This is a genomic window from Natronorubrum halophilum, assembly GCF_003670115.1.
Taxonomy (GTDB): Archaea; Halobacteriota; Halobacteria; order Halobacteriales; family Natrialbaceae; genus Natronorubrum; species Natronorubrum halophilum.
The window spans coordinates 621,014-734,356 of the sequence record NZ_QQTY01000001.1 but is presented as its reverse complement, the minus strand read 5'-3'; the positions used below and the strand labels follow the sequence as shown (position 1 = coordinate 734,356).

109 protein-coding genes, 3 tRNA genes and 2 pseudogenes (2 of these 114 only partly in view) are annotated in these 113,343 nt (G+C 64.2%); 73 read left to right on the top strand and 41 right to left on the bottom strand.

Annotation, left to right across the window (positions count from 1 at the left end; translation table 11 throughout):
• The 5 genes from DWB23_RS03545 to DWB23_RS03525 all read left to right on the top strand — a co-directional run.
• On the top strand, positions 1-65 hold the 3' end of the coding sequence (locus DWB23_RS03545; RefSeq protein ID WP_121741913.1) for an amino acid-binding protein. The gene continues 496 nt to the left of window position 1, outside the view; only the last 65 of its 561 coding nucleotides appear in the window; the start codon falls outside the window, past its left edge; the stop codon is at positions 63-65.
• On the top strand, positions 62-1,009 hold the full coding sequence (locus tag DWB23_RS03540) for a homoserine dehydrogenase (RefSeq protein WP_121741411.1): 948 nt from the start codon (positions 62-64) through the stop codon (positions 1,007-1,009). Before DWB23_RS03545 ends, DWB23_RS03540 begins: the two co-directional genes overlap by 4 nt.
• Before the next feature lie 499 nt (positions 1,010-1,508).
• Positions 1,509-2,774, top strand: coding sequence for a translation elongation factor EF-1 subunit alpha (gene tuf, locus DWB23_RS03535; RefSeq protein ID WP_121741410.1), 1,266 nt, complete (start codon positions 1,509-1,511; stop codon positions 2,772-2,774).
• Entirely contained in the window at positions 2,775-3,083 is a 309-nt protein-coding gene (gene rpsJ, locus DWB23_RS03530; RefSeq protein ID WP_008160457.1) for a 30S ribosomal protein S10, read from the top strand.
• A gap of 132 nt (positions 3,084-3,215) precedes the next feature.
• Positions 3,216-3,887, top strand: a complete 672-nt coding sequence (locus DWB23_RS03525) for a rhomboid family intramembrane serine protease (protein ID WP_121741409.1) — start codon at positions 3,216-3,218, stop codon at positions 3,885-3,887.
• 191 nt (positions 3,888-4,078) lie between these two features.
• On the opposite strand, the gene DWB23_RS03520 is transcribed toward DWB23_RS03525, so the two are convergent.
• Together DWB23_RS03520 and DWB23_RS03515 are read right to left on the bottom strand one after the other, a co-directional pair.
• Positions 4,079-4,150: transfer RNA gene (locus tag DWB23_RS03520), tRNA-Ala, on the bottom strand.
• 568 nt (positions 4,151-4,718) lie between these two features.
• Complete coding sequence (locus DWB23_RS03515; RefSeq protein WP_121741408.1) at positions 4,719-5,036, bottom strand: hypothetical protein; 318 nt, start codon at positions 5,034-5,036, stop codon at positions 4,719-4,721.
• A gap of 450 nt (positions 5,037-5,486) precedes the next feature.
• Between DWB23_RS03515 and DWB23_RS03510 the strand changes: the two genes are divergently transcribed.
• From DWB23_RS03510 to arsM, 9 genes are all read left to right on the top strand, one after another.
• Entirely contained in the window at positions 5,487-6,062 is a 576-nt protein-coding gene (locus tag DWB23_RS03510; RefSeq protein ID WP_238717334.1) for a helix-turn-helix domain-containing protein, read from the top strand.
• Positions 6,063-6,231: 169 nt separating this feature from the next.
• Entirely contained in the window at positions 6,232-7,263 is a 1,032-nt protein-coding gene (locus DWB23_RS03505; RefSeq protein WP_121741407.1) for a beta propeller repeat protein, read from the top strand.
• 324 nt (positions 7,264-7,587) lie between these two features.
• Complete coding sequence (locus DWB23_RS03500; RefSeq protein ID WP_121741406.1) at positions 7,588-7,911, top strand: 30S ribosomal protein S24e; 324 nt, start codon at positions 7,588-7,590, stop codon at positions 7,909-7,911.
• A 1-nt stretch (position 7,912) separates the two neighbouring features.
• The gene (locus DWB23_RS03495) at positions 7,913-8,047 is read left to right on the top strand and encodes a 30S ribosomal protein S27ae (protein WP_121741405.1); all 135 of its coding nucleotides are present in this window, start codon (positions 7,913-7,915) and stop codon (positions 8,045-8,047) included.
• Between the two features lie 62 nt (positions 8,048-8,109).
• Positions 8,110-9,825, top strand: a complete 1,716-nt coding sequence (locus DWB23_RS03490) for a bifunctional N(6)-L-threonylcarbamoyladenine synthase/serine/threonine protein kinase (protein WP_121741404.1) — start codon at positions 8,110-8,112, stop codon at positions 9,823-9,825.
• A 79-nt stretch (positions 9,826-9,904) separates the two neighbouring features.
• On the top strand, positions 9,905-10,183 hold the full coding sequence (locus tag DWB23_RS03485; RefSeq protein ID WP_121741403.1) for a DUF5808 domain-containing protein: 279 nt from the start codon (positions 9,905-9,907) through the stop codon (positions 10,181-10,183).
• Between the two features lie 130 nt (positions 10,184-10,313).
• Entirely contained in the window at positions 10,314-10,865 is a 552-nt protein-coding gene (locus tag DWB23_RS03480; RefSeq protein WP_121741402.1) for an XTP/dITP diphosphatase, read from the top strand.
• A 197-nt stretch (positions 10,866-11,062) separates the two neighbouring features.
• Entirely contained in the window at positions 11,063-11,455 is a 393-nt protein-coding gene (locus tag DWB23_RS03475) for an ArsR/SmtB family transcription factor (RefSeq protein ID WP_121741401.1), read from the top strand.
• 24 nt (positions 11,456-11,479) lie between these two features.
• Complete coding sequence (gene arsM / locus DWB23_RS03470) at positions 11,480-12,259, top strand: arsenite methyltransferase (protein ID WP_121741400.1); 780 nt, start codon at positions 11,480-11,482, stop codon at positions 12,257-12,259.
• Positions 12,260-12,266: 7 nt separating this feature from the next.
• Here the strand turns inward: arsM and DWB23_RS03465 are convergent, their stop codons facing one another.
• The 3 genes and pseudogenes from DWB23_RS03465 to DWB23_RS03455 form a co-directional block, all read right to left on the bottom strand.
• Positions 12,267-12,740, bottom strand: a complete 474-nt coding sequence (locus DWB23_RS03465) for a DUF7384 family protein (protein WP_121741399.1) — start codon at positions 12,738-12,740, stop codon at positions 12,267-12,269.
• A gap of 556 nt (positions 12,741-13,296) precedes the next feature.
• Complete coding sequence (locus tag DWB23_RS03460; RefSeq protein WP_121741398.1) at positions 13,297-14,397, bottom strand: putative sulfate/molybdate transporter; 1,101 nt, start codon at positions 14,395-14,397, stop codon at positions 13,297-13,299.
• A 123-nt stretch (positions 14,398-14,520) separates the two neighbouring features.
• Positions 14,521-15,366 (bottom strand): annotated as a pseudogene (locus tag DWB23_RS03455) (dihydrodipicolinate synthase family protein); the annotation flags it as partial.
• Between the two features lie 66 nt (positions 15,367-15,432).
• On the opposite strand from DWB23_RS03455, the gene DWB23_RS03450 reads away from it, so the two are divergent.
• The 3 genes from DWB23_RS03450 (at position 15,433) to DWB23_RS03435 (ending at position 19,220) form a co-directional block, all read left to right on the top strand.
• Positions 15,433-16,461, top strand: a complete 1,029-nt coding sequence (locus DWB23_RS03450; protein ID WP_121741397.1) for a HypE family hydrogenase expression/formation protein — start codon at positions 15,433-15,435, stop codon at positions 16,459-16,461.
• Positions 16,462-16,860: 399 nt separating this feature from the next.
• Positions 16,861-18,252, top strand: a complete 1,392-nt coding sequence (thiD, locus tag DWB23_RS03440) for a bifunctional hydroxymethylpyrimidine kinase/phosphomethylpyrimidine kinase (RefSeq protein ID WP_121741395.1) — start codon at positions 16,861-16,863, stop codon at positions 18,250-18,252.
• On the top strand, positions 18,249-19,220 hold the full coding sequence (locus DWB23_RS03435; protein WP_121741394.1) for an LLM class flavin-dependent oxidoreductase: 972 nt from the start codon (positions 18,249-18,251) through the stop codon (positions 19,218-19,220). The genes thiD and DWB23_RS03435 overlap by 4 nt, the downstream gene beginning before the upstream one ends.
• Before the next feature lie 46 nt (positions 19,221-19,266).
• Here DWB23_RS03435 and DWB23_RS03430 read toward each other — a convergent pair whose 3' ends face one another.
• On the bottom strand, positions 19,267-20,505 hold the full coding sequence (locus DWB23_RS03430) for a cation:proton antiporter (RefSeq protein WP_121741393.1): 1,239 nt from the start codon (positions 20,503-20,505) through the stop codon (positions 19,267-19,269).
• Positions 20,506-20,763: 258 nt separating this feature from the next.
• Between DWB23_RS03430 and DWB23_RS03425 the strand changes: the two genes are divergently transcribed.
• The 3 genes from DWB23_RS03425 (at position 20,764) to DWB23_RS03415 (ending at position 23,303) form a co-directional block, all read left to right on the top strand.
• Positions 20,764-21,093, top strand: a complete 330-nt coding sequence (locus DWB23_RS03425; RefSeq protein WP_121741392.1) for a tRNA-binding protein — start codon at positions 20,764-20,766, stop codon at positions 21,091-21,093.
• Positions 21,094-21,171: 78 nt separating this feature from the next.
• Positions 21,172-22,593 carry an APC family permease gene (locus DWB23_RS03420; RefSeq protein ID WP_121741391.1) on the top strand — a complete coding sequence of 474 codons (1,422 nt, stop codon included), beginning with the start codon at positions 21,172-21,174 and terminating at the stop codon, positions 22,591-22,593.
• Positions 22,593-23,303, top strand: a complete 711-nt coding sequence (locus DWB23_RS03415; RefSeq protein ID WP_121741390.1) for a universal stress protein — start codon at positions 22,593-22,595, stop codon at positions 23,301-23,303. Before DWB23_RS03420 ends, DWB23_RS03415 begins: the two co-directional genes overlap by 1 nt.
• A gap of 81 nt (positions 23,304-23,384) precedes the next feature.
• Here DWB23_RS03415 and DWB23_RS03410 read toward each other — a convergent pair whose 3' ends face one another.
• Positions 23,385-24,131, bottom strand: a complete 747-nt coding sequence (locus DWB23_RS03410; RefSeq protein WP_121741389.1) for a universal stress protein — start codon at positions 24,129-24,131, stop codon at positions 23,385-23,387.
• A gap of 179 nt (positions 24,132-24,310) precedes the next feature.
• Here DWB23_RS03410 and mutS point away from each other — a divergent pair, with 179 nt between their 5' ends.
• From mutS to mutL, 5 genes are all read left to right on the top strand, one after another.
• Positions 24,311-27,004 carry a DNA mismatch repair protein MutS gene (gene mutS, locus DWB23_RS03405; protein WP_121741388.1) on the top strand — a complete coding sequence of 898 codons (2,694 nt, stop codon included), beginning with the start codon at positions 24,311-24,313 and terminating at the stop codon, positions 27,002-27,004.
• 54 nt (positions 27,005-27,058) lie between these two features.
• The gene (locus tag DWB23_RS03400; RefSeq protein ID WP_121741387.1) at positions 27,059-27,856 is read left to right on the top strand and encodes an SDR family NAD(P)-dependent oxidoreductase; all 798 of its coding nucleotides are present in this window, start codon (positions 27,059-27,061) and stop codon (positions 27,854-27,856) included.
• Positions 27,857-28,211: 355 nt separating this feature from the next.
• Positions 28,212-29,108: a dihydrodipicolinate synthase family protein gene (locus DWB23_RS03395; RefSeq protein ID WP_121741386.1), complete on the top strand. Its 897-nt coding sequence runs from the start codon at positions 28,212-28,214 to the stop codon at positions 29,106-29,108.
• A 24-nt stretch (positions 29,109-29,132) separates the two neighbouring features.
• Complete coding sequence (locus tag DWB23_RS22830; RefSeq protein ID WP_162989733.1) at positions 29,133-29,273, top strand: hypothetical protein; 141 nt, start codon at positions 29,133-29,135, stop codon at positions 29,271-29,273.
• 94 nt (positions 29,274-29,367) lie between these two features.
• Positions 29,368-31,569 (top strand): DNA mismatch repair endonuclease MutL, encoded by a 2,202-nt coding sequence (gene mutL, locus DWB23_RS03390; protein ID WP_121741385.1) that lies wholly within the window; start codon positions 29,368-29,370, stop codon positions 31,567-31,569.
• Between the two features lie 34 nt (positions 31,570-31,603).
• Here the strand turns inward: mutL and DWB23_RS03385 are convergent, their stop codons facing one another.
• Complete coding sequence (locus DWB23_RS03385) at positions 31,604-31,834, bottom strand: hypothetical protein (RefSeq protein ID WP_121741384.1); 231 nt, start codon at positions 31,832-31,834, stop codon at positions 31,604-31,606.
• A 407-nt stretch (positions 31,835-32,241) separates the two neighbouring features.
• On the opposite strand from DWB23_RS03385, the gene DWB23_RS03380 reads away from it, so the two are divergent.
• From DWB23_RS03380 to kdgK1, 3 genes are all read left to right on the top strand, one after another.
• The gene (locus tag DWB23_RS03380) at positions 32,242-33,843 is read left to right on the top strand and encodes a GumC domain-containing protein (protein WP_238717333.1); all 1,602 of its coding nucleotides are present in this window, start codon (positions 32,242-32,244) and stop codon (positions 33,841-33,843) included.
• Positions 33,844-34,065: 222 nt separating this feature from the next.
• Positions 34,066-35,283 carry an RNA 3'-terminal phosphate cyclase gene (gene rtcA / locus DWB23_RS03375; protein WP_121741382.1) on the top strand — a complete coding sequence of 406 codons (1,218 nt, stop codon included), beginning with the start codon at positions 34,066-34,068 and terminating at the stop codon, positions 35,281-35,283.
• 164 nt (positions 35,284-35,447) lie between these two features.
• Complete coding sequence (gene kdgK1 / locus DWB23_RS03370; protein WP_121741381.1) at positions 35,448-36,401, top strand: bifunctional 2-dehydro-3-deoxygluconokinase/2-dehydro-3-deoxygalactonokinase; 954 nt, start codon at positions 35,448-35,450, stop codon at positions 36,399-36,401.
• Positions 36,402-36,419: 18 nt separating this feature from the next.
• On the opposite strand, the gene DWB23_RS22825 is transcribed toward kdgK1, so the two are convergent.
• Entirely contained in the window at positions 36,420-36,578 is a 159-nt protein-coding gene (locus DWB23_RS22825; protein ID WP_162989732.1) for a hypothetical protein, read from the bottom strand.
• 125 nt (positions 36,579-36,703) lie between these two features.
• Between DWB23_RS22825 and DWB23_RS03365 the strand changes: the two genes are divergently transcribed.
• Positions 36,704-38,194 (top strand): dihydrolipoyl dehydrogenase family protein, encoded by a 1,491-nt coding sequence (locus DWB23_RS03365; RefSeq protein ID WP_121741380.1) that lies wholly within the window; start codon positions 36,704-36,706, stop codon positions 38,192-38,194.
• Positions 38,195-38,277: 83 nt separating this feature from the next.
• Positions 38,278-38,736, top strand: a complete 459-nt coding sequence (locus DWB23_RS03360; RefSeq protein ID WP_394341742.1) for an Hsp20/alpha crystallin family protein — start codon at positions 38,278-38,280, stop codon at positions 38,734-38,736.
• Between the two features lie 147 nt (positions 38,737-38,883).
• Here the strand turns inward: DWB23_RS03360 and DWB23_RS03355 are convergent, their stop codons facing one another.
• On the bottom strand, positions 38,884-39,300 hold the full coding sequence (locus DWB23_RS03355) for a DoxX family membrane protein (protein WP_121741378.1): 417 nt from the start codon (positions 39,298-39,300) through the stop codon (positions 38,884-38,886).
• Between the two features lie 506 nt (positions 39,301-39,806).
• Between DWB23_RS03355 and DWB23_RS03350 the strand changes: the two genes are divergently transcribed.
• Entirely contained in the window at positions 39,807-40,358 is a 552-nt protein-coding gene (locus DWB23_RS03350) for a GNAT family N-acetyltransferase (protein WP_121741911.1), read from the top strand.
• A gap of 69 nt (positions 40,359-40,427) precedes the next feature.
• Here DWB23_RS03350 and DWB23_RS03345 read toward each other — a convergent pair whose 3' ends face one another.
• Positions 40,428-41,726, bottom strand: coding sequence for an RNB domain-containing ribonuclease (locus DWB23_RS03345; RefSeq protein WP_121741377.1), 1,299 nt, complete (start codon positions 41,724-41,726; stop codon positions 40,428-40,430).
• A 108-nt stretch (positions 41,727-41,834) separates the two neighbouring features.
• On the opposite strand from DWB23_RS03345, the gene DWB23_RS03340 reads away from it, so the two are divergent.
• The gene (locus tag DWB23_RS03340; RefSeq protein ID WP_238717332.1) at positions 41,835-43,907 is read left to right on the top strand and encodes a histidine kinase N-terminal 7TM domain-containing protein; all 2,073 of its coding nucleotides are present in this window, start codon (positions 41,835-41,837) and stop codon (positions 43,905-43,907) included.
• Positions 43,908-44,013: 106 nt separating this feature from the next.
• Here the strand turns inward: DWB23_RS03340 and DWB23_RS03335 are convergent, their stop codons facing one another.
• From DWB23_RS03335 to DWB23_RS03325, 3 genes are all read right to left on the bottom strand, one after another.
• Positions 44,014-44,307, bottom strand: coding sequence for a DUF7562 family protein (locus tag DWB23_RS03335; protein WP_121741375.1), 294 nt, complete (start codon positions 44,305-44,307; stop codon positions 44,014-44,016).
• Positions 44,308-44,442: 135 nt separating this feature from the next.
• Complete coding sequence (locus tag DWB23_RS03330; RefSeq protein ID WP_121741374.1) at positions 44,443-45,867, bottom strand: metallophosphoesterase; 1,425 nt, start codon at positions 45,865-45,867, stop codon at positions 44,443-44,445.
• Between the two features lie 88 nt (positions 45,868-45,955).
• Positions 45,956-46,594 carry a TMEM175 family protein gene (locus tag DWB23_RS03325; protein ID WP_121741373.1) on the bottom strand — a complete coding sequence of 213 codons (639 nt, stop codon included), beginning with the start codon at positions 46,592-46,594 and terminating at the stop codon, positions 45,956-45,958.
• A gap of 182 nt (positions 46,595-46,776) precedes the next feature.
• On the opposite strand from DWB23_RS03325, the gene DWB23_RS03320 reads away from it, so the two are divergent.
• Positions 46,777-47,256, top strand: coding sequence for an RNA-binding protein (locus DWB23_RS03320; RefSeq protein WP_121741910.1), 480 nt, complete (start codon positions 46,777-46,779; stop codon positions 47,254-47,256).
• A 135-nt stretch (positions 47,257-47,391) separates the two neighbouring features.
• Here DWB23_RS03320 and DWB23_RS03315 read toward each other — a convergent pair whose 3' ends face one another.
• Positions 47,392-48,183: a DUF1028 domain-containing protein gene (locus tag DWB23_RS03315; RefSeq protein ID WP_121741372.1), complete on the bottom strand. Its 792-nt coding sequence runs from the start codon at positions 48,181-48,183 to the stop codon at positions 47,392-47,394.
• Positions 48,184-48,339: 156 nt separating this feature from the next.
• On the opposite strand from DWB23_RS03315, the gene DWB23_RS03310 reads away from it, so the two are divergent.
• The 13 genes and pseudogenes from DWB23_RS03310 (at position 48,340) to DWB23_RS03255 (ending at position 61,443) form a co-directional block, all read left to right on the top strand.
• Entirely contained in the window at positions 48,340-48,702 is a 363-nt protein-coding gene (locus DWB23_RS03310; protein ID WP_121741371.1) for a cell division protein SepF, read from the top strand.
• Positions 48,703-49,086: 384 nt separating this feature from the next.
• A complete protein-coding gene (gene citZ, locus DWB23_RS03305) occupies positions 49,087-50,235 on the top strand; it encodes a citrate synthase (RefSeq protein ID WP_121741370.1) in 1,149 nt (382 codons plus the stop codon).
• Positions 50,236-50,440: 205 nt separating this feature from the next.
• The gene (locus tag DWB23_RS03300; RefSeq protein ID WP_121741369.1) at positions 50,441-50,848 is read left to right on the top strand and encodes a gamma-glutamylcyclotransferase family protein; all 408 of its coding nucleotides are present in this window, start codon (positions 50,441-50,443) and stop codon (positions 50,846-50,848) included.
• A 253-nt stretch (positions 50,849-51,101) separates the two neighbouring features.
• On the top strand, positions 51,102-52,313 hold the full coding sequence (gene ilvA / locus DWB23_RS03295; protein ID WP_121741368.1) for a threonine ammonia-lyase: 1,212 nt from the start codon (positions 51,102-51,104) through the stop codon (positions 52,311-52,313).
• Between the two features lie 165 nt (positions 52,314-52,478).
• The gene (locus tag DWB23_RS03290; protein ID WP_121741367.1) at positions 52,479-53,975 is read left to right on the top strand and encodes a cytochrome ubiquinol oxidase subunit I; all 1,497 of its coding nucleotides are present in this window, start codon (positions 52,479-52,481) and stop codon (positions 53,973-53,975) included.
• A complete protein-coding gene (locus tag DWB23_RS03285) occupies positions 53,968-54,966 on the top strand; it encodes a cytochrome d ubiquinol oxidase subunit II (RefSeq protein ID WP_121741366.1) in 999 nt (332 codons plus the stop codon). Before DWB23_RS03290 ends, DWB23_RS03285 begins: the two co-directional genes overlap by 8 nt.
• Before the next feature lie 75 nt (positions 54,967-55,041).
• Positions 55,042-55,422, top strand: a complete 381-nt coding sequence (locus tag DWB23_RS03280; RefSeq protein ID WP_121741365.1) for a Rid family detoxifying hydrolase — start codon at positions 55,042-55,044, stop codon at positions 55,420-55,422.
• A 3-nt stretch (positions 55,423-55,425) separates the two neighbouring features.
• Complete coding sequence (locus DWB23_RS03275) at positions 55,426-55,701, top strand: hypothetical protein (RefSeq protein WP_121741364.1); 276 nt, start codon at positions 55,426-55,428, stop codon at positions 55,699-55,701.
• 27 nt (positions 55,702-55,728) lie between these two features.
• Positions 55,729-55,809: transfer RNA gene (locus DWB23_RS03270), tRNA-Ser, on the top strand.
• 501 nt (positions 55,810-56,310) lie between these two features.
• On the top strand, positions 56,311-57,054 hold the full coding sequence (locus DWB23_RS03265) for an SOS response-associated peptidase (RefSeq protein ID WP_121741363.1): 744 nt from the start codon (positions 56,311-56,313) through the stop codon (positions 57,052-57,054).
• A gap of 225 nt (positions 57,055-57,279) precedes the next feature.
• On the top strand, positions 57,280-58,947 hold the full coding sequence (gene thsB, locus DWB23_RS03260) for a thermosome subunit beta (protein WP_121741909.1): 1,668 nt from the start codon (positions 57,280-57,282) through the stop codon (positions 58,945-58,947).
• 236 nt (positions 58,948-59,183) lie between these two features.
• Positions 59,184-59,330, top strand: a complete 147-nt coding sequence (locus tag DWB23_RS22820) for a hypothetical protein (protein WP_162989731.1) — start codon at positions 59,184-59,186, stop codon at positions 59,328-59,330.
• Between the two features lie 169 nt (positions 59,331-59,499).
• Positions 59,500-61,443: pseudogene (locus DWB23_RS03255) on the top strand (ABC transporter ATP-binding protein).
• Between the two features lie 34 nt (positions 61,444-61,477).
• On the opposite strand, the gene lrp reads toward DWB23_RS03255, so the two are convergent.
• Positions 61,478-61,939: an HTH-type transcriptional regulator Lrp gene (lrp, locus tag DWB23_RS03250; RefSeq protein ID WP_121741362.1), complete on the bottom strand. Its 462-nt coding sequence runs from the start codon at positions 61,937-61,939 to the stop codon at positions 61,478-61,480.
• 126 nt (positions 61,940-62,065) lie between these two features.
• Between lrp and glnA the strand changes: the two genes are divergently transcribed.
• On the top strand, positions 62,066-63,418 hold the full coding sequence (gene glnA / locus DWB23_RS03245) for a type I glutamate--ammonia ligase (protein ID WP_121741361.1): 1,353 nt from the start codon (positions 62,066-62,068) through the stop codon (positions 63,416-63,418).
• 132 nt (positions 63,419-63,550) lie between these two features.
• On the opposite strand, the gene DWB23_RS03240 is transcribed toward glnA, so the two are convergent.
• Both DWB23_RS03240 and DWB23_RS03235 read right to left on the bottom strand, forming a co-directional pair.
• Positions 63,551-64,207, bottom strand: a complete 657-nt coding sequence (locus DWB23_RS03240) for a metallophosphoesterase family protein (RefSeq protein ID WP_121741360.1) — start codon at positions 64,205-64,207, stop codon at positions 63,551-63,553.
• A gap of 87 nt (positions 64,208-64,294) precedes the next feature.
• Positions 64,295-65,107, bottom strand: coding sequence for a helix-hairpin-helix domain-containing protein (locus tag DWB23_RS03235; protein ID WP_121741359.1), 813 nt, complete (start codon positions 65,105-65,107; stop codon positions 64,295-64,297).
• A gap of 226 nt (positions 65,108-65,333) precedes the next feature.
• Here DWB23_RS03235 and DWB23_RS03230 point away from each other — a divergent pair, with 226 nt between their 5' ends.
• Positions 65,334-65,852 carry a gamma carbonic anhydrase family protein gene (locus tag DWB23_RS03230; RefSeq protein ID WP_121741358.1) on the top strand — a complete coding sequence of 173 codons (519 nt, stop codon included), beginning with the start codon at positions 65,334-65,336 and terminating at the stop codon, positions 65,850-65,852.
• 64 nt (positions 65,853-65,916) lie between these two features.
• Here the strand turns inward: DWB23_RS03230 and DWB23_RS03225 are convergent, their stop codons facing one another.
• The 5 genes from DWB23_RS03225 to pdhA all read right to left on the bottom strand — a co-directional run bounded on the left by DWB23_RS03225 (position 65,917) and on the right by pdhA (position 70,617).
• Positions 65,917-66,366, bottom strand: a complete 450-nt coding sequence (locus tag DWB23_RS03225) for a CBS domain-containing protein (RefSeq protein WP_121741357.1) — start codon at positions 66,364-66,366, stop codon at positions 65,917-65,919.
• Between the two features lie 226 nt (positions 66,367-66,592).
• The gene (locus DWB23_RS03220) at positions 66,593-67,768 is read right to left on the bottom strand and encodes a CaiB/BaiF CoA transferase family protein (RefSeq protein WP_121741356.1); all 1,176 of its coding nucleotides are present in this window, start codon (positions 67,766-67,768) and stop codon (positions 66,593-66,595) included.
• A 72-nt stretch (positions 67,769-67,840) separates the two neighbouring features.
• Positions 67,841-68,773: a ferritin family protein gene (locus DWB23_RS03215; protein WP_121741355.1), complete on the bottom strand. Its 933-nt coding sequence runs from the start codon at positions 68,771-68,773 to the stop codon at positions 67,841-67,843.
• A gap of 135 nt (positions 68,774-68,908) precedes the next feature.
• A complete protein-coding gene (locus DWB23_RS03210; RefSeq protein WP_121741354.1) occupies positions 68,909-69,406 on the bottom strand; it encodes a hypothetical protein in 498 nt (165 codons plus the stop codon).
• 77 nt (positions 69,407-69,483) lie between these two features.
• On the bottom strand, positions 69,484-70,617 hold the full coding sequence (gene pdhA / locus DWB23_RS03205; protein WP_121741353.1) for a pyruvate dehydrogenase (acetyl-transferring) E1 component subunit alpha: 1,134 nt from the start codon (positions 70,615-70,617) through the stop codon (positions 69,484-69,486).
• Positions 70,618-70,743: 126 nt separating this feature from the next.
• On the opposite strand from pdhA, the gene DWB23_RS03200 reads away from it, so the two are divergent.
• From DWB23_RS03200 to DWB23_RS03190, 3 genes are all read left to right on the top strand, one after another.
• Complete coding sequence (locus DWB23_RS03200; protein ID WP_121741352.1) at positions 70,744-71,169, top strand: universal stress protein; 426 nt, start codon at positions 70,744-70,746, stop codon at positions 71,167-71,169.
• Positions 71,170-71,439: 270 nt separating this feature from the next.
• Positions 71,440-72,693, top strand: a complete 1,254-nt coding sequence (locus tag DWB23_RS03195; RefSeq protein WP_121741351.1) for an aminoacyl--tRNA ligase-related protein — start codon at positions 71,440-71,442, stop codon at positions 72,691-72,693.
• A 367-nt stretch (positions 72,694-73,060) separates the two neighbouring features.
• The gene (locus DWB23_RS03190; RefSeq protein ID WP_121741350.1) at positions 73,061-73,924 is read left to right on the top strand and encodes an SDR family oxidoreductase; all 864 of its coding nucleotides are present in this window, start codon (positions 73,061-73,063) and stop codon (positions 73,922-73,924) included.
• Positions 73,925-73,936: 12 nt separating this feature from the next.
• Here DWB23_RS03190 and DWB23_RS03185 read toward each other — a convergent pair whose 3' ends face one another.
• Positions 73,937-75,580 carry a spermidine synthase gene (locus DWB23_RS03185; RefSeq protein ID WP_121741349.1) on the bottom strand — a complete coding sequence of 548 codons (1,644 nt, stop codon included), beginning with the start codon at positions 75,578-75,580 and terminating at the stop codon, positions 73,937-73,939.
• A 177-nt stretch (positions 75,581-75,757) separates the two neighbouring features.
• Entirely contained in the window at positions 75,758-75,976 is a 219-nt protein-coding gene (locus tag DWB23_RS03180; protein WP_121741348.1) for a hypothetical protein, read from the bottom strand.
• A gap of 114 nt (positions 75,977-76,090) precedes the next feature.
• Here DWB23_RS03180 and DWB23_RS03175 point away from each other — a divergent pair, with 114 nt between their 5' ends.
• Positions 76,091-76,504: an SRPBCC family protein gene (locus DWB23_RS03175; RefSeq protein WP_121741347.1), complete on the top strand. Its 414-nt coding sequence runs from the start codon at positions 76,091-76,093 to the stop codon at positions 76,502-76,504.
• Here DWB23_RS03175 and DWB23_RS03170 read toward each other — a convergent pair whose 3' ends face one another.
• Entirely contained in the window at positions 76,505-77,791 is a 1,287-nt protein-coding gene (locus DWB23_RS03170; protein WP_121741346.1) for a CobW family GTP-binding protein, read from the bottom strand.
• 129 nt (positions 77,792-77,920) lie between these two features.
• Between DWB23_RS03170 and DWB23_RS03165 the strand changes: the two genes are divergently transcribed.
• The 4 genes from DWB23_RS03165 to DWB23_RS03150 all read left to right on the top strand — a co-directional run bounded on the left by DWB23_RS03165 (position 77,921) and on the right by DWB23_RS03150 (position 83,379).
• Positions 77,921-79,957, top strand: coding sequence for a hypothetical protein (locus tag DWB23_RS03165; protein ID WP_121741345.1), 2,037 nt, complete (start codon positions 77,921-77,923; stop codon positions 79,955-79,957).
• A gap of 97 nt (positions 79,958-80,054) precedes the next feature.
• The gene (locus tag DWB23_RS03160; protein ID WP_121741908.1) at positions 80,055-80,351 is read left to right on the top strand and encodes a hypothetical protein; all 297 of its coding nucleotides are present in this window, start codon (positions 80,055-80,057) and stop codon (positions 80,349-80,351) included.
• Positions 80,352-81,329: an ArsA family ATPase gene (locus DWB23_RS03155; protein ID WP_121741344.1), complete on the top strand. Its 978-nt coding sequence runs from the start codon at positions 80,352-80,354 to the stop codon at positions 81,327-81,329. It begins immediately after the preceding gene.
• 181 nt (positions 81,330-81,510) lie between these two features.
• Positions 81,511-83,379 carry a carbon starvation CstA family protein gene (locus tag DWB23_RS03150; protein ID WP_121741343.1) on the top strand — a complete coding sequence of 623 codons (1,869 nt, stop codon included), beginning with the start codon at positions 81,511-81,513 and terminating at the stop codon, positions 83,377-83,379.
• Between the two features lie 121 nt (positions 83,380-83,500).
• Here the strand turns inward: DWB23_RS03150 and DWB23_RS03145 are convergent, their stop codons facing one another.
• A complete protein-coding gene (locus DWB23_RS03145) occupies positions 83,501-84,169 on the bottom strand; it encodes a hypothetical protein (RefSeq protein ID WP_121741342.1) in 669 nt (222 codons plus the stop codon).
• Positions 84,170-84,352: 183 nt separating this feature from the next.
• Between DWB23_RS03145 and DWB23_RS03140 the strand changes: the two genes are divergently transcribed.
• Positions 84,353-84,577 (top strand): hypothetical protein, encoded by a 225-nt coding sequence (locus tag DWB23_RS03140; protein ID WP_121741341.1) that lies wholly within the window; start codon positions 84,353-84,355, stop codon positions 84,575-84,577.
• 64 nt (positions 84,578-84,641) lie between these two features.
• On the opposite strand, the gene DWB23_RS03135 is transcribed toward DWB23_RS03140, so the two are convergent.
• The 6 genes from DWB23_RS03135 to DWB23_RS03105 form a co-directional block, all read right to left on the bottom strand.
• A complete protein-coding gene (locus DWB23_RS03135; RefSeq protein ID WP_121741340.1) occupies positions 84,642-85,259 on the bottom strand; it encodes a DUF7344 domain-containing protein in 618 nt (205 codons plus the stop codon).
• A gap of 729 nt (positions 85,260-85,988) precedes the next feature.
• Positions 85,989-87,188 (bottom strand): redox-regulated ATPase YchF, encoded by a 1,200-nt coding sequence (locus DWB23_RS03125; protein ID WP_121741338.1) that lies wholly within the window; start codon positions 87,186-87,188, stop codon positions 85,989-85,991.
• A gap of 119 nt (positions 87,189-87,307) precedes the next feature.
• Entirely contained in the window at positions 87,308-88,765 is a 1,458-nt protein-coding gene (locus DWB23_RS03120) for a sodium:solute symporter family protein (protein WP_121741337.1), read from the bottom strand.
• Positions 88,758-88,955, bottom strand: a complete 198-nt coding sequence (locus tag DWB23_RS03115; protein ID WP_121741336.1) for a hypothetical protein — start codon at positions 88,953-88,955, stop codon at positions 88,758-88,760. Before DWB23_RS03115 ends, DWB23_RS03120 begins: the two co-directional genes overlap by 8 nt.
• A gap of 189 nt (positions 88,956-89,144) precedes the next feature.
• Positions 89,145-90,314, bottom strand: a complete 1,170-nt coding sequence (locus DWB23_RS03110) for a M20 family metallopeptidase (protein ID WP_121741335.1) — start codon at positions 90,312-90,314, stop codon at positions 89,145-89,147.
• A 127-nt stretch (positions 90,315-90,441) separates the two neighbouring features.
• Positions 90,442-91,917: an aldehyde dehydrogenase family protein gene (locus DWB23_RS03105; protein WP_121741334.1), complete on the bottom strand. Its 1,476-nt coding sequence runs from the start codon at positions 91,915-91,917 to the stop codon at positions 90,442-90,444.
• A gap of 162 nt (positions 91,918-92,079) precedes the next feature.
• On the opposite strand from DWB23_RS03105, the gene DWB23_RS03100 reads away from it, so the two are divergent.
• The 8 genes from DWB23_RS03100 to DWB23_RS03065 all read left to right on the top strand — a co-directional run bounded on the left by DWB23_RS03100 (position 92,080) and on the right by DWB23_RS03065 (position 101,027).
• Positions 92,080-92,823 (top strand): SDR family NAD(P)-dependent oxidoreductase, encoded by a 744-nt coding sequence (locus DWB23_RS03100; protein ID WP_121741333.1) that lies wholly within the window; start codon positions 92,080-92,082, stop codon positions 92,821-92,823.
• On the top strand, positions 92,823-94,082 hold the full coding sequence (locus DWB23_RS03095) for an ArgE/DapE family deacylase (protein WP_121741332.1): 1,260 nt from the start codon (positions 92,823-92,825) through the stop codon (positions 94,080-94,082). Before DWB23_RS03100 ends, DWB23_RS03095 begins: the two co-directional genes overlap by 1 nt.
• A 497-nt stretch (positions 94,083-94,579) precedes the next feature.
• A complete protein-coding gene (locus DWB23_RS03090) occupies positions 94,580-95,920 on the top strand; it encodes an aminotransferase family protein (protein WP_121741331.1) in 1,341 nt (446 codons plus the stop codon).
• A 98-nt stretch (positions 95,921-96,018) separates the two neighbouring features.
• A complete protein-coding gene (locus tag DWB23_RS03085) occupies positions 96,019-96,513 on the top strand; it encodes an Lrp/AsnC family transcriptional regulator (protein WP_121741330.1) in 495 nt (164 codons plus the stop codon).
• Positions 96,514-96,673: 160 nt separating this feature from the next.
• On the top strand, positions 96,674-97,543 hold the full coding sequence (locus DWB23_RS03080) for a deoxyribonuclease IV (protein ID WP_121741329.1): 870 nt from the start codon (positions 96,674-96,676) through the stop codon (positions 97,541-97,543).
• A 685-nt stretch (positions 97,544-98,228) separates the two neighbouring features.
• Complete coding sequence (locus tag DWB23_RS03075; protein WP_121741907.1) at positions 98,229-99,038, top strand: class I SAM-dependent methyltransferase; 810 nt, start codon at positions 98,229-98,231, stop codon at positions 99,036-99,038.
• A gap of 215 nt (positions 99,039-99,253) precedes the next feature.
• Entirely contained in the window at positions 99,254-100,240 is a 987-nt protein-coding gene (locus tag DWB23_RS03070; protein WP_121741328.1) for an ABC transporter ATP-binding protein, read from the top strand.
• Positions 100,233-101,027 carry an ABC transporter permease subunit gene (locus DWB23_RS03065; RefSeq protein ID WP_121741327.1) on the top strand — a complete coding sequence of 265 codons (795 nt, stop codon included), beginning with the start codon at positions 100,233-100,235 and terminating at the stop codon, positions 101,025-101,027. The genes DWB23_RS03070 and DWB23_RS03065 overlap by 8 nt, the downstream gene beginning before the upstream one ends.
• 103 nt (positions 101,028-101,130) lie before the next feature.
• On the opposite strand, the gene DWB23_RS03060 is transcribed toward DWB23_RS03065, so the two are convergent.
• Both DWB23_RS03060 and DWB23_RS03055 read right to left on the bottom strand, forming a co-directional pair.
• Complete coding sequence (locus DWB23_RS03060; protein ID WP_121741326.1) at positions 101,131-101,808, bottom strand: DUF7095 family protein; 678 nt, start codon at positions 101,806-101,808, stop codon at positions 101,131-101,133.
• An 81-nt stretch (positions 101,809-101,889) separates the two neighbouring features.
• Entirely contained in the window at positions 101,890-102,363 is a 474-nt protein-coding gene (locus DWB23_RS03055; RefSeq protein WP_121741325.1) for a DUF4442 domain-containing protein, read from the bottom strand.
• A 158-nt stretch (positions 102,364-102,521) separates the two neighbouring features.
• On the opposite strand from DWB23_RS03055, the gene DWB23_RS03050 reads away from it, so the two are divergent.
• The gene (locus DWB23_RS03050; protein WP_121741324.1) at positions 102,522-103,265 is read left to right on the top strand and encodes an alpha/beta fold hydrolase; all 744 of its coding nucleotides are present in this window, start codon (positions 102,522-102,524) and stop codon (positions 103,263-103,265) included.
• A gap of 80 nt (positions 103,266-103,345) precedes the next feature.
• Here DWB23_RS03050 and DWB23_RS03045 read toward each other — a convergent pair whose 3' ends face one another.
• A complete protein-coding gene (locus DWB23_RS03045) occupies positions 103,346-104,050 on the bottom strand; it encodes a hypothetical protein (RefSeq protein WP_121741323.1) in 705 nt (234 codons plus the stop codon).
• 208 nt (positions 104,051-104,258) lie between these two features.
• Here DWB23_RS03045 and ncsA point away from each other — a divergent pair, with 208 nt between their 5' ends.
• Positions 104,259-105,218, top strand: coding sequence for a tRNA 2-thiolation protein NcsA (gene ncsA / locus DWB23_RS03040; protein ID WP_121741322.1), 960 nt, complete (start codon positions 104,259-104,261; stop codon positions 105,216-105,218).
• A gap of 358 nt (positions 105,219-105,576) precedes the next feature.
• Here the strand turns inward: ncsA and ftsZ are convergent, their stop codons facing one another.
• The 3 genes from ftsZ to DWB23_RS03025 all read right to left on the bottom strand — a co-directional run bounded on the left by ftsZ (position 105,577) and on the right by DWB23_RS03025 (position 107,798).
• On the bottom strand, positions 105,577-106,764 hold the full coding sequence (ftsZ, locus tag DWB23_RS03035; RefSeq protein WP_121741321.1) for a cell division protein FtsZ: 1,188 nt from the start codon (positions 106,762-106,764) through the stop codon (positions 105,577-105,579).
• A gap of 2 nt (positions 106,765-106,766) precedes the next feature.
• Positions 106,767-106,946: a ribbon-helix-helix domain-containing protein gene (locus DWB23_RS03030; protein ID WP_121741320.1), complete on the bottom strand. Its 180-nt coding sequence runs from the start codon at positions 106,944-106,946 to the stop codon at positions 106,767-106,769.
• A 201-nt stretch (positions 106,947-107,147) separates the two neighbouring features.
• A complete protein-coding gene (locus DWB23_RS03025) occupies positions 107,148-107,798 on the bottom strand; it encodes a double zinc ribbon domain-containing protein (protein ID WP_121741319.1) in 651 nt (216 codons plus the stop codon).
• A 128-nt stretch (positions 107,799-107,926) separates the two neighbouring features.
• Between DWB23_RS03025 and DWB23_RS03020 the strand changes: the two genes are divergently transcribed.
• Positions 107,927-108,000, top strand: a tRNA-Tyr gene (locus tag DWB23_RS03020).
• A 588-nt stretch (positions 108,001-108,588) separates the two neighbouring features.
• Here DWB23_RS03020 and DWB23_RS03015 read toward each other — a convergent pair.
• Complete coding sequence (locus DWB23_RS03015; protein ID WP_121741318.1) at positions 108,589-108,885, bottom strand: HalOD1 output domain-containing protein; 297 nt, start codon at positions 108,883-108,885, stop codon at positions 108,589-108,591.
• Between the two features lie 398 nt (positions 108,886-109,283).
• Positions 109,284-109,484, bottom strand: coding sequence for a hypothetical protein (locus DWB23_RS03010; RefSeq protein ID WP_121741317.1), 201 nt, complete (start codon positions 109,482-109,484; stop codon positions 109,284-109,286).
• A 292-nt stretch (positions 109,485-109,776) separates the two neighbouring features.
• Here DWB23_RS03010 and DWB23_RS03005 point away from each other — a divergent pair, with 292 nt between their 5' ends.
• From DWB23_RS03005 to cobS, 5 genes are all read left to right on the top strand, one after another.
• On the top strand, positions 109,777-110,163 hold the full coding sequence (locus DWB23_RS03005; RefSeq protein ID WP_121741316.1) for a DUF5789 family protein: 387 nt from the start codon (positions 109,777-109,779) through the stop codon (positions 110,161-110,163).
• Positions 110,164-110,255: 92 nt separating this feature from the next.
• Positions 110,256-110,867, top strand: coding sequence for a translation initiation factor IF-2 subunit beta (locus tag DWB23_RS03000; RefSeq protein ID WP_121741315.1), 612 nt, complete (start codon positions 110,256-110,258; stop codon positions 110,865-110,867).
• Between the two features lie 163 nt (positions 110,868-111,030).
• A complete protein-coding gene (locus tag DWB23_RS02995) occupies positions 111,031-111,669 on the top strand; it encodes an HAD family hydrolase (protein ID WP_121741314.1) in 639 nt (212 codons plus the stop codon).
• 67 nt (positions 111,670-111,736) lie between these two features.
• Entirely contained in the window at positions 111,737-112,807 is a 1,071-nt protein-coding gene (cbiB, locus tag DWB23_RS02990) for an adenosylcobinamide-phosphate synthase CbiB (RefSeq protein WP_121741313.1), read from the top strand.
• Positions 112,807-113,343, top strand: the 5' portion of a protein-coding gene (cobS, locus tag DWB23_RS02985) for an adenosylcobinamide-GDP ribazoletransferase (RefSeq protein ID WP_121741312.1). The gene runs 222 nt beyond the window's last position; 537 of the gene's 759 nt are visible here — the first part of the coding sequence; the start codon lies at positions 112,807-112,809; its stop codon lies off the right edge, out of view. Before cbiB ends, cobS begins: the two co-directional genes overlap by 1 nt.

The window sequence follows — 113,343 nt, the reverse complement described above, 5'->3', positions numbered from 1 at the left end:
GATCGATCGGCTCGGACAAGGACCTCACTATCGTCGAGCCCCTCCTCGGAGGTGATTCCCCATGAAACTCGCAATTCTCGGTGCCGGTGACGTCGGCCGCTCGGTCGCCGACCTCGCCGGCGAATACGATCACGATGTCGTCGCGCTCGCCGACTCCACCACTGCGACGGTCGATCCCGATGGTATCGACATCGCGAGCGCCCTCGAGCGCAAGGTCGGCGACGAGCGTCTCGGTCCGAAAACTCCCGAAGCCGTCTTCGAAGCCGACTACGACGTCCTCGTCGAGGCGACGCCGACCACGCTGGGCGACGCCGAACCCGGCTTCTCGCACGTGAAACGCGCACTCGAGGCCGACCGCCACGTCGTGTTGGCGAACAAGGGTCCCGTGGCGGAACGCTACGAGGAACTGCGCGCGCTCGAGGCCGACAGCGCCGGCTCGATCCGGTTCGAGGCCACGGTCGGCGGCGCGATTCCGGTCCTGTCGACGATCGAAGACTCCACGCCACAGGCCGTGACGGCCGTGCGAGGCGTCCTCAACGGCACCGCAAACTTCATCCTCACGCGGATGGCCGCCGAGGGACTCGACTACGAACACGTCCTCGCGGAGGCCCAGGATCTCGGCGTCGCGGAAGCCGACCCAACCTTCGACGTCGACGGTACCGACGCCGCACTCAAGTTTGTCATCCTCTCGAACGTGCTCGCCGACGGCGGCTTCTCCCTCGAGGACGCGACGGTCGACGGCATCCAGTCGATTCCCGGCAGCGCACTCGACCTCGCCGCGGAGGACGGCCGAACGATTCGACTCATCGGCGAGGCGACCCGCGAGGGCATCCGCGTGGGTCCACGACTCGTCCCCGAGAACGGCCCGCTGGCCGTGACCGGCACGCGAAACATCGTCCAGATCGAAACCCGAAACGCCGGTTCGCTGCACTCGAGCGGCCGCGGTGCGGGCGGTCCGGAGACGGCGACCGCGGTACTTTCGGACGTTGGCCGTCTTCCCCCGCTGTAGCTTCGAGTCGTCTGAACTGAACTCGTCAGGTGCCTCGTTGCCGAGATGCGACCGATTCTCGTTGCTTTCCTGTTCCCCGGCTACTGCAGATGCAACCGATGCTACTGCAGGTGCAACCGATAACCGATTATGCACCCACGCACGTGCGTGAGATCTTCCAGATTTGGTTTCCAGATTTCGTATCCCGCCTCGAGCGAATCTTTGCTCCTGTCTCGAGCGAATCGTCCGATCAGGACGATTCCGCTGCGATGGTAGCCGCTGACAGTCACTGCACACCCGATCGCACGACAGCTGTACGATCGGTGTGTACACCGTTCCAGCCATTCCGCCTCTTTGTCCGTCTCGGGGGCAGGTCCACTCCCGACCGAAGCCTGTGTCGTGTGAGTACTAGACAAACCGCAAGAAGGCGACGCGATCGGCTGAATACGCTTTCGAAATGGTTTTAACCGCAACGAGCAAAAGAGACCGATATAAGCGCCTCTGCGCGTGAGCTACAACAATGAGCGAACAACACCAGAACCTGGCCATTATCGGCCACGTTGACCACGGGAAGAGCACGCTCGTGGGACGCCTCCTCTACGAGACGGGGAGCGTACCAGAGCACGTCATCGAACAGCACCGCGAAGAAGCAGAAGAGAAAGGCAAGGGTGGATTCGAATTCGCCTACGTCATGGACAACCTCGCCGAAGAGCGAGAGCGCGGTGTCACCATCGACATCGCTCATCAGGAGTTCTCGACGGACGCCTACGACTTCACCATCGTCGACTGTCCCGGCCACCGGGACTTCGTCAAGAATATGATCACTGGCGCGAGCCAGGCGGACAACGCGGTCCTCGTCGTTGCGGCCGACGACGGTGTCGCGCCCCAGACCCAGGAGCACGTCTTCCTGGCCCGAACCCTCGGTATCGACGAACTCATCATCGGCATCAACAAGATGGACATCGTCGACTACAAGGAGGACACCTTCGACGACGTCGTCGACGAGGTCAACCAGCTGCTCAAGCAGGTTCAGTTCAAGACCGACGACGCCTCGTTCATCCCGATTTCGGCGTTCGAAGGCGACAACATCGCCGAGAAGTCCGACAACACGCCGTGGTACGACGGCGAAACACTGCTCGAGGCGCTGAACAACCTGCCAGCACCGGAGCCACCGACGGACGCGCCGCTCCGACTCCCGATTCAGGACGTCTACACGATTTCGGGTATCGGTACCGTCCCAGTCGGACGTATCGAGACCGGTATCATGAACATCGGCGACAACGTCTCCTTCCAGCCCAGCGACGTGGGCGGCGAAGTGAAGACGATCGAGATGCACCACGAAGAGGTGCCGAAAGCTGAGCCCGGCGACAACGTCGGATTCAACGTCCGCGGCCTCGGCAAGGACGACATCCGCCGCGGCGACGTCTGTGGTCCGGCCGACGACCCACCGAGCGTCGCCGAGACGTTCCAGGCCCAGATCGTCGTCATGCAGCACCCGTCCGTGATCACGGCCGGTTACACGCCGGTCTTCCACGCGCACACGGCTCAGGTCGCCTGTACGATCGAGTCCATCGACAAGAAAATGGACCCAGCAAGCGGCGAGGTCGCCGAGGAGAACCCCGACTTCATCCAGTCGGGCGACGCTGCCGTGGTCACCATCCGACCACAAAAGCCACTCAGCATCGAGCCATCGAGCGAGATCCCCGAACTCGGGAGCTTCGCCATCCGTGACATGGGTCAGACCATTGCCGCTGGCAAGGTCCTCGAAGTTCACGAGAAACAATAAATGCAGCAGGCACGCGTTCGACTCGCGGGCACGAGTCCGGATGACCTCGACAACATCTGTGACGACGTCCGCGAGATCGCGAACAACACCGGCGTCAACCTGAGCGGTCCGATCCCCCTGCCGACGAAGACCCTCGAGGTGCCGACCCGGAAATCGCCTGACGGCGAGGGTACCGCCACGTGGGAGCACTGGGAAATGCGCGTCCACAAGCGCCTGATCGATCTGGACGCCGACGAACGCGCACTCCGTCAGCTCATGCGCATCCAGGTACCGAACGACGTCTCGATCGAGATCGTCCTCGAAGATTAACGGCCGATCACGGTCGGTGTACGGTTTTCACCGTTTTTCTGCCCGCTACAGGGCCAGCTACGGCTCTCGTCTCGTTTCCTTCCGTACGGCCCGTCGTGAGGACTTTTGGTACTCGCCCTCTCAGTACTCGTCATGGCGGACCGCTCGCACTCTCGGCCGAGAATCGGAACACGACCGGGAGCGCAATCGGGCGCTAAAACGGCTACTGACGGTTCGAGTAGCCCGATTTTCGAGCTTCTCGTAGTCTTCGTCGCCGTCTTCGTGATTCAACAGGTCACGGCGCTGCTCGGTGTGATGGTCGGCCTGTTCGTCCTCGCGCCACCGCTGACGACCAACCCGTGGACGATCGTAACTAGCGTCTACGCCCACGGCAGCGTCGGCCACCTGCTCTCGAACAGCCTCGCGTTGATCGTGTTCGGGTGGCCCGTCGCTCGAGCGACGACGCGGGTACGCTTTCACACGTTCTTCCTCGTGACGGGGGCGATCGCCGGCCTTTCCCAGATCGTTCTCACGAACGTTGCGGCCTCGGTACCGCTACTTGCGGTCGCCGCTACTGGGGGCGTTCTCGGCGCCAGCGGAGCCGTCTTCGCACTCCTGGGCTATCTCGTCGCTTCGAACCGGTTGTCGGCCGGCGTGGCCTCGTTCGTCGACGTCCCGCAGTGGCTCGCGGCGCTCGTCTTTCTCGTACTCGCAGTCGCCGTGACGGTAGCGACGGCTGCACCGGGTGTCGCGCTCCTCGCGCACTTCACCGGCTTTCTCATCGGATTACTCGCCGGACGCGCTCGAGTGTTGCACGTGACATAGCGACCGTCGGGATGGTGAAACGTCTCCGTTTTCTTTCGCTGTAATCGCGTGATAGCGCGGACCCGAATCCCGCATCAGCAATCACTCGGTTTTGAGAGGGGGTTTCTACGTGCGAATCGCTACTGCATAATTCTGAGTCAGTCGCTAAGGCAGCGACTATCGGGGTAACTCGAAACGTTACAAAGTTCTGATGGACTCGTCGGGATTTGAACCCGAGGCCTCTTCCTTGCGAAGGAAGCGATCTACCGCTGATCTACGAGCCCTCGACCGTTCCTAACCTCGGTTTCTATTTGTAGCTTGTGTTTCGAGGACGACGTCGAGAGTTACCACGCTGTCACTCGAGCCCGACGATATCCAGTAACCGGTCGGGAAACCAGTTACCCGCTCACAGCGGTTTCGGCCACTCGTGATCGCAGTCCGAACATCTGAAATCCGCGATCACGCCGTCGTCAGTCGCGTACTTTGTGAGTAGCTCCCCGAGCCCGCCGCCGCATTCCGGACATCGAGCGTTCATCGCAAGTAGGGTACAAACGTATTCCGTATCAGTCTGCCCCCCCAGGTAATTTGGTCGCGCAAACACCGCGTGAGCTTCCCACATCGTCGATCGGGGACGGTCTGGAAGCGGATCGATAGCCGTGAGCCTGCTCGCTGTAATCCGTGAACTCATCCCGCCCACGGTCATGCCGGTCCGTTCCAATCGGCGGCAGTCAACTCGAGGGGGAACTCGTTGCAGCGTCGGAGCGGACACGAACCGACAGCGGTCATACACTCGAGACTCGTCTTACGAATCGGGCGCCGGGGATCGCTGCCGTCTGGCGAGGCGGGTGTGGCTCAGTTACCGGTCCGGTTCTCGAGCCATCCCTCGAACCGCTCGACGACAGCCGTCGCCACGGCGTCGGCGATTCGGTCGGGTGCGTCGGTGAGGTCCCAGACGTAGTCGCCGTCACGGGTGATTGTTACCCACTCGACGTACGCACCGTGATCTAACTCGAGCAGAACGTCCTCGAGCGTGGCCTCGTCGAGGCTGCAGTTGAACGACTCCTCGAGACGAGTGACGAGTTGGGGTGTCGTCGCCGTAATACGATCTTCGCCGTCACTGATCGCGGGGAGAGCTGTTGGCGTCGGTGGGGAGGGCGGCCGGTCGGTCATACTCGAAGCGGTGGTTGTCGCTCGAAGAGTATTAATCGCTACGGAAGTCTTCTCCCCATGACTACCGTTGGGAGCGATAGTACCTGTCGGCCGTATCCGGGCGTGTGACGGCGGCTCGCCGTAGTGCCGACGACCGCTTTCGATCCACTACTTCGAGCAGCGGCTGTCGGCTATCGGTGCCGGATCGTCCGCCCCGAGTGACGCGCACTATCGCACTCTATTACGATTTTATGCTACATACTTACTTCTACACCAGTGTAAACGAAATTATTATTTGTTGGCGGAGAATAGTATCAATCATGCGATTCGTGACATACGTTCTCACTCCCCCACAGGGGTACTTCGATCCCGGGGAACGGCTGTTGCGTGAGAGCGGTGTCACTCCCGTAACGATTCAGGACACGGAGTATCTCGCTGACGGCACGGTCGTCACGAGACGAATGGTTCGGGGTGATCGAGAGGCACGTTACGCGCGCACTCGACCACCCGGATTCGAACACCGTCGACTATCTGCTCAGCGACGTCGACGGCAATACGCTACTGCAACTGCACTACCAGCCCAGCGAACTGACGACGCAGTTACTCGAGACTCACCGCCGACACGCGGTGATACTCGATTATCCGATGGAGTACACCGGGTCGGAAAACGGAAGTCTTCGCGTCTCTCAGATCGGTTTCGAGGGAGAACTTCGGTCGTTGATCTCGGACACTCGATCGCTCGTCGACCTCGAAATCGAACGTCTCGGGAGGTACGATCCGTCGGACGGTCGCCCCTTCGTCGACCTGACTGACCGCCAGCGAGAGGTGTTGTCCGTCGCGATCGAGGAGGGCTATTACCAGGTGCCGCGCGAAGTAACCTATCGAGAACTCGCCGATCGACTCGGTTGTTCCGCGGGAACCGTCGGTCAGCACCTTCGTCGAATCGAGTCTCGGCTCATGTCGACGGTGATCACCGGCGGTTCAACGGCCGCACCCGGATCAGGATCGAGTGGAAACTCGGAGACGCAGCCGCCGTCGGGTCGATGAGCTCCGTGAAGGCCATTCCACATCCCCGCCGAGGCTCCGCTCAGTTCGTTCCCCGAACCGTTATCGTAGCAACTGCAACGATTTACACACCGATCGCACAGCCGCTGTACGATCGGGTGTGCAGTGACCGTAGTGGCTACTATAGTGGCTGGCGACCGTTTAGTTTAGTATGCCGACTACCTACGCGGCGCTTCGAGACCGCCTCCTCGTCTGTACGAGTACCGATATCGACAGCCAAGAGTGGACGACGACAACCCGGCTCGAGGGTCGTACCCTCGAGTGCGTCGCCGCCTCGCCCGGAGCACCGAAACGGATTTTCGTCGGCACCTTCGAAGACGGCCTCTTTCGCGCTCGAGAGTCGGCCGACGAGCGTGGGGGCGTGTCGTTCGAACGCCTCGAAACCGACTTCGTCAGCGACGCGGTGATGTCGCTCGCGATCAGTCCGCACGACCCGGACGTGATCTACGCCGGGACCGAACCGAGCCGCGTCTATCGCTCGACGGACGGCGGCGACTCCTGGACCCACCTTTCGGGACTGATCGACCTGCCCTCCGAAGACGAGTGGTACTTTCCGCCGCGGCCCCACACTCACCACGTTCGCTGGCTCGAGGTCGATCCGTTCGATCCCGATCGGCTCTACGTCGGCGTCGAGGCGGGTGCGTTCATCCTGAGCACGGACGGCGGCGAGACGTGGCAGGAACGACCCGAGGGATCACGCCGGGACAACCACACGCTGGCCGTCCACCCCGACCGCAACGGTCGCGTCTACTCGGCGGCCGGCGACGGCTACGCGGAAAGCGACGACGGCGGCGAATCGTGGCACCAGCCACAGGACGGCCTCGAGCACACCTACTGCTGGGGCGTCGTCCCCGACGCGGGCGATCCGGACTCGGTCATCCTCTCGAGCGCCGGCGGTGCCTCGAGTGCGCACACGGCCGGGCGGGCCGAGTCGTACGTCTACCGCCGAACAGGTGGCGATCCCTGGGAGCGCCTCGACGACCGCGGGCTTCCGATGGGCGACGGCGTCGTTCGCGCAGTCTTCGACGCGACCGACGAGGCCGGCGTCGTTTACGGGCTGAACAACAGGGGTCTGTTCGTCACCGAGGACTTCGGCGGCCGATGGGAACCCGTCGACATCGACTGGGACGAGGGGCTCGAGACGCAGGCGCCCCGTGGTCTGGTCGTTCTCGACGACTTATAATAGCCACCGACGACCAATGTACTCGCGACCGATATCGGTCCGTCCAGGAACCGGACGCCGCCAGCGAGGCCCGCGAGGGCGGAGCCGCCACCGGCGAGTACGTGTCGTCTGGAGGGCATCACCGAACGGTTCGTCCACGGAACATGTAAACACTCTCATTAGTTCGGGACGAATTCAACGGCGGCCGTCCGCTTCGACGTACTCGGCCGAGCGGCGTTCTCGCCGGTCGACGGGGAGACCGACTCGAGTGTCCGTGCAATCGGCTGCATGCTTCGAAATCCTTTTAGGCGCTACACGGGGATAGTAGTGTAACTGAGTGATATCATGGACGTCGACATCATCTCCGAAACGGAGAACCCCATGTTGCATCGAACGGACGTGACCTTCGAACTAACCCACGAGGACGCGACGCCGTCGCGTCTGCAGGTTCGAGACAGTCTCGCGGCCAAACTGAACAAGGACGCCGACGAGGTCGTCGTTCGCAAACTCGACACCAAGTTCGGGATGCGAAAGACCGTCGGTCAGGCAAAGGTCTACGATACGGCCGACAACGCCCGCGACGTCGAGCAAGACCACATGCTCGAGCGAAACAAGATCGGTGCCGAAGACGCTGAGGCCGAAGCCGAAGCGGAACCGGAGGAGGCCTGAGATGGCTCGTCACAAACTCTACAACGACGACGGCACCACCGACCGTGACCAGTGCCCTCGCTGTGGAGACGCCTTCCTCGCCGACCACGGCGACCGCATGCACTGTGGCAAGTGCGGCTACACCGAGTGGGAATAACGGTACTGCGTTGTGTCTGCACTCGCCACGTCGCGACCGTGCAGACGCGGTAATCACGACACGTGAGTTCTGATACCCGAATTCTCGGAATCGAAGGCACCGCGTGGGCGGCCAGCGCGGCGGTGTACGATTCCGCAACCGACGACGTATTCATCGAGAGCGACGCCTACGAGCCCGAAAGCGGCGGCATTCATCCGCGCGAAGCAGCCGAACACATGCACGATGCGATCCCGCGCGTCGTCGAGCGCGCGCTCGAGCACGCTCGCTCCACGTTTGCCGGCCCCGAATCCGAACCGCCGATCGATGCGGTGGCGTTCTCCCGAGGCCCCGGTCTCGGCCCCTGTCTGCGCGTCGTCGGAACGGCCGCGCGTGCGCTGAGTCAGGCCCTGGAGGTTCCTCTCGTCGGCGTCAATCACATGGTCGCCCACCTCGAGGTCGGTCGCCACACCTCGGGCTTCGACTCCCCCGTCTGTCTGAACGCGAGCGGGGCGAACGCCCACCTGCTGGCGTATCGAAACGGCCGCTATCGCGTCCTCGGCGAGACGATGGACACCGGCGTCGGCAACGCCATCGACAAGTTCACGCGCCACGTCGGCTGGTCCCATCCCGGCGGGCCGAAGGTCGAGGCGGCCGCGGCGGACGGTGAGTACGTCGATCTCCCCTACATCGTCAAGGGGATGGACTTCTCGTTTTCGGGGATCATGAGCGCCGCGAAGCAGCGTTACGACGACGGTGTTCCCGTCGAGGACATCTGTTACTCGCTGCAGGAGAACGTTTTCGGCATGCTGACCGAGGTCTCCGAGCGGGCCCTGTCGCTGACCGGCAGCGACGAACTCGTCCTCGGCGGCGGCGTCGGGCAGAACGCGCGCCTGCGTGAGATGTTACAGGAGATGTGCGACCAGCGCGGAGCCGATTTTCACGCCCCCGAATCCAGATTCCTGCGGGACAACGCGGGCATGATCGCGGTGTTGGGTGCGAAGATGTACGATGCGGGCGATACGCTGGCGCTCGAGGACTCCCGCGTCGACCCGAACTACCGGCCCGATCAGGTGCCCGTGACGTGGCGTGCGAGGTCCGAGCGTAGCGCGGACCGCGAGCGCTCCGACGAACCCGACCTGAAACTCGGATACGACGACGAGACGCAGGTCCGCGGTGCCGAAGCGCTCGTCGATCTCGACCCTGTTGCGGGCCGCGTCACGAAGCGCCGAAAGCCGAAGACGTACCGCCATCCGGATCTCGACGACCGGCTTCGACGGGAGCGCACGACGCTCGAGGCCAGACTGATGAGTCTCGCGCGTCGCGAGGGCGTTCCCGCGCCGGTGCTCTACGACGTCGATCCCGTCGAGTCCCGCCTCGAACTCGAGTACGTCGGCGAGACCGATCTTCGCGAGGGACTCACGCTCGAGCGCGCTCGCGACGTCGGTCGTCACCTCGCGCGGCTGCACGAGGCCGGGTTCGTCCACGGCGATCCGACGACGCGGAACGTGCGAGTCGGGCGTGCGGGAGGCGACGCGCCGCCGAACGAGCGAGCGGCCGAGGGCCGCGAGCGGCGTGCGGAGCGCACCCACCTCATCGACTTCGGACTCGGCTACCACACCGACCACGTCGAGGACTACGCGATGGACGTCCACGTCTTCGATCAGAGCCTCGTCGGCACCGCCGACGACCCGGAGCCGCTGCGCGAGGCGGTCCGAGAGGGATATCTCGAGGTCGGCGACGAGCGCGTGCTCGAGCGCCTCGCGGACGTGGAGGGTCGCGGCCGGTACGTGAACGAGTAGCGCAGATCGCGCTCGAGCGCCTCGCGGACGCGGAGACGAGCACCCAATACTCATATCGGGGGAGGACGTACGTTCCCGCATGGCAGACAAACCGACTTCCGGAGAGATTCTCGGAGTACCGTACAACTTCGAACGACCCAGCATGGGCCGCATGATTTCGTCGTACTGGCAACCCGGAGAGGGGATGCTCGTCGAAAAGCCGTTCGGCGTCGGCTACACCCTGAACCTCGCGAACTGGCGCTCGTGGGTCGTCGTGCTCGTCGCCGGCGCACTCCTCTGGCAGCAAGAGCAGGGTACGGCCGAGCAGAGCCGCGCGGATGAAGACGAACCCGTCGAAGTCATCGTCGACGACGAATAGCGTTCCAGCGATTCGCTTGCTGTTTTTCGCCGTTCGTGATCTCCCGCTCTCACATACGGACTCGAGAGCGTCCCGTTCGGATCGAAACGCAACCGACGACGCTTTGCCGCCGCCGCGACGTCCAACGCACATGGCCATTCGATTCGTGACGGGAAACGAGGGGAAGGTTCGCGAGGCGCGCGAGTACTTCGACGGCATCGAGTCCGTCGAACAGGTCCAGTACGACTACACGGAGATTCAGAGCGACTCGCTCGAGGACATCGCAATCTCCGGAGCCCGCGAGACGTTCGAGGCGCTCGGAAGCGACGACCCGGTGATCGTCGACGACACGGGGCTGTTCGTCGACGCGCTGGGTGGGTTTCCGGGACCGTACTCGGCGTACGTCGAGGACACCGTCGGTGTCGAGCGACTGTGGCGTCTCGCGAGCGCGGAGGACAACAGGCGGGCGCACTTCCGGACCGTACTCGCCTATGCGGACGAGGACGGCACCGAAACGTTCGAGGGATCGGTCGCCGGAACCCTCGTCGCCCCGCGCGGCAAGGGTGGGTTCGGCTACGATCCGATCTTCGAGTACAACGGACAGACGCTGGCCGAGATGAATACCGAGGAGAAAAACGCGATCAGTCACCGAGGGAGAGCGCTCGCCGAATTCGTGGAGTGGTACGCCGACCGCGAGGAGTGACGTAGACGAATCGATTATTTCCGATTTCTATCTTCCGGCTTACTTCCCTCTGGGCCGGTATCGTCCATTTTAGCGACCCAGTAGCGAACGACCTTCGCCGTGCTAGACCTTTATATCGGTCGAGTGCGATCTGTTTCACGTAGTATGGACGAATGCGAATCGGCTCCGAACCTCATCACAAATCGAATAGTCCCGATATGAACTCGCGTAGTGATGTGCTCGAGGAGGCCCGTCACGCGCTCGAGGGAGTCTGTGACGACGTCGAAGAGACCGTCACCGTCCTCGAGAACCGCCGGCCAACCGACGAGCGAGCCGCGACACAGGCGACCGTCTTCGGCGCGCTCGCGAACGAACACCGAGTGCGAATCCTGGAAGCGCTCCGGGAGGGCGAGCTGTGCGTCTGCGAACTCCAGGTCGTCCTCGACGCGCCCCAATCGACGGTCGCGACCCACCTCCGAACGCTCCGGGAGGCCGGGTTGATCAAGAGCCGCAAGAAGGGCAAGTGGTCCTACTATCGAATCGCCGATACGGCGGTTTTCGAACTGCTGGATATCGGCGCTGCGGTTGATGTCCCGGCCGACGACCGATGAATTCCGCGATTACACACCCCAACAATGACCGACACTGATTCCTCATCGAACGACACGACGGCGAACGACCAGCGAACGCACGTCCGCGACAGATACGGCACCATCGCCACGACCGGCAGTTCGTGCTGTGATACCGCCGACGACGACGCCGACGTCGAGGCCGATCCGTCGCAGACGCTGGCGCTCGGATACGATCCCGACGACCTCGAGAACGCGCCCGACGAGTCGAACCTCGGCCTCGGCTGTGGGAACCCGGTCGCGATTTCGAACCTCGAGGCCGGCGAAACGGTCCTCGACCTGGGTTCCGGCGGTGGGTTCGACTGCTTCCTCGCGGCCCGCGAGGTCGGGTCCGAGGGACGCGTCGTCGGCGTGGATATGACCCCGGAGATGCTCGAGCGAGCCCGATCCAACGCTGTCGACAGCGAGTTCGACAACGTCGAGTTCCGACTGGGCGAGATCGAGCACCTCCCGGTCGCCGACGCGACCGTCGATACAATCATCTCGAACTGCGTCGTCAACCTCTCGCCCGACAAACGACGGGTGCTCGACGAGGCGTTCAGGGTCTTGCGGCCGGGCGGCACCCTCGCGATTTCGGATCTCGTCGCGACCGAGCCGTTACCCGAGGAAATCCGCAAGAATCCCGATGCTATCAACGCCTGCGTCGGCGGAGCCGCGACGATCGACGAACTGGAAACGTGGCTCGCGGACGCCGGTTTCGTCGACGGGTCGATCACCGTCGAGGGCGAGTGGGACGACGACCTGCCGATCGTCTCCGCGCGGATCGAAGCGAGAAAACCGACGTAACCTGCGTTTACGCTCGAGGATCTCGATCCGGCCCCGGATATTCCCCACCTTCGACCGCCTTGTAGAGACTGGCGGGGTCGAACAGCCGCGCGAAGGCGTCGGGTGGACGGATGCTGACCGAAACGCGAGACTGTAGCGACAGGCCTGCTTCCGCCGATCCCAGCGCCTCGTCGTAGGTGAGCAGGTGCGCCGCCTGTCCGCGATAGGCCGACGCGAGCGCCGGATGGTCTCCGTCCGGGTGATCGACGGCGACCCGTTCGGCCTCGAGTCGCGCCCGGTGGTCGGCCGCCAGTTCGGGATCCGCGAGTTCCGTCACGAGACGTTCGGTCCGCTCGAGCAGCGGATCGCTCGCCACGAGTTCGACCCAGGAGTGACTGCGGACGTGATCGAGGGCTTTGCGTGCCTCGCCACCGACGAGCAGGTCGGCCGCGAGCACGTCGGCGTCGGCGACGACGCGGGCGGGGTTCGGTCGCTCAGCCATCGTTGCCCTCTCCTCCGATGGTCGAGGACGAATTGGTCGCCGCTCGGAGGTCCTCGAGCGTGACGTCGTACTCCACAGCGCGGTCGAAGCAATCGGCCCAGGTCGCTGTCATCGGCGATGCTTCGCAGTCCGGGGAGAAAAACGGTGCGCGTCCGCGCGACGCTACGGACGCCGTTGTGGCGGACGGCTGGGCGGTGGCGGCTGGGCGGTAGCAGACGCTACTGGACGACGGCGAACCACCGGAGACGATTGTGCTGGCGGTAGGCGCGCCAGTTATCCCCCTTGCCGATGCGTGCCCCTCGGACGACACAGTTCAGGGCCGGAGCCGAGTTGTCCAACGCGGTCGACTACCGCTCCGGCTCGAGGGAGCCGCCGAGAGACGCGACTGGCCGTGGACCCCGCTGCAGTACCGCGGCTTTCACATCCGACAGGACCCGATTTCCTATAGCGGTATCGAGTATACAGTCCGAATTCGGCCGTTCAACTGTCGAACCGATCAAGAGAGAGTACTCGCCGGAATCGTCGGTTGTCGAGCTGGGAACACCGTATTTCGGCCTCACTCGCCTCGAGCGACCGCCCACGCGACGGCCCCGAGCACGAACGCGACGCCGACGTTGACCGCGAGCCCGACCACACCAACGCCAACGACGAGCCCGAGTGACCGAATATCGGTCACGGGTTCGAACGCGGCTCGAGCCAACTCGAGCGAGACGACCACGAGCAAGACGCCAAGCAGCGCCAGCGGAAACGCGGCGAGGAGGGCACCGGTTGCGATGAGTGCCAGCGCGAGGTAGCCGACCCCGAGAATGACGTTCGCACCCCCGGTGCGAGCGCCGAAGGCGTACTTCCCTGCCAGCCCGCCGCTGCCGTGACACATTGGGACGCCCCCGAGGGGAACTGCCGCGAGACAGGTCACGCCCATGCTTTTCGAGAGCGAATCCGCGGAGATATCCCGGTCGTAGAGGTCACCACAGAGCAGTGCGGTCGCGATCGCGGCGTTGCCGACCGTCATCCCGAGTTGGGCGACGGTTCCCTCGAGCGCTGCCCCGGACGTCGTCGGCGTCCCCGCCGGAAAGAGGGCGAGTTCGGGGAGGCGAGGTGTCGGGACCCCCGTCGTCGCGAGCGCGACGAGTCCACCGACCCCGAGGACGAGCAGTACGCTCGAGTGTCGGTAGCCGACGAGCGCCAGGAGGCCCACGATTGCGAGCCCGGCGGCGGCGACGGAGAGGTTCCCGACCGAGAGTCCGACGGCCGCCTCGAGGAGGAGTAAGGCGACGGCGAACTGGACGCCTCGAATCACGGGTTCGCCGACTACGCGCTGGAGTCGACCGACCAGACCCAGCTTTCCCACCGCGAGTAAGACGCCGCCCGCGAGCAATCCGGCGGCGGCGAGTTCGGGGTAGGAGAGGGAGCCGACGATCGCCAGCCCGATCAGGGCTTTCATCGGCTCGACGGAGAGCGGCATCCCGTAATACACTCCCCAGACGATCTGGAACACGCCGAAGCCGACGAGGACGTGAGGCAGGGAGACGCTCGTCGTCGCCGCGAGGGCGACCACCAGCGGCAGGACCGTAACCGAATCACCTAGCGCACCCGTCAGTTCGGATGTCGAGAACTCGAGGTCGGACTCGGTCGCAGTACCGGACGAGTACGCCATCTACGCCCGCTATGGCAGGCGAACACTTCACTGTTGTCTGTAATTTCGATCGGTTTCGATACCCGTCGTTCGATGGGTAATTCGGTTACGTCGCGTCGGCCGTGGATCGACCTCGTCGAGTCGTCATCGGGCGATCGTCGACTCGAGGGTGTCTTCGAGGATCGACTCGAGCGTCGATCGGTCGTTGCCGTCGAGTGAGCGGAGCGGTCGTCGGGGGTTACCAGCCGGCTGGCCGCGCAGTTCGAGGGCGGCTTTGATTCCGGGAACACCGTACTCCGCCGTGACGGCCCGGTTGAGTTCGACGAGAGCGGCGTTCTGTTCGCGGGCCACGTCGGCTCGACCGCCCTCGTGTTGGCGATAGATCTCGCTCGCACGCGCGGGCACAGCGTTCGCCACCGCGAGCACACCGCCGTCAGCGCCGGTCGCGAGCCCCGCTGCGTAGACGCTACCGCTGCCGACCAGCACCGAGAACGCTTCGGTTTCGGTTCGGGCGACGAGTCGCTGGAGGGACTCGAGGCTCCCGCTCGAGTCCTTGATCCCGGCGACGTTCTCGTGGGCGGCGAGCGAGGCGGCGGTTTCGGGGGAGAGCGCGCGGCCGGTAAACTTCGGAACGCTATACAGAAACACCGGGATCGGCGATTCATCGGCCAGGTCGCGGTAGTACGATTCGAGGGCGTCGTCGTCCGATCCGTAGTAGGAGGGCGTGATCACGAGCGCGGCGTCGGCACCCGCCTCGGCGGCTCGCTCGGTAGTATCGAGCGTCGGCTCGTATCCCTCGTGGCCCGTTCCGACGAGGACGGGAAGATCGGTCGTCTCCGCGATGGTTTCGGCGACCCGAATACGCTCGTCGGGCGTCAACAGCGGTGCCTCGCCGGTCGATCCGCAGGGTACCAGAAAGTCGACACCGCTCCCCTCGAGCCAGTCGGTAATCGTCGCGAGTTGGCCGTGATCGACCGCTCCGGCACCGTCGTTGGCGGACCGAGCGACGCTCCGGTAATCAGCACGCCTAAGACCGCCCGATCGGACTACTCGAGCGTGAGCGACCTCGGCAAAATCGATCGGCAGTTCTTCGACCGGCGGATCGCGCCGAACCTCGGCGCGGATCGCAGCGACGTCGCGCTCGGACCCCGACACGGCGTCGATTTCGGCGTCATCGATATCGGCGGGCAGGCGCTGGTGACCGCGACCGACCCTCTCTCGATCCTCCCGGCGCTGGGGTTCGAACGGGCGGGTCGGTTCGCCCTCGACCTCGTGCTCGCGGACGTCGCCGTCAGCGGCGTCGCGCCGTCGCACCTCTCGATCTGTTTTACGCTCCCCGAGTCGATGACCGACGAGCAGTTCGCGACCGTCTGGGAGACGATTCACGCGGAGTGTGCCGACCTCGGCGTGGCCGTGGTGACCGGCCATACGGCCCGGTACTCGGATCCGTCCCATCCCTGGGTCGGCGCGGCGACCGCGATGGGCGTCGGCGACCACGACGAGATCGTCCGCCCGGACGGTGCCAGCGAGGGTGATCGGCTGCTCCTGACGACCGGTCCCGCCGTGGAATCGGTCGGCCTGTTGAGTACCCTCTTCGGCGACCAACTGGATCTCCCCGATGGCGTTGTTGGGGACGCGCGAGACCGCCTCGAGGAGGTCTACTGCGTTCGCGACGCCCTCACGGCGGCCGCTGCGGGTCCCGTGACGGCGATGCACGACGTGACCGAAGGCGGACTCGCGGGTGCGCTCAACGAAATGGCCGACGGGGCGGAGGCTCGATTCTCGATCGACGGCGACGCCGTTCCGATGCGCCCCGGCGTTCGGGAGGTCTGTGTGGCCCTCGAGATGGATCCCTGGGCGGCGACCAGCAGCGGATCGCTGCTCATCGCGGTCGATCCCGCGGGCGTCGACGACGTTTACAGCGCACTCGAGGAGCGGGGCACCGTCGTCGCCGAAATCGGCCGCGTCGAGGCTGGCGATGAGGTCGACGAGGGGGTGGTCGTCGACGGCGAGCGACTCGAGCACCCGAGCGTCGATCCGTCGTGGCGAGCGTACGCCGAGTTAGCCGACGCGGCGACCGAGTAGCGTGAGTTTGGTTCGTGCCGTCGTTCGCCCGTGATCGAATATTCGGGTGCTCGAGGGCCCAAAAAGCGGTGTTCCGTTTCTCTGCGGTGGCGCGTGCGGAGCCGCGACGAGCGATCTAGCGAGTCGCGCTCGATACCGCGCGAGGTTGTCGCGAACGAAGTGAGTGACAGCGTGGAAGACGCTCCGCGTCTTCCTGTGGATGAGCGAGTGAATATCGCTCACTCCGCAGTCGTTCGCTCACCCCTCGCGCGAATCTGCGTCGCGGTTCGTATATCACTCACCGCGACACAGCACGCGCCGCCGCAGCAGGCGTGGAAAATCTGGCAGAAATCGATACCCACGCGAGTCTCAGGTTCGCTGACCATGACCGCTTAGTATAACCGGGAAATACACACTTACATGAGAACGCCAGCACCCGACAGCCGCCCGGTCGGACTGACGATCGCCGGCAGTGACTCCGGCGGCGGGGCCGGGATCCAGGCCGACCTCGCGACGATGACCGCCCACGGCGTCTTCGGGACGTCCGCGATCACCGCCGTCACCGCCCAACACACCCGCGGCGTCGAGTCCTCGTTCGTCCTGCCGCTCGAGGAGATCCGGGCCCAACTCGAGGCGGTCACGAGCGATTTCGACGTCGGGGCCGCGAAGACGGGAATGCTCGCGACGACGGAAATCGTTCAGTTCGTCGCCGACCGCGCCGGCGCGTTCGACTTTCCGCTGGTCGTCGACCCCGTGATGGTCGCGACCTCCGGCGACCGCCTGCTCGAGCCGGAAGCCGAACGCGCCTACGAGGACCTGCTCGGCGAGGCGACGCTGGCGACGCCCAACGCCGACGAGGCCGAGGTGCTGACCGATATCGCGGTCGTCGACGAGGAGAGCGCCCGCGAAGCCGGCGCGGCGATCCTCGAGACGGGCGTCGACGCGGTGTTGGTGAAGGGCGGACATATTCCGGGCGACCACGTTAGGGACGTGCTCGTCACCGAGGACGGAGTTCGGACGTTCGAACACCCGCGGATCGACACCGAGGCGACCCACGGCTCCGGCTGTACGCTGGCCGCGGCGATTACGGCTCGACTCGCGACGGGCGACTCGCTCGAGACGGCGGTCGAAGGCGCGACGGACTTCCTCGCGCGGGCGGTGCGATACCACTACGACGTGGGTCGGGGCCACGGCGCGGTCAACCACGCCGTCGACCTGCGAAACGAGGCCGGTCGAAATCTCGCCGCCGAGGACGTCCAGGCTATCGTCGACCGATTCGTCGAGCGCGACGTCTCCGTACTCGTTCCCGAGGTCGGGATGAACGTCGTCGGCGCGACGCCTCATGCCGAGTCCGTCGGGGAGACGGCGGCCGTCGAGGGCCGAATCACCCGTACCCTCTCCGGCGTCCAGCCGAACCGCGGCGTCCGATTCGGTGCCTCGAGTCACATGGCTCGATTCCTGCTGTCGGCCCGCGAGTTCCACCCGGACCTGCGCTTTGCCGTCAACTGCCGGTTCGGACCGGACGTCGAGGACGCGCTCGAGTCGCTCGAGTGGTCGCTCGCGGAGTACGACCGGGCCGAGGAACCCGCGGCCGTCAAGGAGACGGAGGGAAGTACGATGGGCTGGGGGGCCCGGCAGGCCTTCGGGGACCGCGAGGAGCCGCCGGAAGCCGTGATCGACCGCGGCGACGTCGGGAAGGAGGCGATGACGAAACTCGTCGCGAGCGATCCGGAGACGCTCGCGGATCGCGTGCTGGCGCTCGAGGATGAGCTCGGAACCGACGCGGCACTCGAGGGCGAGGGACGTCCGTGAGCGCAGCCGATCTCGAGGTCGGTATCGTCCTCCCGCAGTACGGTACCGCCATCGGAACCGTTCGCGAGACGGCACTCGAGGCCGAATCGCTGGGTTACGACGCGGTCTGGCTCGAGGATCACTTCCAGTCGTGGATCGGCGACCCGCGCCGCGGAGCCCACGAACCCTGGACGACCCTCGGTGCGCTCGCCGAGGCGACGGACGAGATCCGACTCGGGACGCTCGTGACGAGCCAATCCTACCGCCACCCCGCGCTACTGGCGAAGATGGCGGCGACGGTCGACCGGCTCAGCGACGGCCGCCTCGAACTCGGCCTCGGCGCGGGCTGGTACGCCGAGGAGTACGAGCGCTTCGGCTACGAGTTCCGGGAGCCGCCCGCAGAGCGGCTCCGCCGGCTCGCCGAGACCGTCGGAATCCTGCAGGGGCTCTGGACCAACGAGACGTACAGCCACGCGGGCGAACACCTCGAGATCGACCTCGAGAACGCGTTCTGCGAACCCCAACCGATCCAGGACCCCCACCCGCCGATCTGGATCGGCGGCGGTGGCGAGGCGTTCACCCTCCGGTACGCCGCCGAACTGGCCGACGGCTGGAACTACGGGACTCTCGAGCCTGAGGGGTTCGCAGAGAAGCTCGCGGTCCTGCGAGACCACTGCGAGAGCGAGGCCAGATACGACGAGATCCGGAAATCCGCCGAACTGTTCGTCTTCGTCGGCGAGACGACCGACGAGGCCGAGGCGAAACGCGAGCGGTTCGCCGACGAGATGCTGCCCGACGAGCCGAGCGAGCCCCGCGAGTTCTTCCTCGCGGGGTACCTCGAGACGGCACCGACGGGGACGCCGGCCGAGGTGCGAGATCGACTGGCCGACTACGGCGAGGTCGGCATCGAAGAGATCATGCTCGTACTCCCGAACGCGACCGACGGTGGGGACGAGAGCCTCTCGTTGATAGCCGAGGAACTGGCGTAATCGAAATACGACGAGGTCGAGTCGATCGGGCGGCGGTCGGAATTGCTCAATCGCCCTCGAATTCCGCGTCCCTCATCAAGACGAGGTCGCCCGACTGCCTGAGCCAGTCGATGCCCCACTTGACGGTCGGCGGGACGAGTGCGGTGGTGAAAATCGCCGTGAAGACGAGAATCGAGAACAACTCCTGGCCGATAACGCCAGCCGAGAGGGCGATGGAGACGATCACGATTTCGACGGTTCCGCGTCCGTTCATCCCGAACCCGATGACGAGGCCTTCCCGCGAGGAGAGCTTCGTCGGAACGGTGAACAGCCAGCTTCCGAGGATCTTGCTCACGAACGCGGTCACCACGATCAACACGAGAAGTCCCAGGCTTTCCGTGAACACGTTGAGCGTGAGTTCGAACGCGACGGTGACGAAAAAGATCGGCGCGAACAGGCCCATCGCCAGGTCGTACATCACGTCGTACATGTGATTGTAGATGTCTGGATCGAGTTGGGCCTGGCGGAGAAACAGGCCGGCGATGAAGCCGCCGATGATCATGTGGAGATCGACGACCGCTGCGAAGAACGCGAACACGAGCGCGACGACGAGTGCGACCGTAAACGCCGACGTCTTGTCCACGTACTCGTGGCGCTCCATCCAGTCTTCCAGTTGAGTCCAGATGTACGGCAGGAATCGATCGCCGAATACGAGCGCCGCTACGAAGTACAACAGCGCCTCCCCCGCGACCAATCCGATACCCAGGAGCGTCAGGTCGCCGGTTTCGACGAAGCCCATGACTCCGGTGAACACGACCATCACGCCCACGTCGGACAGCAGTGCTCCGCCGAGGAGGACGCCGGCGACCCGCGTATCGAGGACGTCGAGATCGACGAGGATTCGGGATTTCGTCGCCAGCGAGGTAGCCGCCATTGCGATCCCGATGAACAACGCCTGTTCGACCGTCACGCCGATGACGCCGCCGACAAGGTATCCGAGCGCAAACGGGACGGCGAAGCCGCCGAACGCGACCATCAGCGACTGAGGTCCCAGTTCGAACAGGTCGTGAATATCCACCTCCATCCCGACGTAGATCATCAGCAGAAAAACCCCGAACTCCGCGAAGATATCGAGCGTTTCACTCGGGTGTAAGAGGCCCAACAACGCCGGGCCGAAGAGGATCCCCGCGAGGATTTCCCCCATGAGTGCGGGATAGCCGATACGCTCCACCAGCGTCCCGAATATCCATGCGAGCGTGATCACCAGCAGAAGGTTGAGAAGATCGATACCGGCAGCTTCGACCATCGATAGTTTCGGGTAAGCATTCTATCAGTAAATCAGTTCCTACTCCGGTGAACGAAAGACGAGCATCCGTCGGTATCGATGTTGGACGCTGGTTCTCTTTCGTTCGCACAACGCGGCTCGGTCGTGAGCTCTCACCGACGAACGCGCTGTCGAAACGCCTCTTTGTCGAAGATCAAACGGATGTGACACCGACTGTGCCGATATCGGTACGGCACCGGAACCCGAACGCTCTTTCTCGAGGCCGGCGATACGAGCCACATGGTCGAGAATCCGTTCGATGTCGAGATTCGCGTCGGCGAAGTGTTGGAGGCGGAAGCGTTCCCCGAGGCGAACAAGCCGAAGATGACCAAGCTGTGGATCGACCTCGGCGAGGAACACGGCGAAATCCAGTCCGCGGCACAGTTAGATCACCACTACGATCCGGCGGAACTCGAGGGACGGCAGGTGCTATGTGCGACCACTCTGGGCTCGGTCCGGATTGCCGGCTTCAAATCCGAGGCGCTGACCGTCTGCGTCCCCGGAGAGGAGGAGTATCCGGTTCTCGTGGAACCGGACGAAGACGTCCCGCTCGGCGGCCTGCTGTTCTGATCCGGCGACCGTCACGAGTCGGTGATACTCGGAAAGCGTGACAGTAGTGATATCTGTCCGGAAACCGTCACGAGCACTATGGGTGGCGAACCGCCACCGGCCGAAGGGACCAACATCGAGGGCGAGTCGCCCCAGGCCGAACCCACGGTCGAAACCGACGAGGCGACGATCACCGACGACGCCGAACTCGAGCGCACGCTTGGACTCTCCGGCGGCCTCGCGATCGGAATCGGGACGATGATCGGTGCCGGTATTTTCGTCTTCCCGGGGCTGGCGGCCGGACGGGCGGGACCTGCCGCAGCGGGATCGTTCGCCATCGGGGCCGCCGTCGCCCTGCTCGTGGCGCTGCCGACCTCCGAACTCGCGACGGCGATGCCAAAGAGCGGCGGTGGCTACTACTTCATCTCGCGCGGGCTGGGCACGCTGGCCGGGACCGTCGTCGGCCTGTCGTTGTGGTTCGGCCTGGTGTTCGCGACGGCGTTTTACCTCGTCGGCTTCGGCTACTACGCCGTTGACACGCTCACTGAGCTCGGCGTCACGATCGGCGCAGGATTCGTCATCCCGATCGCGTTGCTGTTCGGTGCGGGCTTTACCGTACTCAACGTGACGGGGACGGAGAACGCGGCGAAGCTCCAGAACGGGATCGTCGCGTTGTTGCTCTCGATCCTCGTCGCGTTCCTCGCCTACGGCGGCCTCGATTCGGTCGGGCTCGTGGGCGAACCGGGGGCCTCCGAGCAGTTCGCCCCCTTCGGTGGGATGCCGGTGTTGACGACGGCGGCGCTCGTATTCACCTCGTACCTCGGCTTCGCGCAGGTGGCGACCGTCGCCGGAGAGATGAAAGATCCCGAGCGAAACCTGCCGCTGGCGATGGTCGGTTCGGTGCTCATCGTCGGGGTCCTCTACGTGGTGACGATCTTCGTCGCGACGAGCGCGTTCGGGAGCGAGGCGCTCGCGGACTTCGGCGAGACGGCGATGGTCGAAGTCGGTCGCCACTACCTCGGTGCCGTCGGTGCGTTCGCGATCGTCTTCGGCGGACTCCTCGCGACGATGTCCAGCGCCAACGCGTCGGTGCTTAGCACGTCGCGGGCCATTTACGCCGTCTCGAGGGACGCCCTGTTGCCCCGGCGGGCGAGCCGGATCAACCTCCGGTATGGCACGCCACACGTCGCGCTCGGGTTGGCCGGCGGACCGATTCTCGTGTTGACCGCGACGGGACGCGTCGAGTTGCTGGCCGAAGTCGCCTCGTTCTTGCATCTGATCATGTACGGCCTGATCTGCGTCGCGTTGCTCACACTGCGTCGCAACGAACCGGAGTGGTACGATCCGGAGTTCCGGGTGCCCGGGTACCCCGTCGTGCCGGCGCTCGGTGCGGTCTGTAGTTTCGCCCTGATCGGGTTCATGCAGCCCGCCTCACAGGTCGTCGGCATCGCGATCATGATCACGACCGCCGGGTGGTACGCCTATTACGCCCGGGACGTGAGTCTCAAGGGGGCACGCTGATGACTCGAATACTCGTTCCGCTGGCGATCCTCGAGGGCGAATCGATCTCCCCCGGATTGACGACGCTGTTGGGTCCGGTCGACGTGACCGTACTCGGCTACCACGTTCTGCCCGAACAGACGCCGCCCGATCAGGCGCGAGTGCAGTACGAGGAGCGAGCGACCGACGCCCTCGAGGACCTCGTCGCGACGCTTCGGGTCGGCGGCGGCCGCGCCGATCACCGACTCGTCTTCACTCACGACCGAGAGCAGACGATCGACCGAATCGCCGACGAAACGGCGGCGGACGCCTACGCGATTCCGGGTGCGAGCGGGCAGGTCGATCGTCTCCTCGTGGCGCTGACGGGCGACGTTGCCGTCGATCGAATCCGCTCGTTCGTCGGCGAACTGATCGGCAACCACGGTATCGGCGTCACGCTCTTTCTTGCGACCGACGACGAGGTTGGCGGCCGGGCGTTGCTCGAGGCGGCCGCCAGCGGGCTCTCGGCGCGCGGGATCGACGTGACAACCGAACTCGTCGTCGACGCGCCGCCGTTCGAGGCGCTCCTCGAGGCTGCGGCCACCCACGATGCGATCGTCGTGGGCGAGCGGGCTCCCTCGCTTCGGTCGTTCCTCTTCGGCGAGGAAACCGAACGGCTCGCCGTCGAGTCGGTCGCACCGGTGCTCGTCGTTCGAAACATTGACGAGACGTCCACCGCGGACGATTCGTGACCGGGCTGACTCGTAGCTGCGACCGACCCGGAACCGAACGTCCGTATCGAGAGGGGACATCCGGTTCGGTCGTGAACGAAGCTACGAGGATTCGTCGGTCGCCGCCTCGAGATATTCGCCACGAATCACGAGGACCGGATCGACCGTCCGTTTGGCCAGCCGCTCGGCGCGATCCCGGAACACGTAGCGACGGACCGACGGGCGACTCTCGCCGACGACCAGCATGTCGTGGTCGATCGCGGCCTCGAGAATGGCGTCCGTGGGCGAGCCGTCGACGACGACTCTGCTATCGATCCGATCGCCGGCGACCCCTTCGTTGACCAGCGCGGTGCGTGCCGTCTCGAGCAGTTCCGCGCCCGCCTCCCGACGAGATTCGTCCGCGGCGACGTGGAAGAGCATCACCTCAAGGTCCGTTCCGTCGAGAACCGTCCGGAGTAGCTGGGCGATGTAGTCCACGTTGACTTCGCTCCGGAGCGCGACGAGGACGGTCTCGAGGACGGGTGCCGGATTGAGCAACAGGACGGCGTCACACGATTCGTCTACGGCGACGCGTTCGAACGTCTGCAGCCGATTGTGGGTGAAGGCGAGTCGCGTCGTCACGTCACAGCCGTCCTCTTCGAACACCGTTCGAAGCTCCTCGAGTTCGGCTCGCACGCGGTCGCCGTACTGATCGCGCGCCTGCTCCGGGGCGGTCTGGTCGGGTATCTCGCGGTAGCCGAGCAGAACGACCGGGATCGATGCGAAGGCGTCGACGACCGTCGACGGAACGGACTCTCCCTCGAGTACGTCGATCGGAATCAATACGCGATGATCGCGGGGCGAAACCATGGCTGGGGACGCCATCCCCCTACCACGGTGAGCGTATTATAGCCCCGCCAGTCAGTCGCCGCTCCTATCAGCGGGTTGCCGATCCCGTCGGTGGGGTGCCGCCGGCACTCGAACGCGACCCCGATCACTTCCACTGCGGATCCCGCAGGGTTTTTGCGGTGGAAGGATAGTCACCGGGTATGACAGAGGCGACGGGTATCGTCGGGGAGTTCTTCTCGCTCAAGGAGGGCACCGACGCCGACGTGCTGGCGATGCAGTGTGGCGACTTCTACGAGTTTTTCGGCGAGGACGCCGAGTTGGTCAGCGACGAACTCGATCTCAAGGTTTCCCAGAAGTCCTCCCACGGCTCGTCGTACCCCATGGCCGGCGTCCCGCTCACCGAACTCACACCCTATCTCAAGGCGCTGGTCGAGCGCGGCTACCGCGTCGCCGTCGCCGACCAGTACGAAACCGACTCGGGTCACGCTCGCGAGATCGTGCGCGTCGTGACGCCCGGCACGCTGCTCGAGACGACCGACGCGGACGCGCAGTATCTCGCGGCGGTGGTAGACGGTGGCGAGAGCGACGCGTACGGCCTCGCGTTCGCCGACGTGACGACCGGTCGGTTCCTCGTCGCGGAAGCCGATGATGCGGACGACGCGCTGACGGAACTGTACCGGTTCGATCCCGTCGAGGTGTTGCCCGGTCCGGCGGCGCGAAGCGACGACGACCTGTTGAACCTGATCCGCAAACGGAGCGACGCGGCGCTCACGATTCACGAGACGGAGGCGTTCGCGCCGAAACGAGCCGCACACACGGTCCGCGAGCAGTTCGGCGAGGAGACCGTCGGGCGGCTGTCGGTCGGCGAGCCCGCCATCTCGGCCGCCGGCGCGATCCTCGCCTACGTCGAGGAGACCGGCACCGGCGTGCTCGCCTCGATGACTCGCATTCAGGCCCACCACGGCGACGATCACGTCACCCTCGACGCGACCACGCAGCGAAACCTCGAACTCACCGAGACGATGCAGGGCGACGCCGACGGCTCGCTGTTCGAGACGATCGACCACACCGAGACGAGCGCCGGCGGCCGCCTGTTGAAGGAGTGGCTCCAGCGCCCGCGACGATCGCTCGAGGTGCTCGAGCGGCGTCAGGAGAGCGTCGCCGCACTCTCGGCGGCGGCGCTGGCGCGCGACCGGATACAGGACACCCTCGACGACGCCTACGATCTGGCGCGACTGGCGTCGAAGGCGACCCACGGCAGCGCCGACGCTCGAGACCTCCAATCCGTCCAGGAGACGCTGGCGATTCTCCCCGCGCTGGCCGACGTCGTCGCGTCGAACCCGGACCTGACCGACTCCCCCCTGTCGTCGATCGTCGACCGACCGGACCGGGACGCCGCCCGAGCGCTGCGGGAGTCCCTCGAGGACGCCATCGCCGCCGATCCGCCGTCGACGGTGCGACAGGGCGAACTCCTCCAGCGGGGGTACGACGACGAGTTGGACGAGGTGATCGAGCGCCACGACGAGGTCAAGCGGTGGCTCGAGACGCTCGCGGACCGGGAGAAACAGCAGTACGGCCTCTCACACGTCACGGTCGACCGGAACAAGACCGACGGCTACTACGTCCAGGTCGGCAAATCGGCTGCGGACGGCGTCCCCGATCACTACGAGGAGATCAAGACCCTCAAGAACTCGAAGCGGTTCACGACCGACGAACTCGAGGGGAAAGAGCGCGAGATCCTCCGTCTCGAGGAGCGACGCGGCGAACTCGAGTACGAACTCTTCGAGGAGCTTCGGGAGACCGTCGCCGCCCGCGCCGAACTGCTTCAGGACGTCGGCCGGACGCTGGCGACCGTCGACGCGCTCTCGAGTCTGGCGACGCACGCCGCGGAGAACCGGTGGGTCCAGCCGGCGTTGCATCGAGGCGACGGCCTCGTCCTCGAGCAGGGACGCCACCCGGTCGTCGAGCAGACGACGGAGTTCGTGCCGAACGACGTGCGGCTGGAGGAGGACCGCGAGTTTCTGGTCGTCACCGGTCCGAACATGTCCGGAAAATCGACGTACATGCGTCAGGTCGCCTGTATCGTCCTGCTCGCACAGATCGGCAGTTTCGTCCCGGCGAAAGAGGCCGAGATCGGGCTGGTCGACGGCATCTTCACCCGCGTCGGCGCGCTCGACGAACTCGCACAGGGCCGTTCGACCTTCATGGTCGAGATGAGCGAACTTTCGCACATCCTCCACACCGCGACCGACGAGTCGCTGGTCATTCTGGACGAGGTGGGGCGGGGAACCGCGACGTACGACGGGATCTCGATCGCCTGGGCCGCAACGGAGTATCTGCACAACGAAGTGCAGGCCAAGACCCTGTTCGCCACCCACTACCACGAGTTGACCGGTCTCGCCGAGAAGCTCCCCCGCGTCGCGAACGTCCACATCGCGGTCGCCGGCGACCCGGAGTCGTCGTCCAGCGGGGCGTCGTCCCGCTCGGCGGACGGACGCGATGGCGACGTCACCTTCCTTCGCACGGTTCGAGACGGGCCGACCGACCGCTCCTACGGGGTTCACGTCGCCGACCTCGCGGGGGTTCCGGACCCCGTCGTCGACCGCTCGAGGGACGTCCTCGAGCGCTTGCGCGAGGAGAAAGCCATCGAGGCCAAAGGCGGGAGTTCGAGCGACCCGGTTCAGGCGGTGTTCGACGTCTCGAGCGGTCAGTTCCGCGGGTCGGCCGATCCCGACGACGAGGAGCCGGAATCGACCGACCAGGACGAGTCGCTCGATCCCGAGACGAAAGCCGTACTCGAGGCCCTCGAAGGGATCGACGTGAACACGACGCCGCCGATCGAACTGGTCTCGGAGATCCAGGAGCTACAGCGGCGACTCGAGGACGCGGAGTGAGACGAGCCTGTCGTATCGGAAATACTATGCCTCGGTGGGAGGCAAGAGAACACGATGCACGAACCGGATTTCGACGTTTCGGACAAAACGGCGATCGTCACCGGCGCGAGCCAGGGAATCGGGCAGGCGATCGCGGAGACGCTCGCCGCGAGCGGCGCGAACGTCGCGATCTGTTCGCGGTCGATGGACCGCGTCGGGCCGGTCGCCGACGGGATCGACGGGGCCGAAGACGCGGGCGACGCGCTCGCCGTCGAATGCAACGTTCGCGAGCGCGAGCAGGTCCAGAACCTCGTCGACGAAACCGTCGCGGAGTTCGGCGATATCGACATTCTGGTCAACAACGCCGGCGGCGAGTTCGTCGCGAACTTCGAGGACATCTCGGCCAACGGCTGGGAAACCATCGTCGACCTCAACCTCACCAGTACGGTCCACTGCACCCAACTCGCCGGCGAGGTCATGCGCGAGGGCGACGGCGGCGTCATCATCAACCTCTCTTCGGTCAACGGCCAACACGCCGCGCCCGGCGAGAGCCACTACGGCGCGTCGAAGGCGGCGATCATCCGCCTCACCGAGACGCTCGCCGTCGAGTGGGCCGACGACGGCATCCGCGTCAACTGTATCGCCCCCGGCCTCGTCCAGACGCCCGGCGTCGCCGAGACGCTCGGCATCGACAGCGAGGCCATGCCGCCCCGCGAGAAGACCGACCGCCGCATCGGACACGCAGAAGAGATCGCCGACGTCGCCCAGTTCCTCTCGAGTCCCGCCGCCTCGTTCATGAACGGCGAGACGGTGACCGTCAAGGGCGTTCCGCGCGCCGGAAACTCGCTGTCGCAGGATCTGGGGCTCGAGTAACGCGACTCGTTCGGTTGCCCACGACTGACGGCACGGCCCGGACGCCGTCTCGCGGTGGCGCGCGCTGGAGCGCGGTGAGCGAATAGCGAATCCGCGCTCTACAGTCGCGTGAGGGACGAGCGAGTGAACTCGTGAACGAGCGAGTCGGCTGGGGAGGACGTGGAGTCGTCGTGTCTACGTGCGCAGCGAACTCGCCTTGGTACACTCGCTACTTCGATACTCGGGAGACTCGCTACTTCGATACTCGGTACACTTGCTATTCCGACACCGACGGCACCCGTCGCTGCAACGCTTCCGATGACGGGCGAGTCACCGGAGCAGGTACGTTTTTGCAGTCGCCGCGGAATGACAACGTATGACGCTCCACCAGGAACTCCAGGGAATCACCTGTCCGCTCGTCACCCCCTTCGACCCCGACTCGGGTGACGTCGACGACGACGCATTCGCGACGCTCCTCGGCCACCTCCTCGAGGGCGGCATCGACGCGGTCTTTCCCTGCGGAACGACGGGCGAGTTCGCCAGCCTCTCGCGCGAGGAGCACGCCCGCGTCGTCGAACTCGCGGTCGAACACGTCAGCGGTCGCGTCCCCGTCCTCGCGGGCGCGGCGGCGACGAGCGTCCACGACGCGGTTGCCCACACGGAAACGGCGGCCGAAACCGGTGCTGACGCCGCGGTCATCACGCCGCCGTACTTCCACGCGGCCAACGCCCCCGAAGGCAACCAGCGCTTCGTCGAACGGGTCGCCGACCGGTCGCCGCTGCCCCTCCTCCTCTACAACATCCCGGTCTGTACCGGCGGGCGACTCGAGCCCGAAACCCTCGCGGCCGTCGCCGCCCACGACAACGTGATCGGGCTGAAGGACTCGAGCGGCGACCTCGAGTACTTCCTGTCGGTCATGCGACGGACGCCCGACGACTTCCTCACGTTGCAGGGGTACGACGCGTTGCTCCTGCCGGCGCTCCGGATGGGTGCCGACGGCGGCGTGAACGCGCTGTCGAACGCCGCTCCCGAGCGGTACGCCGAACTGTACGACACTGCCGACGGCGACCGCGGCGAGACCGTACAGGACGCCATCGTCCCGCTGTTCGAATCCTGCGCGAACGACGGCTTTGCACCGGCGACGAAGGCCGCCCTCGAGTATCGCGACGTGATCCCCTCGGACGCCGTCCGACCGCCGCTCGTCGAGGTCGGCGAGGACGGCCGGGAATCGATCGCGTCCGGCGTAGACGGCTTGCTCGAGTCCTCACGTTAACACGCGGCCGGCCGTCGACGATCGATGGCGCGCGCGGTGAAGCCGTATCCGCGCCGACGGGCCGTCGACGAACCGACGGCTGCCGGCGCGCTCGAGCGGCCGCGTCGGCCGGATCGGTCACCAACCCACAGCTTAACCACGCTCGAGTACGAGTACAATCCATGAGCCGAGCGAACGGAATCGAGTGCGATCCGTTACGGGTTAACCGTGCGGGCTCGACTCTCGAGTCCGACGAGTACGAGCGCCGGCAGACGGAGCTATGACCGACACCCACCCATCACAGGACACCGACATCCGCCAGCTAGACGAGGATACCGTCGCCCGAATCGCCGCCGGCGAGGTCGTCGAACGCCCCGCCAGCGCGGTCAAAGAACTCCTCGAGAACAGCCTCGACGCCGACGCCGAAACCGTCGACATCGCCATCGAGGAGGGCGGCACCGAACTGATCCGGGTCGCGGACGACGGCGACGGCATGTCCGAGTCTGACGTCCGTGCTGCCGTTCGCCAGCACACGACGAGCAAGATTCAGGGTCTCGAGGATCTGGAGTCCGGCGTCGCGACGCTCGGCTTCCGGGGTGAGGCGCTGCACACCATCGGCTCGGTCTCGCGGCTGACGATCGAGTCGCGCCCGCGAGACGCTGCTACCGACGGTGCGGGGACGAAACTCGTCTACGAGGGCGGCGAGGTGACGACCGTCGAGCCCACGGGCTGTCCCGCGGGGACGATCGTCGAGGTCGACGACCTCTTTTACAACACGCCGGCGCGACGCAAATTCCTCAAGACGACGGCGACGGAGTTCGCCCACGTCAACCGCATCGTGACGCGCTACGCGCTCGCGAACCCGGACGTCGCCGTCTCGCTTACCCACGACGGCCGCGAGGTGTTCGCGACGACGGGACAGGATGATCTACAGGCCGCCGTCCTCGCCGTGTACGGCCGGGAGGTCGCCGCCGCGATGATTCCCGTCGACGTCGGTGCGGACGACCTCCCGCCCGGTCCCCTCGAGAGCGTCTCCGGACTCGTCTCCCACCCCGAAACCAACCGCTCGAGTCGGGAGTACCTCGCCACCTACGTGAACGGCCGCGCGGTGACGGCTGACGCCATCCGCGAGGGAATCATGGGGGCCTACGGCACCCAGCTCGGCGGCGACCGCTACCCCTTCGTCACCCTCTTTCTCGAAGCGCCAGGCGACGCCGTCGACGTGAACGTCCACCCCCGAAAACGGGAGGTGCGCTTCGACGACGACGACGCCGTCCGCCGGCAGGTCGACGCCGCCGCGGAGTCCGCGCTGCTCGAGCACGGACTCCTCCGCTCGCGGGCCCCCCGCGGTCGGTCGGCTCCCGACGAGGCGCGTCTCGAGCCCGGAACCGCTCGAGTCACGGGACACGAGTCCGCCGAGGATAGCGCGTCATCTGACGACGATGAGCCGTCGTCGACGACCGATGAAACGGCTGCGGAGGGGACGACCGCGGACTCTCGGGGAAGAGCCGACTCGGTACGCTCCCCCTCGAACCCGCGGAACCGCGGCGATGACTCGAGCGACGAGGCGACGGGAAGCGGATCGCCGGATCCTCAGTCGCCAGCCGGCGCTGGAACCGGCGGGCTGGCGGAACCTGACTCTCCCTCCGCAGCCGATTCGGGAACCGGCACACCGTCGGAGCCGAACGCCAACGCGTCATCGGACTCGAGTGTCAGCGTTTCGCCCGACTCGATCCCTGGGACGGCGACGGACTCGGGTACCAGTGCCTCGGCTGACTCGAGCCACGACCGCGAACCTGAACGCAAGTTCGACGCCGCAACCGAACAGCGGACGCTCGCGGGCGAGACCGCAACGGGAGACGGCACCGAGTTCGACTCGCTGCCGCCGTTACGCGTGCTCGGCCAGTACACGGATACCTACCTCGTCTGTGAGGCACCCGACGGGCTCGTTCTGATCGACCAGCACGCCGCCGACGAACGGGTGAACTACGAACGCCTCACGGAAGCGTTCGCGGACGATCCCGCCGCCCAGGCGCTGGCCTCGCCCGTCGAACTCGAGCTGACGGCCGCCGAGGCGGCGGCCTTCGAGAGCTACCGCGAGGCGCTCTCGAGGCTCGGCTTCTACGCCGACCGAACCGGCGACCGGACGGTCTCCGTGACGACCGTCCCGGCGGTGTTGGAGAAGACGCTCGAGCCCGAACGCCTGCGCGACGTTCTCGCCTCGTTCGTCGACGGCGACCGGGAGTCGGGTGCCGAGACGGTCGACGCGCTGGCCGACGAGTTCCTCGGCGATCTGGCGTGTTATCCGTCGATTACGGGGAACACGTCGCTGACGGAGGGAACGGTGGTCGACCTGCTCGCCGCACTGGACGACTGCGAAAATCCCTACGCCTGCCCGCACGGCCGACCAGTGATCGTTCGCTTCGACGAGACCGAGATCGAGGACCGGTTCGAACGCGACTATCCCGGCCACCACGGCTGAGGGCGTTTCGACCGATCTCGGCGTTCGATTCGGGTCAATTCGGCCGATCCTGATTCTGCTCTCGATCCCGATCGACCAGGCTGAACTCCGTCCAGAAGCCGATCAGGACGACGAGGACGAGGAGGATGAGCCCGCCGATCAGCGCGAGTTCCCACCCGATCGGTGCCTCCGCTTCGACGAGGCCGCCCGCCCAGCCGGCGACCAACACCAGGAATCCGGTCGCTGCGATGACGAGGATGAGGAGCCGATCACTGAGTTGGTTCATGGTCACACTCTGGCGTCCAGTCGTTGTAACCTGCTGGCCTGCAACGGCTGCCATCGGTCCTGTACGTCTGTTTTACGCCAGTTCTCCCTGACACTCGAGACGACTGATCCGTCTCGAGGAGCGTGACGGGCCGGGGCTGATAGCGTGGCGTGTTGGGGCCGACCGTGCCGCGGACGTCCGGAGACTGGCTCGTGCGACTCGCGAGATCGATCGTAACGATAGGGCCACAGCGCCTCTCAGTTCCCCGTCGCTCGATACCCGCGCCTCCTCTCGATTATCCTAATGGTTTCTACTCCGACTGATGGAAAACAAATATTACGGGACGGTTTCAGTTGATAATCAACGGACGGCTCGATCACGCCGTCCGTCTCCAATCACACATGAACGGAGCGAAACTCCGAGACAGCGTGCGTATCGCGCGAATCGAGTGGATTCGCCACCGCCGCGAACTCGATCGATCGTGGCCTCGAAGGTGGCTCCGACTCGTCGCGGGACTCGTCGGGATCGCACTCGGTGCGGTCGCCTACTCGATCGGGCGCGACCTCGCGTCGACGGGAACGGAAACGGGCGCGGCCGAGGTGACGGGACTCGTCGTTGCTGCGTTCGTCGGCGTCGTCTTGCGAAGTTCGGCGCTGACGCACGCTCGATTCGAGCAACTGCACAGCGATATGCTCCTGACGACCGTCACGGCACCCACGGCGGCTCTGGGACTGCACCTGTTCGTGTTCGCTCGAGTCGCGGCCGTCCTCGCCGTGCCCGCGATCGCCGTCGCGGTCGGGGTTGCGCTCGGAATCGGATCGCCAGCAGCCGCGATCACGATCATCGTCGCAGTCGCGTGGGCGTCGGCGTTCGCCGTCGGGATCGGCGTTGCAGGCAGGCTCGCCGTCCAGCTCGTCGGCATGCGGATCGCTCGCGGTCGGTTCTACAGGGACGTGCTGTTCGTATTCGGCTGGACGGCGCTCGTCGTCACGGTGATCCTCCTCGGAGACCGCGTGGTGTCGGTCGTCGCGCTGGACGCGTGGGACGACCTCCCGTCGCCGGCGTGGCTCGTCGATCTCGCGTTTTTGGGTGCGGGGGATCGGATCGACGTCGAAGCCCGCCGCGCGCTGGCAACGTTCGGCGTCCTCTCGCTCGCGATACCGGCTCTCGTGGCCACCGGTACGGTCCTCGCCCGGCGAGTCTGGGAACGCGAGTCGGCCAGTTCGACCCGAACGTCCGGTTCACACTCTTTCGTCGGAACGGGTCCGCTAGAACGGATGCTCGAGGGTCGCGTCTCGGAGCCGACGCTCACCGTCGCTCGGGGACGATTGCTCGTCGAACGCCGCGTTCCACGGGGGCTGCTGTCTACGGCATACGTTCTCGTGTTCGTCGTGTTCGTCGTGCTTCCGGTGTTCAGCATCGTCGGCGTGCCGCTGTTGTTACTGTTCGCGTTCGCTCTCGGACTCGCGGCCGGCGTCGGCGTCGGTTCCGAACCGGTCGGCGTCCACTACCGAACCCTGCCGATGCTCCTGACGACGGTTGGCGGACCGCAGTTCGTGGGCGGTCACGTCTTGGCGGCGACCGCCGTCGGCGTTCCGCTCGTCACGGTCGTCGTCGCTCCGATCGGCGTCGCGAGCCCCGCCAGCATCGTGGAGACGACGGCGCTCGTGCTCTTCGGTGTTGCAGTCTGCGTCTGTACCACGGCGGTCGTTCTCGCTGTCGAGTTGGACGTCGACCGCGATGAACTCGTTCCCGTGCCGTTTTTCTTCACCGACACGCCGGTGTACGCGCAGATGGGTCGAGGGTCGTTTCTCCGACTGGGTGGGCTCTTCGCGGGCGTGACGATCGTCGTCTCCCCGGCGTTCGTGGGGAACGTTTCGGCGGTGTACAAGCGCGTCGCGACGGTCGGAGTGTCGGTCGCGACCGTCCGAATCGGCTTCCTCGGCCTCGCGATACTCGTCGCCGCCGTCGTTTCGGCGGCGGCATATCGGGTCACTGTCCGGCGGTATCGGACGTATCGATTCAGTTAATATTATTCATTCCAGAATATAAAAACCAATTCTAACTTTACTTCTAATCATATTTATAGTCTTGATTGTATCACGTTCGAACGGATCTCTCTCCGAACGTTCCGTCGAACGGTTGTTTTGTTCGCCGCCCTCGTCCGGTTCCGGAACCGACGACGGCACGTAATCGACGCGCCTCGTACCATCACAGGTACGGCGCTCGAGGCCTAAATCCCACTCACGCTCATGGTTACCGCGCACGAACTCGACGGCGCGAACGCGGGCGGACAGTACCTCCGGAGCGCGCTCACCCTGTCGGTACTGGAGAACGAACCCGTCCGCATCGAGAACGTCCGCGGGAATCGTTCCACACCCGGCCTTCGACACCAGCACCTCGCGGTGCTCGAGACGATGGCCGACCTCTGCGACGCCGATGTCGAGGGGGCCGAACTCGGATCCGAGACGATCGAGTTCGATCCCTCCCTCGAGTCCAGCGAGGGGGCGATCGGCTGGAGCGGTCAGGGACGTGGCCGCCTCGCCGGCGGGAGGTACGAGGTCGATATCGGAACCGCCGGCAGCGTGACGCTGCTGTTCGACGCGCTCTTGCCGCTCGCGTCGGTGCTCGAGTCCCGGCTCTCGGTGACGGTTACCGGCGGAACGGACGTCGCCTGGTCGCCGCCGCTCGAGTACGTTCGCCGCGTCAAACTCCCGCTGCTCCGCCGGTTCGGACTGGCGGCGACCTGTGCGGTCGACCGCCGCGGATTCTACCCCGACGGGGGCGGCCGTGCGACGCTGCACCTCGCCCCCTCGGAACCCGAGTCGATCGACCTCGTAGAGCGCGGTCCGCTCCACGGCGTCCGACTCTACTCGACGGAGTCCGCCTCGCTCGCGGACAGCGACGTGGCGTTTCGGCAGGTCGAGGGCGCGCTCGAACGGCTGGCGCTCGAGCGCGCCGAAATCGGAAGCGAATCTGGGACGGTGCTCGAGGTTATCGAGCGCTGCGAGACGACTGCGGCGAGTCCGTCCCCCGGCTCGGCGATCGTCCTCCGACTCGATCACGGGACGGGAGTCGCGGGCTTTTCCGCCCTCGGCGAGCGAGGCAAGCCGGCCGAGCGCGTCGGCGAGGAGGCCGCCGATGCGGCGAACCACTTTCTCGAGCGGGGTGGTGAAGACGACCGATCACCGCCGGTCGATCGACACATGGCGGATCAGCTACTCGTCTTTCTCGCGCTCGCCGGCGGACGCGTTCGGGTACCCGCCGTCACGGACCACGTCGTGGCGAGCCGTGCGTTGCTCGCCGAGTTCGGTGCGAAGATCGCTCTCGAGACCGAGGACGGGGCCGACAGCGATCACGAGGCCGTGGGTAACGATCGGGAGAAGGAGGGGAGCGACGAACGCGAAGGCTCGGACGTACCCGCGATCGTCTCGGTCGAGTCGACGGTCGAAGCCGCTCGTCCCGACTGAACCGACGGACGCACCCAGCGAACAACCGTCGTTCATCCGCCGTCTAACTCGGTTCAGTAATTGCGGGAAATCGACAGAAGGCCACAACTTATGTCACAGCCGTTCGTTGCTCCGAGTATGATCGACGAACACACGAGCAGTGGGCCGGTCTGGGGGATCGACCCGTGAGCGATATCGTCACGTTCGGGGAAACGATGCTTCGGCTGTCGCCGCCGGGGAGCGAACGACTCGAGGAGGCGGCCGAGTTCGAGGTCCGTGCGGCGGGCGCGGAGAGCAACGTCGCGATCGCGGCGAATCGGCTGGGGGCGACGGCGACGTGGCTATCGAAGGTTCCGGAGACGCCGCTGGGACGACGCGTCGTCGGCGAACTCCGCCAGCACGGGATCGAGACCGACGTCGTCTGGAGCCACCGCGGGCGACAGGGAACGTACTACCTCGAGCAGGCGGGCAAGCCCCGGGGGTCGAACGTGATCTACGACCGGGAACACACCGCCATCTCGACGGCGGAGGCCCGCGAGTTGAACACCGATCTGGTGCAGGATGCTCGTGTGTTCTTTACGAGCGGCATCACGCCTGCACTCTCCTCGACGCTGCGCGAGACGACGGCGAACATGCTCAAGGCGGCCAGACAGGGCGGGACGACGACGGCGTTCGACTTCAACTACCGACACAAACTCTGGTCCCCCGACGAAGCCAAGGAGACGCTGACACGGCTGTTTCCGGGGATCGACGTGCTCGTCATCGCTGCCCGAGACGCCCGGACCGTCCTCGGCTTCGAGGGCGACCCGCGACAGCTCGCACACAAACTCGGCTCGCAGTACGACTTCACCACCGTCATCGTCACCCGCGGCGCTGAAGGGGCGGTCGGGTGGCACGACAGCGTCGTCCACGAACAGGAGGCCTACGAAACCGAGACGGTCTCCTCGATCGGAACCGGCGACGCCTTCACCGGCGCGTTCATCGCTCGCCGACTCCACGGCGACGATGTTCCGACGGCACTCGAGTACGCCGCGGCGACGGCCGCGCTCAAGCGGACGATCCCCGGCGACGTTGCGCTCCTCTCGAAGGACGAGGTCGATGCCGTCGTCAAAGAGGGCGGGAAATCGATCTCCCGGTAATTCTGCGCGAGGTTCGAATCAGCCGAGCGACTCGAGCGGATCGTCCGTCTCGTTTCCGACGCGTGTGACGGACAGCCACAGTTGGACGGCTTTGCCAGAAGCGCTGTTATACCCCAGCGTCACCGGACGGTCGGCAATGAACAGGATCGCAGCTGTTTCACTCGCAATGCTCGTCACGATGGCGACCCTCACGGTCGCCGTCGCCGCTCGAGTGCACCGGTAAGCCAGTCGTCGAATCGGTTCGTTTGCGATACAGTCCCGATCGCAAGAACGCCTTTTTGTACTGACGCCGTAGCGGAGTTATGGTACACGTTGCGATCGTCGGAGCCTACGGCAGCGCGGGGGTCGCCGTCGCCGACGAACTGGTGGCGCGGAGCGAGGAGTTCGACGAACCGCTCGAGGTGACGCTGCTCGACGACGGTGAGCCCGGCGGCGGGCTCTGTATCCTTCGCGGGTGTATGCCCTCCAAGGACGTGCTCTCGGCCGGCCAACACCGTTATCAGGCGCGCCACGACGACCGACTCGAGGGCGTTCCCGAGGCCGATCCCGAAGCGGTCGTCGCCCGAAAGGACGAGCACGTCTCGGAGTTTGCCGACCATCGTACGAGTCACGTTCACGATCTGGCCGAGCGCGAATCCGTCGAATTCGTACACGAAACGGCTCGGTTCGTCGACGACCGCGTTCTCGAGGCCGGGAACCGACGGATCGAACCCGACTACGTCGTCATCGCGACCGGCTCGGTGCTCGACGTGCCCGACCTCCCGGGAATCGACGAAGTCGGGTTTGATTCCAGCGCGGACGTACTCGATACCACTACCTTCCCCGACTCGGGGATCGTCATGGGCTTTGGCTACATCGGCCTCGAACTCGCTCCTTACCTCAGCGAAGTCGGCGGCGTCGACCTCACCGTCGTCGAACACGACGACCATCCGCTCGACGAGATGGAATCCGAATACGGCGAAACGATTCTCGAACGCTACCGCGACCAGTTCGACATCGAGGTGCTGACGAACACCGACGAAAAACGCGTCGAACCGATCGACGACGGCGGCGTTCGTATGGTCGTCGAACAGGACGGTGACGAGGACGAGAGCGACGGCAGTGATCCGCGGGAGCGAACGCTCGAAGCCGACCGACTCTACTGCTTTACCGGCCGCCGGCCGAATCTCGGCGGACTGGGGCTCGAGCGGACGCGACTCGAGCCCGAAGACGGCTGGATCGAGTCGACTATGCAGACGACAGCCGACGAGCGCGTCTTCGTCGTCGGCGACGCGAACGGTCGCGAACCGATCTTACACGTCGCCAAGGAACAGGGCTTTGCGGCCGCCGAGAACATCGTTCGCCGGCACCGAGGCGAGGACCTCGAGCCCTACGTCAACGTCCCCCACCACGTGATCTTCTCCGGACTCGGCGTCTACCCGTTCGCCAGAATCGGGCACACGCCCGCGACGGTCGCCGAATCGGGCATGAACGCCTTCGTCGTTACTCGCAAGGCGTCGTCGGACGGCGTTTTCGCGACCAAGAACCATCCCGAGGGGCGGGCAACGTTGATCGTCGACGCCGAGAACGGCAGGGTGCTCGGTTTCCAGGGGCTCCACCTCCACGCCGACGTGATGGCGAAGACGATGCAGGTTCTCGTCGAAATGAAAGTCGACGTGCGGGAGGTCCCAAAACGGGCGTACCATCCCACGACGCCCGAGATCCTCGACGGGCTCCTCCGGGAGGCCTGCGCCGAACTCGAGGGGCGCCAACGGTGCGTCGGAACCGGTGATTCGAGAGATATGGCGCTGTAGCGGCGTGCTATCTCCTATCCAGAAATCCTTATCTCCGGTCGTGACCTATACGGTCCTGATTCTCTATGAGATCCTTTGACGATATGAACCGAATGTTTCGCGAGATGGACCACGCCTTCGATCAACTCCGGTCGACCTGGATGAGCGAGTTCGGCGCACCGGGCGTCGGTCCCGCTCTCGAGAGCGGGTCCGAGGAGAGTACGATCGCCAGCCCGATGGTCGGCGGGAACACGACGGCGACCCTCGAAGACGAGGGCGACGCCTACGTCTACGTCATGGACTTACCGGGCTTCGAAAAGGCGGATATCGACCTCACCTTCGCCGACGGAATGCTGGAAATCCGCGCTCACACCGATGTCGAGGAGGGCTCCGACGCCGTCCGATCCGTCCGCTCGCGCCGAATCGGCCGACAGGTTCCCATCCCCAAGGCGATCGTAACCGACGAGATCACGGCGAGTTACCACAACGGCGTCCTCGAGGTTCACCTCCCGATCGTCGAGGACGAGCGCGAGGATAACCGACACCGAATCGATATCGAGTAGCGACCGGCTCTCGAGTCCGCTGCCCGTCGCTAGCGGGTATTTATGTCGAGTTGCGCTGCTGACTCCGTCGAATCGCTCGTCGGTATCCCTTTTGTACGAAACGCGCCTAGACGCACTCCCCGACGGAGAACTCGCGCCGCTGTCCCGTTAGAAGAGCATGACGTTGAGGCTGTACACCCACTCCTGTGACCCGACCGCCGCGATGACTAGAGCCCCGCCGGCCAGGCAGATGTTCTTCAGGAACTGGGTCATCTCCGTTTGCTGTTGGTCTTCGGGGACGGCCCAGAAGTCGTGGAACATGACGGCGGCTACGATGAGGAACCCGGCGATGGCGACCGCCCCGAGGCTGGGGAAGACGCCGAGCATGACGCTGAAACCGCCGAGGATGAGGAAGAGACCGGACGCGAGAACGCCCAGTTTCGGCGCTGGAACGCCTTTGTGACGGGCGTATCCGGTCATCTGTTCGGTTTGCATGAAGTGATTCAGCCCCGTAAAGGCGATCACGCCGCCGAAGAGTACGCGACCGACGAGCAAAGCGAGTCCCTCGAGTCCGGTGACAGCCATCAGATCGACACTCCCCGAAACCGGCTACGCTGATTAGGGACTGGCAGTGCGGATCGACGTCCGAAATGTTGTTCCATTACGTTCTTCAGTTAGTCCGGGGGGCCTATATATTCGTCTGAAGACATGTGTGATAGTAGGGGGCTTCGATGTTATCGGTGGATTAGTTATTTACAATCTGGGACTTGTACGCGGCCGTTTCGGCTCCCTCCCGGACCCGTTTTGACCGCGCTGCCCGTCACCGCGGCGTTCGGCGAGCCTTTGCCGCGTCGTCGAGCGAGCGAACTCCCTCGTGCTTGCCCGTGGCTGTCGTCGAGAAATCGGTCGATTCGCGTTCGGATCGCCGACGAGCGTTCCAGAACGCAGATCGCCGTGTCTCAACATTCCTTCTTCCGTTCTGCAGAGCCAGCGTCTCGATCTCGAGCGGAGCCCCGAAGACGTGTCAGAACCCGTGTAACCGATCAGCGGCTGACCGCGAACTTTTCCCGCCGGACGTGGTATTGACACGCGTGACTCGAGCTGTTCGCCGGGCAACGACAGACGACGTCTGGGCCGTCCACGAGACGGCCCGCGAGAGCTGGCACGCCGCCTACGACGAGATTATCGGGCCGGAGACGGTCGACGACGTCGTCGACGACTGGTACGCGATCGGCGACCTCGAGTCGTCGATCAGCGACGCGAGCGACCGCGACGATGCCGCCTTCCTCGTCGTGGAGCCGGGTCCGTCGGATCGAGAGCCGGAGACTTGCTCCGACTTCGAACGCGGGTGTCTGGGGTTCGCCCACGTCGTTCCGTGGCCGGAGAACGCCGCCGTCGCGTATCTGGCACGGCTCTACGTCCGCCCCGAGCGCTGGGGCTCCGGTGCGGGGACCAGACTGCTCGAGCGACTCGAGGCCGAACTCGGGGCGTCGTTCGACCGAATTCGGCTGTCCGTGCTCGTGGACAACGATATCGGCGTCTCGTTCTACGAGTCCGCGGGATTCGAGCGCGTCGGGACCCGCGAGACCGGCCTGGCGTCGGGGCTCGAGGAGTACGTCTACGAAAAACCAATCTCGCAGTGAGTTCACCGGCTCACCGGTTCACCGAGGCCGTTCGACGGTGCTCGAGCGCGACGGGGCGTCCCGTAGCCGTTACAGCGTTTTGTCCGCGTCTTCGTCGTCGACGACTTCGATCCCGCGGTTGTTGACCGCCATCGGATCGAGGCCGACTTCTTGCAGGAAGTTCTTGTACTCGCGCTCGCACTGTTCGGCGTCCTTTTGCTTGTCGCTGGCACGATCGCAAAGCTCGACGAGGTTCTCCGGCACGTCGTTTTGGTAGACGATCCAGTGGTTGATCAGGTCGCTGAGCCGGCGGATGGGACTGGTGAAGTGGCCGTAGATCTCGAAGTTCAGCGCGTGGTGGCCGCCGAAGGGGTCGTTCATGTAGCGAGCCCGGGGCATCACCTTCATCACCGCCCACTGGATCTTGTCCAGTTGGCGACCCGGCGCGTCCTCGAGCGTCGCGTTGACGGCTTTTCGGGGGTCTTCCCAGGTGCTTCCGGGGATCGAGACGCCGTCCAAGTCCTGAATCTCGCGGAGGGCTTTGGACCACTCGTCGGGACTCGGCTGCGGGTGGACGCGGTACATCGCTTCGACGCCGCGATCCCACATCAGGGTGTGCGTGACGGCCTTGTTGGCCTTCAGCATGCACTCCTCGATGATGGTGTGAGCCCGGTCTCGAGCGGGATTCAAGACGAGCGAACCGTCCTCCTTGCGCTGTTCGTGCATCCGATCCGCGAGTTCGTGGACCAGGGTGTTCTCCTCGTGCAGCGGCGCGTCGGGGTCCTCGAGTCGCTTTTCGGCCTGCGCGTAGGTCAGGCGCTCGTCGGACTCGATCACCGACTTGTAGATCTCGATGGTTTCGTAGGAGAGGTTCTCCTTGTCGAGGTGCATCTCGACGGTGTGGGCGAGTCGATCCTCGTTAGGGACCAGCGAACAGACCGTCTCCGCCAGTACGGGCGGCAGCATGTGGATGGTGTATCCCGGTAGATAGACCGTGTTCCCGCGCTCGACGGCCTCGTCCCACATCGACGTCTCGGGGTTGACGTAGTGGGTAACGTCCGCGATGTGAACCCAGAGCACGTACTCGTCGTCGCGTTCCTCGACCGAGATGGCGTCGTCGAAGTCCTGGGCGTCGATGGGGTCCGTCGTCCACGTCGTCAGGTCGCGGAGGTCCGTTCGCTCGTCGATCTCGTCTTCGATCTCCGCGATCACGTCGTCGGTTCGTTCCTCGGCTTCCTCGAGCACCGCCTGCGGGAACTCGTCGCGGATCTCGAACTTCTCGAAGAGGTCGTCGCGTTTGTTCTCCAGATGTCGTGCGAGGTCCTCGGAAATCTCGACGGGACCCTGCCCTTCGGCCGTGCCGGCTTCGGCCTGTGCGTCGTCGCTCATACAGCGGGGTACGGACGAAAGGGTGAAAGTCGTGTCGGGATCGGAACGGGGACGGTCTCTCACCCGGTTCATTCGGTCCAATATGTGGTCCAGCCAGAACCGGTATAGTTGTCGAGGCAAATAGACGAATCGTTCGACGATATGGTCTGGCAGTACACCACTCAGCTTCTCCCGTATATCGGCGTTCTCTTTCTGGCGATGGTGATCGCGGGGGCGTTAGCCGTCTATACCGTCGTCGAACGAACGGATGCGCTGGACGAGCCAAGCGTCCGCGCGTTCGTCGGTCTGAACGTCGGGTGTGCGATCTGGTCGGGCGCGTACGCGTTGCAGCTGCTGAGCGGCCCCGTACCGACGAAGCGCGTCTGGTTGGGCGTCGCCTTCGTCGGTGCCGTTCTGGTGTCGATCTCCTGTTTTTCGTTCGCCGTCGCGTACTCGGGGAACGAACAGTGGCTCTCCCGGCGAGTCGTCCTCTTGCTCGCGATCGAACCCGCCGTCGCGTTCGTCCTCTACGCGACGCAGTACCGACAACTGTACGAGTATCCCCCTGATACCGCCGTCGTCGCGGACCTCGTCGTGTTGGACCGAACGTTCGGTCCGATGGGGATCATCCACGTCCTGTTCCTGTACGGACTCCTCGTCGTCGGTGCCGGGTTCTTGCTCAAGACGGTGTACGGATCGCAACACGTCTACCGGGAACAAGCCATCGCAATCCTGGTCGCGGTTTTCGTCCCGCTTGTCGCCAACGTCGTGTGGTTTCTCGGTTTCGGACCGATGGGGAACCTCGACCTGACGCCCGTCGCGTTTACCGCCTCCGGACTCGCGTTCGCCCTCGCCATCTACCGCCACCACTTGCTCGATATCACCCCCGTCGCCCGCACTGCCGTCGTCGAGAACATGCACGACGGCTTCCTCGTGATCGACGAAACCAACCGCATCCGGGACGGCAACGCCGCTGTTCGCCGACGCACGACCGACCGCGGGTCCGATTCGATCGTCGGTCGGGACGTGACCGACCTCTTCCCCGAGATCGAGTCGATCGTCCGCGACGGGGCCCCGACGGGACGGACCGAAATGGTCGTCGACGGCGACGACGGTCGCCGGTTCTTCGACGTGCAACTCCAGCGCCTCTCGAACGTCGACGGGATTCGCTTGCTGCTCCTTCGAGACGTCACCGAACAGCACGCCGTCGAACAGCGGTACCAGTCGTTCATCGAAAACGCATCCGACCTCATCACGATGGTCGACGGCAGCGGCGAAATCCGCTACCAGAGCCCCTCGAGTACGAGCGTTCTGGGGTTCGAACCGTCGGAAATGGTCGGGCGATCGGCGTTCGAGTTTATCCATCCGGACGATCGAGAGCGGATCATCGAACGGTTTCAGACCGGACTCGATGCGTCGGTCGATCTCGATCGGGCGGAGTATCGTCTTCGCACCGCCGACGGCCAGTGGCGAGACGTCGAAACGATCGGGAGTAACCTGCTCGATGACCCGTTCGTCGAAGGCGTCGTCTTGAACACGCGCGACATCACCGAACGCAAGAAACGCGAACGCGAAATCCGTCGAACGAACGAGCAACTGGAGCAGTTCGCGAGCGTCGTCAGCCACGACCTTCGCAATCCGCTGAACGTCGCACAGGGATATCTCGACCTGGCCGACGAGTCCGTCGACTGTGCGTATCTCTCCGATATCGCGCTCGCCCACGACCGAATGGAGACGATCATCGAGGAAGTGTTGTTGCTGGCCCGCGAGGGACAATCGATCGGCGACACCGAACCGATCGATCTCGAGCGTCTCGTCGAGCGCGCGTGGGTGAACGTCAACACCGCCGACGCGACACTTTCGCTCGCGAGCGACCGACCGATCGTCGCCGACGAGGATCGGTTGTTACGCCTGTTCGAGAACCTGTTTCGAAACAGCGTCGAGCACGGTGGGAACGCCGTTTCCGTACGGGTTGGCACGTTCTCCGACGGATTTTTCGTCGAAGACGATGGCCCGGGAATCCCGATCGAGGACCGGGATTCGATCTTCGAGTACGGTCACACGACGACGGCGTCAGGGTCCGGATTCGGTCTCGCGATCGTCAGCCAGATCGCCGACGGCCACGACTGGACGATTCGGGTTACGGAGGGCGCCGACGGAGGTGCCCGGTTCGAGTTTCATACTGACGGGACACCGCGGTGAACGACGGTGGATCAGGGAGCAGCTATCGATGAGCGGCGAGAGACGATCGGATCGGTGCGCGTGCCGACGGCCGAGTCGACCGCGTCGGTGACCATCGAGTACGCCTTCAGGACTCCTCCTCGAGCGTCCCGTATCGCTCTTCGATCGCTTCCAGGTACCGCGAGAGAAACGGCTCCCGCGCCGTGTTGCCGGCGTCGAGTTCGACGAGCAGATCCTCGAGTTCGGTCCGCGGGTGGTGACACAGATCGCCGTGACAGGACTTACAGAGGTACTCGAAGACCTTCTCCTCGCGATCCCAGCGATCGCCGTGCTTGTCGTACTCGCGGGCCATCGACCGAGCGATCCGATCGCCGCAGGCGAGGCACGTGACCGTCTCGGTGCGGCTCGTAGAGGGCCACATAGTTGTGACGACGCCGTGCCAACACTTAGCAATTACCTCATTCGTTGACAGAGCCGACTGTCAGGCACCTCGATCGGTCGCCGAAACGGCTATTCGGGCAGTTTGTGAGCGTGAAACGACCAACGATCACAGCCGTCACGACGACCCGTGCCGATCGCCCTCCTCGCCCGAACGTCCGTCAGTCGTTCGTTCACCGTCGTCTCCGTCGGTGATCGCAGTTTCCCGTCCGGAGACGGAATCGCTCTCGGGCTCCGAACCGGGTACCTCGAGGGCTCCGTCGGGGTCGATCACCGTTCGCGCCGGAATCGGGTTCTCCCCCGGTGGACGGCGCACGGCCAGTCGCTGAAAGCGGGTGAGATCCCGTGACTCGTCGGTTTTGATCTCCTCGTACTCGACGACGACCCGGTCGCCCTCAGCGAAGATCCGGAAGTAGTTCAACCGAAACGAGGGGACGTAGATACCCGGGAGCCGCGAGAACCACGTCTCGACGTGCTGGAGTTTCTTCAGCCAGGTTCCGGTGTTGACGACGACCCGATCGCCCCACTTCGTCAGCGACGCTCGGTGGGTGTGTCCGTAGACGAAGACGGCGATGTCGGGGTTCGCCTCGAGCGTCTCCCTGGCCGCGCGAAGGAAGGGCTCGTCGCCCTGCCCGACGCGAACGCCGGACAGCACGACGCCGAAGCGCTCGAGCGTCCGCTCGAGGTCGCGTCTGAACAGCCAGAACGGGATCGCGAGCAGGAGTAAGACGGCGATGATCACGAGGTTGATCGTGATGATGAGTTCGAGCACGATGTCGGCGATACCGAGGGCGTGAATCACCGGATTGTCGGTGAACACCCAGGAGGGGATGATCCCCGCGGCCTCGAGAATGGTGCCGAAGAGGTAGATGATCGTGATGTTGAAAAACACCAATAGCGGGACGACGATCGCCCGCAAGTACGGACTCATCTCCCGGTAGAAGTAGTTCGAGAGGAGCCAGCGCGGGATCTCTTCCATCGGGGCGACCGACTGGATGTCGCGCAGCCAGTCGCCCCTGGCTTGTTCGGAGTAGCGGCCGGCGGCGGCGACGATCCGCTGGACGACGAAGTAACCGACCGGGAGCGCGTCGGGATTCCCCCAGTCGGGCATGCGGTTGTTCGCGTCGTGTTGCTGGCCGTGCTCGATCCAGATTCGCGCGTCGCCGACCTCGCGGGTTATCGAAATTTCCGGCTCGAGCGTGACGTTGAACGCCGCGAGCCGATCGATGTGCGATGGATAGCACGCGAGGTCGTAGTCGTGGTTGCCCGGAATGAGGGTGATATCGATCTCCTCGCCGGTCGCACGGAGCTGTTCGAAAACGCGCGGGTGGTCCTCGATCACCCGGTCGAGCTTTGCCGGTCCCTCCACTTCGGCGTACTCCCACAGCCCGAACGCGTCGCCGTTGATGATCAGTTCGACGTCGTCGCCGTTCTCCTCGAGATCCGCGAGGAAGGAGAGGAGTTCCGACTCGAAGTCGAGTGCCGTGAGCTCCTCGTCGCCGCCCATGTGGAGGTCGCTGATGAAGACGTATTCGCTGGCCATGGGGTCGCAGTCCGACCGTCTACCACACACGGTTGGATAGTGGTTTCCCCGGCTATCAGCGGCTGATCGACGACGCCTCGAGGATCGGCTACTGATCCTCGTCTCGCCGCTCTTCGCTCGCGTCGTCGGCCAGCCGCTGGTAGTACCGGACCCACACCATCTGGGCCGGGCCGATCAGTATCGGAACGAAGTACGCCACCGTGAGGTTTACGGCGGCGACAGCGATCGAGAGGACGAATATCGCCGGTGAGATCAGCCCCCGAATCGTGATCAATCGCGCGGCTCGATCGTCGATCTCGTCGTCGGTGAATCCCGCTCGAGCGGCGTAGGCCCAGACGGCGGTCATGAGCACGCCCACCAGCACGAAGTTGATCGCGTACAGCGACCAGGTAAAGCGCGTTCCGTAGACGCCCATCAGCTCCGTCGGGTAGGGGAGAAACGAGATCGAGAGCAAAAACAGGAGGTTCAGCCACAGGAGGAGCCGATCGTGGGCGACGATGTACCGAAAGAGGTTGTGGTGGATGATCCAGTAGAGCCCGACGACGACGAAGCTCAGCAGGTAACTGACCAGCAGCGTCTCCTGGTCGGCCACCGCTGCGGGGAGTTCCGACGTGGACACGTTCGGCACCTCGAACTGTAACACCAACAGCGTGAGCACGATCGCGAATACGCCGTCGCTCAGCGCCTCCATCCGATCCGTGTCGTCGCCGCCGAGCGTCCGCACCATACGCGGATCTCCACTCGAGGGGGTGAATATCCTGCCCCGGTTCGCTCGGGGTGAAGTTCACGGTCGCGCTCGGAGCGAGACGTCGCCCGCGAGCGTCCGTTCCGGCCACACCCGGTTCGGCGAGTCACCGATGTGTCGCGCCGAATCTAATCTATTAAATGCGTACGGGCGGTAGCACGGGTATGCAGGTCAAGTCTCGACACCATCTCCGTAGCGATGCCGTCTCGGACGTAGAGGATACGCTCGAGGAGCAACTCGGCGTCTCACCCGACGGTGACGCCTACGAGCGCGTCGAGTTCGAGGACACTGACTGGGAGGTCGTCCTCATCGATGGCGAACCACAGGTCGCTTACTTCGAGGAAGAGCCGTTCCTGACGGTTAGAGGCGCAAATACCTACGAGCCGCACCAGCAACTGGTCACGGTCGACGCCGGCGCGGTCTCGTTCGTCAGCGACGGCGCGGACGTGATGCGGCCCGGAATCACTGAGGCCACCGACGACATCTCCCCCGGCGACCTGGTCGTCATCGCCGAGGAGTCCCACGGGAAGGTGCTCGCCATCGGCCGCGCTCGCGTGGAGGGTGCGGACATGGTCGGTACCGAGGGCAAGGTCATCGACTCCTTGCACCACGTCGGCGACGATCTCTACGAATTCTCCGGATAACCGGGCCTGACGGGCGACGACTCATACGGACCGTTCTCGGTCGGGTCCGACGGAACCGCAGACGGCCGGGGTCGTGCCGAGAACTCGTCACGGCGGATCGTACACCACTCGTTTCCGGAACCCCGTCTCGGAGCGTCAACTCGACGGCGAACCGTTGTTCGTTGCCGTTGACACTGCGGTTTCGTCCAGCGAATCCTCCTCGTACGCTTCCCGGTATCGCTCGAGCGTGTCCTCGTACCCGGCGACTGCGAGGTTGTACGTCTCTTGGAGGTCGGGAATCGGCGTCTCCGTCGCGTCCACCCGAAGGTTGTTGTACGGCGGCGTCACGTCGTACGCTTCGGTCGTCTCGACGATGACGGCCGCGCTCTGGACGGCCAGCCCGTCGCGTTTGTCGCCGCCCTCGAGATCGCCCGCAGCGAGGGCATCGATCAGGCGCTTTGCCAGCGGATCGGGACCGGTGCCGTCTCGCGGACTGCCGCCGGTGTCGTCGGTCGTCTCGTGGACGGCGTTCGCCTCGTAGGCTGTTGCGGTCGCGTCGACCACCGGTTCGCCGGTCAGGAGATTCCCCGCGACCGTGTAGTGATCGCCCCTGCGGTGGCCGTACCAGTCACCACACCCCTCGCCGGAGAACGCGAACGCCCCGTTCTGGTCGACGCCGTGGAGTTGCCGCTGGGGCGCGCCGTCGTCGGCGTTGAGCAGCGCCTCGAGGGCATCTTCGATGGCCAGCCTGTCGTCGACGTATGCGATCCCCCGGCGTCCCAACTCGACGTTGACCAGACTCTGGGTTGCGACGGCGCAGTTCTCGCTGACGAACGGACAGAGCGTGCCGACGCCCGGAAGGCGGGTCGTGACGGCGACGCCGAATCGATCGTGCTCGTCGCCGTCCCCGTTGGTATAGGACTCGTGGGCGCAGATACTGAACGTCATTTGATCTGTGGAATGATCCGAGGGGTGAAAAAGGTCGCCGTCGGTGCGGCGCTCGAGCGACCGGCCGCAGAGGGGTCCCGGCTTCGATCGTGTCGGTAATCGACGACATTCCGTCTGACGTAAGAACTATACTGACGGCGGCGGTGGGGTACGCCAATGGGACTTATGAGCAAAATTCTCGGCGGGGGGCAGTCCCGAACTGCCGAGGATTACGTCGAACTGGATCTCGACGACGTGTCGGCGAATGCGACCGAGGCGGCGATGCAAGTACACATCGCAGAGGTCAGCGGTCAGGCCGATGCGATCGACATCAAAGACGCCGTCTACGACGGCGATATCGTCATCGCGGATATCACGCGCCTCCGCACCGAAGATAGTACCGTCGAACACATCGTCGACGAACTCCGACAGGTCGCCCACGAGGTCGACGGCGATATCGTTCGGAAAGGCGACGATCAGATGATCATCACGCCGACCGGCGTCCGGATCAGCCGCGAAAAGCTGGGTCAGCGGGCTTAACTGGATCTCGTTTTCGTTTCTCCGAGCGTATCGCGACCGGTAGCCGTCAGCTATAGTGCTACTGAACGTCGATGAACACCAGATCGCACAGCCGTCGTGCGATCAGTGTGGGAATCGGTTCAGTTGGTACTATCGTTCGTTGCTCGAGGCGATCCGGTCCTCTCGAGAATCGGAAACGACGCGGCCACAATCGCCGACAGTCTCGACGAAACTAATGAAAAATAATGTACCTCACATATTAATCGGTGTACACATGTCGAGAGTAACGTCGGCATACTCGATTCAGTTTTCACAGAACCACAACTAAACGGTGACATCACGCGCGTTCGGCCGTGACAGCGAACAAACGACAATACTTTTCCAATGGGGTGCGGAAGTTCGACTATGGCTGACGATCTCAAGAAAGGATTGGAGGGAGTCCTTGTTGCAGAGTCCGGACTCAGCTCGATAAACGGCGACGAAGGCCGGCTGATCTATCGAGGGTATCCGATCGAGGAACTTGCTCGTGGCGCGAGCTACGAGGAAGTCGTCTATCTCCTCTGGCACGGCCACCTCCCGACCGTGACCGAACTTGAGGAGTTCACCGCGTCGATCAACGAGGAACGCGAGATCGACGACGACGTCCGCGCGACGATGGAACGCCTCGCGGCAGCCGACGAGCAGCCGATGGCCGCACTCCGGACTGCGGTTTCGATGTTCTCGGCGTCCGAGCCGGAAGACGACGCCGATCCCGAGGATCTCGAGGCGACGCTCCGAAAGGGGCGACGGATCACCGCCAAGATCCCGACGGCGCTCGCGGCCTTCGAGCGCTACCGTCTCGACGAGGAGCCCGTCGACCCCCACCCTGACCTGGGGCTCGCGGCGAACTTCCTGTACATGCTGACCGGCGAGGAGCCGAGCGAGATTCACGCAGAAACCTTCGACCAGGCGCTCATCCTGCACGCGGATCACGGCCTGAACGCCTCGACGTTCACCTCGATGGTGATCGGCTCGACGATGGCCGACATCTACAGCGCCGTGACCGGCGGCGTCAGCGCCCTTTCCGGACCGCTTCACGGCGGTGCGAATCAGGACGTCATGGAGGTCCTCTTCGAGATCGACGAGAGCGAACTCGACCACCGCGAGTGGGTCAAGCAAGCGAACGAGGAAGGCCGACGCATCCCCGGATTCGGCCACCGCGTCTACAACGTCAAGGATCCGCGCGCCAAGATCCTCCAGGAGCGCAGCAAGGAACTCGCCGCCGAAGGCGACGACAAGTGGTACAATTACACCACGACGATCGAGCAGTACCTCTCCGAGGAGAAAGGACTCGCGGAGAAGGGCATCGCCCCGAACGTCGACTTCTACTCCGGCTCCGTCTACTACCAGCTCGGCATCCCGATCGATATGTACACCCCGATCTTCGCGATGAGCCGCACGGGCGGCTGGGTCGCCCACGTCCTCGAGTACCAGGAGGATAACCGACTCATCCGACCGCTCTCGCGGTACACGGGTCCCGAAGGTCAGGAGTTCGTCCCGCTCGAGGAGCGGTAACGGTAGTTCCCGGCGGATTCGGTTTTTGAGACGCGTTGCATCCGTCGTCAGCGAGAGCGCCGTTCGTCAGCAGCCGGTGGACGTGAGCCGCTCGGTCTCGTGGGGTGATTCGAGTTACGGATCACTCGAACATCCCCGTCGTGTCGATTTGTCGCGAGATGACTCGAAGCAGTACGAGGAAGTCCCTGGCGTCCGAACGGCGCGTATGCTCGTCTTCGTCTACGGGACGTTGACCGACCCGAAGCAGGCCGCCGCGCTCCTCGAGGAGTGCTCCGGCGAGTACGAGTTCGTCGGCCGAGCCACCCTCGAGGGGCTTCACCGCGTCGACGGCCGGTATCCGACGCTCGTGCCGGGTGGGAGTGTCGAGGGACGGCTGCTCGCGGTCGATGAACCGGCACTCGAGCGCCTCGATCGGTACGAGGGCGTCGACCGCGGGTTGTACGCTCGAGTTTCGGTACCTCGGGCCGACGGGCGGTCGGTCTGGATCTACGTCGGTGACCCGGAGCGACTCGGTGTCGATACCGACGCACCGTGGCCGGCGGGACGGTCGTTTCGCGACTCGCTCCAGACCTATCTTCTGCGAGCTGAGACCGTGGTACTACCTCACGAATGACGGTCGGCAGACGACCGTCAGACAGCACCGTCATCCGGCTCCCGTACTGCGATTTCACTTTCACTGCGGGGGCATGAGATTTATATGCCCTGCGTGCTGTTCTACACTCGCACGTCACACGCCGTGCATTCCCTGTATTCCCTGTCGTGTTGCCACCGTGGCAGCACATTCTTGTCGGGGACCAGTTGAGGGCCGGAACGACGCGCCCACGGGTCCCCGACAGTCTTACAATACCTGCCGAGTAGTCGAGCGTATGCTCGAACTTTCCGATATTCTCGAGGCGCGCGAGCGGGTGCGAGAAACGTCCAGGCATACGCCGCTCGAACGCTCGCACACCTACTCGTCGATGACCGGGGCCGACGTGCGCCTGAAACTGGAGAACTTCCAGCGGACGGGTGCGTTCAAGATTCGCGGAGCGACGAACCGTATCGCGACGCTCTCCGAATCGCAGAAAGACGTCGGTGTCGTCACCGCGAGCGCCGGCAATCACGCCCAGGGCGTCGCGCTCGCGGCGACTCGCTCGGGCGTCGATTCGAAGATCGTTATGCCAAAACACGCGCCGATCTCGAAGGTCAAGGCGACGAGAAACTACGGTGCCGAGGTCGTCCTCTCGGGTCGAGACTACAACGAAGCCGCCGAACGGGCGCACGAAATCGAACGCGAGGAGGGCCGGACGTACGTCCACGCCTTCGACGACGAGGACATCATGGCCGGCCAGGGGACGATCGGCCTCGAGATTCTCGAGGACTGTCCCGACGTCGAGACCGTCGTCGTCCCGATCGGCGGCGGCGGCCTCATCAGCGGTATCGCGACCGCGATCAAGGAGCAAAAACCCGAGACGCGCGTTATCGGCGTCCAGGCAGACGGAGCCTCGAGCGCGGCACGGTCGCTCGAGAAAGGCGAGCGAATCTCGCTCGACGGCGTCGACACCATCGCCGATGGGATCGCGACCCGGAGCGTCGGCGAGCGAACGTTCCCCTACATTCAAAAGTACGTCGACGAGGTCGTCACCGTCTCCGATCCGGAGATCGCGGTCGCACTGGTCTACCTCCTCGAGCGCTCGAAGACCCTCGTCGAAGGTGCGGGTGCGGTACCGCTCGCCGCGGTGCTCTTCGAGGCGTTCGAGTACGACGACGACGAGGTCATCGTCCCCGCACTCTGTGGCGGTAACATCGATCTCAACACGCTGACCAACATCATCGTCCGCGGACTCGTCGAGACCGGTCGCTATCTGAAGATCAGGACGGTGTTGAAGGATCGCCCGGGCGCGCTCGAGGACCTGCTGGATATCTTTACCGTCCATCAGGCGAACATCTACGCGATCCACCACGATCGGACCTCCCGCGACGTCGAGATGAGCGATACGGAAGTCGAAATCGAACTCGAGATGCGCGGTCCCGATCACGTCGATGCCTTCCTCTCGGATCTCCGGGATTCGGGGTACGAAGTCGACGTGCTCGCCTGAGCGCCGCGATTACGGTACCGCCGTTCGTCGACCACCGGATCGAGCGTTCGTGTTCGGATATGACGTAACGACGGCTTTGATCGGTTCCCAGCGCTCGAGAATCGACGAAGGCCAATCACCCGCCGAGTGACTAGCTCCGACCAGGCACGCCGCCTGGACATCTCAATGGTCGATCCAGCCCTCGCCAGTCGACTCCAGTTCGCGCTTACGACGATCGTCCATATCATCTTCCCCGTGATGAGCATGGGCCTCGCACCGTTCCTCGTCTACTTCACGTGGAAATCGATCCGGTCGTTGGATCCGCTCTGGGAGCGTCAGCGCCGCTTTTGGACCCGAATATTCGCGATCAGTTTCGTCGTCGGCACCGTGACGGGGCTCGTCCTCGAGTTCGAGTTCGGGACGAACTTCGCCGCGTTCTCGACGTTCGCCGGCGAACTGTTCGGCGGTCCGCTGGCCGCCGAGGGGATGATGGCCTTCTTCCTCGAGGCCACGTTCCTCGGCGTCTTCGTTTTCGGCCGCGAGAAGGTCGGCGATGCGCTCTACATGGTGTCGGCGGTCGCCGTCGGTCTGGGTACGTGGCTCTCGGCGGTCTGGATCCTCATCGCTAACTCGTGGATGCAGACCCCGCGAGGGTACGAACTCGCTCGGCAAAACGGCCAGCCGGTCGTCACGCTCGTCGATCCCGTCGCCGCCTACTTCAATCCGCGATTCCCCTGGATGTTCGTCCACATGCAGTCCGCAGCCGTCCTCTCGGTCGCGCTGTTCATGGCCGGCGTGGCAGCGTACTTCGTCTATCGCTCGGATCGGTCCCGAGATGGCGACGAACCTGACTCGAGCGGCGATGACGGTGCGAGCGAAGGAGCCGCCGGCACCGACGACGTTCGTTTCTGGCGGACGACGCTGAAGATCGCGCTGGTCGTCCTCCTCCTGACCGCGCCCTTCCAGGTCGTCCACGGCGACTCGTACGCGCGCCACGTCGCCGAGACGCAGCCCCAGAAGTTCGCCGCCATGGAGGCCCAGTACGAGACCGAAGCGCCGGCCGCGCTCCACCTGATCGCGATTCCGACAGATCCGAGCGCGTTCACCGATCCTCGGGCGGAGAACCTCTGGACGGTCGATATTCCGGCGATGGCGTCGGTGTTAGCCAGCGGTGGTGATCCGACCTACGAGGTGACCGGACTCGACGAATTCGGGGAGTCGCCGCCGGTCGCGATCGTCTTCTGGTCGTTCCGCGCGATGGTCCTGCTCGGGTTCTGGTTCATCGGGCTGGCGGCGTGGGCCGCGTACCGCTGGTGGCGCGGCGATCTGTTCGCGGATCGGCGGCTCCACCTCGCTCTGATGGGCTCCGCGCCGCTCGGCTTCGTCGCCGTCGAGACCGGCTGGATCGTCACCGAGGTCGGCCGCCAGCCGTGGGTCGTCCAGGGACTTCTCAAGACGGAGGAGGGCGTCTCGCCCGGTCTCACCGGTACCGAGGCGACGCTGACGCTGGTCGGGTTCGCACTCGTCTACACCGGTTTGCTCGTCGGCTACGGATACGTGGTTCGGCGGCTCGTTCTGGCCGGACCGCCCGAGATCGAATCGACCGCAGACTCGTCGGGGTCCGGCCAGAACCCGAGCCAAACGGATTCGACGACAACCGCGGAGGCGATTCGCGATGACTGAGCCGGCCGAGACCGCGACGGTTGCGCTTTCGTCGCCGATCGACCTGACGACGCTGTGGGTCGTCATCGTCTTCGCCTTCCTCGGCACGTTCCTCTACCTCGACGGGTTCGATTTCGGGGCGGGGGCGCTGTTCGCGACGCGAACCGACGAGGCCGAGCGCGAGCGTATCCTCGCGGCGATCGGCCCCTTCTGGGACGGAAACGAGGTCTGGCTGGTCGTCTTCGGCGGTAGCCTGTTCGCCGCCTTTCCGCCGCTGTATGCGACCCTCTTTAGCCGCCACTACCTGCTGCTCTTTGGCGTCCTCGGGGCGCTCATCTGTCGCGGTCTCGCACCCGAATTTTACGAGCAACGCGACGACGAGACGTGGAAGCGCTGGTGGGGCCGTTCGTTCGTCGTCGGTAGCATCGCGACTCCGCTGTTGCTCGGCGTTTTCGTCGGAAACTGGGTACTCGGGACGACGGTCACCGAAACCCCTGTGACCGTGCTCGTCGGTCTCGCCGTCGTCGCGCTGACCGTCGTCACCGGCGGTGCCTTCGTCGCGCTGAAAACCGACGGTCCGCTCGCGGCCGATGCCCGAACGTGGGCGCTGCGCGCTCTCGTCGCCTACCTTCTGCTGATCGTCGCGGTTCTGTTCGTGCTATTCGTTCGCACGCACGTTCGAGACGCCTTGATCGAGGCGCTCCCGCTCGCGCTCGTCGCCGTCTCGATCGCAGCAGGCGGCGGTTGTGCCCTCGCTCTCCGGCGCGAACGCGATCTCCTCGCGTTTCTCGCGGCCGGCGGACTGACCTACGCACTGGTCGCACTCGTTGGGGCGCTCCTGTATCCGACGCTCGACCCTGCGACCGGACTGACCGCCGCCGACGCCGCGATATCTCCGCTCGCACTGCAACTACTGACGCTGTCCGCGGCGCTCCTCATGCCGCTCGTTCTGACCTACTTCGCGGTCCTCTACTCGACGTTCTCGGGATCGGTCGAGGCCGAGGGGTACTGATCCTCGCTCGGTTTCGCCGGTCCACCTCGTCGAGGATCTCAATGCTTTAAGCGCAGTGAGGTCTACGCGTTGGATATGAAGCGCATCATCGAGACCGACGACGCGCCCGCCGCGGTCGGAGCGTACAGCCAGGCGACCAGTAACGGTTCGCTGTTGTTCACCGCCGGTCAGATCCCCCTGACGGCCGACGGCGAACTGCTCGACGACGAGTCCATCGAGATCCAGACCGAGCAAGCCCTCTACAACCTCGACGCCGTCCTCGACGAAGCGGGCGCGGGGTCGGAGGACGTACTGAAGGTGACCGTCTTCCTCGACGACATCGACGATTTCGAGGCGATGAACGAGACCTACGCCAACTACTTCGACGACGAGCCACCCGCCCGGAGCGCCGTCGAAGTCGCCGCCCTCCCGAAGGGCGTCGGCGTCGAGATCGAAGCCGTCGCGACGCTCGAGTAGGGCATGCGCGGACGCCTCGCCGGGTTCGATCCGCGCCTCGCCTCTGCCCTGTTGTGGGGCGCTGTCGGCCTCATGGCCTTCCTCGCGCTCGTTCAGGGCTACGCGCTGGTTGCCGAGCCGCTCGTCTCGATCGGCCGGGCGATGCTCCTGTCGGTGGTCGTCGGGGGCGCCGCGACGGTCAGCGCGTACGCCATCGAGCACCGAATCGCCGAGTGGTCGGCCCGCCGAGCGAAGGATGAAACCGAGTCACACGGCGGCGACGGTAAAAGTAAGAGTTAAACGACGGACGTGGTTAGGGTGAGGTGAGCCAGGATGGCCGAACGGTAAGGCGCACGCCTGGAAAGCGTGTTCCCTTTGGGATTCAGGGTTCAAATCCCTGTCCTGGCGTTTTCGTGTCTCCAAATTCTGCGAGCGGCGCGTAGCGAACCGAGCGCGTCCGACCGCGTTCACCCTTCTATTCTGGCGCTTTCGCCGTGTTCTGTGCGATGGGCGTGCTCCCGCCTCGAGAGTGAGTGAGAAGTACGTTCGATCGAGCGAGGGCTGTCCGGTCTGAACGACGACCGCTGGACGACAACGCGAACAAGCGATACCGCGGAGGAGAAGCGGTTATCGCCTGATCTCGGCCGGCGAGTCGGTCTCGATCCAGCAGTCGGGGTCGTCCGGATCTCGAAGCTCGAGAGCGCCGGTTTGACACACCACCATTTCGTATCGATCCGTCATCGTGACCCCGTCGATCACTCCGACGGGATCGGATATCGTAACGGGCGACCTACCGCCCGGAGTGACGCGGGTACGGACCGCCTACTGTTCCGTTCGAGCCCGAATCGAGTTCGAACGAGAGCGCGGTGAGCGGATAACGATTTATCCGCTGGACCCGATCATCTAGCTATGTGTGGCCGCTACACGCTGCTGATCGAGCGGGCGGCGCTCGAGGAGCGCTTCGACGCCAAATTCGTCGATTCGAGGGACGAACCGGGGACGGGATCTGAAACCGGCGGATTCACCCCGCGGTACAACATGGCACCGGGTCAGCAGCTTCCGGTGATCACGAACGACGAACCCGAGACGATTCGACGCCTCGAGTGGGGACTGGTCCCGTCGTGGGCGGACGACGAGACGGGCGGGATAATCAATGCGCGTGCGGAGACGCTCCACGAGAAGCCGAGCTTTCGGGCGGCCTACGAGCGGCGCAGGTGCCTCGTCTTTGCGGACGGCTTCTACGAGTGGACCGAAACTCCCGACGGGAAACAGCCCTACAGGGTCGCCTTCGAAGACGACCGACCGTTCGCGATGGCGGGACTGTGGGAGCGCTGGGAGTCCGACAGCGAGACGACTCAGGCCGGACTCGACGCCTTTGGCGGCGGCCGCACGGAAGCGGACGACGGCACCGACGGACCCCTCGAGACCTTCACGGTCGTCACGACCGAACCGAACGACCTCGTGTCGGATCTCCACGATCGAATGGCCGTCATCCTCGAGCCCGATAGTGAAACGCAGTGGCTCACGGCCGACGACCCGCGGTCCCTCCTCGAGCCGTATCCCGCCGACGAGATGCGCGCGTATCCGGTGTCGCGGGCCGTCAACGATCCGTCGGTCGACGAACCGTCGCTGGTCGAACCGCTCGAGTCGTAACGGGTCAACTGCCCGACCCGTGATCGCAATTCTACCGGAACTTAAGTATGTCGTATACCCCAGTCCTGCGGCCGACTAAGATGGATGGTAGCACACGCCACTGCTGAGCGTACACCATACTGCACTACGGTGGTTTTGACGACCTGAGTTCGATTCTCGCCGACCCTCACGAACGCTGAATAACGGAGCATTTATATAGAAGGACAAACAATGAATCAGCTGACTATGAGCCAGCGAATGCAGCAGGGACAGCCGATGATCGTGATGAGCGAGGATTCCCAGCGCGTCAAGGACAAGGACGCGCAGGATTACAACATCAGTGCGGCCCGTGCAGTCGCCGAGGCCGTTCGGTCGACACTCGGTCCGAAAGGGATGGACAAGATGCTCGTCGACTCGATGGGATCGGTAACGATCACCAACGACGGCGTCACCATCCTCCAGGAGATGGACATCGACAACCCGACGGCCGAGATGATCATCGAGGTCGCGGAAACCCAGGAGGACGAAGCTGGTGACGGTACCACGACGGCCGTCGCGATCGCCGGCGAACTCCTCAAGAACGCCGAGGACCTCCTCGAGCAGGACATTCACCCGACGGCGATCATCAAGGGCTTCCACATGGCCGCAGAGCAGGCTCGCGAAGAGATCGACGATATCGCGACCGATATCGATACGACGGACGAAGAACTCATCCGAAAGACCGCCGAGACCTCGATGACCGGCAAAGGGACCGAGGTCAACAAGGAGCACCTCGCCCAGCTCATCGTCGAGGCGATCCGTCAGGTCACCGTCGAGGACGACGCGGGCAACAACGTCGTCGACCTCGAGTTCCTGAACATCGAGACCCAGACCGGCCGTGCCGTCGGCGAATCCGAACTCCTCGAGGGCGGCATCATCGACAAGGACCCCGTCCACGACAACATGCCGACCGAGGCGACCGACGCCGATATTCTGCTGCTCAACGCACCGATCGAGGTCGAAGAGACCGACGTCGACACCGAAGTCTCCGTCACCGATCCAAACCAGCTCCAGAAGTTCCTCGACCGCGAGGAGAAACAGGTCCGCGAGAAGGTCGATCGTATCGTCGACCTCGGCGCGGACGTCGTCTTCTGTCAGAAGGGTATCGACGACCTCGCCCAGCACTACCTCGCCAAGGAGGGCGTCCTCGCCATCCGCCGCGCCAAGAAGAGCGACCTCGAGTTCCTCTCGGAGGTCGTCGGTGCGTCGATCGTCTCCGATCTGAAGAACGCGACCGAGGCCGACCTCGGCTTCGGCGACGTCACCCGCGACGAGGAGGGCGAACTGTTCTACGTCGAGGGCGACAACGCCCACGGCGTCACCCTGCTCCTTCGCGGCTCGACCGACCACGTCGTCGACGAACTCGAGCGCGGCGTCAACGACGCGCTCGACGTCGTCGCACAGACCGTCTCCGACGGTCGCGTGCTCGCCGGCGGCGGCGCGACCGAGGTCGAAATCGCGTCGCGTCTGCGCGACTACGCCGACAGCGTCTCCGGCCGCGAACAGCTCGCCGTCGAGGCCTTCGCCGACTCGCTCGAGCTCGTCCCGCGCGTGCTCGCCGAGAACGCCGGTCTCGATTCGATCGACACCCTCGTCGACCTGCGCGCGGCCCACGACGACGGTGACGTCCACGCCGGTCTGAACGTCTTCTCGAACGGCGTCGAGGACACCTTCGAAGCCGGCGTCGTCGAACCGGCCCACGCCAAAGAGCAGGCGATCACCTCGGCTTCCGAGGCCGCGAATCTCGTGCTCAAAATCGACGACATCATCTCCGCCGGTGACCTGTCGACCGACAAGGGCGGCGACGAGGAAGGCGCACCCGGCGGCGCTGGCGGCATGGGCGGCATGGGCGGCGGTATGGGCGGCATGATGTAAGCTCGGCCCCGACCGAACTCGCCCCTCGAGAGACTCGCAGTATCGCCGATTCGACGATCGTTTTTTCATTCAGCGTTGTTCTCGTCGGTGTCCAGCAGCGAGCGCCGGCAGCGCGTCTGCCAGCGGCCGCTCGCGGTGTGGTAGTGCGCTCGAGTATCAACAGCGCTTTCGTCGTCCGGTTTTCGACCTTTCGTGGCAGGCCGGTGCTCTTTTGCCCTGAGGCTGGTACGCGGCGTATGTCATCTCAAACGACTATCGGCTGGTCGCTGTTCACTTCGGGAATCGTCACGCTCGTTCTGAAAGCGCTCCCCGGCGATTCGCTCTGGTGGGGTCTCGTGCTCCTCGCCCTCGGCTTGCTGTTGCTGTACTACCGTAGCAGCTGAAACTAGTTACACCGGTCGCACGACGACCGTGCGATCGGGTATGCATCGATTTTCAGTGGCCAGTATCTCGGTAACGACGTCGTGACTGTCTCGCAAGCGACGGCGAATCGCCGTCGCTTGCGAGCCAAACCCTGGTCGGTTTACGTTTCGAAAGTAAATCGGACCGCCAGTGAGTGCTCGAGACGACGAGACCCCGTTCGATGCCTACCGAGAAGACGTCGAACGACCGCTCTCGAGGCTCTTTCGCGAGTACGCACCCGGCCGCCTGGGCTGGTTTTCGGCCGGCATGGTCGCGAACTTCCTGGCCCGAATGGCGAGCCTCATTCCGCCGTTGTTACTGGGTGTCGCCATCGACGCGGTCTTCGTCGGTGACGGGGCGTTCGAACTGCCGCTCGTGCCCGACGCGTGGCTCCCGACGGGCGAGATGGCGCAGTTTCGGTTCACGGTGGGCGTCATCGCGGGCTCGTTTCTCGTCGTCGCTCTCTTCACGTGGATCTACGGCGTCACCGCCAACCTGTTCGCCCACGGCGTGATGCACGCGGTGCGCGTCGATTGTTTCGAGAAGATGCAGCGCCTGGATATGGCCTTTTTCGACGAGAAACAGACCGGCGAGGTCATGGCCGTTCTCAACAACGACACGCAGAACCTCGAGATGTTCCTCGATAACGCCGTGATGAACTCCGCGCGCCTGCTCGTGATGGTCGGCGGTATCGCGGCCGTGCTCTTCTATCTCAACTGGCAACTCGCCGTCGTGACGCTGTTTGCGGTGCCGGCGATGGTGCTCTTTACGATCTGGTTCATGCGCGTCGTCGAACCCCGGTACGTCCGCCAGCGCTCCGCGGTGGGACGGCTGAACACTCGCCTCGAGAACGCGATTTCGGGCGTCGGCCTGACCAAGGCGACCTCGAGCGAGGGCCACGAAACCGAGCGCGTCCGAGACCCCTCGCGAAACCTCTTCGACCGGACGATGGACGTGCTCAAACTGAGCTACCTCTACCGTCCCGGAATGGAACTGCTCGCCGGACTGGCCTTCGCCACGACCTTCCTCGTCGGCGGGCTCTGGCTCGCGACGGACACCGCGCCGGGTCCGCTCACCGGAAGCCTCTCCGTCGGCGACTTCGTCGTTTTTCTCTTCTTGACCCAGCGGATCGTCGACCCGCTCGCCGAGGTCTCGAACATCGTCGACCAGTACGAAAACGCCAAGGCCTCGAGCGAGCGCGTCTTCGGGCTAATGAATATCCTCGTCCACGTCGACGATCCCGCCGATCCCGCCGATCCCGCCGACCTCGGGCCCGTCGAGGGTCGCGTCACCTACGAGAACGTCTCCTTTAGCTACGCTGATACCGCGGGCCGTCGAGCCGTGGAGGGCGACGAGACGGCGTTCGAAGAGACCGTTATCGAAGCCGTCTCCTTCGAAGCGAACCCGGGTGAGACGGTCGCGTTCGTCGGTCCGACCGGGGCCGGAAAATCCACGATACTCAAATTACTGCTCCGACTGTACGACACGTAGGAGGGGACGGTGCGGATCGACGGGCACGATGTGCGAGACGTTTCGCTCGCGGATCTGCGCTCGGCGATGGGCTACGTCAGCCAGGACACGTTCATCTTCGACGGGACGATCGCCGACAACATCCGCTACGGTCACTTCGATGCCGACGACGCGGCCGTTCGCGACGCCGCCGAGGCCGCCCAGGCCCACGAGTTCATCGGTGAGCTTTCGGACGGGTACGACACCCGCGTCGGCGAACGCGGCGTCAAACTCTCGGGCGGCCAGCGTCAGCGGATCGCGCTCGCTCGAGCGGTGCTCGCGGACCCCGAGATACTCATCTTGGACGAGGCGACAAGCGCCGTCGACACGAAGACGGAACTGCAGATTCAACATTCGATCGATCGGCTCACCGAGGACCGGACCACGCTGGCGATCGCACACCGGCTCTCGACGGTCAAGGACGCGGATACCATTCTCGTCCTCGAAGCCGGCGAAATCGTCGAACGGGGGACACACGAGGAGTTGTTGGCCGCCGATGGACGGTACGCGACGCTGTGGGCCGCTCAGGCCGGTGACCGAGAAACGGCCGTTGAGACGCTTGTCGATCGGGAAGACTCGCAGTAATACAGATCGAATAACGGTCCGTTCGCCGATCGGATCAGTTCTCTTTGACTTCGAGTTCGAACTGTTCGTTCTCGCTGACCGAATTGAGGACGACGCTGGTGTTCGACGCCTTGATATCGGGGTCCGTCAGGAGTTGCTTGATCTGGTCGTTCATCCCGTCGGTGTCTTTGAACTTCCCGATGGCGATCACGTCGTAGTCGCCGGTGACCTCGTAGACGCTGATCATCTGACGGTGGTCGCGTAGCGTCTCCGTGATGTCGGGGAGTGCGTTCCCTTCGACCTGGAGTTGTATCACGGCCGTCACGTCGTAGCCGACCGCGTCGTAATCGACGCGCGGTGTGTAGCCCTCGATAACTCCTTGCTCCTCGAGGTCAGAGAGGTGATTCGAAACGGTCGTTACGGAGACGTCGAGTTCCTCGGCGAGACTGCGGAGACTCGCTCGCCCGTCGCCCAGAAGTGAATTCACTAGTTTTGCATCGAGATTTTCGTACGTCATCACATCCATACTCTCACTGTGGCCTTTAGAACTTTACGAATATGCAGTTTCAGCTGGCGGATAGAAGATTTGCTTGGAGCAGTAGGGTTTTAGTAGCGGAGTTACTTGGATAGCACGACCAGAAAGATGACAAGCGGAAACATCACTGAGACCGAGCAGGCCGTACTTGACGAAATCGAGGAGAAAGACGTCGACTTCCTTCGACTCCAATTTACCGACATTCTAGGGACTGTAAAGAACGTTTCTGTTCCGGCTCGACAGGCCGAGAAGGCATTTACCGACGGGATCTATTTCGACGGCTCTTCGATCGAAGGCTTCGTGCGCATTCAGGAATCGGATATGCGTCTCGTTCCCGATCCGGAGACGTTCGCAATCCTGCCATGGCGCCAGAAGGAAGAGAGCGCCGCGGGCCGGATGATCTGTGACGTCTACAACACCACTACGGGCGAACCGTTCGAGGGCGATCCGCGCCGTGTCCTCAAGAACGCGCTCGACCGCGCCGACGAAATGGGCTACGAGGTCAACGCCGCACCCGAACCGGAGTTCTTCCTCTTCGAAGAGGACGAAGAGGGGCGTGCGACGACCGAAACGGGTGATCAGGGCGGCTACTTCGACCTCGCACCGAAAGATCTCGCTTCCGACGTTCGCCGTGACATCATTTACGGCCTCGAGAGCATGGACTTCGAGATCGAAGCCAGTCACCACGAGGTCGCCAAGGGCCAACACGAGATCAACTTCGAGTACGACGACGCCCTGACGACGGCGGACAACGTCGGGACGTTCCGTACCGTCGTCCGTGCGATCGCCGCCCAACACGATCAGCACGCGACGTTCATGCCGAAACCGATCCCGAAGATCAACGGCTCGGGGATGCACACGCACCTGTCGCTGTTCAAAGACGGCGAGAACGCCTTCCACGACGAGGACGACGAGTTCAACCTGAGCGAGACGGCACACTCGTTCCTCGCCGGCATCTTAGAGCACGCGCCCGCAATCACGGCCATCGCGAACCCCACCGTTAACAGCTACAAGCGTCTCGTCCCCGGCTACGAGGCACCCGTCTACATCGCCTGGTCCGACCGCAACCGCTCGGCGCTGATCCGAAAACCGGCCGCCCGGGTCCCGGCGGCTTCGCGCGTCGAACTGCGCTCGCCCGATCCGTCCTGTAACCCCTACCTCGCCATCGCCGTGATGATCCACGCCGGTCTCGACGGCATCGAGCAGAATCTCGAGGCACCCGATCCGGTTCGGGATAACATCTACGAGTTCGACGAGGCCAAGCGCGAGGAGTACGGCATCGAGACCCTGCCGTCCAACCTCGGCGCCGCCGTCGACGCCCTCGAGGAAGACGAGGCGATTTACAACGCCCTCGGCGAACACATCGCGTCGAAGTTCGTCGAGGCCAAGCGCCAGGAGTTCGAGGAGTACCTCATCGACGTTTCCGACTGGGAACTCGACCGCTACCTCGAGACGTTCTAACGCGACAGCCGTCGGTTCGCTCGCTGTTTCTCTTTCGCTTTTTCAGGTAGCTCGCGCCGTCTCGTCCGGCGGAGTATCGACGGCATCTGGGACGTTACATCCACGGAATAGCGCGTAGAAACCGCTGTCGAGTCATCGATCGGATACGCTGTCGGGCCCTCGGTCGTGATCGTGCGCCTCGAGGGCCAGCGTCTCGGGATCCAGTGTGTAGTATCGCTCCCACGCGGGTGCGAGGCTCACGACGCTGGTCTCGCCGATCTCGGTCTCGCGGTGACGGTGGTGGTGGCCGACCAGACACAGCGAGGGCGAGAGCGCCTCGAGTAGCTCGTCGATGTGCTCGCAGCCGGGATCGTAGCCGTACGACAGCAACCCGGTCGGTGCCTCGTGGGTGAGCAGAACGTCCACGTCGGATAGCTCGGCCGCCCGTTCGATGTCTTCGTGCGTGAAGTGGCGACGCCGCTCTCCCTCGAGTTCCGCTCGCGGGAGGTCGTACTTCGTCGGCGCGTAGTTCCCCGAGAGACCGGCTACGCGACGCCCGCCGACGGTCGCGACGGTGCTCGCGAGCAGGTGGACGTTGTCCGTCTCCGGTGGGCGATCACCTGCGCGTAACGCTTCGATGACGTCGAAGTCCTCGTTGTTCCCGGCGACGAACCACGTCGGTGCCGGGAGGTCGTAGTACTCGAGGTCCCCGAGTTGTATCACACGGGCGGGCTCGAGAGATCGATACAGTTCGAGGAGGATCTCCCGACGGTCCGGCTCCGTCGCGTGAGCATCACCGAGGACGAGCATACGAGGAAGAACGGTCCCAAGAGGGAAACCGTCGTTGTTGTCGGATTCGGCTTCGGGACGGACGCGATCAGGCTTCGCCTTGTCGACTTACGCTTCGGCCTGTTCGATCCACTCCTCGGCGTCGCTCGTCGAGACCTCGGCGGCTTCGGAGACGGTCTCTGCGTCGGCGCGAACGAGATCGTCGATCGTCGCGATACCGGCGTCCGAGAGCTGCTCGCGGACGTCGTCGTCGATACCCTCGATGGACTCGAGCGTGTGCTCCGGATCGGTCGCGATCGTCGTCTGCGCCTCGATCTGCTGGTTCTGAAGCTGCTGGGTGACGTCTTCGGCTTGCGCTTCGAGTTGCTGCTGGAACTGGTCGACCTGTTCGGACTGCCGTTCGAGCAGGTCCGCGACGTCGCCGGTCTGGGTCTCGAGTTGCGCTTCGAGTTCGTCCTGTAGCTCCTGGGTCCGCTCGAGTTGCTCGCGGAGCTGTCCCGAGAGTTCGTCGACGTTCTGGACCGTCCGGTCTTCGACCGTGTGGGACATCTCGAGCAGCTGGTCGGTCTGTTCGTCGAGAGCATCTACGAACTCGCTGGAGAGTTCGGTGGCGGAATCGACGTCTCGCTCGAGCTCCTGCTCGAGGGCGTCGTAGAACTCGGCGTGGGTCGTTTTCAGCCGACCAAACGTCTCGTCGATGGTTCGATACGCGTCCGACGGCTCGTCGCCGGGCAGCAGTGCAGTCGTCGCACTGACGTAGCCGCGGGTCGCCGCCTGGGCGACCTCGAGTTGCTGGCGCTGGAGAGACTCCTGGCCTTTCAGCCCGGTAAGCGCCATCGTGTCCACGGTACGCTGGGTGGCCAGGCCCTGCTTGAACAGCTGCTGGCTTTGCTTCAGTGCCGTTCGCTGGACGTCGAACATCGCTCGAAGTGGGGATTCTGACTGACTCATGATTTCGAGTGGTAGTCGGTTCCGACTGTGCATAAGGGGCGGGCTTGCACACCCTCAGATGTATCTCACCACCATACAATGGTAACGAGCCGCTCTGTCGCTGGTCCCGCGTTCCGTCCCATCGATTTCCGTACGATACTGACTGTCACGATGGCCTTGATTCAGTATTATAGGCGGAATCGTGATCTGGTTATCCATGGTTGATAGCCGGACCTACGAATTCGAAGGCGAACGACCGACGATCGATGACGGGGCGTCGGTGAGCCGAGAGGCGACGCTGGTCGGCGACGTCCGGATCGAGAGCGAGGCGAGCGTCTGGCCGGGTGTCGTCCTCCGCGGCGACATCGGCCCCGTTCGCGTCGGTCGGCAAGCACACGTCGGCGACAACGCCACGATTCACGCGTCCGAACTCGAGGCGCGGGTCATGGTCGGGCACGGTGCCGTCCTCAACGAGGCGAGCGTCGAAGCGCGCGCGCTGGTCGGGTTCAACGCGACGATCAACACCGGGGCGACGATCGGAGCGGGCAGCGTCGTCGCCGCTGGCACGGTCGTTCCCGACGAGTACGACATCCCGCCGGAGTCGTTCGCCCGCGGCGTGCCCGCCGAGATCACGCCGCTCGAGGAGACGGGAATCGACGGGGAAGCGATCTTCGAGGATTTTTCGTCCGGCGAGTACACGAACCTCGCCGGCCGACACGAGGAACTGTTCGAGTGAGCGCTCGAGACTTCAGAAGGGAGCGACCGGGGTGCGCTGACCTCCGAACGGGACGACGATCTCGCTATTCGCTGACCGGGATTCCGGGACTGTCGTCGACGCCGATCCGGATCGGGTCGTCCCGCCAGTCGATCTCGAGCCGGTGTCGCGAGAGGTAAGGCGCGAGCGCAGTTGCGGAAACGAGCCCGCGGTAGGTGTCGCCCTCGACGACCGGGAGCTGTTTGACGCCGTTCGTTCGCATCGCCGCGGCGGCGTCGGTAATCGATTCGCTCGGCGAGACCGTTGTCACGGGCGACGACATGACCGCCTCGACCGGATGGGGCTCGAGCGTTTCGGCCACGAACGCGACGATCTCCGACTCGGTGACGATGCCGACCACGGTCTCGTCCTCGAGGACGACTAGCGCCGACACATCCGGATCGCGGAGACGGCTTGCAGCCTCGCTCACGGGCGTTTCCGGCTCGAGCGTTCGAGCGGTTTGCGTTACCACGTATTCGATCGGTGTCTCTATCATCGGTTGTACCATGGTATCACTACCCACCACATAACTGCTGTGTGAATACACACCATATGCCCTAGTATCCTTTTTTCGTGGCTACAAAAACGACCCTCTCCACTCGTTCTGTTCAGCATTCGCTACTCAACTCGGTCATTGTACAATTCGACAATCTCGAAACACGGAGCCCGTCGCCGTGGATACCGCACATCCTCGGGGGGATGCGACCGAGCGTGCGGTCCCATCACTGGACGACGCCGGACTCGAGGAGCGACTCGATTTCCGCGTCACCGTACCCCGAGTCGGCGAGATACTGTCGAGTGTGTTCACCCTGATTCGGGACCATCTCATCGGTCGCTTCTGGGTCGGTGGTGCTCCGGGCCGGAAACCCGATTCGCGGTGGCGCGTCGGCGGGACGCTCGACGAGGCCCCGCGCCCGAAACTGCGGGTGGTCGACCATTTCGGTCGGCGCGTAGACGCCGGCGAACGCGGCGTCGACGTTCTCGAGAGCAGCCTCCCACTCGTCTCGCGCTCGCTCGCGGAAGAGGTCGCAGAGTTCGTGCTCGAGGGCGGCGAGTACGTCCGGATCCGACGATCCGTGCGCGTCGACGAGGTCGGTTCGGCCGACGGCCTCGCAGAACGCTCGCCAGAACTTCGGCTCGAGGGCGGCGAGCGTCACCCAGTTCCCGTCCGCGGTTTCGTAGCTGTCGTACCACGGGACGCCGCCGGTCAGTTCCGTTTCCCCTGGCCGCGGTTCGGCTGGATCGCCGGTCAGCGACTGATAGGCGATCGACTGGGAGAACGAGGCGACGACGTCGGCCATCGCCACGTCGATATACTCGCCGCCGGTGTTGCCGAGTTCGCGCGAAAGCAGGGCTTCGACGATGGCGAACGCGGCGAACAGGCCCCCGGCCATATCTCCGATGGGGTAGCCGGTCAGCCGTGGCTTCCCGTCCGGCGATTCTCGAGTCATATCGAGCAGTCCGGCCAGGGCGACGTAGTTGAGGTCGTGCCCGGCGCGATCGGCCCAGGGGCCGTCCTGTCCGTAGCCGGTGAGCGAACAGTAGACCAGTTCGTCGTTGTGCGCCGTGAGCGTCTCGTAGTCGATTCCGAGCCGGTCCACGACGCTCGGGCGGAACCCCTCGAGGACGACGTCGGCGTCCTCGACGAGTCGATAGAAAACGGCCCGTCCGGTCTCGGTTTTCAGATCTATCGCGACGCTTCGCTTCCCTCGGTTTACCATCTCGAAGATCGCACCGAAACCGCGGGACGATTCGGGGGCCATCGTCCGCGCGTAATCGCCCGCGCCAGTGTCCTCCACTTTCACCACCTCGGCCCCCGAGTCGGCCAGCAGCTGCGTCGCGTAGGGACCGGGCAGCAGTCGGGAGAGATCGAGCACACGAACGCCATCGAGTCGCATACGGAACGCATCCGCACACCGGTACTTTACCGTATGGGCTGACCATCGATCCCGCACCCGATCCGACTCGAGTCAGTCGTCGCCTTCCAGTTGCACCAGTTCGTCGACGTCGGGAATATCGGCGGCGGCGTCCGTGATCTGTCGCATACGATCGGTGTGTTTTTCGACCGCGTAGGCGGCTAACTGCCCGTCCTCGAGCCCGACGCGCTCGTCCTCGTCGTCGGGCTCGAACCGTTCGTCCTCGGTGATTCCCTGGACGAGCGGGAGGAGTTCGTTGACCGTGTTCTCGATGAGTTTCGGGTCGACGCCCTCCCGAATGAGTTTCTTGAGCTGGTTCATCCCGAACCCGACGTGTCGGCCCTCGTCGCTACGGATTTTCGTGAACCCCTCGACGAGTCCCGGCAGGTAGGGGAGCTCCTCGAACTCGCCGCCGTAGGAGGTCTGCATCCCGTAGTACCCCGTCTGGGCGAGGATACCCTCGACGGTGAGGTGGTAGTGACAGTACGCTTTCGCACGATTTTCGGGAGTGTCCTCCTCGAGCAGCCGATACTGGGCCTTCTTGTTTCGATCGAACAGTTCGACGTAGGGATCGTTGAACCACTTGTCGGCGCGGGGGTTCGAGCGATCCCAGCCGAGTTCGTCTTCGACCGACCAGACGACCTCGCGCCAGTACCGATCGAAGAAGTCGGCGTGTTTGGCCTCCTCGTACAGCTGCGTCGTCAGGAACAACTGGTCGTCGATGCCCTCGAGCACCGTCGCCAGCGGCGAGAGATCCTCGGTGACGGCATCCTCGCCCGCGCCGAACTTCGCGATGCCGTTCAGCGTTCGATCCCACGCCCGCGCGTCGTAGTCTTCGGCTCCCTCGATGTACTCGAGGAGGTTCGCCACGTCCGCCTCGAGAGCGATCTCGGCGGGATTCCAGTGGCGCTCAACCGCGTTCCTGTAGTACCGATTCGACCGGGAATCGCGGTCCATCATCTCGGACGGGACGTAGTCTGTTGACATACGCCAAACCACTCGCCGCGAGTATTAAAACTGGTCTCCAGACACCGCTGACGGACACGTCCGCCCCTTGCACGGCCGCTCTGGCCGTGGATCGAGGGGAACGATCCCTCCCGAACGGTTTCGTCGGGGTCGGTGCTACGTTCGTTGCAGTGTCGAGCCGATCTCGAAGAACTCCTCGTAGAGGCTGTCCGCGAGTTCGTCGATATTCGCCTCGGCCTCGCTGGCGGCCATCGTGTCGCCGACGCCCTGCCATTCGACCGCCAGCTTGGCGATCGGGACCAGTGCGATGCCGCCGACGGTGATCTCGCCGTCGGGCGTGTGAACCGTCCATTCCGTTCGCATCCCGCCGGACGACCGGGTGACGGTTTCGACCTGCCCGCCGGCCGCGACCCACCGCTCGACGAGCCCGTCGGTGATCCGGCGGAGTTTCCGTTCGCCAAGCAGATGGACGATGGTGCCACCACTGCCGAGAAGAGCGAATGCAACGATCGCCACCGGCAGGCCGCCGTAGGGGACGTTTATCGACGCCGCCAACCCCGCCGTCACGACGACGAGGCCGAGTACTCGCGCGTCGATGGCGCTGGGTATCGTCCCGCTCCAGGCGGGTTCCTGAGTCGGCTGCTCGAGTTGCATTGTACTCGAGAGTGTGGCCGATCCACGGGTAGCCGTTCCCCTGTCTCAGTGCCGTCTTTATAGCCGATCGCCCGACGTTACTCGTACTCGAGTAATTCGTCGTCGCCGTGCGTTTCTCGGAGTTCTTCGAGTGCGTCGCGTTGCTCCGCGAGCCGCGGCGTCGGCTCCGCGTACGTGTACTCGAACATCTCCCGCGGATCGACGGTTTCGTCGGCGTCTTCGGCGCGGTCGATCAGGTCCGCGAGGGTCGCCTCGATTTCGGTCTCGAGCGACTCGATTCGGTCGTCGTCGAGAACGGCTCGGTTTCGCAGGTACGTTTCGAACCGGTCGATGGGGTCCCGCTCGCGCCAGCGCTCGACCTCCTCGTCGTCCCGGTAGACCGACGGATCGTCGGCCGTCGTGTGCGCGCCGTAGCGGTACTGTACCGCCTCTATCAGGGTCGGACGCGACCGGTCGCCGTCGGACTCGAGAGCCGCCTCCCGTGCGGCCTTCGTGACGACGTAGCTCGCGAGTGGGTCCATGCCGTCGACCTGCACGCCCTCGAAGCCGTAGGCCTGAGCTTTCTGTGCGATGGTCGCACTCGCCGTCTGATTCTCCCGGGGAATCGAGATGGCCCACTGGTTGTTGTTACAGAAGAAGACGGTCGGCGTATCGAACACGCCGGCGAAGTTCATCGCCTCGTGGAAGTCGCCTTCCGACGTGGAGCCGTCGCCGAAGTGGACGACGCTGACGCGGTCGTCGTCGTTCAACTTCGCGGCCCACGACCAGCCGACCGCGTGGGGGAGGTGGCCGCCGATCGAGATGTTCAGCGGGAAGACGTTGATATCGGTCAGCGCGGCGTTTCCGTCCTCGTGGCCCATCCAGTACAGCAGGTACTCCCAGGGTAGCTCCCGCGAGACGAGCGCGCCGTGTTCCCGGTACTGGAAGGAGAGCATGTCCTCGTCCGCCAGTGCGTACGTCGAGCCGATCTGAGACCCCTCCTGTCCCGCCAGCGAGGCGTACGTTCCCAGCCGTCCCTGTCGCTGGAGGCTGATCATCCGCTCGTCGAACCGTCGGGCAAAGCGCATATCGCGGTACATCCCGAGCAGCGTTTCGTCCTCGAGATCCGGTTCGAGAGCGGGCGCGACGACGCTCCCGTCGGCGTCGAGGATCCGGATCCGGTCGTCCGGCGCTCGCTCGAGGAGACGATGCTCGAGGGCGTCACTTGTCATGGCTCTACCCTGGAACCCGGAGTACAAAACGGTGAGTATCGCTGGAGGCTCGTTCGACGGCGCGAATCAGTTCTTTCGAACGACACGAGAGCCGGTTTTATTAGTTAGCTGTGTGAAATCCCTACTATGTATCGCGTTCTGATCCCCGTCGATACCAGCGAAGAGCGATCGGTCCAGCAGGCGAAATACGTCGCGTCGCTCCCGGACGCGGTCGAATCCGTCGAAGCGTACCTGCTGTTCATCTTCACCGAGGAGGGCAAGGACCTCCCGAAGGAGTTCGAGCAGTTCAAGTCGGCCTCACGTATCGGCTCCGTTCGGCGAGCGAAAGAGCAGTTGGAAGACAACGATGTCGACGTCACCGTCCTGGATAAAAGCGGGGACGTCGAGGAGGGCGACATTCTGGCGACGGCCGAGGAGTACGACGTCGATTCGATCGTGCTCGGCGGACGAAGTCGATCACCGGTCGGGAAAGCGGTCTTCGGCAGCGTTACGCAGTCGGTGATTCTCAACGCCGATCGACCCGTCGTCGTCACGGGAAGCGCTCAAGCGTAGCGCAGGGGTATCGGACCGAACCGATCACGGTCGTCTCGATTTCTTCGACGGCGTTTCCCAACTGCCCGCTCTGAACAGTTGCCGTAACTATTTAGTCGTCCAACCCGATGTGTCAGCTGCATGCGCCAAAACGCACGTTCCAGCAACCGTGAGTCCAGCGTGGCTCGCGGCTGGGTTCCGCGATGACAGTCGTACCGTTTCTGATCGAGTAGTCGATAGGCTGAACGTCACACTTCACAGCGACAGCCACGACAGTGGTGGTGGCTCGTAATGCGACGGAGTGAGACGCTGCTGTTTACGAGCCGCGAGGCGAACGGTCACGAGAACGAGACCGTCGCGCTCACGGTGCGGGCGGGCCTCGTCCGGCAGTTCGGGAGCGGACTGTACGGCTTCACGCCAACCGGTCAGCGGGTTCGAGAGAACCTCATCCGACTCATCAGGCACGAGATGGACGCCATCGGCGGTCACCGAATCGGCCTCCCCTCGCTGAACGACGCGGGCATCTGGAAACGGAGCGGCCGCTGGGAGCGCTTCGCGGACGAGATGTTCACGTTCGAAAACCGCGATGGCAAACGGCTGTGCCTGGCTCCCTCGCACGAGGAGGGCGTGACACACCTCCTTGACGGCGTCGTTCGCTCCGCCACCGATCTGCCCGTCCTGCTGTATCAGGTCGAGTCGAAGTACCGCGACGACCACGCGCGAAACGGCCTCGTCCGGACGAAGGAGTTCACGATGAAAGACGCCTACAGCCTGCACGCCACTCGAGACTCGCTCGACGAGTACTACGACCGGGTTCGTGGGGCCTACGCGCGCATCTGTGAGCGCCTCGGTCTCGAGTTCGCCGTCACGGCGGCCGAGAACAGCGTCATGGGTGGCTCCGCGTCCGAAGAGTTCGTCGCACTCGCCGATACCGGATCGCTCACCCTCCGCTGGTGTGGCGGCACGGACTGCCGGTTCGGCGCGACCGACGAGTCTCCTCGCTTCGGGCTGTCGGCCGGTGACACCTGCCCCGAGTGTGGCGGTCGTCTCAGGGCCGGCGAGGGGATCGAAATCGGCCACGTGTTCAAACTCGGGACTCGGTATACCGCCCCTCGAGGGATGACCGTCGACGTTCCCGACGGGTCCGAACGCGAAGTGGTGATGGGGAGTTACGGCATCGGAATCGAGCGACTCCTGCACGCGCTCGTCGAACAGCACGGCGACGAAGACGGCTGTCGCTGGCCCGGAGCGGGTCTCGGAGAGGTGGCCCCCTTCAGCGTCTCCATCGTCCCCCTCGAGTACGACGGGGAGTTCCGGGACGTCGCCGACCGCCTGCACGAGGCCTGCGGCCGGGACGACACGCTCCTCTTCGACGACGCTGACCAAACTACCGGCGAGCGGTTCGCCGAAAGCGACCTGCTCGGCGTCCCCTGGAAGGTGATCCTCGGGAATCACTACCGGGAGAACGGGGAGGTCGAACTCGAGTCGCGCGACGGGACGACTCGGTACGCGAGCGTCGAAGCGGTCGCCAGTATCGTCGGCTGACTCTCCTGCGTGAATGCCGGGTCTCCACCGCTTCGGGACCGGGCCATGTTGAATGTTCTCTTATAGCAGACGCGGGAATCCACCGATCGCTGTCCCTCGTCTCAGTAAGTGGTCCTCTCACCGCGCCCATCGTCGATTTGCTATCGCGCCTGGTGGTTTACCACGGCGCACGTCGTCGTACGGCGGATCACGTTTCGAGACTCGTGTCGGTGCCACCGTCGCCGTCGAGCGTCACCGCACACCCGCCTGAGCGGCTGTCGGAGGATCGCTGTCCGCTACAAACCCGAGGCCCGTGAACAACCAGCACGGGAATCGGAGCGACTTCCCTTTCACCGACTCTTTTGCACTTCCCGTCGAATGCAAACGCATGGCACTCGAGCAACCGGATCTCTCCGGACAGGCGGCGTTCATCACCGGGACGACGCGCGGCATCGGCAGATCGATCGCGCTCGCGCTGGCCGAACGGGGCTGTAACGTCGTTTCGACCGGGAAGACCAGCGAGGAAGACGCCGATTACGAGGACCGCGACCTCGAGGGATCGATCGAGCGGACGGCCCGCGAGGCCCGCGAGCGTGGAGTCGACGCGCTCCCGATCAAACTGGACGTTCGCGACGAGGCGGCGGTCGAGGCGGCAGCCGAACGCGCGATCGATGAGTTCGGGACCGTCAACATCGTCATCAACAACGCGAGTGCGATCCAGTTGGCGACCGTCGAGACCCTCCCGCCGAAACGGTTCGATCTCCTGACCGACGTAAACGTCCGCGGGACGTACCTCACCTCGAGGGCGTTCGCCGATCACCTGCGGGACGTCGAGAACGCGTGGCTGCTCACGAACGCGCCGCCGGTGGGGATCGACCGCGCCCCCGGATCGGGTCCGTACGCGTGGTCGAAACTCGGCATGACCTTCATCACCCTCACGCTGGCGAGCGAGCTCGGCGACGACGACGTCGGCTGTAACGCCTTCTGGCCCGTGACGGCGATCGATACGCGGGCGACCCGATACTTCGGCATGGGGACCGAAGACGACTGGCGAACGCCCGAAATCGTCAGCGACACGGTCCTCGAGATCCTCGGCCGTGATCCCGCTGAGTTCACCGGGAACGCCGTCTACGACGAGGAACTGTTGCGAGCGGCGGGCGTCGAGGACTTTTCGCAGTACAACCTGACGGAGGGTGATCCAGCGCCCGGATCGGCGCAACTGTTCGATCCCGACTACTCCCGGCCGGAGTGATCGATCAGCCCGTTACGAAACCTTCGCTACCGGCGCGGCCAGCGCTTTGCCGTCAGGTGCGATCACCGACGGCGTTCCGGCGAGGTCATCGCCAGCGCCGGCACTCGAGCCGGATTCGCCCGTCTCCTCGATGACGTACCGTTGACCGAGCATCGGATCGAGCAGACTGTCGACCTCGCCGCGGTCGTCCCGAAGTACGGGGGCGTCGTCGCTGCTGGAACCGGCCATGTAGTTGTCGATCGCTCCCGAGAGATCGACGCTCAGGTTTCGTTCGGCGTTTCGCTCGGCGAGGTCGGCCTCGGTGAAGTCGGTCTCGTCGTTCGTCGCGACGATCTGAATGTTCTGGATCGAACTCGAGTTCGAGGTGCGGAAGCTGTACGTGTCGCCGAACGCTTCGTCCATCGTCCGCTCCTGGGCGTGGTAGAACTCGGAGGCGGGACCGCTCGGCGCGGAGATGACGTTGGCGTGGAGGATGCCGTCGTCGGCTAACCGCTCGGAGACGAGGTCCATGAACTCCACGGTCGTCAGGTGGAACGGAACCTGATCCTGCTTGTAGGCGTCGAGGACGATCAGATCGTACGTCTCGTCAGTTCCCTGGAGGAACTGCCGGCCGTCTTGCGAGTAGGTGTTCAGATCCTCGCTCTCCTCGAGGCCGAAGTAGTCCTCGGCGGCGGCGGTGACGTCGGGATCGATTTCGACGACGTCGACGTCGGCGTTGTACTGTTCCTCGAAGTCCTGTGGGCCGATGTAGCCACCACCGCCGATGAACAACACGTTATCGACATCGTCGGTGTCGTCGGTCATGAGCATCGGCAGGTGGAAGTACTTCATGTACTCGAAGACGTGCCGATCGGGATCCTCGAGGTCGATCGCGCTGTGGCGGGCACCGTCCAGATACATCGTTCGGATATCGTCGTTGTCGATGACCTCGAGTTCCTGGTGGGCGGTCTGGGTCTGGTAGACGACGTCGCCGCGGTGGTCGTACGCGAGCGGACCGGCACCGGTCGCAACGACGAGCAGTATCACGACGGCGACGCTCGCGAGGACCGGTTTGCGCGAGATCGAGGGCAACGTGAGCGCGAACGCCGTTCCGACGAGCATCAGTCCGAAGAGGACGCCGATGCTGTCGATATCCATCGCGGGGATGAAGACGAACGTCGTCGCACCCGAGCCGAGGATGCTGCCGATCGTCCCGAGGGCGTAGACGTGCCCTGACGCTTCGCCGGTCCCCTCCTTCTGTGAGAGCTCGGCCGCGTAGGGGCTGATAAAGCCGAGCAGGTACGTCGGCGGCCCGAACAGGATGATCGCGGCCGGGAGGGCGGCGTACCGCGGCGGCAACGCGAGTGTCGACGTCTGTAGCAGCAGCAGATCGCTCGCGTAGACCACGACTGCGACGTACACTGCCGTCGCGAGCAACAGCCACGACATCTCCCGGTTCGTCGCGCTGCTCGCTCGCTTGCCACCCTGCCAGTAGCCGAAACTCAACGCGGCGAGAATAACCGTCATGATCCCGCCGACGGTGTAGATGTGGCTTCCGAACTGCGGGGCGATAATCCGCACCGCGAGGATCTCGAGGCCCATGCTGGTAACCCCTGAAACGAAGACCGCGAGTTCGGATTTCGTGGGCCGATAGGAGCCGGCCGTCCGCACGTTCATTAGCAGAGGGAAACAGATCCGTCGGTGAGTACTTGTTGTTTTATTTCAGCCGTTCGACGCCGATCGCGACCGCCGAAAATCATCGGTGTGATCGCGGTTAGCGTCACGGTCACGTCGGTATCGGCACCGTCGCGATTGGGACCTTCCCTGTCACGATTGGGATCTGCCCTGTCGCGGTCACGTCAGTACGTACGTGAGCACGAACAGGACGACCGCGACGACCGCGACTGTTACGACGCTGAACTCGAGGGCGCCGACGAGAAACAGACCCCAGACGAGCATGACGGCGAACATCGTCGAAAGCACGACGTTCAACGCGACCAGAACGCGCGGATCGCCCCGCGAGGACTCGAGTCCTTCCCGAATGCCATCTCGCTCGCTGTCGGGGCCAGCCATACCGAATACGGGGACGTGGCTCACTTAGCCGTTTCCCTGTCGGAGCCGTTCCGGGCCGCGCTGAGACGGCCGACGACACCGGAATTTATGCCACCTGCCCCGAAGGTGGTCGGTATGCGGGAGGTAACGGTGTCTCGAGTCGTCGATGCGTCGCCCGTCGTGGTTTCGCGCTGGCTCGATCCGCCGACGATCGTCGAAGCGGAGGGAAGCTTTACCGTCGAGACGATCGACGAGCGAGCCGACGCGACGATCGTCGTCGTCAGCGGTCCCGGGATGCAACTGCCGTTGCGATTCGAGGATCGCGACGAGGCGATGTATTACACGCAGGAGGGCGAGCAGGGGCCGTTCTCGCACATGGAGACGTGGCTCGAGGTCGACGACGCGGACGGCGGAAACGGAACGCGGGTGACGATCCGCTCGTCGATCTCGCTTGCCGCTCCACTCCCGTTCGGCGACCGGATCGCCGCGTGGAAACGAACGGGCGAACTGAAGCGAGTGCTCGAGGCGCTCGAAGACGAGTTCGGATAGTCAGGGCTCGCGGAGCACCACGTCCTCGCTGTCGTCGCTCGGAAACGGATTCTCGAGGGCGGTCGCCCGCTCCCATTCGTCGTCCGTGACGAGGCAGTCCTCGAGGATCGCGTTCAGGCGCTGTTCGTCGGTCTCGGTGCCGATGAAGACCAGCGCCGTCCGTCGATCGCCGTGTTCTGCGTGCCACTCGAGGTCTGGGCGATTGGACCGGTAGAGATCCCGCTTGATTTCGGGGAGCGCGGCGACCCACGGTCCCCTGACGCTCGCCCGAACGGACGGGCCGGCCTGGGAGATATCGACTTTGACGTCCCGGCCGGCGACCCACGCGACGCCCTTCGAGCGAACGATTCCGTCGGGAAGGTCCCGGAGAAACGCGGCGAATCGCTCGGGGTGGAACGGGCGGCGCTCGCGGAAGACGACGGAATCGACGCCGTAGACCTCGTCGGGATGGCGGTGTTCGTGACCGTCGGCTGCGTGCCCGTGGCCGTCGTCGCCGTGCTCGCGGTCATCGGCCGTGTAATCGTGAGTACTGCCGTCATCGTCCCCGCTTTCGCCTGCCAGCGCGCGCTGCCAGCCGGCCGCCTCGCCCATTCGACCCGGATCGAACAGATCGACGCCGAGGAGACGGTCGGGATCGACCGCGCTGAACGTCGTCCGGATCGTCTCGGCGTCGGGTTGCAGCCCGCGGACGAGGGCTTCCGCTTCGTCGAGTTCGGCGGCCGTACAGAGGTCGCTCTTATTGCACAGGACGAGGTTCGCCACTTCGAGTTGCTCGATCAACAGGTCGGCGAGGGGGCGCGTCCCGTCGTCGTCTTCGCCATCGGCCGCTCGCACGCCCCGTCGCTCGGGAACCCCCTCTCCGGCGAAGGTGTCGAGAAACAGCCGCGTGTCGAGGACGGTCACGAGCGCGTCGATCTCGTAGCTGGCCGCGACCCTCGAGGAGGTCGTAAACAGCCGCGCGACCGGTTCGGGCTCGGAGATGCCCGAGGATTCGACGAGCAGGTGGTCGAAGTTCCGTTCGCGGGCCAGGCGGACGACCGCGGCCTCGAGGTCGTCTTGGAGCTCACAGCAGATACAGCCGTTCGACAGTTCGGCGACGCCGCCGGCGTCGAGGTCGGAGCCCTCGGCGACGAGTTCGGCGTCGACGTTGACCGCGCCCATGTCGTTTACCAGCACGGCGAGATCGCGCTCGCCCGCGTTGCTCAGCAGGTGATTGAGAAGCGTCGTCTTTCCCGCCCCGAGGTTGCCCGAAAGCACGGTGACGGGGATCGTCGAAGTCGAGGTCATACCGGAACCGATCGTATCGCAGGGTTATGAACCGTCGCTTCGGCGCACCGCGTCGCGTCTGGCACACATGTTACCGAAGAAGACTGTAATGATAATCTACTTGTACGGTGGGAATCAAAACCGAAGCGTATGAAACAGTGTCCCCGCCGTGCAGTCCTCGGAGGTATCGGTGCGACGACGATCGCCGGCCTCGTCGGTACGACCGTCGCTACGTCGGACGACGAGAACGTAGCGACCGAGTCAGCGACGACCCAGTCTGCGAGAACCGGGCCGACGTTTGACGACGCGTTCGCGTACCTCCCGGCGTCGGTCGCGGAGGACCAGATGGCCGTGACGGCGAGGAATTACGAGCGGCTGCTCGAAGCCGATCAGCCCTACGAGCCACGCCCGTCCGTCGGAGCGCTCGAGATCGACCCCGACGCGGTCTCGAAGAGCGTCCTCGTCGCCTCCTACGGCGAATCGTTCTCACGGCCGATGCAGCTCTTCACGGGCGACATCGATCTCGAGGACCGCACCGAGTCCGGTGAAACCGACGCCGGCGTCGAGTACGACTACTACGAGACCGACGACCGAGAGGGGACCGCGGTCGGAACCGACGGCGACGTCGTCATCGTCGCGACGGATCTCGAGACGATCGAATCCGCGTTCGATGCGAACGCGGGCGACGCGGATCGACTCCTCGACTCGGAGGAAACGGTCGAAGAGGCGCTGACGGTCTTCGAGGGAGGCGACGCACGTACCGTTCGGTTCGGCGACGATCTGTTCGCTCAGAGTCCCATCGAGGACGCAGACGCGCGGTACTTCGTCCACGCACAGACCGTTCTCGGGCCGGACACGATCGAGATGTCGCTGGGAATCCAGTTCGAAGACGAATCGGACGTCACCGACGAACTGATCGAGACGATCGACGCGGAGTTCGCGTACGCGACGACGACGGCGGAACCGACGGTCGACGTCGCCGGGTCGTTCGTCAGCGCCACGATCGAACGCGACCTCGCCGCCGAACGAAAGATCCACGAGCACGACAGTCCCGGATCGCTTCGTCCCGACCGCGATATCGACCTCGACGACGACGTCCTCGAACTCGAGATCGGTCGCGGTGATCCGACGCCGATCGAGGATCTCACGCTCGAGATCAACGAGGAGGCGTACGACCGCGATATCTGGGCCGAGGGCCACGGAACGCTCGAGGAAGGCGATACGATCGTGATCGACATGGACGACGTCGAACCGAATCTGTCGGTCCGACTTCGTCACGATCACGAACTCGGAAGCAGTACCTCCGGCACGGCGATCCTCTCTCACTTCCGATTCGACTCCGCGTACGACGTCGACACCGGCGAACTCGCGCTCACCTACGCGGACGACTTCCCGCTCGACGGCGATCGGGTCCACCTCGCAGTCTACGACGAGCGTCCGTATTACCGACCCAGCGAAGACGCACCCGAACCGCAAACGACCGCCCAGCCGTGGACCGGCGAGGCGCTCTCCGAAGGCGACGCGGTGACGCTCGAGGACGTCGACCCCGGCGACGAGATCCTCGTCGGATGGGACGGCACGGAGTACGATGACAGCATCGGACACGCGCAGGCTCAGCCGCCGGGGACCGCCCGCTTCGAGTACGACTACGGCAGCCGGACGCTCGAGGCGACGCTCGAGTTCGGTGGCTCGCGACGCGGCGACGCGGCGGCGGAGACGGAGCGAGGCGAAGCCGAACGACCGGCGACGGCGTACGAACTGCTGATCGACGGCGAACCGACCGACACGCAGTGGGCCGACGCGTTCGACACCGTCTCCTCGGGTGCGACGATCGAGATCGACGGCGTCTCGGCCGGCTCGGAGGTCGAGGTCGTCTGGGCGGCTACCGAAACCCGTATCGGCTGGACGCAGACGCGGCCGTCCGTCGAACTCGAGTACGACGACGGCACGGTCGAGCACGTGGGCGGCGACGCCCTGCCGGCGGCCGATCTCGAAGCCGAAGTCTGGACGAACGGGGGTCGCATCGAACTCGACCTCGACGACGAGATCGACGGCGACTTCGAGCGCGGAGACTCGTTCGCGATCGATGCCGGCACCGACGACGAGGACGACGGCGGCGAGGTCAGGTACGTCCAACTCCGGTACGACGACCAGTACCACGTCGGCTTCGCGCATTCGGAACAGTAGTCGACGGTCGAATCGCCCGTGACTTCGTTTTGGCAGGTGATCGCGCGTGGACGCCGGGACGATACATTTTAGTCTCCGGCACCGAGCACGATCCATGATGACACTCGCCGACCGGATCGCTGCGTTTCGAGCCACGCTTGAGGAGTGGCTTCGCGGGCTCTATCACGGGATGTTTACCCATCCGGCCTACGAGAAGGTCGAAGCCGAGGCCGAAGACACGGAGGACGCGTTCATGCTCGCGTGCTTCCCCGACGCCTTCGGCATTCCGAGCCCCGTCTCCTACTACACGGCGGAACTACTGCCGTATCTCGAGGACGAGTACCAGTCCTGGGAGCGTCGGATGTGGGACCGCCAATCCGTGATCGAGCGCAAGGGCCACCAGTATCACTTCTAAATGACACAGTTTACGTTCTTCGGCGGGAAGGGCGGGGTCGGGAAGACCACCGTCTCCAGCGCCTACGCGCTCGAGTGCGCCGACGCGGGGCTCGAGACGCTCGTGGTTTCGACCGATCCGGCCCACAGCACCGCCGATGTCTTCGATCAGGAATTCGGCGACGACCCTCGTCCCGTCGAGGGGTACGACGGGCTCTCGGCCGTGGAGATCGACCCGGAGCAGGAGGTTCGAGACCACCTGACGGAGCTTCGACGACAGCTCAACGCCCAACTCAGCGCGGCGATGGTCAACGAGGTCGATATCCAACTCGAGATGGCCCACCAGACGCCGGGGGCCTACGAGGCCGCCCTGTTCGACCGGTTCGTCGAGGTGATGCGAAACGCCGACGCCTACGATCGAGTGGTCTTCGACACCTCGCCGACCGGTTCGACGCTTCGACTGCTCGCCCTCCCGGACCTGCTCGAGCGCTGGATCGATCGGCTGATGGACAAACGCGAGCGCAGCATCGATCTCTTCGAGAAGGCCGCGATCGGCAACAAGGAGCCCCGGCGGGTGATGGACGGCGATCCGATTCTCGCCCGCCTGCAAGAACGCAAGGAGCGCTTCGAGTTCGCCGGCGAGGTGCTCCGCGAGGACGCCGCTTTCTATCTCGTGTTGAACCCCGACGAGCTCTCGATCCGGGAGACGAGTCGCTCCCTCGAGACGCTCGCCGAGGCGAACTTGCCCGTTCGCGGGCTCGTCGTCAATCGCCTGACCCCCGAGCCGGAACCCCGCGAGGAGGGTCGCGGTGCGACCTACCTCCGCCAGCGGGTCGAGACCGAGCGGGATCGGCTCGAGCACATCCAAGGCGAGTTCGACGTTCCGGTCGTGGCGACGATCGAGACGCGCGTTGAGGAGGTTCGGGGGCACATTCTCGAGGACGTCGCGGGCGACCTCGAGATCGCGGTGACGGACGGCGGCCCAGCGCGCACGAGCTAACTGGAAGTTTTTTCGCACTGACTGCACCCTCTTTTTCGACCAGTTCGGATGCGAAATAGGTACGAGAGGGTGAAAACGTTTCAGCCCGTGAGTACGTACCCGTATGATCAGGCCGGGAACGAACCACAATAAATTATATTTATAATGTTCCCGTTCGAGCGTTGCCTAGAGAGCTACTACCATGGCAGGAGTGATTTGGATCGTGGCACTGGTGCTGACGACGTTTACCGTCGCGTACATCGGGTACGGACGGTATCTGTCGCAGTTCGTGGGGCTCGACGACAGTCGGGAGACACCAGCACACAAGTACCAAGACGGTCAGGAGTACGTTCCGGCGAAAAAGCCGGTACTACTGGGGCATCACTATTCGAGTATCGCGGGCGGCGCACCCGTCGTCGGCCCGATTACGGCCGCGCTGGTCTGGGGTTGGGTTCCGGCCGTGTTGTGGGTCGCGATCGGGAACCCGCTGATGGGTGCGGTTCACGACTTCGTTTCGCTGTCGAGCAGCCTTCGACACGAGGGGAAGTCGATCGGCTACATCATCGGCGAGTACGTGGGCGAGCGCGGCAAGGACATGTTGTTGTGGTTCGCGTTCCTGTTGACGATCCTCGTCGTGGCGGTATTCGCGCTCGTCATCGGGGTCGTACTGAACGCGTTCCCGTCGGCGGCGACCGCGAGTCTCCTGTACGTGACGCTCGCAGTCATCTTCGGGATCTGGCTGTACCAGCTGGGGCTTCCGTTCTCGATGGGGACGGTCGTCTTCGTCACTGGCGTCTTCGTGTCGGTCTGGGTCGGCATCCAGTACCCGCTCGCGATCGTTCCCGGCGACTACCCCGACGGAACGATCGTCCTGTTCGATTCGGCACTGTTCTTCCCGGAACTGCTCGGGAGCGCCAACATCGGCGCGTGGGTGCTGGCAATGCTCCTCTACGGCGCAGCGGCCAGCATCCTGCCGGTGTGGATGCTGTTGCAGCCGCGCGATTACCTCTCGTCGTTCCTCCTGTACACGGGGGTCGGTGGGAGCCTGCTGGCGGTCATCGTCGGCACCTTCGTCACCGGAATGGGAAGCGATGCGGTCCACCCCGATACCGGTTCGCAACTGAGCCTCGACATCTCGACCGGTGCCTGGTACGGGTTCCTCGGGCAGGGCGGTCCGCTCGCGGAACTCATTCCGCTCATGCCGTTGTTCCCGCTGTTGTTCCTCACCATCGCGTGCGGGACCATCAGCGGCTTCCACTCGCTCGTATCCTCGGGGACGACGTCCAAGCAGCTGAACAAGGAAACTGACGCCAAACTGATCGGTTACGGTGGCATGCTTGCCGAGGGACTGCTGGCAGCGGTCGCGCTCTGTGCGGTGACGGTGGTCGCGATTACGCCGGCGGAAACCGCCGGTGGAATCGGACTCGCGTTGCCTAACTTCGCGACCGGGGGCGGTGCGATCCTCACCAGTCTCGGTATTCCGATGGAGTACGCCGCACCGTTCATGGCGCTCGTGCTCGCGAGCTTCCTGCTGACGAGCATGGACACGGCGGTCCGTCTGGGCCGATACATGTTAGAGGAGATCGTCGGCACGCCGGAAACGCCGGTCGAGGGGTACGCGGCGAACCGCTACGTCAACACCTCGATCATCGCCGTCGTGGCGTTCTTCCTGCTCGGTAGCGGTCGATGGGAGGACCTCTGGACGCTGTTCGGCGGAGCGAACCAGCTGCTCGCGTCGCTCGCGCTGCTGGCCGGCACCGTCTGGTTGGCGAACTGGAGCAAGTCCAAGCAGCTGGTCTCCACCGGCGTACCGATGGCGCTGATGGGATTCATCACGCTCGTCGGGCTCAGCTGGGTCGGACTCTATCAGATCCTCGCTGGTCGGCTGCTCGGTATGACCGCTGAGGCCGAAACGGAGCTGATCCCGCAGCTGTCGGCCGTCGTCCAGCTCGTCATCATCGCCGTCCTCATCTGGTTGGCGCTATCGCTGTTCAAAATCGGTTACGACAACATACAGTCGGCCCGCAGAACGGGCGACGGCGTCGCGGCCGTCAGCTCCGACGACGACTGATCGCGGCTTCGAGTCGCGATTTCCGACCGTTTTCTTCGACTCGAGTCCGAGCGACTGCCGTCTCCGTCGACCTCGAGTGCGTGACGAGGAGGTCGAGATGAATCCGTGTCGCCAGCGTCGACTACAGCTGTAATCGGCGCGAGAGCAATCCGAGCAGTCCCGGCTCGTTCTTCTCGATCGGCTCCCAGAGCTGAAACGCGGCCGCGATGTCGGCGTTCTCGCTCGCCACCAGTTCCTCACCGTCGGGAGAGACGACAGCCAGGTTGATCTCGTAGTGGCCGTGATAGCCGTACTTCAACAGCGTTCGTCCGTCGAACCCCGAGACGCGTTCTCGGATCTCCTCGGGAATCGTGGGCGCGATCGCGACGAACGTAAAGTCCGTCGAGAAGTGTTCCTCGTCGGGATCGATCCACTCGTCGGCCAGTCGCTCACCGAGTTCGACGAATCGGTCGAGCGTCCGGTCGTCGACCGCGTCGACCCGCCGAACGAACAGGTGTTCGGTTGATTCGTGTTCGGCCAGCGAGAGCGCGGGATGGAGGAAGTGCTTCTTGCTCGAGAGCGCCATCCGTCCGTACAGCGTGAACCGCTCCCCTTCGAGCGCGTAGTCCTTCTCGAGGTCGTAGTTGTGCATGAGCCGGTCGCTCACGCGGTCGACGTACTCGTCATCCCAGTCCGGGACGCGCTCGAGGGAGCCCGCCGAAGCCGCGTCCGCCGTCTCGCCATCGGCTGTCGGCTCGGACGACTCGCCGGCCGAATCTCCGCCGTTGGCAGCGTTCGATCGGTCACTCATGACGCTCACCGACTCGTCCGCCGCTCGAAGCGCGCCGGCCGACCGTCGGGATCTCGGCGATGGACTCGTCCATGTGGGCTGATGTCACGACGCGACCAAAAGTCCGTCGGCACCGACCGCGGAAGCCGCGTGTGCGTCCCGCGACAACACTTAAGGACCGAAAGCGCCCACGATAGAGTAGCAATGGCCAAAGACCGCGAGGCGTGTGGCCGCTGTTCGATGACGATCGCAGTCGACGCCGCCAACGGCGACCGGGACGCCGACGAGCGGGCTACCTGCGATCCCTACGGCGAGGAGCGGATCGAGGTCGACGAGAATCAGCTGCGAACCCTGTCTCCCGGTGGCTGGATTGCGAGCCTCTCGAGTCGCCTCGACGACGTCGCCCAGCGCGTCATCTGGCGGCGGTAACGCGCGTGCCGACGATATCGACCGATCGGACACGGCGCGACGAGCGTTCCGTTCGTCGCCGTCGTTATCGTCGATGAAGGCGACTCGCGACGTCCCGAACGGCCACCGCTCGGTCCAGCACCGTCGCGAGGACGAACAGGCTCGTGATGATTGCACCGAGCGTCAAGCCGGGTAATTCGAGCGCTCCCAGCGCGGATGCGACCAGGAAGCCGAGACTCGCGGCGAGAGCCGTGACGTAATACCGCTGGGCGTTCCGGGTCTCGGTGCCGAAGTGATCGACGTCCGTCTCCGGGGAGTGTTTCGTCGCCGCCTCGAGATACGGGCGGAACAACTGGAGATCGTCGGTGGGTCGCACGATTCCGCGGGGTTTATCGTAGTCGATAATGCCCGCTTTATCGAGTTTCGGGAGGTGAGACTGGTAGAGCGGAATGTAGACGCGCTGGCGTTGCGCCGAGGTCAGGTCGGCGACGGTCGTATCGTGTTCTTGCGCCGCAACGTGTTCAGCGACGTCACCCATCCTGACGGGTCCGTCTTTACACAGCAGGTAACGAATTGTTTCCCGTCGTCGGAAGGTCTGGAGGAGGTGGAACACGTCGTCGGAGGAGAGCGTCGATGATGCCTCGGCTGGTGTCGCACTGGAGGGGACAGACGAGGTATGGGTGGAGAGGTTTGTGGGAACCATACTACGCAACCAGATGGGGAACTCAAGCCCACGTAAACTTTTATGTATGGGATATGGACAGAAATCGTACAAATATTCCGCCGAGACACAACGAACGACGCGAAACGTTTTCGGTGGGTGGAGCTGGAGGAACGACATCGCTCTGGACGGGATGCCGGCCAGTGAGAAGGCGGCGCCCCTTCACCCGTCATCTTTCGGACTATCAGGCTGGCGTTGAACGAGGCTCCTCAACAGCGTCTCGAGCCGGCAGCTCCGTTGCGAAAATAGAACGGTCGGTCGGTGGTCGGTCGTTCGAGTTTCCGTTCCGGTCGTCGTAACGATCCGACTGCACCTCGGGAGATCCGCGGTTGGAAACTGTTTCGCTCGAGTCAATCGACGGCGGGAGGTGGTGTCTTCATCGGCAGTTCGACCGCAGAAACACTCGAATATCATAATATCTCTTCTTCTGATAATTTCTCGGTCGACGACCTCGATGCGGGTTTCGTTCGACTCGTCGACGCGGCCGACGAATCCGACGGATCGGCCCGCACGACCGCCGCCGTATCGGTGCGCTCGGACGGTCGTGATCGACCGGTCCCGCGGTGATTCGACGGAGCGTCGAATCCCTCCCGCTGCGGGACGCTCGTCGTGCCGTTGATACAGATCCGTCTCGTCGTACTATTGGTCGCACACCGCCAGTTGGTCCCGGTAGCGCACCCGTCTCGAGGTGCGAGTCGCGATACTCGCCCGTCAGTTCGTCGTGATCACTTCGATCACGTCGCGGGGCTCGACCTCGTAGCTCTTGCCGAGTTGGCGATTCGTCCGGCAGTCGATCCCGTGGAGGAACCCGTCGCCGATGTCGGAGTGAAGGCTGTAGGCGAAGTCCTCCGCCGTAGAGTTGGGAGGGATCAGATAACAGTCGGGGAGCACCTCGCCGCGTTCGTTTCCGAGCCCGTTCGCGCCGCCGGGGAAAACGGGTGTCACACCCAGCACGTCGAAGAGGGCGGTCTCGAGGGCGGCCTGTACGCCCGTTGCGCCGTACTCGTCGAGGAAGTCCCGAATCTGCTCGAGTCCGCCCTCCTGTTCGCTCGAGACGTCGCCCAGCATCTCGAAGTCGTCGTCGCCGGGTCGGTAGTCGACGACGCCGGCCTGATCGGCCGACTTGAGGGCCTTTTCCGCGTGGGCGCTGCAGGGGACGACCGTCAGGTCCTCGTACTCCGGGTCGCTCGTGATCTCCTCGTAGTTCGCCTGCGCTTCGGGCGTGTCCATCTTGTTCGCCGCGATGACCATCGGCTTGGTCTCCTTGCGGATCTCGCGGGCGAGTTCGAGTCTGTCGTCCGCATCCCACTCTTCGGGCTCGAAGCCGACGTCGACGCGTCGGACGAGGCGCTTGATCTCGTCCTCGTTTGTCTTGAACGCGCTCATCTGTTCGGCGAGTTCTTCTTCGATGGCGTCCTCTTCGGTCGTGTAGCCCGACTCGTAGCGGTTGATCCCCTTCTCGAGGACGCCGAGATACCACTGGTCGAGTTCCTCCTCTAAGAAGGCGATATCGTCGCGTGGGTCGTGGCCCTCGGTCGGTTCCCCCTCTAGGTCCGTCTCGCCGGAGAAGTCGACGACGTGGACGAGGACGTCGGTTTCGTTCAGGTCGGAGAGGAACTGGTTTCCCAACCCGTTGCCCTCGTGTGCGCCGGGGATCAGTCCGGCGACGTCGACAAGTTTCGTCGGCACGAAGCGGGTGCCGTGGTCGCAGTAGCCGACGCTGGGGGTACACTCTTCGTCGAACTCCGGGGCCGCACAGTCGACGCGGACGTAGGCCTCGCCCACGCTGGGATCGATCGTCGTGAACGGGTACGCCCCTTCGGGAACGTCGTTCATCGTAGCTGCGTTGAAAAAGGAGGACTTGCCGACGGAGGGTTTGCCGACCAGTCCGATCCGGTAACTCGTACTCATTACCCGGTTCTGGGGGCGGCCCGGCTAAACGGGTTTTGTTCCGATCCCCTAGTGACATGAGAAAGCCTGTCACGGCCGACTGCGTCGCGCTCGTCCTCCCGCCGAGTCGCGACGCCGTCTCAGTTGTTCGTGACCACCCCGCCCCCCTTGTCGGACGACGAGAGGAGGTAGTGACCGGCGAGGAGGATGAGGATCGCGACACCGACGCCGACGAACGTCGACGGAATAGCGCCGATTCCGCCGCCCGCCAGGTCCGTTCCCAGCCCGAGCACCGCGCCGCCGATTATCGCTGTGACGACCGCTCGACCGTCGAGGTCCGTCCAGTAGATCGCGACGTAGACCGGCAGGAGGAACGCGCTGGTGAGCAACACGGCTCGAAGTTGGTACAGTTCGATGATCGTTCCCGGCGGATTGACCGCCGCAGCGGTCGCCGTAACGCCGAAGAAGACGGTCGCGACTCGCGAGACCCGCATCAGTCGTCTCTCGGAGGCGTCGGGTTTGAAGTAGCTGTAGATGTCTCGCGCCGTCGTAATTCCGGTCGAGTGCAAGCGGGTATCGGTCGTCGACAGAATGGCACTCATCACCGCGAGGATGATGACGACGCCGATTCCCGTCGAGACGTAGTCCGTGATGAGTACCGGGAACGCCGCGTCGGGGTCGTCGACGCCGAGTCCGCTGTCGAGCAAGGCGACGGTCGTCGCCCCGCCGAGGAGAATCAGAACCGAGTAGAATACGGACAGGATAACGCCGGCCCCGGCGAGATGAATCTTCGCCGTTCGAACGTCCTTGGTCGCGGCGATTCGCACGAGCATGTTCTGTTCGGTGAAGATCGTTCCGAAGAAGGCGACGATCGTCGCCGCGATCATCAACGCGGTGTACGTCCCCTCGTGGGTGGGATGAACCATCGCGGAATCGAGCGCGGCGAACTCCGTATTGATCGCGGTGAGACTTCCCATATCGGATATCATGTAGACGAGCGCGATCACCACGGCACAGACCATCACCACGGCCTGTAGGAGGTCCGTCCAAGCGACGCTCACGAGCCCTCCGAGAACCGTGTAGATGATGAACACGACGCCGATGACCCACACCATGTACTCGTAGGGGACGCCGGTGATCGTCGTCACGAGGAGGCTCGCACCGACCAGTTGCATGATCAGATAGAGCCATCCGTTAGCGAGCAACACGGACCCCGAGATCGGCCGTGCGATCTCGTAGCCAGTGGTTTTTGCGATCATGTCCGGGAGCGTCAGAACGTTGAGCTCGCGCACCCGTCCGACGACGAAGTACAACCCGCTGACGCCCAACATCAGGCCGAAAATCGTGTGGGTCATAAACGAGTACCCCTCGACGTACACGGCACCGATGAACCCGATCACGCTGACCGAACTGACGAAGTTCGCGACGAGCGACCACGTCGCCAGCGTCGGCCCCATCTCCTGTCCGAACACCCAGAAATCCATCACGTCGTCCGTCTTCGTGTACCCCCAGAGGCCGATGCCGAGGACGAGCAACAGGTACAGGACGAACGCCGCAAGGTAGTACGGGTTCGCATCCCCCGGGATCTGATCAATCATCGACCTCACCGCCTCGCTCGGCTATCGCTTCCGGTCCGTCGCCGCTGGTTACCGCCGTTTCGGCTTCGTCGCGGAACGGTTTCCCGAGTAGTACGTGAACGATGACGTAGTGAAACGCCCCTAAACTGCCAGCGAGTATCGTCGCAACGAATACGGCGAACATCGCTTCGGGCATGCCAAGGATAGTCATGGTGTATCTACCGTTTCGGACTGTCCACTGCTTTGTAAAATTATCGGTGACTGGAGAATGCTGTCCGGCTCACTTTCGAGAAATTAGGACATATTCCATAACAAACGTCTACTCGAGCGCACCAGCGCCGCACACAACGGGTTCCGAACGCCGCCGTTCGAAACCGGACGCCGATCGCGAACGAGGCGGCTATTCGAGCTCGCCTCGCAGCATCTCTCGACCGGCCTCGAGCAGGATTTCGAGGCCGGTTGCTGCGGCTTCGAGGTCGACGTGCTCGTCGTACGTGTGAGCCTGCGAGATGTCGCCGGGACCCCACGTGATGGCGTCCATTCCGGCGTCGTTGATGAAGTTACGGACATCGGTGGAGGCGTTGATACCCCACGGTTCAGTCGGCACGTCCGCGACCGTTGCGGATCGCCGTCGGAAGACGGCCGCCAGTGGACTGTTCGGATCGATCGCCGCCGATTCGTACGTTCGAGTGCGCTCCCACGACGTCTCCACGTCGTGCGCCGATTCGACCTCGGCCAGGATGGCGTCGATCTCCGCGTCGATGTCTTCGATGGTTTCCGCCGGCAGGAAGCGCCGGTCGATGGTAATCGTCGCTCGCTCCGGCACGACGTTCTCTTTGGTGCCGGCCTTGAGCATCGTCACCGTCGCATACGCTCGACCCACGAGTTCGTCAGTCCGATCTCGGACGGTCTCATCGTACTCCGCGAGCGCGTCGAGAACCGGTTGTGCGCGGACGATCGCGTTCGCACCTTGATCCGGTCGACTCGCGTGCGACGGCTCGCCGGTGACGTGAACGTCGTACCAGGCGAGGCCCTTCTCGCTCGTCCCGGTCCGAAGATCGGTGGGCTCGAGTACGACGCCGTAATCGCCGTCGTAACCCGACTCTAACAACGTCTTCGTCCCCGGTTCGGCGGTTTCTTCGCCGATCGCCGCCTGGAAGACGATCGAACCCGGCAGTTCGCCCGACTCGATATCGTCGGCGAACTGCGCGGTGGCGAGCATCCCGATCGCGACGCCCGTCTTCATGTCGACGCTGCCTCGTCCGTACAACGACCCGTCTTCGATCACCGCGCCGTACGGGTCGTACTCCCACTGCTCGCGGTCCCCGGCGGGGACGACGTCGATGTGACCGTTGAGCACGAGCGCCGGATCGCCGTCACCCACTCGCACCCCGACCTGGGGACGGTCGGGATAGGGTTCGGTGACCAGTTCGGCGTCGATGCCGCGGTCGGCGAACCACTCCCGGATGTACTCCGCACACGCGGCCTCGTTGCCCGGCGGATTCTCCGTCTCGATCTCGACCAACGCCGCGATGAGCGCCTCCAGTTCGTCGCGTACTGCGCTAGGCATACACTCGCGTACAGTATCGCCGATCAAAACTGTTCCGCCGAGGACCAATGTCTTCCACACTTATATTCGATATTCCGAACGGTATCCGCAGATAGCTACTGAATCTGGATGTCGTCCCACGACTCGGTTACGCTCCCGGAAGACTATCTGCCTCGTCCTCGAGTCCGATCGCGATGTTTTTCGTCTGGAGATACGAATCGAGCGCTTCGAGCCCCTTCTCGCGGCCGATCCCGCTCCGTTTGTATCCGCCGAACGGCGTCTGGTTCGTCTCTCCGAACCACGCGTTCACGTAGACGGTTCCGGCCTCGAGGTCGCGGCTCATCCGGTGCGCCCGCGTGATCTCGCTCGTGAACACGCCCGCCGCGAGACCGTACTCGACACCGTTAGCGAGCGCGATCGCCTCTCGTTCGTCGGTGAAGCGAAACACGCTGAGAACCGGTCCGAAGATCTCCTCGCGGGCGATCCGCATCTCCGGCGTCACGTCGGTAAACACGGTCGGCTCGATGAAGTATCCCGGTCGATCGAGCGACGCTCCACCGGTGACGAGCGTCGCGCCCGCTTCTCGTCCGACGTCGATGTATTCGTGGACCCGCTCGAGGTGCTCTTCGGAAACCAGCGGGCCGAGATCGGGGTCGTTCCAGCCGGGACCGATTTCATACCCCTCGGCGATGCGAACGATGCGATCGAGCAGTTCGTCGTGGATCGACTCGTGCACGAGGAGGCGGTCGACCGCGGAACACACCTGTCCGGCGTTCGTAAAGATCCCGGTCGTGATGTGATCTGCGACCGCGTCGAGATCGGCGTCCGGGAAGACGATCGCGGGATTCTTTCCGCCCAACTCGAGCGTCACCGGCGTAATCGTCTCCGCCGCTCGTTTCATGATGTGTTGGCCCGTCTCGACGCTTCCGGTAAACGTGATCGTGTCCACGTTCTCGTGTGAAACGAGCGCTTCGCCGGTCGGATCGCCGAAGCCGGTCACGACGTTGACGACGCCGTCGGGGAGGCCCGCCTCGGCACACAGCGCCGCGAGGCGCAACGTCGAGAGCGCCGTCTGTGGCGCGGGTTTGACGACGACGGCGTTGCCGGCGACCAGCGCCGGGGCGACGCCGCGCGCGAAGAGGTTCCCCGGGAAGTTCCACGGCGTCACCTGCGCGCTCACGCCGTAGGGCTCGCGGACCGTGAAATCGACCTGATCCGGGCCGACGGGAACGCTCCGGCCCTCGAGTTTGTCGGCGGCTCCCGCGTAGTACTCGAAATACCGCCGCGCGCCCGCGACGTCGCTTCGCGCCTGCGAAAGCGGCTTCCCCTGATCTGCGCTCTCGATCGCGGCGAGCTCCTCGGCGTTGTCGTCGACGAGTTCGCCGACGCGGTGGACGAGCCGTCCGCGTTCGTCCGGCGGAACGTCTCGCCACTCGGCAGCGGCTTCGCGCGCGACGGACACTGCGCGGTCGACGTCTTCGACAGTCCCTACTGCCACCGACGCGATCGGCTCCCCGGTTGCCGGATCGCGAGTCGGCTGATACTCGCCGTCGGACGGCGGTGTAAAACGTCCATCGATGTGAAGGCCGTACTCGTCTTCGAAGGAAACACCTGGCTGATCCATACGCTTCCAACGAACCGAATACACGAAATAATAGTGGTCGAGTTCAATATATCTCTCCGATATTAGAACTACGTTTTACTGTGAGTGCTCTTCGAGAGACACTGGACGAACATTCTCTCATTTGTCCGAAGATTCATTGTAACGGGAACGGTATCCGAACTCATGAATCACGCGGAGAACGTCGTCGTCGTCACCGGGGCCGGTTCCGGGATGGGGCGGGCGGTCGCCCGACGGTTTGGAACGAGCGGTGCCGCGGTCGCGTGCGTCGATCTCGAGCGCGATAGTGCGACGGAGACCGCCCGGGAGATCCGGGACGAGGACGGCGACGCGATCGCTATCGAAGCGGACGTTTCGGACGCGTCCGACGTCGAATCGATGATCGACCGCACCGTCGACGCGTTCGGGCAACTCGACGTGCTCCACAACAACGCGGGGATCCCACAGCGGGACACGCCGGTCGAAGACGTCGCGGAAGAGACGTGGGACCGGATACTCGACGTCAACCTCAAGAGCGCGTTTCTCGGGACGAAATACGCCGTTCCCCATCTCCAAGAGCGCGGCGGCGTCATCCTCAACACCGCGTCGACGGCCGCGATCCGGCCGCGAACGGGGCTCTCCGCGTACGTCGCCTCGAAAGGCGGCATGGTCTCGCTCACGAAGCAACTGGCGCACGAACTCGCGCCGGAGATCCGGGTCAACGCGATCTGTCCCGTCGCGACCGACACGCCAATGCTCGAGTCGTTCGCGGGAGACGAACTGAGCGTCGACGGGATGGCGTCGACCATCCCGATGGAGCGGCTGGCGACGCCACGGGACGTCGCCGGCGCAGCCGTCTTCCTCGCCAGCGACGACGCGGCGATGATCACCGGGACCGCCCTCGAGGTCGACGGAGGTCGGGATATCTGATGGCGACCTATCGGGACGCGTCCGATGCGGTCGACGCCCGACGGGACGAGATCGTCGAGTTCCTCTCCGAATTCGTTTCGATTCCCACGGAAAACCCGCCCGGCCGCGCGTATCGCGACGGGTCGGAATTCCTCCAGCGCGAACTGAACGACCACGGCTACGACATCGAGGACGTGTCCGTCCCGCGCGATGTCGTCGAACGTCACTATCCGGACCGGGCGGACCACCCCCGCACGAACGTTCTCGGACACCGACGCTACGGCGACGGGCCGACGCTGCACTTCACCGGCCACTTCGACGTCGTCCCGGCCGGTGCCGACTGGACCCGCGATCCGTACGATCCAGTCCTCGAGGACGGGAACCTCTACGGACGCGGTACGAGCGACATGAAGTCGGGCATCGCCGCGAGCCTGCTCGCGGTCGACGCGCTCGAGGCCATCGACGCGGACCTCTCGGGAACGATCACCCAGAGCATGACCGTCGACGAGGAGACCGGCGGCTTCACCGGCCTCGGCTACCTCGTCGACGAGGGCTACTTCGCGGACACCGACTACTGCATCTATACGGAGTGTTTCGACTCCTCGCGGGTCTGCCTCGGCCACCGCGGCGTGTTGAAGTTCACGGTGACGTCGAAAGGGGAGAAAGCCCACGGCTGTATGGCACACGACGGCGAGAACGCGATCGCGTCGATGACCGAGTTCCTCTCGCGGATCGACGAGTACCGCGAGACGCTCCACGCGCGGACGACCGACCTCCCGGTCACGCCGCCCGAATCCCGTCGAGCGGATATCTCGGCCACGATGGTCGACGCCGGCTACTCCGAGAACGTCATCCCGGACCGCTGTTCGGCGACGTTCTACCGGGTTCTGGTCCCCGGCGAATCGGTCGCGGACGCGCGGTCGGAGATCGAGTCCCTCATGGCGACCGCGCAAGATGCGACCGGGGCGACGTTCGAGTACGACGAAATCATGTTCGCAGCGCCCGCCGAGGTTCCCCGCGACTGTACCGTCAGTCGAACCGTCGCGCGGCACGTCGAACGCCGTCACGGCGACGTCGAGTTCGTCGTCTCACCCGGCTCCGACGACCAGCGATTCGTCGTCAACGACGCCGGCATCGAGAACTGCGTCGTCTACGGCCCCGGCCTCCTCGAGCAGGCCCACGTCGAAGACGAATACGTTCCCGTCGACGAAGTCATCACGGCGGCGAAGGTGATGGCCGCGACGGCGATGGATCTCCTCGGCGACGCCGGAGCGACGTGATTCGTTCGGGGAGAGAAGGGGTTCGTGACCGAGTCGGCAACGGATCGAAGCCGTCCGAGGGACGCCCGTCGGAGCTCGGTACGATCAGTCGTCGACGCTCAGGCGTCGGGCCAGCGTTCGATGTAGATCGCCGAACTCCTCGGAGACTAATTTCTCGACCAGCACGACGTCGTTCGCGAGACATCGCTCGCCAGCGCAGGCGCACGCGGACGAGGCGGTTTTCTCGGCGTCAGTTCATCGCTGCTCTCGAGGAGTACCCAGTCCCCCACCGACGTAGTTGCGAACCGTACCGACTCGTTCACGCGACTCTCGTTCGGCCATTGAGAGCATACCACAAGGTCAAAAATAAATGCACCGACGGAAACGAATAATATGCGATATTTAGAATTATATATTGGACTTCATTCTATCTTTGGAGTTTTAATCAGGATTCTATACGCGGATTATATTCTCTCTGGAAAGGTTAATGACTGTGGACCTCGAACCCCGACGAAAGGATGTCAGACGAAACGTCATCGATGGATGTGGAGCGGACGCCGGTCGAGCGCCTCGACAAAGAGTACGTGTTCGGGACCTGGTCCTACCAGAGCGAGGTCGACCCGACCGAAATCGTGGGGGCCGAGGGCGTCCGGTTCCGCGACGCCCACGGCAACGAGTGGATCGACTTTTCGGGTCAGCTCATGTGTTCGAACCTCGGACACTCGGCTGACACCGTCGCCGACGCGATGGCCGAGCAGGCCCGAGAGGGAGCCTACTACGCGCCGGGCTTCGCGACGGAAGCCCGCGCGAAACTCGGCGAGAAACTCGCAGAAGTGACGCCCGGGGACCTCTCCAAGACGTTCTTCTCGACGAGCGGGACGGAAGCCGTCGAGGCGGCGATCAAGATCGCGCGGATGTACACGGGCAAGCAAAAGATCGTCTCTCGATACCGCTCCTACCACGGCGCGACCTACGGCTCGATCAGCGTCACCGGCGACCCGCGACGATTGAAAGCCGAGCCGGGAATTCCCGGGACGATCAAAGCGCCCGATCCCTACGCGTACGGCTCGACCATGGATCCGATGGAGAGCCTCGAGTACATCGACGAGATGCTGATGCTCGAGGGCGATACCGTCGCGGCGGTGCTCGTCGAACCGATCGTCGGCTCGAACGGCATCCTCGTCCCGCCCGATGAGTACCTCCCGCGGCTCAAGGAGATCGCCCATGACCACGACGCGCTCTTGATCTGCGACGAAGTGATGAGCGGATTCGGTCGGACCGGCGAGTGGTTCGGCTCCGACGTCTTCGACGTGACCCCGGACATCATGACGATGGCGAAGGGACTTTCGGGTGCCTATGCGCCGCTCGGCGCGACGATCGTCACGCCCGAAATTGCCGATTACTTCGAGGACGAGATGTTCTGTCACGGCCACACCTACGCCGGCCATCCCGTCGCCTGCGCCGCCGGCCTCGCCGCCATCGAGACCTACCAGGAGGAGGGCATCATCGAGCACGCAAAGGAGGTCGGCAACTACCTGGGCGATCGTCTCGAGGAACTCGCCGAGGAGCACCCGAGCGTCGGGGACACCCGCGGCATCGGGCTCTTCCGCGGCATCGAACTTACGAGAGACCCCGACGAGCGCGTCCCCTTCGGCTCCCGCGAGGACAAGATTTCGAAGGGGACGACGGTCGTCGACGAGGTTTCGGCCGCGGCGGCCGACGGCGGGGTCTACGTGGCGAACATGATCAACACCCTGATCATCGCCCCGCCGCTGACGATCACGGAGTCGGACATCGACGAGGCCGTCGCGGTCCTCAACGACGCGCTCGAGGTCTCGGACGCGGCGATGGATCGGTAACCGTCGCCGCGACCGATACCGGCTGCGCCGCCTTCGTGTGCGCTCTTTCGGACGGAGTAGGGACGTTTAACTCCGCACCCGCGAAACGGAATACTAATATGGGTCCTGATCTCGACGAAACCGACATCGAAATCCTCAGACGGCTCGAGGAGACGAACGACAAAAATCTGGAGGAACTGTCGAACGAACTCGGTCTCTCGAAGTCTGCGGTCCACTACCGGGTGAACAACCTGAAAGAAAACGACGTGATCACGGAGATCTCTGCGAACATCGATCCGCACACGCTCGGACTGGACATGCTCATCGTCACCGAGGTGTCGGTCTCCCACGAGAGCGGGTACGCCGAGGAGATCGGCGACTCGCTCACCGCTATCGACGGCGTCAATCAGGTGTACTACATGATGGGCGACGTCGACTTTATCGTCATCTCCCGCGTTCAAAATCACGATCAGATGCACGCGCTCATCGACGATATCGTCGAGATCGACGGCGTCAACGAGACGTCTTCGCAGTTCGTCATCCAGGAGCTACAAACCGGGGACCGACTCCTCGACAACACGTCCGGCGGGATGATCGACGAGATACTCGATTGAACGACGCTCTACTCCTCGACCGCTCCGCGTCGGACCGCGACGATCACCGGTCCGTCGTCTCTTCGCGCTCGAGTGCCAACGGATCACCCCATCGAACTCCTCTCTTCGCGGGCTTTCCAGAACCAGTACCCCTATCACGAATCGGTACTGACGGGAATCCATGAAGGTCGGCGCACACGTTTCAATCTCCGGATCGCGCGTCTCGTCCGACGACGAAACACCGCCGTACGACGACATGCGAAACGCGGTACACCGGCAACTCGCATTCGGCGGCAACTGCGGACAGGTCTTTACGACCTCCCCGCAGGTCTGGGCCCAACCCGAACTCACCGACGAGGCCGCGGAGGGATTTCGGAGCGAGACCGAGGAGAACCTCGAGGGACCGTGGGTGATCCACTCGGCCTACCTAGTCAACCTCTGTACGCCCAAAGACGACCTCCGTCGGAAATCCAAAGAGAGCATGCAGGCGGAACTCGACGCCGCCGAGCGACTCGGCATTCCGTACGTAAACGTCCACCTCGGAGCCCACACCGGCGCGGGTGTCGAGGGCGGTCTCGACAACGCCGCGAGCCTCATCGACGAACTCGATGTCCCTGAAGGCGTCCGGATCCTCATCGAGTCCGACGCGGGCAGCGGGACGAAACTCGGCGGCGAGTTCTCCCACCTCGCGGGCATCATCGACCGCACCGAGACGGATATTGGCATCTGCATCGACACCGCCCACACGCTCGTCGCGGGGAACGATCTGACCACGCCCGAGGCAGTCGACGAGACCGTCGGCCGGTTCGACGACGAAGTCGGCCTCGAGTACCTCGAGTACATCCATCTCAACGACTCGAAACACGACGTGGGGACCCACAAGGACGAACACGCCCTCATCGGCGAGGGCTACATCGGCGAAGACGGGATGCGAGCGATCGTGAACCACCCTGACCTGCGGGACCTGCCCTTCGCGCTCGAGACGCCGACGGAGGACGGGAAAGGGTTCGCGTGGAACATCGAGAAGGTCAAGGAACTGCGAGACGAGTAAGAGTCGTCTGCCCTCGAGCGCAACCACTAGCAGTTTCTTTTCGAATCCCCTTCGAAATCGGTCGCTCGCGTCGTGACGTTGGCGACTGTGTTGTCGAGGCCGTGGTTATTCCCGTTGCCAGTATGAGCGCCACACTCGATGCACCGGGAAGCGTTACGATCCAGCCCTTTCGAACCGATCGAAGAGCACGTTTGGATTTGCTCGAGCGACTCGATTCGACGAAAAGTGTTCTGTGTGACCGCGAACTGAACAGAAGTCGTTTCGGCGCAGACGGGACACGTGCCAACGGGGCACGGAGTGTTCTGCGTATCGTGGCGGCTATCGTAACACCTGAAACGATTCACACCTGATCGCACGACAGCTGTGCGATCAGGTGTGCATTGACTTTCAGTGGCTACTATAGGGATAGCCACACCCTGCTCAGCCGATTCACTCGTTGCACTCGCTCATCCACAGGAAGACGCGGAGCGTCTTCCACGCTGTCACTAACTTCGTTCGCGACAACCTCGCACGTGTTCGTGCCGCGATTCACGCAGCGCTGCGTGAATCGCGACCCAGCACGCGCCACCGCCCGCCGTCCAGTCGGCCCGAAGTGGGAGGTCGCTTGCTGGGCTCGAGCAAGCGACGGACCGGATTCGAACCGAAAATCGACCCGTTTTTACTCGAGACGCTTCTACGACGACCCGTGCGCGAGTTCTCCGAGGACTACCTGCGCCGGACCCGCGAGGGGATGTGGGACGACTCCCGAACCGCCCTCGAGCCGCTGGCTCTCGAAGCCCACGACCGAATCCTCGACGTCGGCTGCGGGACCGGCGAGTTGAGCCGCGTCCTCCGCGAGGAGTCAGACGGTGCCACGGTGATCGGCTGCGACGCCGATAGCGAACTGCTCGAGATAGCTACCGGCTACGACGAGTCCATCCCAGTCGTCGCGGGCGACGCCCTTCGACTCCCGTTTCCCGACGATACTTTCGACCTCGTAGTCTGTCAGGCGTTGTTGATCAACCTCCCCGACCCCGCGGCCGCGCTCGAGGAGTTCGCTCGCGTCTCGACCGACCTCGTCGCAGCGGTCGAACCCGACAACGCCGCCGTCGAGATAGACTCGAGCGTCGACGCCGAAAACCGTCTCGAGCGCCGGGCGAGAACGGCCTACCTCGACGGCGTCCCCACGGACGTCGCGCTCGGTGCCGACGCTCGAGCGGCGTTCGAAGATGCGGGGCTCGAGGTGTTCGAGACCAGACGGTACGATCACGTTCGGACGACCGAACCACCGTACAGCGAGGGGGCGCTGGCCGCCGCGCGCCGGAAAGCGACCGGGGCGGGGCTGGCCGACGACCGCGAGACGATGCTCTCGGGAGCGATGACCGAAGCCGAGTACGACGACCTTCGGAGTACCTGGCGGGAGATGGGCCGCGACGTGATCGACCAGATGGGGACTCGAGCGTACCGCCGCGAGGAGTCCGTCCCCTTCTTCGTCACCGTCGGGCGGATTTCGTAGTTCGGGTCGCTTCTTTCGGCGCTTTCGCCCCGCTACGGGAGCTGGCTCGCGGTCACTGAACCTCTGAGCGGCGGCGACGAGCCGGGCACGGTGGAAGATTCCGTTGCTGATTCGTCTGACCCGGAGCGGGGAGCAGTTCCGCGCGGTGCTCGAGACCTCCGTTCCGGTCACGATTGTCTAGAGGTTACATACGGGTTGCCGTCGAACGATCTCCCATGGCTGCGATCGAACTCGAGGGGCTGACGAAGGACTACGGGGAGGTGCTGGCCAACGACGGCGTGACGTTCGCCGTCGAACGCGGCGAGATTTTCGGCTACCTCGGACCGAACGGTGCCGGCAAGACGACGACGATCCGGACGCTGCTCGGTTTTCTCTCGCCGACGGCGGGTTCGGGCCGACTGCTCGGACACGACATCACCGACGAAGACGAACTCATCGAGGCCAAACGCCGACTCGGATACCTCCCCGACAGCCCGGCGTTCGACGAGACCGCGACGGGCCGGGAGATCCTCGAGTTACACGCCTCGATCAAGGGCGACGAACGCAGCGACGAGTTGCTTGAACTGTTCGATCCGCCGCTCGACCGGCAGGTTCGGGACTACTCCCATGGTAACGTCCGGAAACTCGGCCTCGTAACGACGTTCATGCACGATCCGGACCTGGTGATACTCGACGAGCCGACGGGTGGACTCGACCCCCTGATGCAACAGCGCTTCGCCGAGTTCCTCCGTCGCGAACGAGAGCGAGGCCTGACGGTCTTTTTCTCGTCGCACATTTTGGGCGAGGTGCGACGGCTCTGTGATCGCGTCGGAATCATCCGGAACGGACGGCTCGTCGCGGTCGAACCCGTCGAATCGTTACTCGACCGCAGCGGGAAGGTCGTCCGCCTGCGCGCACCCGATCCGATCCCGGTCGAGACGCTCGAGATCGACGGCGTCCACGATCTCGAGACGAGTCTGGAACCGAGCGGGAACGAAGAACCCGCCTCACCGCCGTCGCCGGCGACGTTTACCGAGTGTACGTTCACGTTCACCGGTGACGTCAACGTCCTGCTCGAGCGCCTGCGGGAGTACCGTTTGCTCGATCTGTCGCTCGAGGAGGCTCCCCTCGAGGACGTCTTCATGCGCTTTTACGGCGGCGAAGGTGCAGGGGATGAGCCCGAACAGCAGCCGAGTCCGACGGGGGTGACCGACGATGCTTGAACTCTCCCGTTACGACGGTCGTCACCGTCTCACGGGCAGCGTCTACCTCTCGATCGCGATGTCGCTGCTGGCGGTCGTCGTCATCTGGATCTATCCCTCGTTCAGCGGGTCCTTCGAGGACGTGGACGAGGAGTTTCTACAGGCCTACCCCGAGGGAGTTATTCAGCTGTTCGACATCCGGACGATGGCGTCCCTCGAGGGCTTTCTCGCCTTCGAACTCTACATCTTCGGCTGGACGATCCTGCTCGGGCTCTACCTCGCTTACCTCGCGGCCGGGACGGTCGCCAGCGACGTCGAGCGCGGCCGGATGGATATCTTGCTGTCGATGCCGATCTCGCGGGCTCGGATGGTCGCCGAGAAGTTCGCCTCGCTGGCCGTACCGATCGTCGTCGTCAACGTCATCACGCCGCTCGTCATCTACGCGGCGGCGGCGCTGATCGACGAACCGATCTCGGCTGCGGATCTGGCGGCCGTACACCTCCTCTCGATCCCCTATCTCTTCGCCTGCGCCGGAATCGGGCTGGTCGCCTCCGTCGTCGTCGATCGCACGAGCATCGCCCAGCGCATCGCACTCGGGATCACGTTCGGCCTGTTCATGCTCGAGTCGCTGCTCTCGGGGACGGAGTACGAAGCGATCGGGGCGATCGCGCCGATGCGATACTTCGACCCGAACGAAATACTGCTCGACGGAACGTACGATCTCGTCGGGGCGGGCGTTCTCGTCGCGGTAACGGTCGGTCTCCTCGTCGTCGCACAGCTGTGGTTCTCGCGAACCGATATCGATTAATCGACTGAGCCGAACCGCGCGTTCGCGACCGTCGCGGTGCGGACGACGGCGATTCGCGATCCGACCGTATCGCGTTCGTGATTCGATCGCGCTCCCGTCCGGTTCAGATGACGTCGCCGCGGACGGTTACGCCGTCCTGCTGTTCGCGCCAGGCGTGGAGGTCACGCGCTGCCGTCTCGGCCTCCTCGCCGTCCAACCCGAGCATCTCCAGCGCGCTCGAGAGCGTCGGCAGCGCCAGTTCTCCCTCGCGGAGTTTTCGCATGGCCTCCTCGCTTCGGGTTCCCTCGGCCCAGAGGCAGACGCCGCGTGGATCGAGCAACTGGGTGTAGTCCTCGCGCAGTTTCGCGCCCCGCAACCGTTGGGTGACGTTGTCCTCGAAGGGCGCGTTACAGACCTCGAAGTGGATCGGATCGTCGTCGTCGACCTCGCCGAGCAGGTGCGCGGCGAGACACCGTTCGGGGGCGGCGTGGCCGTTCGCGTTCGCCCGGAGGTATTCCGGGTACTCGGCGGCCCAATCGGCCCGAACGGACTTGCCGACGCCCTCGATGTCGTACTCGTCGCCCATTCCGCCGTCAGTCGTCGCCGTGTCCGAATCGCTGTCGTCTCGCATCAGGATGTCCTTCGTCAGGTAGATATCGAGGCGATCGACGGGATCGAGTCCGAGCGCGACGTCGCCGAAGGCCCACACCTCCCGGACCGGGACGGGCATTCGCTCCTCCTCGACGGTGTCGACGAGTTCCTCGAGACGATCGACCGCGTCACGGCGCTCGAAACCACTCATGAGACGGATGTGGGTGCTCGAGTCGCAAAACGGTTTCCTCATCCCTAACTCGCTCGCACTCGCCGACCCGGCCCGCGTTCCTCAAACCTTCTTCGTCTCGTCGGTCGAGATGTAGATCGTCTTCCGAACGGTCGCGTGGACGGTCCCGTTCGCGTCGACGAGATCAACGGTGTAATGGCGGTCGATCGACTCCGTTCCCTCGACTGCGAGTTCGGCCCGGATCGCCTCGAGTTCCTCGTCGCTAAGCCGAAACCTCGCGTACAGGGTCTCCTGTCCGGGCTTTTTGAAGCGGATATCGGCCTCCTTGTCCCAGACGACGTAGACGTCGCCGAGCGTTTTCAGCAACATCATCATGTAGAACGGATCGACAGCGGCGTAGATGCTGCCGCCGAAGATCGTTCCGACGTAGTTGCGCGTCCGCCAGGAAAGCGGGAGTTTTACGCGGATCTCCTGCCAGTCGGGGGCGACGTACGTCACCCGGCCGCCGGTTCCGCGGTAGGCCGGAACGCAGTTGAAGCCGAGCCGATAGAGGCGGGAGCGCAGAGACGCGAACATGTACGTAACGTGGGATACCCTCCCGAAAGCTGTTCGTAAACGGTTTCGCTCTCGCTGGCCGTTGTCGCTCGCGGAAGGCCGTCGTCCGCGCTCGTCCGTGGCACTCACCCACGTGTCAAGAGAGGACTTTTTTATTGATTCCCGGCGAACGAACCCCTATGAGACACCGAATCTTCAACGAGGACGACGAGAACGAACTCGTCTTCGTTATGGGCTGGGGAAACCGCTGGACCCACGAGAACGTAAGCTGGCTCATCGGAAAGCTCACGGATGCGGGCTACCGCGTTCACGCGTTCGAACTCCCCACGAACATCGACGACTTCAAAGCTGACTGGCTCGAGCCGATCGCCGAGTACGTCGTCGATCTCGATGGGTACCAGCTCCTCGGCCACAGCGCGGGCGCGCTGATCGCCCAGGCGCTCGACGGCGCGGAAAACCACGTCTACCTGAGCCCGTGGTGGGGGTACAGCGAGGCCTATCCGGCGCTGCTGGTGGATGCGGTGTCGAAACTGCCGACGACGCTCCCCTGCGTGCCGGTCGGCGAAATGGACCGAGAGACTCTCGGCGAGCGGGCGACCGACCACCAGATCGCGACGACGCCGCGGTGGGTGTCGCCAGCGTTCGTCCGGGAAACCCGTCGCGGGCAAGAAGAGTTGCTGACGATCGACCACGACGCGGTCGTCTTCTGTTCGCTTCGCGACCCCGTCGTCAGTTTGCGTCCGATCGGCGAGCGGGTTCCCGCCGAACACGTCGTCCTCTACGACGGCGGCCACGAACTATTCTCCTCAGCGAGTCGGGACCGCCATATCGACACGCTCCTCACCGCCCTCGAGGACGGTGCCGAAGCCGTCGAGGAGAACGAAGATGTCGATGGGGACGAGGAAGAACCAGTTCCGGCCTAACGGATCGGGAAGCGAGAGGGGATCTCGGTCGTCGATTCGCAGGGCACGGTGGCGCGCGGTCGCTGGCGGTAGCTCCGGTTTCAGAGCGCATCCGCGAGCGCCCGCAGTTGCGGACCGCCATTTGTCAGCAGGGTGCGGGGGAACCCGCGGCGCGAACTCTCGAACGCGGTCGCGAGCGCACCCGTCGCGTCATCGAATACGCCGGTCCCGTGACCCACGAGGATTCGCTCCAGGGCGATCCCTGCAAACGCAGCCGTTGGCGGTGTGAGGCGGCATAAAAGGTAGAGGGCGAGGCGTTCGTCGCCCGCGAGATAGAGGGGTGCCGTCCCGAGCAGGTCCGGAACGTAGAGCGTCGCATCCGACCGCCGGTAGGCTACCGCCTCGCTCCACCCCGGGAACGGACTCGCCTCGCGGATCGAGAACCCCGACGTCCCGATCTCGCCGTCAACGATCTCGAGTGAGACGTCTTCCAACTGGCTGGGAACCCGGTCGCTCCACGGCGGGACGAATACGGGAACGTCGTATCGGCGTGCAAATGTCCCCGCGTCGCGGGCGTGATAGTCCGAGCAGACGACGACGCCTGCGACCTCGCCGAACGTTTCGAGTTCGTCCTCGATTCCGAATGCCTCGAGCGGGTCGAACAGCCAGACCCGGTCTCGCTCACCGACGAGCGCGTGACTCGCCCGCATTCCGATCTCTTGCGGATGTGCGAGCCAGCCGAAACCGCTGTCGAACTCGTTGATCGGACGATAGTCGGTCGACGGCGACCTGTCGTACATCGTCATACTCTCGCGGTCTCGAGGGTGTCAAAAAGACAGTTCCATTGACAGTTGTGGTAGTTGAAACGGTCACGATAACACCGCCTGAAGCGGACAACCGGTCGTTTACGGAATCAGTGCAACACTCTTCACGAACGCCCGTTCACCCTGCGACGCAGTCGTTCGCGTTCTCGCAGCGAAACCGTGATGGACTGGGGACGACAACGGACCGTTAATGGACTGTAACCGGTGTGACGAGGAGGCGGTCATGCACGCTGCCTACTCGGGGGCGCACCTCTGTGCGGATCACTTTCGGGAGTCGGTCGAGAAGCGGGTGCGCCGACGGGTGCGGCGGGACGATCTCGTCCCACACGACGCGACGCCCGACAACCCCCAGACGTGGGTAATCGGCCTCTCCGGCGGCAAGGACAGCGTCGTCCTCACGCGGATCCTTCACGACACCTTCGCGAAGGATCCCCGTATCGAACTCGTGGGGCTCACGATCCACGAGGGCATCGAGGGCTACCGGGACAAGAGCCTCGAGGCCTGCATCGAACTCACCGACGACCTCGAGATCGACCACGAGGTCGTCAGCTACGAGGAGGAGTTCGGGGTTCAGATGGACGACGTCGTCGAGGACGACCCCGAGAACATGGCGGCCTGTGCCTACTGCGGCGTCTTCCGGCGGGATCTGCTGTCGAAATACGCCGACGAACTCGAGGCGGACATCCTGCTCACGGGGCACAACCTGGACGACGAGGCCCAGTCGGCCCTGATGAACTTCCTCGAGGGTGACGTCGAACAGATCGCGAAGCACTTCGAGGCCAGTCTGGGACCGCTATCCGAACGCGACGAGCAAGACGAGTTCGTCCCGCGCGCGAAACCCCTTCGGGACGTCCCGGAGAAGGAAATCGCCCTCTACGCCCACCTCAACGATCTTCCGGCCCACATCACGGAATGTCCCCACTCGAGCGAGGCCTACCGCGGCGAGATCCAGCGACTGCTCTACGGTCTGGAGGAGAACCATCCGGGAACTCGTCACTCCATCCTCTCGGGCTACGAGGAACTCGCCAGCATTCTCTCCGACGAGTTCAGCGGCGGCGACGGTGCCGACCTGCAAGCGTGCGTCGAGTGTGGCTCGACGACGACCCGAGAGATCTGTCGGAAGTGTTCGTTGCTCGAGTCGCTGGCTTGAGCCGCGAACGCGGCCGGTCAACTTTCGGTATCTCGTCCGTATACGACTGTAAACGAACTCTTCGATCAGCAGCAAAGACGGGTGCGAACGTTAGTAGCCCCGGTCCGCGATAACTGCGATACCGATACGAGTGTTGCGACTCTCGAGCGGAGCGGATTCAAAATACGGAACGGCAAAACGAACCGCCAATCGGCAGGTGGTGTGTCGTGTACAGCGGGTGGTGTGTCGTGTACAGCGGGTGGTGTGTCGTGTACAGCGGGTGGTGTGTCGTGTACAGCGGGTGGTGTGTCGTGTACAGCGGGTGGTGTGTCGTGTACAGCGGGTGGTGTGTCGTGTCCGTACGCTGTGTCTCTGCCGATTATCGGATTACGTCGACGCCGTTTTGTTTCTCGACTTCGTCGCGGCCACCGTCGCTGTGGGCTCCGTATCCGGTGCCGGTCTCTTTGACGTTGTTGCTCGCGTCGAAGTCGGCGCTTTTCACGCCTTCGATGCTCTGGCGCGATTTGTCGGCTTGTTTCTGCGTCGTCGGACCGAGAACCTGGGCGCTTTGTACGCCGGTCATGATCGCCATGACGCGGACTTTGCCCTTGTAGTTCTCCTGGATCCGAGCGCCCCAGATGACGTTCGCCGAGGCCTCGAGGCGCTCGGTGATGTTGTCTGCGATTCCCTCTGCCTCTTTGAGCGTGAGGTCCGGGCCGCCGGTGATGTGGACGAGTCCGCCCGAGGCACCACGATAGTCGACGTCGAGCAGCGGGTGGTTCATCGCGTCCTTGACGACCTCGTCGCTCTTGTTCTTGTCCTGGGTCTCACCGACCAGCATGACGGCGACGCCACCCTGGTTCATGATGGTGGACATGTCCGCGTAGTCCAGGTTGATCAGCGAGGGTTGGGTAATGGTCTCCGAGATTCCCTTGACGGTCTCGGCGATGATCTGGTCCATCACCGAGAACGCCTTGCCGATCGGGAGGTTCGGGACGTAATCGAGCAGCCGGTTGTTGTCGAGCACGATGATCGAGTCGGCCTGCTCGCGCAGTTTCTCGAGACCTTCCTCGGCTTTCACCGTCCGGGCACGCTCGACGTTGAACGGCGTCGAGACCATGCCGACGACGATCGCTCCTTGCTCTTTGGCGATTTCGGAGACGACGGGGGCGGCACCGGTACCGGTTCCGCCACCCATGCCCGCGGTCACGAATACGAGGTCGGCGTCTCCGAGAACCTCCTTGATCGTCCCTTGTGCCATCTCGGTGGCGCGTTCGCCCATCGAGGGGTCACCGCCAGCGCCGAGACCGTTCGTGAGCGACTTGCCGACGAGGATCTTCGTGTCGGCCTCGATCATTTTGAGGTGCTGTTTGTCCGTGTTGATCGCCACGGTATCGGCACCGTCGACGCCGATGTTATACAGCCGGTTGATCGTATTGTTACCCGCACCGCCACAGCCGACGATGACGATTCGTGGATCGCCGAACTCGTCGTCGTCCATGTCGGCATCCATCTCTCGGGCCTCCTGTTCTGCGTTCTCGAGTGCGTCTTGTACGATATCCTGCATCGTTATACCTTGGCCCAGTTTCGTTTGCCGGACTGTTCGCTTGGTCCGTCGTGTTGCTCGTTGATCATTTCTCGGACAGCCGACCGAATCGCTTCGCTTCGGTTCGGGAACTCGCCCGAGTCGACCAGCTGCTCTACCTCATCGATTTGCTGTTTCGGAATTCGCAGTGTCACACGCTCCATGGTTGTATTCCCTTGAGGGTAAGACGGTGGCGCGCCCCTGTCAGACGCGGCGTGTCTTACACCGGATTCGCCCGACATCGGGCGATTTTCGGCTTTCGCCGACCGTTGTAAGACGACCGTCTTACGCGACTAAGTGAAATACTGGCATAGACAATAAACCTTTCGTCGGACACGACTCTCTGCGTCTTACACAAGTCCTTATCAGGGACTGTTCTGACCGAGCACATCCGCGGCCGGTGTTCGGCGACCACAGCCGGGACAGAACGCCCAGTCCGATCGAATTTCGTCGCCACACTCACAGAACAGCCGTCTCGAAGCCTTCTCACCACAGTTGGGGCAGTACACGTGCTCGTCGTCGACGTGTTCACCACACTGGTCGCACTCCGTGCTCGCTTCGTCAGCTCCTGATTCACGGTCGTCGGCCCGGCTCGGTTCTGGTGTCTTCTCACCATCCTCGGTCACGCGCGTATGAGTCTCATCCCGCCGGTTTTCGGCGTCACGTCGTGCCGACCGGTCTCCCGTCCGACGGTCGTCCTCGAGTGCGATGGTAACGGTCACCTCTTCAGTGCTACGACCGCGACTCCGTCCGCGTGTGCGCGAACCTGACTCGAGACCGAGTTCGTCGAGTCGAGCCGCGAGCAGTTCGTCGACGCGGTCGCGAACCAGTTCGTCGATCGCTCCCGACGGCTCTGCCGTCGTCCCTTCACGTTCCGCCCCCTGCGTTCCTCGAGCAGGGCCATCGGCTGCGAGATACGAGCGAAGCGCGTCCCGCATCGCTTCGCTTTTCGAAATGTCGAGCAACTCGAGTTGCTCGACGAGATCATCGTCGGCGCGGAACGTGATCTTGCTCATGGTCGAGTTACTACTCCTATTCAAATCCCAGCTATATCAATCATTCTCCGTTTTGTGTATGACAGGCGGCTCTCCTCGTCGAGAATAACAACCCTTATGTTATCCAGAGCGGCTACGTTCAGGTGCGACCGCCCTTAGCTCAGACTGGTAGAGCAGTCGACTGTAGATCGACTTGCCCCCCGTTCAAATCGGGGAGGGCGGACTTCTCCTGCGAACAACGTGAGTAGTGGGGATTCATCTGACTCAATTTGAACACGAACGTCATGACTCTCGAGCGGAACGATCGAGGGGTCTCTCATGCGTTCGAATCGGAGAAAACGAACTTCGGGGACTACATACGGGCGGAGAGAATCCGTCGTACGCCGGAAAGGCAATCCCGAACGATCACGGCGAATAGCGATGTTTACGTTTCCATCGGACATCCCTTTTCAGATTCGGGTTCTGGACCCTTGATTCGGGTGTGAAACCGGTTCTGGCTGCAACCGGCCGCCTGCTCGCGAGGATCGGTGTCGACGCGTGGGACGGTCTGTATGACAGCCGTTCGTAGCTGTCGGCCATCGGTCGACGTGCCGACACTGCGGGCCCATCGCCGATCGTGAGATGGGGTTCCGGTGCGTCGACGATCAGTTACTTGCTGTCCTCACCGCGTATCGAGTGTCTCGTTGCGCGTCGGCGGGGACGGTGGTGTGCTCGGCCTCGAGAGAGTACCGTCTCGAGCAGTGCCGAGAGCAGGCTGCAACGGTGGCGACGCGAGCGGTGGCGGTCGAGGCCGGCGTCGTGGCCGTCGCGACTACCGATTGGCGATCGGGGCGCGCTCCGTTCCGTAACTCGAGTTCCCGGACGCGGTAACTGGGTCGGTATCGGTGACCGTGACGTCTCCGCTGGGGTCGATTTGAATCGTGTAGCCCTTGTGCGTAAATTCGATTGCGGGTTGTAGCCGATCCGAACCGGATGATTCGAAGAACGAATTGAGCGCGTCGGTATCGATAGCGGTGTGGAGCGGCGGCTGAAGTTCTTCCAGGGGGACTCCTTCGAGTTCGGCGATCCGTTGTGCAACGTCGAGGGTGATTGGCTGATCCTGAGCCATATCCAGCGCTGCCAGATTGTGTTATATAAAATCGGGTGTTCGTCTAATGACGCCCGTCTGCTGCCCGTCAGACAATCACGGCCGACGTCGAGGAGACCATCGAAACCGAATCGAAACTCCGCGCCGGGCAGAACCATTATATACCGCTGCAAGCAATTTTCGGATGGGGCTGGAACGGTAGGTGGTGGTTCTTTCCAGCCCAGTTCCGGATTCGACCACTCCGGCCTTCAATCTCCCGCCCCTGGGTGTCGAACGTCACTCACCGACGTCGAGTGTCTCGCGTAAACGCTCGATTCGAGCGACAGTGGTAGTCGTTCGATCACGCCGAGAACGGATAACTGACGGAAGGATAGTCCCACCGGATACGAAACTCGCCGAGCGACCGAAACTGCGCCGGGTCAGTCGGTGGCCGTGTCGTCCTCGAGCGAGCGCTCGGAAAGGTCATCGTCGACCGGCGTGAAATCCGTGCTTCCACACTCACAGCCATCGCGGCGGCCGATCGGTCGGAACTCCTCGTTTGAAATCTCGAGTGCCGCGTAGAGTGTGCCACAATCCTCGCAGACGGCAATTGTTCGGGTCGTCTTGTCGCTATCGCCCATAGTCGTCGTCTGTCTCTCGGAAGACCGTCTACAAGTATCCGTTTTGAGGATAGCCGTAACAACACCACTGTGAGGAATATCGTAACAACACTGAACAGCACTCGGCCCCACTGTTCTCCGTCTTCAGATCGTGCTGTGCGATCGCGTTTCGTGGCGCTGCCCTCGTCCTGGTCGCTTTCGATCGAAGACGGAACTCGAGTTGCGATCGGAATAGCGCCGGCGACGGACGATGCGGATAACACAGGCGATCGCCGGCCGGCCGCTTTTCTTTCGACCTGCGATAGCATCGGTCATGAGCGACGACGGTCCAAGCCGCGACCGCGCACAGGATCGCGCCGAGCAACGGAAATCCCAGCGGGCCGATACGACCGAATCGATCCTCGAGGATGTCGAGCGCCACTTGGGGGAGCTCGAGTACCCGATTACGAGCGAGGAGATCGCCTCGGAGTACGGGAGCGAGCCGATCGACATGCCCAACGAGACGGAGTCGCTGGGAAGCGTCTTCGACCGACTGACGAACGAGGAGTACGATAGCCCCGAGGAGGTTCGCGAGGCGGTCTACGGTGAGATCACCGGCGAGGCCGGCAATCCGAACGAGGCGAACGCCGAGCGTGATCTCGACGCTCTCGACGAGGAGAACCAGGGATCGCTCGGCGAGAGCGGCGGCGACTCCCTCTGAGCTGGCGATCCGTACGGCGTCAGCGGATCGGTTCGCCGTCCCCGGATCGTGATAGCAGAACGGATTTACGTCCCCGTCACCATCTCTCCGGTATGGATTACGAATCGAGTCTCAACCGAGCGATGGAGGAGGTTCCGGACATCGGAGGCGACGAACAACGACTGCAGATTCCCGACGCCCAGATACAGAAAGACGGCGCGTTTACGCGGTTTACGAACCTCGGAGAGATCGCCGACGTGCTCTCGCGCGAGGACGAGCACCTCCACCGGTTCATCCAGCGGGAGATGGGTACCAGCGGCAAATTCGAGGACGGCCGTGGCCGGTACAACGGTACCTTCTCCGAACGGGACTTCAACGTCGCCGTCGAGGCGTACGTCGACGAGTACGTCCTCTGTTCGGAGTGTGGCCTGCCAGACACCCGCCTCGTCCGCGAGGACCGAACGCCGATGCTGCGCTGTGACGCGTGTGGTGCCTTCCGTCCCGTCACGAAGCGCTCGACGAGCAGCCAGCAACAACAGCAGACCGAAGCCGTCGAAGAGGGTAAGACCTACACCGTCGAGATCACCGGCACCGGCCGCAAGGGCGACGGTGTCGCCGAGAAGGGGAGCTACACGATCTTCGTCCCTGGTGCCGAAGAGGGCGACGTCGTCGAAATCTACATCAAGAACATCTCCGGCAACCTCGCGTTCTCCCGACTCGCCTGAGCGAGCGACCCGACGGGCGTTCTCTTCTCTCTGCCGTTTCCATCCGCCCGGTACTCGGTATCTCGAGGGTCTGTGCCTCTCCGTTATCCGTCTACCGAGGCGGCATCTCGGCGCGCGTACACGGACCGCGAAGTTAAAGTCGAATTGCGCTAGTCTCACGCCCGTGGGAGTATCGTTCGACCTCTTCGGGACGCTCGTGACCGCCGACAGACCGACTGATCCGGCCGCAGCCGTCGCGGCCGAACTCGCAAAGCGCGACGTCGACGTACCCGACGACTGGGAGACGGCGTACACCGAGACGCACGTCGACGCGCCCGCGGGGGCCGAAGTTCCCCTGCCGGCCCACGTCTCGCGCGCGCTGGCGAGTCGCGGCGTCAGCAACGAGGAAAACGCGGCCCGTCGGGCGGTCGTCGCCGCATTCGATCCGGAAGTCGAGACCAGACCGGGGGCCGTCGAGGCCGTCGACGCCGCTCGCGACCTGGGGCCGGTCGCCATCTGTTCGAACTGTAGCGTGCCCGAACTGGTGGGCCGCACGCTCGTCCGGTCCGCGTTCGATCGCGACGACTTCGACGCTATCGTGACCAGCGTCGGCTGTGGCTGGCGCAAACCCGCCCCCGAAATCTTCGAACTCACCGCGAGCCAACTCGGGGTCGAGCCCGACGAACTCGTCCACGTCGGCGACGATCCGCGAGCCGACGGCGGCGTCGACGGGGTCGGTGGGACCGCCATACTGCTCGAGGATCACCCGCTCGAGACGATTCCAGACCGACTGGCAGAGTACGAAAGGACACGGGGGCTATGACCGCACGGACGGCTGTCGAGAATGTGAGCGGATTTCGATTCAACGGCGGCCGACTGGGGGGACGGCCGTGGTGCTGACGACGGTCGCGCTGCTCGGGTTGGCGTTTAGCCTCGACCTTCTGATCGGCGAACCGCCGAACGCCCTCCATCCGGTGGCGTGGTTCGGCCGCCTCGTCGGAACACTCGATCGGGAGTGGGGCACCAGTGAGCGGGGCCAGCGGCTGGCTGGCGTCGGAATCGCCATCCTCGCACCGCTGGTTCCAGCGGCCATCGCCGGCGGTCTCGTGTTCGCCCTGAGCGAGGTTTCCCCGCTCGCCGCTGCGGTCGCCGCCGGTGTCGTCCTCTTCGTGACGACCAGTCTGCGCTCGCTGCTCGATCTCACCGAAACGGTCGTGGCGGCGACCGAGCGCGGAGACGAATCCGGCGTCGATCGATCGGGGGATCTCGAGACGGCTCGCGAACGGGTTCGCGGTCTCGTCGGTCGTGATACGTCGACGCTTTCGCCGGCCGAGATCCGCAGCGCGGCGGTCGAGAGCGCGAGCGAGAACCTCGCGGATGGACTGGTCGCGACGTTGCTCCCGTTTGCCCTGCTCGCGCCGCTCTCGCTGCCGGCCGCCGCCGCGGTCGCGGCGTGGGTCAAGGGCGTCAACACGCTCGATTCGATGCTCGGTTACCCGTCGAAGCCGCACGGGACCGCGAGCGCGCGCCTCGACGATCTCGTGATGTGGCTTCCGGCCCGTATTACGGCGGTCGCGATCGCCGTCGCCCGAGTCGATCCGTTCGCACTCGAGCGGGCGAACGCCTGGGCGCGCGAGCCGCCGTCGCCCAACTCCGGATGGCCCATGGCGACGCTCGCCTGCGTGCTCTCGGTTCGGCTCACGAAACCGGGCGTCTACGACCTGAACGTCGACGCCGAACTGCCGACGGTCGCGGACGGCGAGCGAGCCGTCACCGTCGTCGGACAGGCCGCGGTCGTCGCCGTCATCGTCGCCGTCGTTCTCGCAACCGGTTCGACGGCGATCGCGAGGGCGCTCGAGGGAACCGCAGCGCTCCTGGAAGCCGTCGTCCCGGCGTTCGGTGCGTTTGCGGAACCCGTCCTCGAGCGGGTCGCGTGGCGGCCGGCGGAGGTGGCCTCGTAATGGCCGGCTGGGTCGGCGCCGTCCGCGGTGCGATCGGGTTCTTGACGCGTATTCCCGTCAGCTACCGCGACGGCGACTGGGAGGCGCTTCGCTCGAGGCCGACGGCGTTCCCGATCGTCGGCTACGTTGCAGGCGCGCTGGCGGCGCTGCCGCTGCTCGCGACGGAGACGCTCCCGACACCGACCGTCGCCCTGGGGTACGTGCTCGCCGTCTACGCCGTGGTCGGGATCCACCACCTCGACGGAGTTGCGGATCTCGGCGACGCGCTCGTCGTTCACGGCGACCTCGAGCGACGACGCGAGGTTCTCAAAGACACGACGACCGGCGTCGGAGCGCTGCTCGCGGTCTCGCTCACCGTCGTCTCGCTCGCCCTCGCCGGTCTCGGACTCGCCGGACTGCCCGCGCTCGCGGCGGTCGCGGTCGCGGTCGCCGCCGAAGTCGGGACGAAACTCGGGCTGGCCGCGATGGCCTGTTTCGGTCGCGCGAGCCACGAGGGGGTGGGGCGACAGTTCACCGGCGCGTCCGCACCCGCGTCG

Bases quoted from the DNA above. Each gene is read 5' to 3' on its own strand.
- DWB23_RS03540 (WP_121741411.1), top strand. From the start codon at position 62: ATGAAACTCGCAATTCTCGGTGCCGGTGACGTCGGCCGCTCGGTCGCC.
- tuf (WP_121741410.1), top strand. From the start codon at position 1,509: ATGAGCGAACAACACCAGAACCTGGCCATTATCGGCCACGTTGACCAC.
- rpsJ (WP_008160457.1), top strand. From the start codon at position 2,775: ATGCAGCAGGCACGCGTTCGACTCGCGGGCACGAGTCCGGATGACCTC.
- DWB23_RS03525 (WP_121741409.1), top strand. From the start codon at position 3,216: ATGGCGGACCGCTCGCACTCTCGGCCGAGAATCGGAACACGACCGGGA.
- DWB23_RS03515 (WP_121741408.1), bottom strand. From the start codon at position 5,036: ATGACCGACCGGCCGCCCTCCCCACCGACGCCAACAGCTCTCCCCGCG.
- DWB23_RS03505 (WP_121741407.1), top strand. From the start codon at position 6,232: ATGCCGACTACCTACGCGGCGCTTCGAGACCGCCTCCTCGTCTGTACG.
- DWB23_RS03500 (WP_121741406.1), top strand. From the start codon at position 7,588: ATGGACGTCGACATCATCTCCGAAACGGAGAACCCCATGTTGCATCGA.
- DWB23_RS03495 (WP_121741405.1), top strand. From the start codon at position 7,913: ATGGCTCGTCACAAACTCTACAACGACGACGGCACCACCGACCGTGAC.
- DWB23_RS03485 (WP_121741403.1), top strand. From the start codon at position 9,905: ATGGCAGACAAACCGACTTCCGGAGAGATTCTCGGAGTACCGTACAAC.
- DWB23_RS03480 (WP_121741402.1), top strand. From the start codon at position 10,314: ATGGCCATTCGATTCGTGACGGGAAACGAGGGGAAGGTTCGCGAGGCG.
- DWB23_RS03475 (WP_121741401.1), top strand. From the start codon at position 11,063: ATGAACTCGCGTAGTGATGTGCTCGAGGAGGCCCGTCACGCGCTCGAG.
- arsM (WP_121741400.1), top strand. From the start codon at position 11,480: ATGACCGACACTGATTCCTCATCGAACGACACGACGGCGAACGACCAG.
- DWB23_RS03465 (WP_121741399.1), bottom strand. From the start codon at position 12,740: ATGGCTGAGCGACCGAACCCCGCCCGCGTCGTCGCCGACGCCGACGTG.
- DWB23_RS03460 (WP_121741398.1), bottom strand. From the start codon at position 14,397: ATGGCGTACTCGTCCGGTACTGCGACCGAGTCCGACCTCGAGTTCTCG.
- thiD (WP_121741395.1), top strand. From the start codon at position 16,861: ATGAGAACGCCAGCACCCGACAGCCGCCCGGTCGGACTGACGATCGCC.
- DWB23_RS03430 (WP_121741393.1), bottom strand. From the start codon at position 20,505: ATGGTCGAAGCTGCCGGTATCGATCTTCTCAACCTTCTGCTGGTGATC.
- DWB23_RS03425 (WP_121741392.1), top strand. From the start codon at position 20,764: ATGGTCGAGAATCCGTTCGATGTCGAGATTCGCGTCGGCGAAGTGTTG.
- DWB23_RS03420 (WP_121741391.1), top strand. From the start codon at position 21,172: ATGGGTGGCGAACCGCCACCGGCCGAAGGGACCAACATCGAGGGCGAG.
- DWB23_RS03415 (WP_121741390.1), top strand. From the start codon at position 22,593: ATGACTCGAATACTCGTTCCGCTGGCGATCCTCGAGGGCGAATCGATC.
- DWB23_RS03410 (WP_121741389.1), bottom strand. From the start codon at position 24,131: ATGGTTTCGCCCCGCGATCATCGCGTATTGATTCCGATCGACGTACTC.
- mutS (WP_121741388.1), top strand. From the start codon at position 24,311: ATGACAGAGGCGACGGGTATCGTCGGGGAGTTCTTCTCGCTCAAGGAG.
- DWB23_RS03400 (WP_121741387.1), top strand. From the start codon at position 27,059: ATGCACGAACCGGATTTCGACGTTTCGGACAAAACGGCGATCGTCACC.
- DWB23_RS03395 (WP_121741386.1), top strand. From the start codon at position 28,212: ATGACGCTCCACCAGGAACTCCAGGGAATCACCTGTCCGCTCGTCACC.
- DWB23_RS22830 (WP_162989733.1), top strand. From the start codon at position 29,133: ATGGCGCGCGCGGTGAAGCCGTATCCGCGCCGACGGGCCGTCGACGAA.
- mutL (WP_121741385.1), top strand. From the start codon at position 29,368: ATGACCGACACCCACCCATCACAGGACACCGACATCCGCCAGCTAGAC.
- DWB23_RS03385 (WP_121741384.1), bottom strand. From the start codon at position 31,834: ATGAACCAACTCAGTGATCGGCTCCTCATCCTCGTCATCGCAGCGACC.
- rtcA (WP_121741382.1), top strand. From the start codon at position 34,066: ATGGTTACCGCGCACGAACTCGACGGCGCGAACGCGGGCGGACAGTAC.
- DWB23_RS03365 (WP_121741380.1), top strand. From the start codon at position 36,704: ATGGTACACGTTGCGATCGTCGGAGCCTACGGCAGCGCGGGGGTCGCC.
- DWB23_RS03360 (WP_394341742.1), top strand. From the start codon at position 38,278: ATGAACCGAATGTTTCGCGAGATGGACCACGCCTTCGATCAACTCCGG.
- DWB23_RS03355 (WP_121741378.1), bottom strand. From the start codon at position 39,300: ATGGCTGTCACCGGACTCGAGGGACTCGCTTTGCTCGTCGGTCGCGTA.
- DWB23_RS03345 (WP_121741377.1), bottom strand. From the start codon at position 41,726: ATGAGCGACGACGCACAGGCCGAAGCCGGCACGGCCGAAGGGCAGGGT.
- DWB23_RS03335 (WP_121741375.1), bottom strand. From the start codon at position 44,307: ATGTGGCCCTCTACGAGCCGCACCGAGACGGTCACGTGCCTCGCCTGC.
- DWB23_RS03330 (WP_121741374.1), bottom strand. From the start codon at position 45,867: ATGGCCAGCGAATACGTCTTCATCAGCGACCTCCACATGGGCGGCGAC.
- DWB23_RS03325 (WP_121741373.1), bottom strand. From the start codon at position 46,594: ATGGTGCGGACGCTCGGCGGCGACGACACGGATCGGATGGAGGCGCTG.
- DWB23_RS03320 (WP_121741910.1), top strand. From the start codon at position 46,777: ATGCAGGTCAAGTCTCGACACCATCTCCGTAGCGATGCCGTCTCGGAC.
- DWB23_RS03315 (WP_121741372.1), bottom strand. From the start codon at position 48,183: ATGACGTTCAGTATCTGCGCCCACGAGTCCTATACCAACGGGGACGGC.
- DWB23_RS03310 (WP_121741371.1), top strand. From the start codon at position 48,340: ATGGGACTTATGAGCAAAATTCTCGGCGGGGGGCAGTCCCGAACTGCC.
- citZ (WP_121741370.1), top strand. From the start codon at position 49,087: ATGGCTGACGATCTCAAGAAAGGATTGGAGGGAGTCCTTGTTGCAGAG.
- DWB23_RS03300 (WP_121741369.1), top strand. From the start codon at position 50,441: ATGCTCGTCTTCGTCTACGGGACGTTGACCGACCCGAAGCAGGCCGCC.
- ilvA (WP_121741368.1), top strand. From the start codon at position 51,102: ATGCTCGAACTTTCCGATATTCTCGAGGCGCGCGAGCGGGTGCGAGAA.
- DWB23_RS03290 (WP_121741367.1), top strand. From the start codon at position 52,479: ATGGTCGATCCAGCCCTCGCCAGTCGACTCCAGTTCGCGCTTACGACG.
- DWB23_RS03285 (WP_121741366.1), top strand. From the start codon at position 53,968: ATGACTGAGCCGGCCGAGACCGCGACGGTTGCGCTTTCGTCGCCGATC.
- DWB23_RS03280 (WP_121741365.1), top strand. From the start codon at position 55,042: ATGAAGCGCATCATCGAGACCGACGACGCGCCCGCCGCGGTCGGAGCG.
- DWB23_RS03275 (WP_121741364.1), top strand. From the start codon at position 55,426: ATGCGCGGACGCCTCGCCGGGTTCGATCCGCGCCTCGCCTCTGCCCTG.
- DWB23_RS03265 (WP_121741363.1), top strand. From the start codon at position 56,311: ATGTGTGGCCGCTACACGCTGCTGATCGAGCGGGCGGCGCTCGAGGAG.
- thsB (WP_121741909.1), top strand. From the start codon at position 57,280: ATGAGCCAGCGAATGCAGCAGGGACAGCCGATGATCGTGATGAGCGAG.
- DWB23_RS22820 (WP_162989731.1), top strand. From the start codon at position 59,184: ATGTCATCTCAAACGACTATCGGCTGGTCGCTGTTCACTTCGGGAATC.
- lrp (WP_121741362.1), bottom strand. From the start codon at position 61,939: ATGACGTACGAAAATCTCGATGCAAAACTAGTGAATTCACTTCTGGGC.
- glnA (WP_121741361.1), top strand. From the start codon at position 62,066: ATGACAAGCGGAAACATCACTGAGACCGAGCAGGCCGTACTTGACGAA.
- DWB23_RS03240 (WP_121741360.1), bottom strand. From the start codon at position 64,207: ATGCTCGTCCTCGGTGATGCTCACGCGACGGAGCCGGACCGTCGGGAG.
- DWB23_RS03235 (WP_121741359.1), bottom strand. From the start codon at position 65,107: ATGTTCGACGTCCAGCGAACGGCACTGAAGCAAAGCCAGCAGCTGTTC.
- DWB23_RS03230 (WP_121741358.1), top strand. From the start codon at position 65,334: ATGGTTGATAGCCGGACCTACGAATTCGAAGGCGAACGACCGACGATC.
- DWB23_RS03225 (WP_121741357.1), bottom strand. From the start codon at position 66,366: ATGATAGAGACACCGATCGAATACGTGGTAACGCAAACCGCTCGAACG.
- DWB23_RS03220 (WP_121741356.1), bottom strand. From the start codon at position 67,768: ATGCGACTCGATGGCGTTCGTGTGCTCGATCTCTCCCGACTGCTGCCC.
- DWB23_RS03215 (WP_121741355.1), bottom strand. From the start codon at position 68,773: ATGTCAACAGACTACGTCCCGTCCGAGATGATGGACCGCGATTCCCGG.
- DWB23_RS03210 (WP_121741354.1), bottom strand. From the start codon at position 69,406: ATGCAACTCGAGCAGCCGACTCAGGAACCCGCCTGGAGCGGGACGATA.
- pdhA (WP_121741353.1), bottom strand. From the start codon at position 70,617: ATGACAAGTGACGCCCTCGAGCATCGTCTCCTCGAGCGAGCGCCGGAC.
- DWB23_RS03200 (WP_121741352.1), top strand. From the start codon at position 70,744: ATGTATCGCGTTCTGATCCCCGTCGATACCAGCGAAGAGCGATCGGTC.
- DWB23_RS03195 (WP_121741351.1), top strand. From the start codon at position 71,440: ATGCGACGGAGTGAGACGCTGCTGTTTACGAGCCGCGAGGCGAACGGT.
- DWB23_RS03190 (WP_121741350.1), top strand. From the start codon at position 73,061: ATGGCACTCGAGCAACCGGATCTCTCCGGACAGGCGGCGTTCATCACC.
- DWB23_RS03185 (WP_121741349.1), bottom strand. From the start codon at position 75,580: ATGAACGTGCGGACGGCCGGCTCCTATCGGCCCACGAAATCCGAACTC.
- DWB23_RS03180 (WP_121741348.1), bottom strand. From the start codon at position 75,976: ATGGCTGGCCCCGACAGCGAGCGAGATGGCATTCGGGAAGGACTCGAG.
- DWB23_RS03175 (WP_121741347.1), top strand. From the start codon at position 76,091: ATGCGGGAGGTAACGGTGTCTCGAGTCGTCGATGCGTCGCCCGTCGTG.
- DWB23_RS03170 (WP_121741346.1), bottom strand. From the start codon at position 77,791: ATGACCTCGACTTCGACGATCCCCGTCACCGTGCTTTCGGGCAACCTC.
- DWB23_RS03165 (WP_121741345.1), top strand. From the start codon at position 77,921: ATGAAACAGTGTCCCCGCCGTGCAGTCCTCGGAGGTATCGGTGCGACG.
- DWB23_RS03160 (WP_121741908.1), top strand. From the start codon at position 80,055: ATGACACTCGCCGACCGGATCGCTGCGTTTCGAGCCACGCTTGAGGAG.
- DWB23_RS03155 (WP_121741344.1), top strand. From the start codon at position 80,352: ATGACACAGTTTACGTTCTTCGGCGGGAAGGGCGGGGTCGGGAAGACC.
- DWB23_RS03150 (WP_121741343.1), top strand. From the start codon at position 81,511: ATGGCAGGAGTGATTTGGATCGTGGCACTGGTGCTGACGACGTTTACC.
- DWB23_RS03145 (WP_121741342.1), bottom strand. From the start codon at position 84,169: ATGAGTGACCGATCGAACGCTGCCAACGGCGGAGATTCGGCCGGCGAG.
- DWB23_RS03140 (WP_121741341.1), top strand. From the start codon at position 84,353: ATGGCCAAAGACCGCGAGGCGTGTGGCCGCTGTTCGATGACGATCGCA.
- DWB23_RS03135 (WP_121741340.1), bottom strand. From the start codon at position 85,259: ATGGTTCCCACAAACCTCTCCACCCATACCTCGTCTGTCCCCTCCAGT.
- DWB23_RS03125 (WP_121741338.1), bottom strand. From the start codon at position 87,188: ATGAGTACGAGTTACCGGATCGGACTGGTCGGCAAACCCTCCGTCGGC.
- DWB23_RS03120 (WP_121741337.1), bottom strand. From the start codon at position 88,765: ATGATTGATCAGATCCCGGGGGATGCGAACCCGTACTACCTTGCGGCG.
- DWB23_RS03115 (WP_121741336.1), bottom strand. From the start codon at position 88,955: ATGACTATCCTTGGCATGCCCGAAGCGATGTTCGCCGTATTCGTTGCG.
- DWB23_RS03110 (WP_121741335.1), bottom strand. From the start codon at position 90,314: ATGCCTAGCGCAGTACGCGACGAACTGGAGGCGCTCATCGCGGCGTTG.
- DWB23_RS03105 (WP_121741334.1), bottom strand. From the start codon at position 91,917: ATGGATCAGCCAGGTGTTTCCTTCGAAGACGAGTACGGCCTTCACATC.
- DWB23_RS03100 (WP_121741333.1), top strand. From the start codon at position 92,080: ATGAATCACGCGGAGAACGTCGTCGTCGTCACCGGGGCCGGTTCCGGG.
- DWB23_RS03095 (WP_121741332.1), top strand. From the start codon at position 92,823: ATGGCGACCTATCGGGACGCGTCCGATGCGGTCGACGCCCGACGGGAC.
- DWB23_RS03090 (WP_121741331.1), top strand. From the start codon at position 94,580: ATGTCAGACGAAACGTCATCGATGGATGTGGAGCGGACGCCGGTCGAG.
- DWB23_RS03085 (WP_121741330.1), top strand. From the start codon at position 96,019: ATGGGTCCTGATCTCGACGAAACCGACATCGAAATCCTCAGACGGCTC.
- DWB23_RS03080 (WP_121741329.1), top strand. From the start codon at position 96,674: ATGAAGGTCGGCGCACACGTTTCAATCTCCGGATCGCGCGTCTCGTCC.
- DWB23_RS03070 (WP_121741328.1), top strand. From the start codon at position 99,254: ATGGCTGCGATCGAACTCGAGGGGCTGACGAAGGACTACGGGGAGGTG.
- DWB23_RS03065 (WP_121741327.1), top strand. From the start codon at position 100,233: ATGCTTGAACTCTCCCGTTACGACGGTCGTCACCGTCTCACGGGCAGC.
- DWB23_RS03060 (WP_121741326.1), bottom strand. From the start codon at position 101,808: ATGAGTGGTTTCGAGCGCCGTGACGCGGTCGATCGTCTCGAGGAACTC.
- DWB23_RS03055 (WP_121741325.1), bottom strand. From the start codon at position 102,363: ATGTTCGCGTCTCTGCGCTCCCGCCTCTATCGGCTCGGCTTCAACTGC.
- DWB23_RS03050 (WP_121741324.1), top strand. From the start codon at position 102,522: ATGAGACACCGAATCTTCAACGAGGACGACGAGAACGAACTCGTCTTC.
- DWB23_RS03045 (WP_121741323.1), bottom strand. From the start codon at position 104,050: ATGACGATGTACGACAGGTCGCCGTCGACCGACTATCGTCCGATCAAC.
- ncsA (WP_121741322.1), top strand. From the start codon at position 104,259: ATGGACTGTAACCGGTGTGACGAGGAGGCGGTCATGCACGCTGCCTAC.
- ftsZ (WP_121741321.1), bottom strand. From the start codon at position 106,764: ATGCAGGATATCGTACAAGACGCACTCGAGAACGCAGAACAGGAGGCC.
- DWB23_RS03030 (WP_121741320.1), bottom strand. From the start codon at position 106,946: ATGGAGCGTGTGACACTGCGAATTCCGAAACAGCAAATCGATGAGGTA.
- DWB23_RS03025 (WP_121741319.1), bottom strand. From the start codon at position 107,798: ATGAGCAAGATCACGTTCCGCGCCGACGATGATCTCGTCGAGCAACTC.
- DWB23_RS03015 (WP_121741318.1), bottom strand. From the start codon at position 108,885: ATGGCTCAGGATCAGCCAATCACCCTCGACGTTGCACAACGGATCGCC.
- DWB23_RS03010 (WP_121741317.1), bottom strand. From the start codon at position 109,484: ATGGGCGATAGCGACAAGACGACCCGAACAATTGCCGTCTGCGAGGAT.
- DWB23_RS03005 (WP_121741316.1), top strand. From the start codon at position 109,777: ATGAGCGACGACGGTCCAAGCCGCGACCGCGCACAGGATCGCGCCGAG.
- DWB23_RS03000 (WP_121741315.1), top strand. From the start codon at position 110,256: ATGGATTACGAATCGAGTCTCAACCGAGCGATGGAGGAGGTTCCGGAC.